Here is a 111,206-nt window from a genome sequence, read left to right as displayed (position 1 = left end):
GGCACGTTCCTCCTCGGAATCGACTCTGTAAAAAATGTACAGGACGTACGTTCCGTGAGGGGTGGAGCATGCTGAGGGCGAAAGCGGCGGGTTCCTCCGCTTCGGCGGCGCGGAACGGGATCTTCCGCGCAGAGGGGCCATCCGGGGCTCGGTCTAAGCTGGACCACATGGCCTACGAGATTCCGGTGACGCAAGCCAGGGCTGAGCTCGCCGATCTGATCAACCGCGTGGTGTACGGCGGCGAGCGCGTCGTCGTGACGCGGCACGGAAAGCCTCTCGTCGCCCTGGTCTCCGCCGCCGACCTGGAGCGGCTCGCCGAACTGGACGCCGCGGAGGAGCAGGTGGTCAGCTCCGTCTCCGGCGTCCGCGAGGTCGGCTCGGCCCCGCGTGAGCGCCACCGCTTCGGCATCACGGCCGAGCACCGGGGGCCGAGCGCGTCCTGACGTGAGGCGACCGGGGGCACCGCCGGGCTGACTGCCCGCGCCCGCCCCCTCGGGGCGGCGGTGCCGACGACACCCGGCCCGCCCGGAACACGACCGCAGACGATGGGCGACGTCCGCGTCGCCCGAGCAGGACGGCGTCGGCGGCGGGCGTGACCATGCGCGGGGTGTGGTGTGGGGTTCCTCATCGGGCCGGGCTTGCGGTGTCGTCCGGCTCGCCGAAGCCAATTGTCGACGTGTCCGCGGGGGCGCCCGCGTCCGGCTCGCCCGAGCGGCTCGGTGGCGGTCGTGCGGGTCGTGACGACGCCTGCCCCGGCGGAGCCTCGGTGACCGGCGGCCCTGCTGTCGTCGCGGCTCGCGGATCCGCGGGGTGACGACCGCAGTGCCGTATACGGTCCGGTCCCTGATCGTGCCCCGGGTGGCGGTCGCGTCGGCGCCGAGCGGCCTGCCCTGTCGCCGAAGCCTGAGAGGTGTGCGGACCCCGCGGTCGTGGGCCCGCGAGGATCACAGCTCGGTTAACTTGCTCGAAACTCGGTCCAACTAGCCTGCCCACGCCACCAGGGACTTTGCCCCGGGGCTGCGGCAACCGGACCCCGCACGGTCCGGAGCGAGGACTGTGAGGTGGGACGTGCAACTGACCCCGCACGAGCAAGAGAGGCTGCTGATCCACGTCGCGGCCGACGTGGCCGAGAAGCGGCGGGCCCGTGGGCTCAAGCTCAACCACCCCGAGGCGGTCGCCCTCATCACGTCGCACATCCTCGAAGGCGCACGTGACGGCCGTACGGTCGCCGAGCTCATGGCCTCCGGGCGCAAGCTGCTCACCCGGGACGACGTCATGGATGGCATTTCCGAGATGATCCACGACGTCCAGGTAGAGGCGACCTTCCCGGACGGCACCAAGCTCGTCACCGTCCACGACCCGATCGTCTGACGGGGGAGAGGCCGCACCATGATTCCCGGTGAGATCCTGTTCGCCGACGACCCGATCGTCTACAACGAGGGCCGTGAGGTCACCCGGCTGACCGTGCTCAACGCCGCCGACCGGCCCGTCCAGGTCGGCTCCCACTACCACTTCGCCGAGGCCAACCCCGGACTGGAGTTCGACCGTGCGGCCGCGCGCGGCAAGCGGCTGAACATCGCCGCCGGCACCGCCGTACGCTTCGAGCCCGGGATCCCCGTCGACATCGAACTCGTACCGCTCGCCGGCGCTCGCGTCGTGCCGGGCCTGCGCGGGGAGACCGGAGGTGCCCTCGATGCCTGAGATCTCGCGTGCCGCGTACGCCGATCTGTTCGGCCCGACCACCGGGGACCGCATCCGGCTCGCCGACACCGACCTGATCGTCGAGATCGAGGAGGATCGTTCCGGCGGACCAGGGCTCGCCGGTGACGAAGCCGTGTTCGGCGGCGGCAAGGTCATCCGCGAATCCATGGGCCAGTCGCGCGCCACCCGTGCCGACGGCACCCCCGACACCGTCATCACCGGCGTCGTCATCGTCGACCACTGGGGCATCGTCAAGGCCGACCTCGGCATCCGTGACGGCCGGATCAGCGCCATCGGCAAGGCCGGCAACCCGGACACCATGGACGGCGTCCACCCGGATCTGGTGATCGGCCCGGAGACGGAGATCATCGCGGGCAACGGCCGGATCGTCACCGCGGGCGCCATCGACGCGCACGTCCACTTCATCTGTCCGCAGATCGCCGACGAGGCGCTCGCCGCGGGCATCACCACGCTGATCGGCGGCGGCACCGGCCCCGCCGAGGGATCGAAGGCGACCACCGTCACACCCGGCCCCTGGCATCTGGCGCGGATGCTGGAGGCGATGGAGGAGCACCCGCTCAACTTCGGCCTGCTCGGCAAGGGCAACACCGTCTCGCACGAGGCGATGCTCTCGCAGATCCGTGGCGGCGCGCTCGGTCTCAAGCTGCACGAGGACTGGGGCTCCACGCCCGCGGTGATCGACGCGGCCCTGACCGTCGCCGACCGCACCGGCATCCAGATCGCCATCCACACGGACACGCTCAACGAGGCCGGGTTCGTGGGCGACACCCTCGCCGCGATCGACGGCCGGGGGATCCACGCGTACCACACCGAGGGCGCGGGCGGCGGGCACGCGCCGGACATCATGACCGTGGTGTCCGAGCCGCACGTGCTGCCCAGTTCGACCAACCCGACCCGGCCGTTCACCGTCAACACCGCCGAGGAACACCTCGACATGCTGATGGTGTGCCACCACCTCAACCCGGCCGTGCCGGAGGACCTGGCGTTCGCCGAGTCACGGATCCGGCCGTCCACCATCGGCGCCGAGGACGTCCTGCACGACCTCGGAGCCATCTCGATCATCTCGTCCGACTCCCAGGCCATGGGGCGGGTCGGCGAGGTCATCATGCGGACCTGGCAGACGGCCCATGTCATGAAGCGGCGGCGGGGAGCACTGCCCGGTGACGACCGCGCGGACAACCACCGTGTACGTCGCTATGTCGCCAAGTACACGATCAACCCGGCGCTCGCCCAGGGCGTCGCCCACGAGATCGGTTCCGTCGAGACCGGCAAGCTCGCCGACCTCGTGCTGTGGGAACCCGCGTTCTTCGGGGTCAAGCCGCACCTCGTCATCAAGGGCGGGCAGATCGCCTACGCGCAGATGGGCGACGCGAACGCGTCGATCCCCACGCCGCAGCCGATCCTGCCCCGGCCGATGTACGGGGCGATCGGGCGGGCGCCCGCGTCGAACTCCGTCAACTTCGTGGCGCCCGCGGCGATCGAGGACGGGCTGCCGGAACGGCTCCCGCTCGGGAAGAAGTTCGTGGCCATCGAGTCGACGCGTGGCGTCACCAAGGCGGACATGCGCGAGAACGACGCCCGTCCACGGGTCCGGGTCGATCCCGACAGCTTCGCCGTCCACATCGACGGGGAGCTGGTCGAGGCGACACCGGCCGCCGAACTGCCCATGGCCCAGCGTTACTTCCTCTTCTGATGTCCCGCGCAGCGCTTCTCGTACTGGCCGACGGCCGCTTCCCCGCTGGAGGGCACGCGCACTCCGGCGGCGCCGAGGCGGCCGTGCGCGCCGGGCGGATCACCGGGGCCGCGAACCTGGAGGAGTTCTGCCGGGGGCGGCTGCACACCGCCGGGCTGGTGTCCGCCTCGCTGGCCGCGTCGGCCGCGCTCGGCGTCGATCCGGCCCTGCTGGACACCGCCGCGGATGCGCGTACACCCTCGCCCGCGCTGCGTGTCGCCGCCCGCAAGCTGGGGCGGCAGCTGATGCGGGCGGCGCGGGCGGCCTGGCCGTCCACGGAACTGGACGCGGTGGCACGGGAGTTCCCGAGGGGGGCGCACCAGCCGGTCGTGCTCGGGCTGGCCGCGCGGGCGGCCGGGCTGGGGCCGGACGACGCGGCGCACTGTGCGGCCTACGAGAGTGTGAGTGCTCCGGCGAGCGCGACGGTGCGGTTGCTGAGCCTGGACCCCTTCGACGCCACCGCTGTGCTGGCCCGGTTGGCGCCGGAGCTGGATCTCGTGGCCAGGCAGGCGGGTGACGCGGCGCGTCGGGCGGTCGACGAGGGAGTCGACGCCCTGCCGGCGGCATCCGCTCCGCTCCTGGAGATCAGCGCGGAGGCGCATGCCGCCTGGCCTGTACGCCTGTTCGCGTCCTGACCGGGAGCTTCGTCCCCGGACCACCCCTCGGCCTGCACGGCCTCGCCCTTGAACGCCCGACGGCTGGACCCAGCCCCGGCTGAACACTGGAGCCGTACACCATGCACCTCGACCACTCCCACGACGGTCCCTCAGCCGTGAGCGCCGACGCCCACCGGCCCGACGGTATGCGCCGGGCCCTGCGGATCGGTCTGGGCGGGCCCGTCGGGTCCGGTAAGACCGCCACCGTCGCCGCGCTCTGCCGGACCCTGCGCGACGAGCTCTCGCTGGCCGTCGTGACCAATGACATCTACACCCGTGAGGACGCCGAGTTCCTGCTGCGCGAGGCCGTGCTGCCGCCCGAGCGGATCACCGCGGTCGAGACGGGGGCCTGTCCGCACACCGCCATCCGGGACGACATCTCCGCCAACCTCGAAGCCGTGGAGGACCTGGAGGACGAGGTGGGGCCGCTCGACCTCATCCTGGTCGAGTCCGGTGGGGACAACCTCACCGCCACCTTCTCCAAGGGCCTCGTCGACGCGCAGATCTTCGTCATCGACGTCGCGGGCGGGGACGACATTCCGCGCAAGGGCGGTCCCGGTGTCACCACCGCCGACCTGCTCGTCGTCAACAAGACGGACCTCGCCCCGTACGTCGGCTCGGACCTCGCCCGGATGGCGGCCGACGCGAAGGCGCAGCGGGCCGAACTGCCCGTCGTCTTCCAGTCGCTGCGCACCGAGGCCGGCGTCACCGCCGTTGCCGACTGGGTGCGGGCCCGGCTCGCCGCGTGGACCGCGTGACCACGGGAGTAAGGGCCACCGCGCGGATCGTGGCCCGGGACGACGGCAGGGGCGGTACGTCCCTGCCCGTGCTGACGGGCGAGGGGCCGCTCGCCCCGCGCCGTACGCGGGGGCCCGGCCGTGAGGCGCGCGTCCTGCTCGTCGGCGCGATGAGCGGGCCGCTCGGTGGAGACCACTTCACCGTGAAGGCCGAGGTGACGAGCGGTGCGCTGCTCCGGGTCGGATCGGCCGCCGCCACCATCGCCCTGCCGGGCCAGGCCAAGGGCGAGGCCCGCTACGACGTACGGCTCGACGTGGCCGCGGACGGCGAACTGCACTGGCTGCCCGAGCAGTTGATCTCGGCCCAGGGCAGCGAGCTGTACGTCTCCTCGCGCGTCGACCTCGCGCCGGGCGCCCGCCTCGTGTACCGCGAGGAGCAGGTCCTCGGGCGCGCCGGTGAGCAACCCGGGCGCCTCACCAGCCGTCTCACCGTACGGCTTGGCGGACGGCCGCTGCTCGACCAGGAGCTGGCCTGCGGACCGGGTGCCCCCGGCGGATGGGACGGCCCCGCCGTGCTCGCGGGACATCGGTCGCTGGGGCAACTCCTCGTCGTACGACCCGAGTTCGGACGCGAACCGGCGCGGGCGCGGATGCTGGGGGAACACGCCGCCCTCACCCCGCTCGCGGGCCCCGCCGTGCTCGTCACCGCGGTCACGCCCGACGCGCTGCGGTTGCGCCGCGTACTGGACGAGGCCCTGCGCGCGCTGGGCTGAGACTGGTTGACTCCGCTCAACGGACAGGCGTGCACCGGTTATCGGATTGGCAAAGAATGCCAAGTCCCCCCTGTTCTCAGGGACCTCACAGCCGAAAGGATCCCCGTACCCATCACAACCTTGTACGGGGAGGTCCCACTTGAGGGGAATGAGACCGACGAGACGAGCGACCGCGCTCGGCTCCGCGGGGGCACTCGTCACGGCCACGCTGATAGCCGGCGCCGTGGCGGCACCGTCGGCCACCGCCGACTCGCGCCACGGTCAGGACCGGCAGGCCCGTGGCGTCGCGATCGCCGCGGAGCGGGCCGCCAAGGCCGGCATCAACTGGCAGGACTGTCCGGCCGACTGGGGATTCGAGAAGCCGATCCAGTGCGGCTGGGTCGCCGTTCCGCTCGACTACGCCCACCCGAACGGCAAGCAGATCAAGCTCGCCGTCGACCGCATCGGGAACACGGGCACCAAGCAGGAGCGCCAGGGCGCCCTCGTGTACAACCCCGGCGGCCCCGGCGGCTCCGGGATGCGCTTCCCGCGCCGGGTCACCACCAAGAACCCGATCTGGGCCAACGTGGCGAAGGCGTACGACTTCGTCGGCTTCGACCCGCGCGGTGTCGGTCACTCGGCTCCCATCTCCTGTGCCGACCCGCAGGAGTTCGTGAAGGCGCCCAAGGCCGACCCGGTCCCCGGCTCCGAGGCCGACAAGCGAGCCCAGCGCAAGCTCGCCCGTGAGTACGCGGAGGGCTGCGCCGAGCGCACCGGCCGCGCGATGCTGCGGCAGATGACCACGCCCAACACCGCCCGCGACCTGGATGTGATCCGTGCCGCGCTGGGGGAGCAGAAGCTCAACTACCTCGGTGTCTCGTACGGCACGTACCTGGGCGCCGTCTACGGCACGCTCTTCCCAGGTCACCTCCGCCGCATGATCGTCGACAGCGTGGTCAACCCGTCGCGCGAGAAGATCTGGTACCAGGCCAACCTCGACCAGGACGTGGCCTTCGAGGGCCGCTGGAAGGACTGGCAGGACTGGGTCGCGGCGAACGACGCATCCTTCCACCTGGGCACCACCCGCGCCGCGGTGCAGGCGAAGTGGCTGCAACTGCGGGCCACGGCGAAGAAGCACCCCATCGGCGGCGTCGTCGGACCGGCCGAGCTGATCTCCTTCTTCCAGAGCGCCCCGTACTACGACTCCTCGTGGGTGCCGGTCGCCACCGTCTTCGGCAAGTACTTCGCGGGGGACACCCAGGCGCTCGTCGGCGCGGCCGCGCCCCACATGTCCGACACGGCGGGCAACATCACGTCGGAGAACGGCAACGCCGTCTACACGGCGGTCGAGTGCACCGACGCCAAGTGGCCCACGAGCTGGCAGAGGTGGGACCGGGACAACACCCGGCTCAACAAGAACTACCCGTTCATGACGTGGGCGAACGCATGGATGAACCTGCCGTGTGCCACCTGGCCGGTGCGGCAGCAGACCCCGGTGAACGTGACGACCGGCAAGGGTCTGCCGACCGTGCTGATCGTGCAGTCCACGCGTGACGCCGCGACGCCGTTCGACGGCGCCGTCGAGCTGCACAAGCGCTTCAAGGGCTCCCGCCTGATCATCGAGAAGGACGCGGGCTCCCACGGCGTGACCGGTCTGGTCAACCCGTGCATCAACAGCCGGGTGGACACGTACCTGCTCACGGGTAGGACGGACGACGCCGACGTCACGTGCACGCCGCACGCCACGCCGAAGCCGTAGTCGTACGCGCGCCTTGTCACGCACGCCCGAGGGGGGCGGCCGGATCCCGGCCGCCCCCCTTGCCGTCTGTCGTCAACTCAGCGGCACCCGCGGGAACCTACGGGACCGCTCCGCCTTCTGCGCCGCCTCCTCGGCCTTGACGACGGCCGCGTACTGGTCGACGTACTCCTGCTCGGAGAGGGACAGGATGGCGTACATGATCTCGTCGGTGACGGCGCGCAGGATGGCCTTCTCGTTCTCCATGCCCGCGTAGCGGGAGAAGTCGAGGGGCTTGCCGAAACGGATCACCACGGGATGGACGCTGGGGATGACCTGGCCCGGTGGCTGTGCCTCGAAGGTGCCGATCATCGCGCACGGGATGACGGGGACCTTGGCCCTCAGAGCCATCACCGCGACGCCGACCTTGCCCTTGTACAGACGGCCGTCGTGGGAACGGGTGCCCTCGGGGTAGATGCCCAGCAGCTCGTCCTTGCGCAGCACCCCGAGGCCCTCGCGGATCGCGGCCTGACCGGCGTCCTTGCCGGAGCGGTCCACCGGGATCTGACCGGCGCTGCGGAAGAACGCCGCGGTGAGACGGCCCTTGATGCCCGGCCCGGTGAAGTACTCGGCCTTGGCCAGGAAGGTGATGCGCCGTTTGAGGATCGCCGGCATCAGGAAGTGGTCGGAGAAGGAGAGGTGGTTGCCGGCGATGATGGCGGGTCCCTCCGCCGGTACGTTCTCAAGGCCCTCGATTCGCGGCCGGAAGACCAGTCTCAGCAGCGGTCCGAGCAGAACGTATTTGAGCAGGTAGTAGAACAAGCGCCTCGCTCCTCACTCCGGCGGATCGGTTCAACCGCCGCGTTCCAGCAGCTCAACCGCGTGCCGTGGGGTGTCAGTGTAGGGTCCGGCGCGGTGGTCCGGAACCGCGCGCGGTCGACTCGGCCCGATGCCGACGTTCCTGACGGGGCATCGGGGAAGACGGCCGCTGCGCAACCGCTTCGTGCGGTCCGCGGCGGGGGACCGCACGAAGCCTGACAGTGACACCGTGAAGTTCGGTGATCACAGGTAGTCGTCGTCCTCCTGCTCGGGGTAGATGGACTCGTCGTCCGCTCGACGGCCGCGCTGTTGCTGCTCCTGCAGGTGCTGGCGCTCCTGGCGTGCCTGCTCCTGGGCGCCGAGGGTCTCTTCGGTCATGTCCTCGACATAGTCGGAGTCGTCCCCGTACGGGCCGCGTTTCCGGTCGGTCATGTCGGCTCACTCCTCGATGAGGGTCGGCTCACTCCTCGGTGAGGCGAGAGAGGGCGCAGCTCCGCCCCTGATCAGCGTGGCACGAGTCGCATTCCCGTGCATATCGGTCGGGCCGCGGGCCTACGGCGGTGCCCTACGTCTCCTCGTGTCTCGTCTCATGTCTCCTCCTCCATGCGGATCGAGTCCCTGAGCTCCCGCAGGGCGCGGCTGTCCTTCCCCTTGTTCATGTCCAGCAGCGCGCCCGCGATCGCGTCGAGCTTGCGCTGGATGGCGTGCTCCGCCCGCATCTCCGAGTTCTTCAGCAGTGCGAGGAGCAGAAGGGTGACCGCGGACATGGACTCCCCGGCGAGCAGCAGCCACTCCACCGACAGCCCCGCGGCGTGCGAGGCGACGAAGAAGCCGACGAAGGCGAGGCAGATCAGGAAGAAGAGCGGCGAGCTCGTCATGTTGGAGGCCTTCTCCGCCAGATCCTCGAACTTGCCCCGCTGGGGGCCGCCGCGCTCGACGGGACTCTTGAAAATCATGGAGGAAGGCTTCCCCCTCCGGACGTCCCATGGCCGGGCATGCACCCGGGCGGGGTAACCCTCTGCCGTCCGGCGGTGGCATCTGGTGGCCGCCGTCGGGGACGCGATGCCCTGAGCCGCTTGCCCCTGTGCGGGTACTCGCCGGTACCGGTCACCGAGAGGAGCCCGAAGTGAGCACCGCAACAAGCAAGAAGATCGTGGTCACCGGAGCCACCGGCAATGTGGGCACGAGCCTCGTGCGCCTGCTCGCCGAGGACCCGGACGTGGAGAGCGTACGGGGCCTGGCACGCCGCACCCCCGACCTCGGCCCGGAGCGTGTGCAGTGGTCGGAGGTCGACCTCGCGTCGGAGCAGGCCGACCTGGTCAAGGAGTTCGAGGGCGCCGACGCGGTCGTACACCTGGCGTGGGCGTTCCAGCCGACGCACGATCCGGTCGCGACCTGGCAGACCAACGTGCTCGGCAGCATCCGGGTCTTCGACGCCGTCGCCGCGGCCCAGGTGCCGACGCTGGTGCACGCCTCGTCCGTCGGTGCGTACTCCCCTGGACCCAAGGACCGCAGCGTGGACGAGTCCTGGCCGACCCACGGCTGGCCGGACGCCGCTTACACCCGGGAGAAGTCGTACCTGGAGCGCACCCTCGACGCCTTCGAGTACGCGCACCCAGCGATCCGGGTGGTGCGGATGCGGCCCGCGTTCCTGTTCAAGTGGGAGTCGGCGAGCGAACAGCGGCGCATCTTCGGTGGACGGCTCCTGCCCGGCCCGCTGGCCCGGCCGGAGCTCCTGCCCTTCCTGCCCGACATCGCGGGACTGCGCGTCCAGGCCCTGCACACCGACGACGCGGCCCACGCCTATCGACTCGCGGTCCACAGTGACGTCCGCGGCGCCTTCAATCTGGCCGCCGATCCACCGCTGGATGCCGCCCTGCTGGGCGAACTGCTCGGGACCCGCCCCGTACGGCTGCCGCGCACGGCCGCACGATCGGCGATCGCCGCCGCGTGGGGCCTGCGTCTGCTCCCCGCGTCACCGCATCTCTTCGACGCCGTACTGCGACTGCCCCTGATGGACTGCACGCGCGCGTACACCGAGCTGGGCTGGAGCCCCAGCCGGACGGCGACCGAGGTCATGGAGGAGTTCCTGCGCGGGCTGCAGGAGGGCGGCGGGACGGCAACGGCACCGCTGAAAGGGCGCAAGGTCGGCTGAGAGGGGCCCGTGAGCAAGGTGCTGCGGCATTCGCTCGACGTGGCTGCGGGCGGGATGTTTCGCCGGGCAGTAGGGTGCGCGCCGGAGGTGGACCGGCGTGGCGGTGCAGGTGGCGGTGTGCGGGCCGAGCCAGTGCGGCCGGCGGGAGCGGACCCTCGCGTACGAGCTGGGCCGGCTGCTCGCGGAGCGCGGAGCCGTGGTGATCTGCGGTGGGTACGGCGGGGTGATGGCCGCCGTGGCGGCGGGCGCACGGTCCCGCGACGGCCTTGTCGTCGGGGTGCTGCCGGATGTCGATCGCTCCGGGGCCGGGCCGGATCTGAGCGTCGCGATCGCCACCGGGCTCGGGCAGGCGCGCAACAACGTGATCGTCAACAGCGGGGACGCCGTGGTCGTGGTCGGCGGATCCTGGGGCACCCTCTCCGAGCTGGCCCTCGCCATGCGCCGGGGCGGTGTGCCGGTGGTCCAGCTCGGTGAGGGCTGGCGGATCGTCGGCGCGGACGGCCGGGAACCGCCCGGCGTGCGGCACGCGCGCACGCCCGTCGAAGCGCTGGACCTCACGGAGCTGTGGGACTGACCGGAACCGGGCGCGGCCGGGGCAGACCGGGGTTCGACGGGAGCGTGACCCGGGGGCCCGCACCACCAGCCCCCGGGCGCCGCCGTATCAGGCCGTCAGCACCTTCTCCAGTGCCCCCAGCGCCGACCGCAGTTCCTCGTCCGTGATCGTCAGCGGCGGGGCCAGGCGGATCGTCGAACCGTGGGTGTCCTTGACCAGGATCCCCTCCCGCATCAGACGTTCGCTGATCTCGCGCCCGGTCCCGATCGCCGGGTCGATGTCGACCCCGGCCCACAGCCCGCGCGAGCGGAAGCCCACGACGCCCTTGCCGACGAGCGCGGCGAGTCCGTTCCGCAGCACCGCGCCCGCCTCGGCCGCCCTGCGCTGGAACTCGCCCGTCTCCAGAAGGCCGACGACCGCCGAGCCGACCGCCGCGGCCAGCGGGTTGCCGCCGAAGGTGGAGCCGTGCTCGCCCGGTCGCAGGATCCCGAGGACATCACGGCGGGCGACCACCGCGGACACCGGCACGATGCCGCCGCCGAGCGCCTTCCCGAGCAGCAGCACATCCGGCAGGACCCCCTCGTGCTCCACGGCCAGCGTGCTGCCCGTACGGCCGAGGCCCGACTGGATCTCGTCGGCGATGAACAGGCACCCCGCGCGGCGGGTGAGCTCGCGGACCCCGGTGAGATAGCCCTCGTCCGGGATGATCACACCCGCCTCACCCTGGATGGGCTCGATCAGCACGGCTGCCGTCGTCTCGTCGACGGCCGCCTCCAGCGCGGCCGGGTCGTTGTAGGGCACCACGCGGAAGCCCGGGGTGAAGGGGCCGAAGCCCGAGCGCGCCGTCTCGTCCGTGGAGAAGCTGACGATCGTCGTCGTACGGCCGTGGAAGTTGCCGTCCGCCACCACGATCGTCGCCCGGTCGGCCGGAACGCCCTTGACCTCGTACGCCCACTTGCGGGCAACCTTGACGGCGCTCTCCACCGCTTCCGCGCCCGTGTTCATCGGCAGCACCATGTCCAGGCCCGTCAACGCGGCCAGGGACTCGGCGAACTCCGCCAGCTGGTCGTTGTGGAAGGCCCGGGAGGTGAGGGTCAGCCGGTCCAGCTGGCGGTGCGCGGCCTCGATCAGCACCGGGTTGCGGTGCCCGAAGTTGAGGGCCGAGTAGCCCGCGAGCATGTCCAGGTAGCGGCGGCCCTCGACGTCCTCCACCCAGGTGCCCTCGGCGCGGGCGACGACCACCGGGAGCGGATGGTAGTTGTGCGCCAGAACCGGCTCCTCGGCGCGGATCAGCTCGGCGGACGAACGCGTACGGACGGGTGCGGTCATGAACGGATCTCCTGGGTGCAGCACTTGATGCCTCCGCCGGCCTTGTGGAACTCGGAGAGGTCGACGGGGACGGGGTCGTAGCCGTGGTCGGCGAGCCGGGCGGCGAGCACCTCGGCCCGGGGCGCGATGAAGACGTGGCGCCCGTCGGAGACGGAGTTGAGGCCGAAGGCCATCGCGTCCTCGCGGGTCGCGAGCACCGCGTCCGGGTACAGCCGGGCGAGCACCTCGCGGCTGCCCGGCGAGAACGCCTCCGGGTAGTACACGATGTTGTCGTCGTCGAGGACGAACAGCGCCGTGTCCAGGTGGTAGAAGTACGGATCCACCAGCTGCAGACTGATCACCGGGTGACCGAAGAACTCCTGCACCTCGCGGTGCGCCTCGCGGGTCGTGCGGAAGCCGGTGCCGGCCAGGACGTACCGTCCCGTCCAGACCAGGTCGCCCTCGCCCTCGCAGATGAACTCGGAGCGGTGGACGTCGTAGCCGGCCGCCTTGAACCACGTCTCGTAGTGGACGGACTCGGGGCGCCGCTCGGGCGCGTGGAAGTAGGAGCCGAAGACGCGGCCGTCGACGACGACCGCCGAGTTGGCGGCGAACACCATGTCCGGGAGGCCGGGCACCGGGTCCACGGCGTCGACGGTGTGGCCATGGGCGCGGTAGGCGCGTATCAGCTCCTGCCACTGCTCGCGCGCCAGATCCACATCGACCTTGGTGTCGGGATGCATCCAGGGGTTGATCGCGTACTGCACGGCGAAATGTCTGGGTTCGCAGACGAGGAAGCGCCGCCGGCGCGGCACACGGCTGTCGGGCACAGAGAGGTTCCTCCGCTTCCTGGAGTGTCGACTGAGGGTTGACACCAAGGTAGGAAGGGACCGAGACGCGCGACAAGGAACGATGGCTGCGCGCTCGCGCAGGAACACTGCGTCTTCGGCCCGGTCAGCGCACGTCTGCTGCGCCCTCGGGAGCGAGGTGGCTGGCGCCCGCCTCCGGACTCTCCGGCAGGAGGTGCGACAGCACCATCACGCTGATCGTCTTCCGGATGAACGGCTCCGTGCGAATGCGCTCCAGCACCTCCTCGAAGTGCTCGACGTCCCGCGCCCGCACATGCAGCAGCGCGTCCGCGCCGCCGGTCACCGTCATCGCCGCCGTGATCTCCGGATGGTTGCGGACGACCTCCGCGAGCCGCCGGGGCGGCGCCGCGCCCTCGCAGTACACCTCGACGTACGCCTCCGTGCGCCAGCCCAGCGCCGACGGCTTCACCGTGGCCGTGAACCCGGTGATCACCCCCGTCTCGCGCAGCCGGTCCACCCGGCGCTTGACCGCCGTCGACGACAGGCCGATGGCGGCGCCGATCTCGGCAAAACTGGTCCTGGCATTCGCCATGAGAGCGGTGATGATCTTCCGGTCGAGCTCGTCGAACGGCGCTGGCCTGCTGTTCATGCGGGCACTGTATCCAGCGGGAACGTCCATGTTCCGCACATGTGCAGGCGTACGGAATGCTCCTACACTCCACGTTCATGCTGCGCGCCCTCGCCGTCGACGACGAACGCCCCTCCCTGGAGGAACTCCTCTATCTGCTGAACGCGGACCCCCGGATCGGCAGCGTGGAGGGCGCGAGCGACGCGACCGAGGCGCTGCGCCGCATCAACCGTGCCCTGGAGTCCGGGCCCGACGGACCCGACGCGATCGACGTCGTCTTCCTCGACATCCACATGCCCGGCCTCGACGGCCTGGAGATGGCCCGGCTGCTGACCGGCTTCGCCCGGCCGCCGCTCGTCGTGTTCGTCACCGCCCACGAGGGCTTCGCCGTGCAGGCCTTCGACCTCAAGGCCGTCGACTACGTCCTGAAGCCCGTACGCCGCGAACGGCTCGCGGAGGCGGTGCGCCGCGCCGCCCAGCTGCGGGAGGCCACCCCGCTGGTCCCCGTGCACGAACCCGTTCCCGACCACATGTCCGTCGAACTCGGGGGCGTGACGCGGTTCGTGTCCGTCGACGACATCACCCACGTGGAGGCCCAGGGCGACTACGCCCGTCTGCACACCCCGCACGGCAGCCACCTCGTGCGCATCCCGCTGACCACCCTGGAGGAGCGCTGGCGCTCGCGCGGCTTCGTGCGTATCCACCGCCGCCACCTCGTCGCCCTGCGGCACATCGACGAACTGCGGCTGGACGCGGGCACGGTGAGCGTACTCGTCGACTCCGTCGAACTCCAGGTCAGTCGACGGCACACCCGTGAACTGCGGGACCTGCTGATGCGCCGGACGACGGGTTAGGGGGCGGCATGCCGCAGGATCCCGCCGAACGCCGGGTCGTTGTCACCGGGCCGCCCCGGCGCGCCCGCCGGGCCTCCGGCTACTACCGGCCGCGGACCGAGATCGACGAACAGACCACCCTGGGCCATACGTATGTCCGTTCGCTGATGCGCAGTCAGCTCCGGGCGGCAATCGCCGGGTTCACCGTCCTCGTGCTCCTGGTGGGACCCCTGCCCCTGGTCTTCGCCACCACACGCAGGACCGGCCTGGAGTGGGCCGTACTCGGCTTCTGCCTCTACCCGCCGCTGGTCCTGCTCGCCCGCTGGTACGTGCGCCGCGCCGAACGCAACGAGAAGGACTTCGTGCGGCTCGTCGAGGACCGCTGAGGGCATGCCGTGAACCAGAACTACGCCGTCCCCGCGGTCGCCCTGGTCGTCCTGGCGACCGTCCTCGTCGGCGCCTTCGGGCTGCGCGTCTCCCGCACGACCTCCGACTTCTACGTCGCCTCCCGCACCGTCGGGCCCCGCCTCAACGCCGCCGCGATCAGTGGCGAATACCTCTCCGCCGCCTCCTTCCTGGGCATCGCGGGCCTCGTCCTCGTGCAGGGCCCCGACATGCTGTGGTACCCGGTCGGCTACACCGCCGGCTATCTCGTCCTGCTCCTGTTCGTGGCCGCCCCCCTGCGCCGCTCCGGCGCCTACACCCTGCCCGACTTCGCCGAGGCGCGGCTCGCCTCCCAGCACGTTCGCCGGCTCGCCGGCGCCTTCGTCGTCGGGGTCGGCTGGCTCTATCTGCTGCCCCAACTCCAGGGCGCCGGACTCACGTTGGCCGTGCTGACCGGTGCGCCCGATACGCTCGGCGGGATCATCGTGGCGGTCGTGGTGGTCGCCACCGTGGCCGCGGGCGGCATGCGCAGCATCACCTTCGTCCAGGCCTTCCAGTACTGGCTCAAACTCACCGCCCTCCTCGTCCCCGCGCTCTTCCTGGTGGTGGCCTGGCAGGGCGACGGCGCGCCGCGCGACGCCTTCGCCGAACCGGCGACCTTCCGCGACCACCGCGTCGTACGGGTCGGCGGTGACCTCGACCTGAGGCTGTCCCGCCCGCTCGACGTGACGGCGACGGGCACGGTCGACGGCCGCCGCTACACGGGACAGCGCGTCGACCTCCCGGCCGGCGTCCACCGCATCGCGGGCGGCACCCGGCTGACGTTCAGCCGGGGGGGCCGCCGTCCCCGTGGCCGACCACGGCAGCGGCGGCGGCATGTCGACCTCGGCGGCGACCGGCCGCGAGGCACGCCCGCTGTACGCCACGTACGGGCTGATCCTCGCCACGTTCCTCGGCACCATGGGCCTGCCGCACGTCGTGGTCCGCTTCTACACCAGCCCGCACGGTGTCGCGGCCCGCCGCACCACCGTCGCCGTGCTCGGCCTGGTCGGCGCCTTCTACCTGCTGCCGCCCGTCTACGGGGCGCTGGGCCGGCTCTACGCCCCCGAACTCGCCCTCTCCGGGAACGCCGACGCCGCCGTCCTGCTGCTGCCCGGCCGGATGATCGGCGGGCCCGGCGCGGACCTGCTGGGCGCGCTGGTCGCGGGCGGGGCGTTCGCCGCGTTCCTGTCCACGGCGTCGGGGCTGACCATGGCGGTGGCCGGGGTGCTCACACAGGACGTGCTGCCCTCGCGGGGCGTACGGCACTTCCGGCTCGGCACCCTGCTGGCGATGGCGGTGCCGCTGGCGGCCAGCATGCTGGTGGGCGGGCTTCCGGTGGCCGACGCGGTGGGGCTCGCGTTCGCCGTGTCCGCGTCGTCGTTCTGTCCGCTGCTGGTGCTGGGCATCTGGTGGCGGAGGCTGACCCCGCCGGGAGCGGCCGTGGGCATGCTGATCGGCGGCGGCTCGGCGTTCGCGGCGGTGGCCGCCACCATGGCGGGCCGCCCCGGCACCGGCACCCTGCACGCGCTGCTCGCCTGGCCCGCGCTCTGGTCCGTTCCGCTCGGGTTCCTCACCATGGTCCTGGTGTCCCTGGCCACCCCGGGACGGGTGCCGGCCGGGACGGCCGCGATCCTGGCCCGGTTCCACCTGCCCGAGGAACTGCGGGCCGAGGTGACGGCATGAGCGGATTCCTCGCCGGTCTGTGCGTGGCCGTACTCCCTCTGCTCGCCGCAGGGTTCTGGCTCGGCCGGCGCACCGCGCACCCCGAGAGCCTGGGTGGCCTCGGCACCCCGGTGGAGCACGCCACCTTCCAGACCCTGCACACCGCCTCCCTCGCGGCGCCGCCCCTGCGCGCCGGGCTCACCGAGGAGACGGCCCGCAGGTCCGCCCGGCGGCTGCGCACCCTGCTCGGCACCGACGCGCTGTGCCTCACCGACCGGGAGGCCGTGCTGGCCTGGGACGGCGCGGGGGAGCACCACCGTGAGGAGGTGCTGGAGCGGCTCGCGGGCCCGCTGGAGACCGGCCGCGGCGAGGCCTTCCGCCTCAGCTGCGAGGAACCCGACTGCCCGCTGCGCTGGGCCGTCGTCACCCCCCTCACCGTCGACGACCGGGTGCACGGCGCGCTGGTGGCGTGTGCGCCCCGCGAGTCCGCCGTCCTCGTCCGGGCCGCCGGCGAGGTCGCCCGCTGGGTCTCCGTGCAACTGGAGCTGGCGGACCTCGACCGGTCCCGGACACGGCTCATCGAGGCCGAGATCAAGGCCCTGCGCGCCCAGATCTCCCCGCACTTCATCTTCAACTCGCTCGCCGTGATCGCCTCGTTCGTGCGCACCGACCCCGAGCGCGCCCGCGAACTCCTGCTGGAATTCGCCGACTTCATCCGCTACTCGTTCCGGCGGCACGGCGACTTCACCACACTCGCCGACGAACTGCACGCCATCGACCACTACCTGGCACTCGTGCGCGCCCGCTTCGGCGACCGGCTCTTCGTCACTCTGCAGATCGCGCCCGAGGTGCTGCCGGTCGCCCTGCCCTTCCTCTGCCTCCAGCCGCTCGTCGAGAACGCCGTCAAGCACGGCCTCGAAGGCACCACCGACAAACGCCGCATCAGCATCACCGCGCAGGACGCGGGCGCCGAGGCGCTGGTCGTGATCGAGGACGACGGCGCCGGAATGGACCCCCGGCTGCTGCGCCGTATCCTCGCCGGAGAGGTCAGTCCCTCGGGTGGGATCGGCCTGTCCAACGTGGACGACCGGCTGCGCCAGGTCTACGGCGACGACCACGGGCTCATGATCGAGACCGCGGCGGGAGCGGGCATGAAGATCACCGTCCGGCTGCCCAAGTACCAGCCGGGGGTGCACTCGGCGGGCCGGCTGCCCCGGCAGTGAGCGTCAGGCGCTGCTCGTGGCCACCATGCCGAGGGTGATCAGCCCGAGCACCACCCAGCCGAACCACAGCCAGCCGTTGCTGCCGAGCACCACCGTGTAGGCCGTCACCACGACGAGCGCAGCGACGGTGAGCACTCCCATGGTCTTCGTGGAACCGGGCATCGCAACACCCTCCTCATGGTTGTTCCTTTCCCATGGTGCCCGTTCTGTTCGCGTACCGCGCCCACGACTCTGCTCGCGTACCGCGCCCACGACTCTGCTCGCGTACCGCGCACACGACTCTGCTTGCGTACCGCGCACACGACCAGATGAGTTCCGGACGTCCAGGCGCCCTTCCCCGTGCAGGAGGCGGCCTCGTGAGGGAATTCGGCGGTGGGGCAGGAGTCAGCGGCTGCGTGCGTCGAGTGAGGCCAGATAGGCGTTGTAGGCCTCGAGTTCCTTGTCGCCGTCGCGGTCCGCGGCACGGTCCTTCCGCTTGGCCTGCCGCTGCTCGGAGCCGTACCACTGGAAGAGCAGGGCCAGCAACACCAGGACGGAGGGGATCTCGCTGAACGCCCATGCGATGCCGCCCGCCGAGGTCTGGTCGGACAGGGCGTCGATGCCGAGCGAGGCGGGCGGGTGCTGATAGGTGCCGACCATCGCCGTGGACGCCATCATCAGCGCGATGCCGAAGAACGCGTGGAACGGCATGCCCGCGAACAGCTCCAGCATCCGCATCAGATGGCCAGGGCGCTGCGGTCCCGGATCCACCCCCATGATCGGCCAGAAGAACACCAGACCGACGGCGAGGAAGTGCACCATCATCGCGATGTGCCCGGCCCGGGACCCCATCAGGAAGTCGAACAGCGGGGAGAAGTACAGCCCGTACAGGCTCGCGATGAACAGCGGGATCGTGAACGCCGGATGGGTGATGATCCGCATATAGCGGCTGTGCAGCACCATCAGCAGCAGTTCACGCGGTCCCTTGCGGTCGCGGCCCGCGGTCGGCAGCGCGCGCAGCGCCAGGGTGATCGGCGCGCCGAGCAGGATCAGGATCGGCGAGAGCATGCTGATCACCATGTGCTGCACCATGTGCACGCTGAACATGACCATGCCGTAGTCGTTCAGCTTGGTGCACATGACCAGCATCACGGTCAGGACCCCGACGACGTACGCCACGATCCGGCCGACCGGCCACTTGTCCCCGCGCCGCACGAGCCGGACCACACCCCATCCGTAGAGCCCGAGGCCGACCAGGCAGGCGACGAGGAAGAACGGGTCGGCGGACCATTCGAGCCCCCGCCCCAAGGTGAACGGCGGAAGCTCCATGATCATGCCGTGCCCGCTGTGATCCATCCGCCGGCTCCTGGTTCGTGGGGGTTGTGCGCTGTCTGTCCGCAGCTGTCTGTCCGGACCCAGAGTAGAACCGCCCCCGGCCGCGGCTGCGACCGGGGGCGGACTCTTCAGTTCCGTACAATTCGGTCCCTACAGGACGCACTCCGCCTCGGCGTACCGCTCCACGGGCACCGTCTTCAGCGTCTGCACCGCCTCCGCCAGCGACACCATCACGATGTCGGTGCCGCGCAGCGCGGTCATCCGGCCGAACTCCCCGCGGTGCACGGCCTCGACAGCGTGCCAGCCGAAGCGGGTGGCGAGCACGCGGTCGTACGCCGTCGGCGTACCGCCGCGCTGGACGTGCCCGAGGATCACCGGACGGGCCTCCTTGCCGAGGCGCTGCTCCAGCTCCAGGGACAGCTGACGGGCGATACCGGCGAAGCGCTCGTGGCCGTAGACGTCCTTGCCGCCCTCGTCGAAGTCCATCGTCCCGGGCTTCGGCTTGGCGCCCTCGGCGGCCACGACGATCGCGAACCGCTTGCCGGCGGCGAACCGCTCGCCGACCCGGGCGGTCAACTCCTCGATGTCGAAGGGGCGTTCCGGCACGACGATCGCGTGGGCGCCGGCGGCCATGCCGGAGTGCAGCGCGATCCAGCCGGTGTGGCGGCCCATGACCTCCACGATCAGCACCCGCTGGTGGGACTCCGCGGTGGTCTTCAGGCGGTCCAGCGCCTCGGTCGCCACGCCCACGGCCGTGTCGAAGCCGAAGGTGACGTCCGTGACGGCGATGTCGTTGTCGATGGTCTTGGGCACGCCGACGATCGGCAGACCGTTGTCGGACAGCAGCCGGGCCGCCTTGAGCGTGCCCTCACCGCCGATCGGGATGATCGCGTCGAGTCCCAGTTCCTCGACATGGCCCCTGGCCCGCTCCACACCGTCCCGAAGGTGCTCGGGCCGGACACGGGAGGAGCCGAGGATGGTGCCGCCGCGAGCCAGGATGCCGCTCACCGCGTCGAGGTCGAGCTTGAGGTAGTCGCACTCCAGAAGGCCCTTCCAGCCGTCCCGGAAGCCGATGACCTCGTCGCCGTGGTCGGCGACGGCGCGGTGCACGACGGACCGGATGACGGCGTTCAGGCCGGGGCAATCGCCGCCGGACGTGAGGACACCAATGCGCATAGCCCGAAATACCTTCTCAACGTGGGCCGGGGACCGGACCACGCTGTCCGGTTCGATCCCCGCCACCCTACCGGCGACAGGGGGCGCGGCAGCACTGTGCGTCCGCCTGCTGGACGCACCCGCTCAGCTGTGCGGACGCGTCGCCAGACGGGCTGGTTTCGCCCGGTCGGCGGACAGGTGTACGGGCCGTCGGCCGGGCTCTGCGAACCGCTTCGCGGCTGCCCGACGGCAGCGAGCGTGCGTGCCGGACGCCGTGAGCCGGGGCGCCCATTCTGTTCGGAGCTCTTACGCGGGCTGCTGCGCCGCCGCGATCCGCTCGTTGCGCAGCGCCTCGTACCAGTGGTCGTCGATCGGCGGGAGCGCGTTGACGTCGAGCGCCAGCTTGAGCAGCAGATCGGCGATCAGCGGGTTGCGCGCGAGGACGGGACCGTGCATGTACGTACCGAAGACCGTGTCGTTGTACGCGCCCTCCGTACCGTCGCCCGTGCCGTTGCCCTTGCCGAGCTTCACCTGCGCGAAGGGGCGGGCGGTCGGGCCGACGTGGGTGACGCCCTGGTGGTTCTCGAAGCCGGTGAGCGGGGGCAGACCCAGGCGCGGGTCGATGTCCGCGAGGACGTCGCCGACGCACCGCTCGCCCTCGCCACGCACCGAGACGACGTCGAGCAGGCCGAGGCCCGGCTCGCGCTGACCGAGGTCGTTGATGAACTCGTGGCCCAGGATCTGGTAGCCGGCGCAGACGGAGAAGACGATCGCGCCGTTCTCCACGGCCCGGTACAGACCGCCGTCGCGGCGCAGCCGCTCGGCCGCGAGACGCTGCGGACGGTCCTCGCCGCCCCCGATCAGATAGATGTCGCCCGAGGTCGGGATCGGCTGGTCGCTGCGCACGTCGAGACGGGCCACGTCGAGGCCGCGCTGGCGGGCCCGGCGCTCCACGACGAGCGCGTTGCCCTGGTCGCCGTAGGTGCTCAGCAGGTCCGGGTAGATCCACACCAGACGCAGGCTGTTGTCACTCATGGATGATCGTCCTTCGTGGTCAGTTGCCGACGCGGCGGCGCAGGTCCTGGAACGCGGTGTAGTTCGCGATGACCTCGATCCGGCCCGGCGGCGCGAGCTGCACGGCCTGGTCGAGGTTCTCGCAGACCTGGAAGGACTGGTTCGCGACCTCCAGGCGCACGGCGAGGTCCAGCTTACGGTCGCCGATGACGAAGATCGGGTGGCCGGTCAGCCGCGTGTAGTCGACGTCCCACAGCCAGGAGGTGTCGGTGCCGTCCGCGCCGCGCGCGTTCACCGACAGGATGACCGGGGACGGCGGCGGGTCGATCAGCGAGAACGTCTCCAGCCAGCCCGCCGGGTTCTTCGCCAGCAGCAGGCGCAGGTCGCGCTCCTGGAACTGGACGACGTCATAGCGCCCGGCGACCGCCTGCACCTGGTACATGCGCTCCAGGGCGACCTGCGGGGGGACCCCGAAGACGGCGGCGACGGCGGCCGAGGTGGCGGCGTTCGCCTTGTTGGCGCGGCCCGGCAGCTGCAGGTGGATCGGCCAGGCGGAGCCGTGCGGGTCCAGGACGTGGTCACCGGACAGCGCCCAGCTCGGGGCCGGCCGGCGGAAGCCGCACTCGCCGCAGTACCAGTCGTCGCCCGGGCGCTGCATCACACCGCCGCAGGACGGGCAGGACCAGGCGTCGTCCTTCCACATCTGGCCGGCGGCGACCCAGATCACGTTGGGGGAGGAGGAGGCGGCCCACACGACCAGCGGGTCGTCGCAGTTGGCGACCACGACGGCCTTCGAACCCGCCAGGCCCTCGCGCCAGTTCTCGGCGAGCATACGGGTCTCGGCGGCGCGGTCGAGCTGGTCGCGGGAGAGGTTGAGCAGCGCGATGCACTTCGGGTCGGTGTCCCGGGCGACCCCGGCCAGATACTTCTCGTCGACCTCGATGACACCGAACCGGGCGTCCGAGCTGCCGGCCAGCGCCGAGGTGATGCCGGCGGGCATGTTGGCGCCGAGCGCGTTGGAGACGACCGGTCCCGCGGCGCGCAGCGCCTCGGCGATCAGCCGGGTGGTCGTGGTCTTGCCGTTGGTCGCCGAGACCAGCACGACGTCCAGGCTCTGGGCGAGCCGGCCGAGGAGGTCGGGGTCGAGTCTGAGCGCGACGCGGCCGCCGATCACCGAACCGCTGCCGCGTCCCGCGGCGCGCGATGCCGCAGCGACCGCCTTGCCCGCGGTCACGGCCAGCTTGGCCCGCGGCGTCAGCGGGTCCGAGTTGCCTGCCATCAGTTCTCGATCCTCCTTGCGTACGGCGCCGCGCCCTGTCCCGGCAACGTGTGGACCTCAGCCTATCGAGATCCATTCACGCACCCGAATCGCGGCACCACCCCGGCGCCCTCGCGGCCTTGAGGACCGTACCCTTGCCGCCATGCGACACGGCTCCATCCCGGGCGCCCGAGGGCGTGTCCGGCCCCTCATCCTGCTCGGCGACCGGGTGCTGCGCACACCGTGCGCGGAGGTCACCGACTTCGGTCCCGAACTGGCCCGGCTGGTCGAGGACATGTTCGCCACGATGTACGCCGCGCAGGGAGTGGGACTGGCGGCGAACCAGATCGGGGAGTCGCTGCGTGTGTTCGTGTACGACTGCCCGGACGACGAGGAGGTTCGCCATCTGGGACATGTGGTCAACCCACGGCTCGTCGAGGCCGACGGTGTGGTGCTCCGCGGACCGGAGGGGTGTCTGTCGCTGCCGGGACTGGAGGCGGGTACCGAGCGGTACGACCACGCGGTCGTCGAGGGCTGCACCGCGGACGGCGAGCCGGTACGGGTGCACGGGACCGGATGGTTCGCCCGGTGTCTCCAGCACGAGTGCGACCACCTGGACGGGGGCCTGTACGTGGACCGGCTCAGTGGCCGGCGGCACCGCCGGGTGATGCGCCAGGCTGCGCGAGCGCCGTGGAGCCGGTGAGGTGTGTTCCGGCTGCTGGGCGCAGGGGGCCGACCGCGCCTCCGCGGCGGAGCCGCACGTGTCACCGTCCCGGGGGGCGCTCAGAACCCCGGACCTCCCATGCGGTCCCCGGCGGCGGCCAGCCGGCCCCACAACAGGTCCGCCAGGCTGCGCACCAAATCCGCCCGGGAGCAGGGTCTTTCACCCAGCCACCAGTCACCGGCGGCGTGCATCATGCCGACGATTCCATGGCCCCACACCCGGGCGAGCTGGTGGCTGTCCGGCCCCAGGTCCAGCCGCTCCTCGATGACCTGCGCCAGCTCCTCGCCCATGCGGCGCAGCACCGGGATCGAGTGCCGGCCCGTGTCGAAGCCCTGGTCGTTCTGCGAGCCGCCCTCCGCCGGGTGCATCAGGAAGCGGTACACCTGCGGTCGTGCCTCGATCGCCGCGAGGTAGGTGTCCAGCGTGGACTCCACCCGCTCCCGCCGGTCGGCCGGGGCGTCCAGCGCCGCCCGCAGGGAGTCGAGCAGCGCGTCCGTGTGCCGCTTGGCGAGCGCGGCGTACAGCCCGCCCTTGTCGCCGAAGTGACGGTAGAGGATCGGCTTGGTGATGCCGGCTTCGGCGGCGATGGCGTTCATCGAGGCGCCGGGGCCGTCGCGCAGCACCACCCTGTCGGCGGCCTCCAGCAGCTCTCGCCGTCGGCGGTCGGCCGACCGCTGCTGATCGGCCCGCTGCGTGGTGTCCATGATCTCTCCCCACCCGTGCTGTGTCGCTGACGCCTGCGCAAAGTAACACTGAAAGGCCGGTCGGTATCGAACGAGATGCCGACTCGCCCGGTAGGCGGCCCGTCCGGCCTGGGAGTTGACTTCTTCTACTGGTGAGTAACATACTTCTGTTACCGCAAGTAACAGGTTAGCGCAGTGCTGGAGGGGACATGGCCGAGTTCACCATGGAGCTCAACGACGAACAGAAGGAGGTCCGGGACTGGCTGCACGGCTTCGCCGCCGATGTGATCCGTCCCGCGGCAGCCGAATGGGACGAGCGTGAGGAGACTCCCTGGCCGGTCATCCAGGAGGCCGCGAAGGTCGGGATCTACTCTCTCGACTTCTACGCCCAGCAGTACTTCGACCCCACGGGCCTCGGCATACCCATGGCCATGGAGGAGCTGTTCTGGGGCGACGCGGGCATCGCGCTGTCGATCGTCGGCACCGGCCTCGCCGCCGTGGGCGTGCTGGCCAACGGAACCGAGGAGCAGATCGGCACCTGGATCCCCCAGATGTACGGCGACACCAACGATGTCAAGGTGGCCGCCTTCTGCTCCTCCGAGCCCGACGCCGGCTCCGATGTCGCCTCCATGCGCACGCGCGCGGTGTACGACGAGGCCAAGGACGAGTGGGTGATCAACGGCACCAAGACCTGGGCGACCAACGGCGGCATCGCCAACGTCCACGTCGTGGTCGCCGTGGTGGACCCCGAGCTGGGTTCCAAGGGCCACGCGTCCTTCATCATCCCCCCGAACACCCCCGGCCTGTCCCAGGGACAGAAGTTCAAGAAGCACGGCATCCGCGCCTCGCACACGGCCGAGGTGGTCCTCGAAGACGTCCGCGTCCCCGGCTCCTGCCTGCTCGGCGGCAAGGAGAAGCTGGACGAGCGGCTGGCGCGCGCCCGCGAGAAGGCGAAGGCGGGCGGAGAGCGTGTGAAGAACGCGGCGATGGCCACCTTCGAGGCGTCCCGTCCGGCCGTGGGAGCGATGGCCGTGGGCACGGCCCGGGCCGCCTACGAGGTGGCGCTGGACTACGCGAGGACGCGTGAGCAGTTCGGACGGCCGATCATCGACAACCAGGGCGTCGCCTTCCAGCTCGCGGACATGCGAACGCAGATCGACGCGGCGCGGCTGCTGGTGTGGCGGGCCTCGTGGATGGCGATCAGCGGGAAGCCGTTCACGGCGGCCGAGGGGTCGATGTCGAAGCTGTTCGCGAGCGAGACGGCGAAGAAGGTGACCGCGCAGGCGATCCAGATCCTGGGTGGGAACGGGTACACCCGGGAGTACCCGGTGGAGCGGATGCACCGGGACGCAGCCATCTACACCATCTTCGAGGGCACGAGCGAGATCCAGCGGCTGGTGATCGCGCGTACGTTGGCGGGGATGCCGATCCGATAGCGCTCAGCGGTGTCTCAGAGGCGTGAGCTGCTCGATGTCGTACCGCCTGCGCAGCGCCTCGATCGCCGCATGGTCCGGCGGCCCCCCGTTCCCAAGGATCTCCAGCAGCTCCTCGAAGTAGCGCTCGTGGTCAGGGGGCGGGGAGGCCTGGAAGAACACCTTCGCGGGGGTCTCCGTGGGGTTGGCGAAGGCGTGCGGACAGCCGGGCGGTACGACGATGACCGTGCCCGGCGTCGCCCGCACCACCCGGCTGCCCGACCTCGACTCCCACTTCTGCCAGTTGTCGGGGGTCCGTACGCGCGGCTCGAAGGCGAGCACGTCCAGCTCACCCTCCAGCACGTAGAACAACTCCTCGCTGCGCGTGTGCACATGTGCGCCGACGTCGAAGCCCGGCGGCACGATCACCTCGAACGTGGATGCCGTGCGCGAGTGCGAGCCGGTCACCTTGAACGTCACATGCTGGGCGGGCGTCCGTACGACGCGTCCGTGGCCCGGTGGCACGAGCAGTCCTTCGGTGGCCGCCGCGCCTCCGCTCGCCGCCACTCCTTCGGTGGTCGTCATCGGCCGCTCACCATGTGACGGGCAGGGCCTCGGGGCCGCGGATCAACGCGCCCTTCTTGAACGGCACCCGGTCCGGCGCCACCGCCAGCCGCAGCCCCGGCACCCGGTCGAGCAGCGCGTCCACCAGCAGTTCGGACTCCAGCCTGGCCAGCATGCCGCCCGGGCAGTAGTGCGGGCCGTAGCCGAACGCCACATGGGGGTTCGGGGCGCGGGCGAAGTCGATCACGTGGGGGTCGGGGAAGACGTCCGGGTCGCGGTTCGCCGCCAGGTACGAGACGTACACCGCGTCGCCCTCCCGGATCCGGACGCCTCCGATCTCCACGTCCTGGGTGGCGATGCGCGAGAGGCCCACCGCGTTGCGGTGGGGGATGTAGCGCAGCAGCTCCTCGACCGCCTGGGGCCGGATCCCCGGTTCGGCCCGCAGCCGTTCGGTCAGGTCCGGGCGGGTCAGCAGGATGTAGAACATCTGCCCGCTGTTGTTGGTGACCGCCTCGCCGCCGATCTGGAGGAGCACGGCGAGACCCACCGCCTCGTCCAGCGTCACCTCGCCCCGGCCCACGGCGGCGCCGAGCAGCGAGGTGACGTCCTCGCCGGTGCTTCCCTCGTGGACGCCGATGAGGTCGGCGAAGCAGGCGCTCATCTCGTCCTTGGCCTTCTCGCTGACCTTCGCGCCGTGCGAGGAGGAGAGGATGAGCTGGGTCCAGGTGTGCATGTTCCGCCGGTCGGCGGCCGGGACCCCCATCAGCTCGCAGATCACGGCGATGGGAAAGGGGCTGAGGATGGCCGCGGTGAGGTCGGCGGGAGGCCCGTCCTGGAGCAGCTCGTCGACGAGCTCGTCCAGCATCCGCCGTGACTTCTCACGCACCCGCTCCACGCCGCGCGCCGTGAAGGCCGCGGCGACCGAGCGGCGCAGCCGGGTGTGGTCGGGCGGGTCGAGGAAGCCGACCGCGCCCCGCTGTGGGATGAAGTGCGGGGCCAGGCGGGTGACCGGCTGCTCCATGACCGCCTCGCGGCTGAAGCGGGGGTCGTTCGTGACCATCCGCACGTCGTCGTACCGGGTCAGCAGCCAAGCCCATCCCTCGCCGTTGGGCAGCTCGATCCGGGACACCGAACCCTCGCCCATCAACTCGGCCAGGACCGGGTCGAAGTCCACGCCGGCCAGGTCCAGGGCGGGCCACCGGCGGACCGGCGGCAGGGGCCCGGCGAGGGTGTCCTCGGCCATCCGCGCCGCTTCGTCGTTCGTGCCGGTGGTCATCTCACTTCTTTCCGTTCTTGGAGATGTGCCAGCGGCCCAGCGCCATCTCCGCCGTGATGCCCGGTCCGAACCCGGCGAGCAGTCCGCGCGCCGCGTGCTCGGCGCCGCCCGCCTCGAAGAGCCGACGCAGCGCGTCCAGGACGACGGCGCTCGCGATGTTGCCGTACTCGGTGAGGGTGGCCCGGCTGAACCGGAAGGCCTCCTGCGGTACTTCGAGGAACTTGCTCAGGTCGTCCAGGATCCGCGGGCCGCCCGCGTGGACGATGTAGAAGTCGAGGTCCGAAGCGTCCCAGCCGTGCTGTTGCGCCAGTTCCTGGAGTGCCGGGGCGAGCGGCGCCATGGTGGTCGGCACCCGCTTGTCCAGCAGGAAGTGGAATCCGGTGGCCCGGACGTCGTAGGCGATCCAGTCCTCGGTCTTGGGGATCAGGTAGGAGCCGTTGCGCTCCAGCTCGATACCGGTACCGCCCTTGCCGCGCACGACCGCGGCCGCCAGGCCGTCGCCGAACAGGCCGTTGGACAGCAGCGAGCCCACGCCCAGATCGGTGGGCTGGTAGCACAGCGAACAGAACTCGCAGGCCACGATCAGCGCGTTGGCATCCGGGTAGGCCGTGCAGAAGTCGTGTGCCCGGTTGATGGCCGCACCGCCGGCTGCGCAGCCCAACTGGGCGATGGGTATCTGCCGCGTGTCGGTGTTGAAGTTCATCGAGTTGATCAGCCATGCGGTCAGCGAGGGCATCATGAACCCGGTGCACGACACATAGATGATCACGTCGATGTCGGTGGTCAGCAGCTCGGCGTCGTCCAGCGCCCGCTGGACGACCGCCGGGACGCGGGCCTTCGCCTCGGCTTCGTAGAGGTTGTTGCGCTCCTCGAAGCCCGGGTGCTTCAGCGTCTCCTCGATGGGCTGCACGATGTGCCGGGTCCGGACCCCGGTGTTCGCGATCAGCCGCAGTGCCAGCGGGAGTTGGGGGTGGTCCGGATGGCGGGAGCGTGCCAGTTCGAGCGTCTCCTCCATCGTGATCACATGTTCCGGGACGGAGACCGCGGGTCTGCACAGAGTGGCCATGGAGCGCGCCTTCTTTCGCCTTGGTGGAGACTCTTCGCCCCGGCGGGAAGGGGGTTCACCCGTAGGGAGGTGGTCCACCCACGATCACCCGCGGGCGCGGGGATATCTCGTCGGATTACTCCACTTCAGCGATGGCACAGAGTGAGACCATGGGTGCGTAAGGTGACGACTGGACTCGACGCAGGAGGAGCGCCCATGCCCCGGACGGCCAGGGAACTGCTGGAGACGACCACCGGGAAGCTCGCCCCGGACCCGCACGCCAACCGGCTGCTCCCGCTGATCGGCCGGGGTGCGGCCCGGACCGCCACGCTCGCCGCCCTCGCCCTCGAACAGCGCCATGTGATCGCCGCGGACCGCAGGGCGTTCCTTCATCTGGCCGAGCGGTCGGGGGAGCGGCCCGCCTGCGCGGCCTTCTTCACCATGCTCGCGGAGGGTGAAGCCCTGGCCCAGGATCGGTTGGGGGCCTACGCCGCCGGCTGCGGAGCGGGCGAGGCGGAGACGGCCGTGTACGAGCCGCTGGCCGACTGCCAGGCCTACCCGGCCTATGTGGCCTGGCTCGCCCTGAACGGCGAGCCGGCCGACGTCGCACTGGCCCTCAGCGTCAACTTCGCCACCTGGGGCCGCTACTGCGCGACGATCGCGCTGGCCCTGCGCCGCCAGTACGGCTTCGGCGACGCGGCCTGCGCCTTCTTCGACCTCTTCGCCGAGCCGTCCCCGGAGCTGGACCGAAAGGCCCGGGCGGCGATTCAGGAGGGCCTGGACACCGACAGCCTGGACGAGGCCCGCGCACACCGCTACGGCCGCCTGCTGGGCAGCTACGAAGCCAGGTTCTGGCACGCCCTGTGGGAACTGGACGGCAGGGGATCGGCTCCGGCGCCCCTGTGAACGAAGGTGGCGCGGCCTACTGAAGCGAACCACTGCTGTGCGCGATGCACGCCACGTCGATCCGGTCGGCCAGCTTCGCGAGCTCGATGGTCAGTGCGGCCACCGTGTCCTCGTCCAGCCCCTCCTCACCGGCCTCCACCAGCCGCAGCCACCGGCCGCCCACCGTACGCAGCAGCTTGCTGACGTCCGCGGCCGCCACCTGCAACGTGCCGCGGTCGTCGACGATCAGAGGCAGGGTCACTTCGCGGTTCACAGGGGGGATCGTAGCTCCGGAACGTTCACGCCCCGTGCCATACGGTGGTGATGTTGCAGAACTCGCGGATTCCGTGCTCCGACAGCTCGCGACCGTACCCCGAGCGCTTGACCCCGCCGAACGGGAACGCCGGATGGGACGCCGTCATCCCGTTGACGTACACGCCACCGGCCTCCAGGTCCCGTACGAAGCGGTCGACCTCGGTCCCGTTGCGCGTCCAGACGTTGGAACTCAGCCCGAACGGCGTGTCGTTCGCGATCGCCACCGCCTCGTCGAGGTCCGCCGCCCGGTAGAGCGTGGCCACGGGGCCGAACGCCTCCTCGTGGTGGATCCGCATCTCGGGGGTGATGTCCGCGAGGACGGTGGGCGGGTAGTACCAGCCCGGCCGGTCGGGGCGCTCGCCGCCGCACAGCACCGTCGCACCGTTCTCGACCGCGTCGGCGACGAGTTCCTCCAGGTCGGCACGGCCCTGCTCGCTGGAGAGCGGCCCGATCTCGGTCTCCTCCTCCATCGGGTCCCCGATCCTCAGCGCCGTCATGCCGGCGGTGAACCGCTCGGTGAACGCGTCGAACACGTCCGTGTGCACGATGAACCGCTTGGCGGCGATGCACGACTGCCCGTTGTTCTGCACCCGTGCCGTGACGGCGACCCCGGCGGCCCGGTCGAGGTCCGCGGACGGCATCACGATGTACGGGTCGCTGCCGCCCAGCTCCAGGACCGTCTTCTTGACCTCGTCGCCGGCGATCGAGGCGACGGACCGGCCCGCCGGTTCGCTGCCGGTGAGCGTGGCGGCCTTGACCCGCAGGTCGCGCAGGACCCTCTCGACCTCCCCGGAGCCGATGAGCAGCGTCTGGAAGCAGCCCTCCGCGAATCCCGCCCGGCGGAACAGGTCCTCCAGGTAGAGCGCGGTCTGTGGGACGTTCGAGGCGTGCTTGAGCAGCCCCACGTTGCCCGCCATCAGGGCGGGCGCGGCGAACCGGATCACCTGCCACAACGGGAAGTTCCACGGCATCACGGCGAGCACCGGCCCGAGCGGCCGGTAGCGCACGAGCACCCGTGAGGCGCCCGAGTCCTTCACATCGTGGTCGGCGGGCTCCTCGTCGGCGAGCAGCTCCTGGGCGTGGTCGGCGTACCAGCGCATCGCCTTGGCACACTTCGCGGCCTCCGCGCGGGCCTGCTTGACGGGCTTGCCCATCTCGGTGGTCATCACCCGGGCGATGTGCTGCTGGTCCTCGTCGAGCAGGTCGGCCGCCTTGTGCATACGCAGTGCCCGTTCGGCGAACGTGGTCGTGCGATGGGTACGGAACGCGTCATCGGCGGCGGCGAGCCTGCGCTCGATCTCCTCCGCGCCGAGGGCGTCGTACGTCTTGAGTGTCTCGCCGGTCGCCGGGTTCACGGTGGCGATGGGCATGGCTGACCTCCTGAGAACAGGCTCTGCTTCGACCTTCCCGCGCGACGGTGGCCACCGCAACGCGGGTGCGGGCTCCTCTTCGGTTCGCCTCCGGGCCTCCCCTTCGGCACTCAGACCGAGTGCTCCGCGAGACGGTCGAGAAACGCCGCCTGCGCGGGCACGATCACCTCCCGGGCCCGGTCGAGCCCGAACCACTCCACACGGTCCAGCTCGGGGAACTCCTGGATGCGCCCCGACCTCGGCGGCCACTCCATCGTGAAGGTGCCCGGCTCGATCGCCGCCGGATCGAGCTCCCCCTCGACCGCCCAGGCCGTGACGATCTTGCCGTTGCTCTGCCGCACCTCGCCGAGCGGGACGGCCTCCCCGTCGGGCGGCGGCAGCCCCAGCTCCTCCTGGAACTCACGGCGGGCGGCCTCCCAGGGGGGTTCGTCGGGCTCGTACTCGCCCTTGGGCACGGTCCACGCCCCGGCGTCGCGGCGGGCGAAGTACGGGCCGCCCATATGGCCGAGCAGGACCTCCGGGCCATGGCCGGTGTGCCGGAACAGCAGCAGACCGGCGCTGCGCCTGCCCTGCCCGCTCACGGCGCCACCTCGGGATGAGCGGCCAGCAGCGTCTCCACGGTGTCCGCCTCCTCCGGCCGTTTGTCCTCGCGATAACGCACCACCCGGGCGAAGCGCAGGGTGACGCCGGCCGGGTAGCGGGTGGACCGCTGCAGCCCGTCGTACGCGATCTCGACCACGAGCTCGGGACGCACGGTCACCCCCCAGCCGTGCTTCTCGACGGCCAGCTCCTGCAGCCGCTCGGTCTGCCAGGCGAGCATCTTGTCCGTCATTCCCTTGAACGTCTTGCCGAGCATCGTGAAGGAGCCGTCCGGGTTGCGGGCGCCGAGGTGCAGATTGGAGAGCGTGCCCGTGCGGCGGCCGTGGCCCCACTCGGCGGCCAGCACCACCAGGTCGAGGGTGTGCACGGGCTTGACCTTGAGCCAGGAGGCACCGCGCCGACCGGCGCTGTAGGGGGCGTCGAGCCCCTTGACCACCACGCCCTCGTGGCCTCGCTCCAGGGTCTCGGCGAGGAAGTCCTCCGCGGCGGCGGCGTCCTCGGGTCCGGCCACGAGCGTGCGCCGTACCCGCATGGGTTCCGGCACGAGCCGGGCCAGCTCGGCGTGGCGGTCCGCGAACGGCAGGTCCAGCAGGTCCCGGCCGTCCACGGACAGCGCGTCGAAGAACACGGGGGAGACGGGGACGGCCGCGGCTGCCGTCGCCACGTCCAGCCGGGAGCCGACTCGCCCGGCCGTCTCCTGGAAGGAGCGCGGCCGCCCGCCCTCGTCCAGGGCGATGACCTCACCGTCCAGGATGAACCGTTCGCCCGCCAGCTCCCCGGCCGCGGAGGTCAGCTCCGGCAACCGGTCGGTGATGTCGTCCAGGGTGCGGGTGTAGACGCGTACGTCGTCGCCGTCCCGGTGGACCTGGACACGGATGCCGTCGAGCTTCTCCTCGACCGCGCACGCGCCCAGCTTCCCGACGGCCTCGGAGACCGAGGACGCGGTCTGCGCGAGCATCGGCAGGACGGGGCGGCCGACCGTGAGCCGGAACCGGTCGAGTGCCGCCGGACCGTCGGCGAGCAGGGCCCGCGCCACCGTCTGGAGCGACCCGGCCAGCATGACGGCCCGCCGTACGTCAGCCGAGGCGGCCCCGGTCGCCTCGGCCAGCCCCTCGACGGCATGGGCGTCGAGCGCGCCCTGCCGCACCTCACCGGTGAGCAGTCCGAACAGGAACCGCTGCTCCTCCCCGGTGGCAGCCGCCAGCAACTCGCCCACCAGCCGCCTGCGTTCGGCCTGTGAGCCGGTGCCGGTGACGCCACCGATGAGGGTCAGCCGGGCGTCCACGTCGCGCACGGTGAGGGTGGGCTCGGCGGCGGGCGGAATCCGCTGGTCGAGGATCTTCCACCCGATGCCGAGCCGCCCCTGGGGCAGCCGCCCGGCCAGATAGGGAATGACGATCGGTACGTCGTCCGCCTCGGCGTCCCGGAAGAGCCCGCCGAGCAGCGCGATCTTCCGGGACCGCGCCGATGTGGCGGCGACCTCCTGGGACACCTGGGCGAGCCGGCTCAGCAGCATGCAGTCATGGTGCACCGGAGGCGGCGGGTCTACACCCGGGCCCCGGCCTGCGGTCCGGCGTCCAAGTCTTCGAACACCAGCTCGTTGTTGAGGGTGGCCGCGGCCAGGCCGCCGCCCGCGGCGGAGTTCACCACCTGCTGGGTGACGAGTGTCGCGTTGCCCACCGCCCACACGCCGGGCACGGTGGTGCGGCCCGTCTCGTCGACCACCGGGGCGGTGCCGAACGGCGTCTCCCGCACCTCGGCCCCGAGCCGTTCCAGCAGCTGCGTGCGCGGCACGAAGCGGGGCGCGACGAAGACCACGGACCGGGCGTGCGTGGAGCCGTCGGCCAGACGGACGCCGGTCAGCCGGTCGTCCTCGACGACCAGTCCCGCGACCACGCCCGGCACGATGCGCACGCCCGCCGCGGCCAGCCTGCGCGACTCCTCGTCCGACAGCCGGTCCTCGCCGAGGTCGTGCAGGAACAGCGTCACGTCCTTCGACCAGTGGCTGACCAGCAGCGCCTGATGGACGCTCTGCGCCGACGTCGCCAGCACCCCGAAGGCCTGGTCGCGCACCTCCCAGCCGTGGCAGTACGGGCAGTGCACCACGTCACGGCCGAAGCGCTCGGCCACACCGGGGATCGTGGGCAGCTCGTCCTTCAGCCCGGTGGCGACCACCAGCCGCCGGGCACGCGCGGTCCGCCCGCTCGCGAGCGTCACGTCGAACCCGTCCGCGTCGCGGACGGCGTCCACCGCCCGGTCCCGGACCAGCTCCACGCCGTACCGAGCGATCTCCTCGCGCCCGACGGCGAGGAACTCGGCCGGCGGCATGCCGTCCCGCGACAGATAGCCCTGCATGTGCGCGGCGGGCGCGTTGCGCGGTTCCCCCGCGTCGACGACGAGCGTGCGGCGCCGGGCCCGCCCCAGCACCAGGGCCGCCGACAGCCCGGCCGCTCCGCCTCCGACGACGACGACTTCGTACTCCTCGGTCATGGGTGACCACCTCCACGGAGAAGGTCGCTCCGCCGCTGGTGGATTGACAAACGTGTTTGCCGAAACTGCAATGGGATCCATGAGTACGGACGACGTTCTCGCGGGTGTGGGACCGAGGCTGCGGCGGCTGCGGAAGGACCGGGAGGTGACCCTCGCGGCGCTGTCCGAGGCGACCGGGATCTCCGTCAGCACCCTCTCGCGCCTCGAATCGGGCCTGCGCAAACCCAGCCTCGAACTGCTGCTGCCGATCGCACAGGCCCACCAGGTGCCGCTGGACGAACTGGTCGGCGCCCCGCCGGTGGGCGACCCGCGGGTGCGCGCCAAGCCGATCGTGCGCCACGGCCGCACCCACTGGCCGCTCACCCGGCAGCCAGGCGGCCTCCAGGCGTTCAAGGTCCTCGAACCGCAGCGCCACCTCGAACCGGATCCGCGCACGCACGAGGGCTACGAGTGGGTGTACGTGCTGTCCGGGCGGCTGCGGTTGGTACTGGGCGAGCACGACGTGGTGCTCACCGCGGGGGAGGCGGCCGAGTTCGACACCCGAGTGCCGCACTGGTTCGGGTCGACGGGGGAGGGGCCGGTGGAGTTCCTCAGCCTGTTCGGCCCCCAGGGCGAGCGGATGCACGTACGCGCCCGGCCCGTCGGTTCGTGACGCGCCCGACTGTTCCCTGAAGGACTGTCCTGAAGGGCTGTTCCCTGAAGGGCAAGCGACCGCTTAGTATGCGACGGACCCCGGTCAGACGACGCCTGGAGGCCGCGCATGCGGGCATGGCAAGTGCACGAGAACGGCGAGCCGCGCGAGGTGATGCGGCTCCACGAGGTGGAGCGGCCCACGCCCGGTGACGGCCAGGTCCTGCTCAAGGTGCGGGCCGCGAACATCAACTTCCCGGACGCGCTGCTGTGCCGCGGGCAGTACCAGATCCGGCCCGCGCTGCCGTTCACGCCCGGCGTGGAGATCTGCGGCGAGACCGAGGACGGGCGACGGGTGATCGCCAACCCGGCGCTGCCCCACGGCGGCTTCGCCGAGTACGCGATCGCCGATGCCGCGGCCGTGCTGCCCGCGCCCGAGGCCCTCGACGACGCCGAGGCGGCCGCCCTGCACATCGGGTACCAGACCGGCTGGTTCGGCCTGCACCGCCGGGCCGGTCTGGAGGCCGGCGAGACCCTGCTCGTCCACGCTGCCGCCGGAGGGGTCGGCAGCGCGGCCGTGCAGCTCGGCAAGGCCGCGGGCGCCACCGTCATCGGCGTCGTCGGCGGCGGTGACAAGGCCGCCGTGGCCCGGGAGCTGGGCTGCGACGTGGTGATCGACCGGCGCGCCGAGGACGTCGTCGCCGCCGTGAAGGAGGCCACCGGCGGCCGGGGCGCGGACGTGATCTACGATCCGGTCGGCGGGGAGGCCTATGCGCAGTCCGCGAAGGTCGTGGCCTTCGAGGGGCGCATCGTCGTGGTCGGCTTCGCCAGCGGGTCGATCCCCAGCCCCGCGCTCAATCACGCCCTCGTCAAGAACTACTCGATCCTCGGCCTGCACTGGGGCCTGTACAACACCAGGAATCCGAAGCTGATCCAGCACTGCCACGAGCGGCTCACCGAGCTGGCCGCCCGGGGCGTCGTCAAGCCCCTCGTCAGCGAGCGCCTGCCGCTGAAGGACGCCGCGGCCGCGGTCCAGCGGGTCGCCGACGGTGTCACCACGGGGCGCGTCGCCGTGATCCCCGGTCTCGACGAGGGAGGAGCGGCATGACCGACGCCGCCGAACTGCGGCACCGCACCCGGGAGTTGCTGGCCGCGTATCCGCCCGCCACCACCGGCCGCCGCGACTTCCTTCGGGCCCGGTTCGACGCCGGACTCGCGTGGGTGCACTACCCCGCGGGCCTCGGCGGCCTCGGCGCCCCGCGCTCGCTCCAGGCGGCCGTCGACGCCGAGCTGGAGGCCGCGGGCGCACCCGACAACGACCCGCGGCGCATCGGCATCGGCCTGGGCATGGCCGCGCCGACGATCCTCCGCTACGGCACCGAGGAGCAGAAGCGGCTCTATCTGAGGCCCCTGTGGGTGGGCGAGGAGGTGTGGTGCCAGCTGTTCAGCGAGCCCGGCGCCGGATCCGACCTCGCCGCGCTCGGCACCCGGGCGGTCCGCGACGGTGATGACTGGGTCGTCAACGGGCAGAAGGTGTGGACCTCCAGCGCCCACCTGGCCCGCTGGGCGATCCTCATCGCCCGCACCGACCCGGACGTGCCCAAGCACCAGGGCATCACCTACTTCATCTGTGACATGACCGACCCGGGCGTCGAGGTCCGGCCGCTGCGTCAGGTCACCGGCGAGGCCGAGTTCAACGAGGTCTTCCTCACCGGCGTCCGCATCCCCGACTCCCGCCGCCTCGGCGAGATCGGCGACGGCTGGCGCGTCGCGCAGACCACGCTGATGAACGAGCGCGTGTCCATCGGCGGGATGCGCATCCCGCGCGAGGGCGGCATGATCGGCCCGGTCGCGAAGACCTGGCGTGAGCGCCCCGAACTGCGCACCCATGACCTGCACCAGCGGCTGCTGGCGCTGTGGGTCGAGGCCGAGGTCGCCCGGCTCACCGGCGAGCGGCTGCGCCAGCAGCTCTCCGCGGGCCAGCCCGGCCCCGAGGGCTCCGGAATGAAGCTCGCCTTCGCCCGCCTCAACCAGGAGATCAGCGGTCTGGAGGTCGAACTCCTCGGCGCGGAGGGCCTGTTGTACGACGACTGGACCATGCGCCGCCCCGAACTGGTGGACTTCACCGGCCGTGAGGCCGGCTACCGCTATCTGCGCTCCAAGGGCAACAGCATCGAAGGCGGGACCAGCGAGGTCCTGCTGAACATCGTCGCCGAGCGCGTCCTGGGCCTGCCCGCCGAGCCGCGCACCGACAAGGACGTCGCATGGAAGGACCTGGCCCGATGACGACGCAGCCCGATCTGCTCTACTCGGAGGAGGAAGAGGCGCTGCGCTCCGCCCTCCGCGGCCTCCTCGCCGACCACTGCGACCCGGCGGGCGTCCTGGCCCGCGTCGAGTCGGACACCCCGCACGACCGCGCGCTGTGGAAGGCGCTCGCCGAGGGGATGGGTCTGGCCGGGCTGCTCGTGCCGGAGTCCCTGGGCGGGCAGGGCGCCTCGCACCGTGAAGCCGCCGTCGTACTGGAGGAGTTGGGGCGAGCGGTCGCTCCGGTGCCGTATCTCACCAGCGCCGTGGTGGCCACCGAGGCCCTGCTCGCCTGCGCGGGCGAGGAGGCCGGGAAGCTGCTGGCCGAGCTGGCGTCCGGTCGGACGGTGGGCGCGCTCGCCGTCGGGCTGTCCGCCGGGCCCGGCGGCGGCTACGGCCTCGTACGACGGGAAGACGGGGCGCTGTACGGGGAGTTGACCACCGTCGCGGACGCGGCCGTCGCCGATGTGTTGCTGGTCCCGGCCGAGGACGGTGGCCTGTACGCGGTGTACACCTCGGACACGGCCGCCGTGACCGTCACCCCGCAGGTCTCCCTCGACCTCACCCGGCCGCTCGCCACGGTCACGCTCGACGGGGCGCCCGGCCGCCCTCTCACGGATGACGCACGGGCCGCCGTGCGCCGGGCCCTGCGCGCGGGAGCCGGCCTGCTCGCCTCCGAGCAACTCGGCGTCGCGGACTGGTGTCTGACGGAGACCGTGCGCTATCTGAAGGAGCGCAAGCAGTTCAACCGGCCCGTCGGCGGGTTCCAGGCGCTCAAGCACCGGCTGGCGCAGCTGTGGCTGGAGGTCGTGGGCCTGCGGGCCGCCGCGCGGAACGCCGCCGACGCGCTCGCCACGGGCAGCGAGGACACGGGCAGCGAGGACACGGACATCGCGGTCGCCGTCGCCGGGGCGTACGCGGCGCCCGTCGCCGTCCACGCCGCCGAGGAGGCCCTTCAACTGCACGGCGGGATCGGTATGACCTGGGAGCATCCGGTCCATCTGTATCTGAAGCGGGCGAAGGCGGATTCGATCGCGTACGGAACCGCCGGCGGCCATCGTGAGGCGCTGACCGACCTGGTCGACCTTCGTCCGCCAGCGTAGGTGCTCCTTCCGGACGGGCCCGTCCCCATGCCCGGGGACGGGCGTCTCCGCGCGCGGTTCCGGGCCACGCCCGACGCGGCGGGCCCGGCCCGGGGCGCCCTGTGGACGAACTGTTCGACGCCGGCGTCCACTACGTCAACACCGACGACCTCGCCGACCTCGACGACCTCGCCGACCTGGAGTTGTTCCTGGACGCCCACGAGCGGCCGTAGAACCACACGTTCGGCGGACACGTCAGCCGCACGGACCAACCCCTCGCTACGCCACACTTGCGGCCGAAAGCCGCGAAGTTGGCGTGGCGAAGGAGGTTGACGATGGCCATTTCCATCTCTGTGGTGCTGTTGCTCCTGATCATTGCGGTGATCTTCCTGCGCAACGGCGCGTTGAAGATCTCGCACGCCCTCGTCTGCCTGCTGCTCGGCTTCTTCCTGGCCAGCTCCAGCATGGCCCCGACCATTCACCAGGGGCTGGCCGCGACGGCGCAGATCGTCAGCAGTCTGCGCCCGTGACCTTCAGAAGTCGGTGACCTCAGAAGCCGGTGACCTCAGAAGCCGGTGACCTCAGAAGCCGGCGAAGACCCCGATGGCGTCCGGGACCGGGCGTTCGGTGCCCCCGCTGGGATGGTTGCGCACGGTCACCGAGCCCGCGCCCCTCGGCCGGACGACCAGCGTCGTGGAGCCACCGCCGTCGAGGTTGAAGCCGTCCGTGGCGCCCAGTCCCCGCAGGGTGGAGGCGACTTCGGCGACGGTGAGGCCGCTGCGGTAGCCGACCGCCCCGTCGAGGGCGAGGAGCAGCAGACGATGGCCGCCGTCGGCGATGCCCACCGCGGTGCGCACGGTGGACGTCCCGTCGTCCAGACCGGACAGCGGGCTGCCGTGCCGCAGCACCGGGTAGCCGCCGATGGCGAAGCGGTACGGGACCCGGGACGAGGCCGCCACCAGACGGCTGCGCACCCGCACCGGCTCGCCCTTGGACAGAGCGCGCAGTTGCCGCGCCCCCGCCTCACGGCCGACCAGCACCGTGGTGCCGGACGGGATGGGACCGGTGCCGGGCCGGTCGGCCGTGGCGACGACCCGGCCGTTCCTGACGGTCACCTCGTGTGTGTCCGTGCTGCACGGGGCGGCCCGGTCGGTGTCGGTGCCGCAGGTGGCCCGTACCCGTGAGACGGTGCCCCAGTCCGAGGTGTACGCCCCGATCGACCCCTGTGCCAGCGCGTACTGGTTCAGCCCGCCGAGCCTCAGCCGACCCCGGGGTGTGCTCACCGTGCCGTTGAGCACCAGCCGGTCGAGGCGGGCCGTGCGGTCGGCGCCCACCCCGAGCACGTCCTCGGTGCTCGTGCCCGGCGGGAGGTCGGGCCCGAAGCGCTGCCCCCGCGGTACGGCGGCCTTGAGCGTGTGCCCGCTCGCGACGGCCGGACCGACGGGCGAGCCGGTCGCAGCCACTCCCGGGTGCTGGGTCTCGTTGATGTTGAAGAAGTCGCCGTTGATCCCCGCGACGGCGCCCCGTGCGTCGGCGAGCCGCGAGACGGGGGCGCGGGCCGCCACCGAACCCGGGTACAGCAGGTCGACCCGTACGTGCCGGTTGCGCAGGTCGACGCTGATGAGGTGCGCGTGTGCCACCCCGTGTGCCGCGGAGATGTCGAACTGCCGGTACTGGACCCCCGATGCGATCGCCCTGGCGCTCTGCGTACCACTGGCCGGTGCGGCCCCCGTGAGGGCCGCACCGGCCAGCGCGCTCCATGCCGCGAGAACCGTCAGTGCCGTTCTGAGCCGTGTGCCGTGACGCGTCACGCTTCCCCCTGATGTCTCGTCAACTCCCGCAGGACTCAGGGGAAGTGCACCAGACGGCGGTGTCCTGGGGGGTGCTCAGGCCTCGACGACGCGGGAACGGATGAGAAAACGCACTCCTTCGGGTGCTTCCAGGGAGAAGCCGCTGCCCCGGCCCGCCACGACGTCCACGATCAGCCGGGTGTGGCTCCACACCTCGTACTGGCTCCTCGACATCCAGAAGCCCACCGGCTCTTCCACCCCGTCGACCTCCAACTGTGCGAGCAGCACGTCCGAACCGCCGGTACGGAACTCGCCCTCGGGGTAGCACATGGGGGCGCTGCCGTCGCAGCAGCCACCGGACTGGTGGAACATCAGCGGCCCGTGGACCTCCCGCAGCCGCCGCACCAGCTCGGCGGCCGCGGGGGTCAGCTCCACGCGCGGGGTCATGTCCGTGGTCACCGGCCCATCCCAGCACGGAGCACGTTGCAACCACGTTGCGCCTCTCCGGCCCATGCCTTTCGTTTGGCCGCAGGCCCTCGCGTACGGGGACGGAGAGCTCGGCCCTGCGAACCGGCCTGGACCCCCGCCGCTGCCCTTCCAACGCCCTTACGCCATCGACAGATTGGGCACGTTCCCGGGCCGTGGGATACCGCTCACCGCTCCGGCGCCCGCAGGTCGCCGAGCGGACCGCGCCCCCGTTGGCCACGTCGACGAACTCGTCCACCTGCTCCGACTGCGACCGGCCCGGGTGGGCATGGCACTGGCGTTGGAGACCACGAAGTCCACGCGGCCGTCCCGCTCGTCGAGTTGGGCCGCCGGCCGGTGCCGATCGCCTCGCTGGAACGGCCCGCCGGGGCCCCGCTGTTGGAGCGCCGCAGGGACGGCATGCGGCTCACCGCGGCCGGGCACGCGGTCGCCGGAACCGGCGACCCACCTGGCGGAGGCACTGCGCACGGCGGCGGCCGACGTCTCCCCCGACGTCTCCCCGAACGCCCGTGGGAAGCCGTGTGAGGGGTGTGCGGTAGGGTTTACCTGCGCGTTCACGCGGAAGGCCGCGGGAAGCGCAACGGGACGTGGCGCAGCTTGGTAGCGCACTTGACTGGGGGTCAAGGGGTCGCAGGTTCAAATCCTGTCGTCCCGACGGTGAGGTCGGACGTTTCCGCAGGTGAGGGGCGCTCTTCGGGCGCCCCTCCGGCATGAGTGGAAGCAGTCCGGGAGCCATCTGCCGCTTCCCGTGCTCCCGGGGGCCACATCGCCTCCGCATCGGTGGGAGGCCGGCAGCGGAAGTGAGAAACGGCGACCGTGTGGCTGGACGCCCACGGGAACATCACCTCGCCGCCCCTCACCTCCTATCTGGCGACCACCGCGGCTGTTGGCGTCGGCCTCGTCACTGCGACCGGGGTCGCAGTGATCGCCGGCGGCACGTGGAAGGGCGACGATGCGAGGGACGAGCCGCAGCGGTCGGCGGTCACACGCACTCGGGGCCCGTCGGAGCGGACACGGAGCCACGAGGCACGCCCCAGGTCATGGCGTCCGTACGACCAGAAACTCGGTGGTGTCGCGCAAGGTCGTCAGCTGTGGGTAGTCCTCCTCGTCGATGCGCAGGCCGGTGCGTTCGGACAGGATCTCCACGAAGCTGAGGAAGTCCAGCGAGTCGAATTCGAGCGCGTCGCGGAACGGGGCGTCCAGGTCCAGTCGGGTGAGGTCGGCGCCCGGCACCACCTGAGTGATGGCTTCCTCGACGACCGTCCGGGCTTCGCTCCGGTCCATCACAGGTCCTCCGGTCTCTGCAGCAGGCGGTCGATGGCGGTCAGGAACCGGGCGCCCACGGCGCCGTCGGTGGCTCGGTGGTCCGCGGACAGGGTGGCCGTCACGACCGGCCGCACCCCGAGCATGCCGTGGTCCGCCCATGGACGCTCGACCACGGCTCCGAAGCCGACCAGGGCGACCTGGGGTGGGTGAATGACGCCGAAGACGGACTCGACGCCCTGATCGCCGAGGCTGGTGACGGTCAGGGTGCCTCCGGTGATCTCCGTGCCGCGCAGCCGTCCCCTTCGGGCCCCCTCGACAAGGCTCTTCATCCGAGCCATCAGCTGCACCGGCGAGAGGGAGTCCGCGTCGTGGATCACGGGCGCGACGAGACCTCCGTCGCGCAGTGAGACGGCGAAACCGAGGTGCACGCCGTGGCCCGGCACGAAACCCCCGTCCTGCCAGAAGCCGTTGAGATCGGGGACCTGGAGGGCAGCGGTGGCCACGGCTTTGAGCAACAGCGCGGCGGGCACCATCCGTTCGCCCACCGGCAGTTCCCGGTTCCGTCCGTGCAGCCATGCGACGGCTGCGTTCATGTCGATCTTCGTGGCCAGGTAGTAGTGCGGGATCTCCCGCTTGGCGCGGCTCATCAGGTCGCCGACCGCCCGGCGCATGGCTGCGGGCTCCGGCGCGGCCGTCCCGGCCCAGGGCGGCACTTCCAGGGGGGGCGGGGCTTCTTCGACGGCAGGAGCGATTGCCGGTGCGGTGTGCCTGCGCGCCGCCTCCTCCACGTCGGCCGCCCGTACGGCTCCGTTCTCGCCACTGCCGTGCACGGTGCCGAGGTCGACGTGCAGTTCGCCGGCGAGCCGCCGGGCGTAGGGCGTGGCGCGCACCCGTCGGCCACACGTGGGTGCGGCCCGCTCGACGTCGGTGCGGGTGATCCTGCCGCCGGGGCCACTGCCATGCACCGTCGCCAGATCGATGCCCCGCTCGCCGGCAAGGTGCCGCACCAGCGGCCCGGCTTCGGCGTGGACCACGGCGGCCTCCAGCGCCGGTGCGGCCGTAGGCGGTGCCATGGGTGTCGGGGGCGGGGGCGGGGGCGGGGGTGCGGGCGGTGGTGGCGTCGGCTGCCCAACGTGGTCTGGGGCCCTCGCCGCCTCGGCCCCCTCGATGAGAGCCATCGGCGTGCCCACGGGGACCCTGGTGCCGGGCGCGACCAGCAGGCGGCCGACGGTTCCCGACTCGAAGCACTCGATCTCGACGGCGGACTTGTCGGTGTCGACCACGGCAATCACATCGCCGCGCGTCACGGTGTCACCGGGGGCGACGAGCCACTCCTGCAGTGTGCCCGCCGCCATGTCCGCGCCGAGCGACGGCATGGTGAACTCACCCACGGTGCCCCACCGCCTCACGTGCCGCCGCGACGACGTCGTCCGCCTGTGGCAGCGCCGCCTCCTCCAGGTGTCTGGCGTAAGGGATCGGCACCTCGGCGCTGCACACCCGCCTCACGGGTGCGTCGAGTTCGTAGAAGGCCTGTTCGGTGATCCGGGCGGAGATCTCGGCGGCGAGACTGCCGGTGCGCCAGCCCTCGTCGACGATGACGGCACGGTGCGTTCTGGCCACCGAGGCCATGATCGTGGCGTCGTCGAGGGGGCGCAGTGTGCGGAGGTCCACGACTTCTGCGCTGATGCCCTCCGCGGCGAGGACGTCCGCCGCGGCGAGGGCTTTGGGCAGTGAACCGCCGTAGGTGAGCAGCGTGATGTCCTCGCCCGAGCGGCGGACGGCCGCCGAGGAGAGGTCCGAAGGGCCGTCGGTGGCGGTGAGTTCGCCGGTGACGTTGTAGAGGGAGCCGTGTTCGAAGATGACCACGGGGTCGGGGTCGGCGAGCGCGGGGGCGAGCATGCCGCGCGCGTCCGGAAGCGTCGCGGGCGCGAGGACGCGGATGCCGGGGATGTGGGCGTACCAGCCTTCCAGGCTGTGTGAGTGCTGTGCGGCGAGCTGCCGTCCGGCGCCGGTGGTCATCCTGATGACAACTGGTACCGAGAGCTGCCCGCCGGACATGTGCAGCAGCGTGGCGGCGTTGTTGAGGATCTGGTCAAGGGCCAGCAGGCTGAAGTTGACCGTCATGATCTCGACGATGGGCCGCATGCCGGCGATGGCGGCGCCGATGCCCGCGCCGACGAACGCCGACTCGGACAGCGGGGTGTCGCGTACCCGCTCGGGGCCGAACTCCTCGACCAGGCCGAGGCTGACGCCGAAGGCGCCGCCGTACTTGCCGACGTCCTCGCCGAGCAGGAAGACCCGGTCATCGGAGGACAGCGCCTCGCGGAGGGCTTCGCGCAGCGCCTCGCGGTACGTCGTTGTGACACTCGTCATCGGCGTGCCTCCGGCAGGTCGCCGGGGGCCGCGCTGACGTACCGGAGGAGGTCGGTCACGGGTTCCACCGGAGCGGCCTCGGCGGCCGCCACCGCCTGATCGACCTCGTCCGCGGCGCGCCGGTCCAGGTCGGCGTACGACGCGTCGTCCAACTCGCCCGCCGCCCTGATCCGTTCCGCGAGCAGCGTCAGCGGGTCCCGGGCACGCCAGCGTTCGATCTCGGCCTTGTCGCGGTAACGGTCAGGGTCGTACATGGAGTGGGCGCGGAAGCGATAGGTGCGCAGTTCGAGGAAGTGCGGGCCGTGCCCCGCGCGGATACCGTCGACCGCGCGGCATGCCGCCTCCTCGACGGCGAGGACGTCCATGCCGTCGACGGCCCAGGCGGGCATGCCATAGGAGGCGGCGCGCATGGCCAGGTCGGTCTGTGCGTGCTCGACGGGGAGCGGCGTGCCCATCGCGTACAGGTTGTTCTCGCAGGCGAGCAGCAGCGGCAGACCCCACAGGGTGGCGAGGTTCGCGGTCTCGTGGAACTCGCCCTCAGCGAAGGCGCCGTCGCCGAAGAAGCAGCACACGATGCCCGTTCCGCCGCGCATCTTCTCGGCGAGGGCGAGCCCTGCGGCGAGCGGGATGCCGCCGCCGACGATCGCGTTGCCGCCGTAGAAGCGGCGGCCCGCGTCGAACAGGTGCATGGAACCTCCGCGTCCGTGGCTGCACCCGGTGGCCTTGCCGTACATCTCCGCCATGACGGCGTCCGTGGGCACGCCACGGGCGAGGGCGTGGCCGTGTTCGCGGTAGGTGGAGACCACCGCGTCGGCCTCATCGAGTGCCTGGAGCACGCCGACCGCCACGGCCTCCTCCCCGATGTAGAGGTGCACGAACCCCCGGATCTTCGCGGCGCTGTACAGCTCGACACAGCGTTCCTCGAAGCGGCGGATCAGCAGCATGGAGGCCAGGAGGTCCCGGTGGTGTTTGGCGGCGGCGTCCTGGTGCGTGGCGTGGCGGGTGCCCTTGGCCGACTGCTTCCTGCGGGTGGTGCTCATGGCAGGCGCTCCGAGCCTTCGTGGTACTCGGTGGCCTTCGGAGCTCCGGGCGGTACCGATGACTCAGGCGGTTCGGGCGACTCGAGGGTCGAGGTGTCGCCTTCCGGCAGGCCGAGCTCGCGCGCCCGCAGCAGCCGCCGCATGACCTTGCCGCTCCTGGTGTGGGGCAGATTCCGGTCGAAGGCGATCTCGCGGGGCGCCACCGCAGGCCCCAGTTTGCGGCGGGCGAAGGCGAGGAGGTCACGACGGATGTCGTCGTCCGGCTCCACGCCCGGGCGCAGGGACACATACGCCTTCACGATCGCTCCGGCGGTCGGGTCCGGGCGTCCGATCACTCCCGCCTCGGCCACCTGCGGGTGTTCCAGGAGGGCGCTCTCCACCTCGAACGGGCTGACGAGGTGGCCGGCGGTCTTGATGACGTCGTCACCGCGGCCCACGAACCAGAAGTAGCCGTCCGCGTCCCTGCGAACGATGTCCCCGGTCAGGTACCAGCCGTCGGCGAAGCAGGCCGCGTACCGGTCCTCGGCGTGCAGATAACCGCGGAACATCGACGGCCAGCCCGGCCGCAACGCCAGCTCCCCCTCCTGGCCGGGCTCCTGGATCTCTCGGACGCGTCCCTCGGGCGAACGCCACACCGTGCCGTCGGGCGCGCGGGCCAGGACGGTCGCCGCCATGCCCGGCAGAGGGCGGCCCATCGACCCGGGCTTGACCGGGCAGGCCGCCAGGTTGGCGATGACGATGCAGCCGGTCTCGGTCTGCCACCAGTTGTCGTGCACTGGGAGCCCCAGCACGTCCTGGCCCCACAGCACCACCTCGGGGTTGAGCGGCTCGCCGACGGACGCGATGAAGCGGAGCGCCGTCAGGTCGAACGAGCGCGGCAGGTCGTACGGGCCCTGCCGGGGCGTCGCCCGCATCAGCATGCGTAGAGCTGTGGGGGCGGTGTACCAGACCGTGACCCGCTCCTCGGCGAGGATGCCGTACCAGCGGCGTGCGTCGAAGTCGCCCTCGTCCACGACGACCGTGACGCCGTGCGTGAGCGGGGCGATGATCCCGTACGACATGCCGGTGACCCAGCCCGGATCGGCGGTGCACCAGTACCTGTCTTCCGGCTGGAGGTCCAGCGCGTACGCGGCCGTGACGTGGTGGGCCACGACCGCCTCGTGCACGTGGACCGCGCCCTTGGGCGCGCCGGTGGTGCCGCTGGTGAAGTGCAGCAGCGCCACCTCGTCGGGATCGGTGTGAGGCACAGTGAAATCCTCGTCGGCCCTCGCCATCAGCGCGCCGAGGGAGAGCGTGCCGGGAAGGTCCTGGCTGCGCTCCCCGACGATCAGAACGTGAGCGAGTTCGGGGAGGCGGTCCCGCACGGGGGCGACCTTGCGCAGATACAGCTGCTCGGTGGTGACCAGAACACGGGCGTTTCCCCGCCGCATGCGCTGCGCCACGGGATCCGGTCCGAAGGCCGAGAAGAGCGGGCAGAGCACCGACGTGTTCTTGAGCGTGCCCAAAACCACCGTGAAGAGTTCCGGACACCGGCCGAGCAGGGTGAACACGCGATCACCGCGCCCCACGCCGAGGGAACGCAGCACTTGGGCGAACCTGTTCGTCAGCCGTGCGAGCTCCGCGTACGAGACGGACTCGGCCGTCCCGTCCCGGCGCACGCACCGTAGGGCGACCTCCGCCCCCCGGCTCTCGGTCACATGCCGGTCGACGGCCTCGTACCCGATGTTCAGACCGCCGTCCGGCAGCCCGGCAAGCTGCTCGCGTGCCGCGGCCCAGCTGAACTCGGCGCAGGCCCGGTCATAGTCGGTCAGGACCGGGGGCACTGGAGCGGGTGCCGATTTGGCGATGACGTCGACCGTCATGGCGGTACCTTCCTCGCCCGTGTGTCGTGCCGTCCGCCGGCGAAGCGTGGGCTCGTTCGGCCTGTTCGACGCCTACCCTCCCCAGTCTTCCCGTTCGCCGCAGCCCGCCAAGGGCCGATCGGCCCACTGAGCGGCGCATACGGCCCACTCGGCTGCCCTTCCCTGGCGCGCGGCGACGGACTCGCGCAGCGTGGAGGTGAAGGACGGCATTCGGCGTGGCCGGAGAGAGGGCCGCAGGAGAGCGGAGACGTATGGGCACGGACACTTCCAGGCCTCGTGTCGTGGTCGGCGTCGACGGTTCGCCGTCCTCGCACGCGGCACTGCGCTGGGCCGTGCGGTACGCCGGCCTGATCGGCGGCACCGTGGACGTGGTGGTGGCGTGGGATCTGCCCGGCGCGTACGGCTGGTCGGCTCTCGCCGTGGACGCTGACTTCGACGAGGCCGTCGCCCGGCAACGACTGAGCGAGGAGCTGAACGATGTGCTGGGAGCCGAGGGAGCCGCATCGGTCAGGACGCTTGTGATGCGTGGCAATACCGCCGACGTGCTTCTGGAAGCCGCCGAGGAGGCCGAGGCCTTGGTGGTCGGCAGCAGGGGGCGGGGTGGGTTCGCGCGAGCCCTGCTGGGGTCCGTCAGTCAGCACGTCGCTCACCATGCGAGATGCCCGGTTGTCATCGTGCGCCCGGAACCGCGAGGAGGGCGGTCCGGCAAGCGCGCATGACCCGGTCGGCCCCGCGGAGTGGGACTGACGGCTCTGCACGGGATGTCGTCATTGCAAAGCGGCGCGGATCCAGGGAGATCAACGGGTGGCGGAGGCACGGCGACGTCCACGCCCCAGCGCCGGTCGAAGAGCCAGGCGTTCTCCGCCTCGTTGACGCGTGCGGCGACGCGGGGGATGGCGAACTGACGCCTGCGAGGAGGCCGATGACGAGGTTGTCCTCGTCCTGCTCGGTCGGTTCATGTGCCATGCGACGGGCTGTCCGCCGACGGCGGGCCCGGCGGCTCTTCGAGGATGCTCCAGGCGACCGGGCCGAGCAGGTCGGCCACTCGTTGGAAGACGTCCAGCAACAGGTCGTCCACCGTCAGCATGCCCACAACCCTGTGTCCGTCGAGGACGGGCAGGCGGCGCACACCGGACCGCCGGAGGGTCCGGTACGCCACGTAGACGTCGTCGGCCACGCCCACGGTGATGACCTGCGGCGACATCACCGCCTCGACCGGCGCCCCGCCGTCCAGGCCACGGCCGAGGCCCCGCACCGCGAGGTCGCGGTCGGTGGCGATGCCGCGCAGTGTCCCGCCCTCGACGACGAGTACGGAACCGACTCCGTACTCGTCCATCTGCCGGGCCGCTTCCCCCAAGGCTGCCCGGGGAGGGATGGTGACTGCGGGAGCGCTCATCGCCTCGGAGACCTTCATGCCAAGCCTCCTCCACGCGGGCTGTAGGTCAGGCAGTCGGCGCCTGTCCGCGCCGGGCGGACAGCGATGCCGGCCGCTTGGCACTCGAGCTGTGAGTTGTGTCGGCAATCGGTCATCTTGCACGCTCCCACCTGCCCGGTGGCAGCTGGGTCGCCGCCCTTGAACGAGGTGATGAAGAACGTGTCGCACTGGGCATGCGGGGGATCGCCCACAGTGATGGCCAGCGCGTGACAGGCGGCGCCGACGTTGTACGAGCACGAATCCACCGCGCACTGGTTGATGCGGGGCATATCCACGGAGTCCTCCTGACCATCCGGCGTGCTGCCGGTGCGAGCGCCGGCGGCCCGGGTGACGTCGCACGATCGGTCAGTCACCAAGGTGTTCGCACTCCCGCGCCGTGACGGCGTGCGACACACGGAGAAGCGGCGAATCACCCGAAGGGCCCGGGATGCGGAATGCGGCCAGGGCTGGGCGCTTCGGGATGACGTGGGCCGCTCGGGGTTCCGTCGGGGAACGTCACGTGCGGCGGACAGGTGTTCGATGACCGGTGCCCGCCGTACCGCGCAGTCGGGGCGGCTCGAGGTCGGATCCGAGGTCGTCGTAGGAGTGACCGAGCGACTGGTGGACGGTGACCACGCCGTCGACGGAGCGGCACAGACGCTCGATCACCGGGGTGAGTGACCTCTCCTCGACCCGGCCGGTCAGCGTCACCACGCCATCGCGTAAAGGACATCGTCGGTTCGTGCGGTCCCGGTGAGATCCACCTCGCCCAGCATCGCGGGGTCGGCGAAGTCGGGCAGGACCTGGTCGGTCTGCGCGAGCGCTCCTTGGGGGCCGAGTGGGCCCATGTCCGGGCAACGTTCTTCAGACCTGCTGTCCGCAGGCGGCGGATGGAGCGGCTGCCATCGTCGTCTCCAGCCGCTCGTCGACACGTGGGTGAACCCGTCATCTCCCGCGCTCATCGGGTGTCGAGGTATGCGCGAGATGCCTGACGTACGCGTCGGGCCCGGGGAAGTACAGCGTCACCCGGCCGCTGTCCGACCAACACACCTCGTACGGGGGGCTGCCGTCGGGATGGTGGACGCCGACGACCTCGCCCTCCCGGGCGATGACGCCGGGGGCGGCGCCGCGTACGACGATCTCGTCACCGACGTCGGCACGCATGCCGCTGCCCGTGGCACGGGGCACGTCCCTCCTCGGACGGTTCTTGTCAGTCGGGGCGGGGGTCATGTCGTCCTCGCCTCCTCGGCGCGGTGACGGGAAGGGCTGTGCGGGCTCTCTCATCCAAAGCCCGCCGGTGCGACGTCACCAGGGGCCGTTGGTCCCCCGACGTGGGACTCTCGGGCCACTGTGCGACGCGGTGGGGCCCCATCCGCCCACCATCCGGCACACCGCCACCGTTATGGCTCCGCCATGGCCGTCACCGCGGCTGCCTGAACGAGGATGAGGGCTTCCGATCGCCGTGCCCGCCGCTGCCGGACACCCCGAGGCGCTCCGGACGGAACCGCCGTTCGATCTCCCCGCGCACCCGCGACGTCAGGTCCTCCAGTGCCCGTGACACGACCGGGTGCCAAGGCTCGGGGCGGTCGATCCAGCGGGCCGGGGCGGGAAGAGCGGCGATGTCGTGGGCGCAGCGCGCTCGCGCGTACTCCCACCGGTCGGGTGGGCCCGTGCGCAGGCCGTCGCGCATCACGGTGCGCAGCAGCCGCTGCGCCGAGTCCGGCGGGTCCTCGTCCCACAGGCCGATGACATCGGGCTGTCCCGGACGGCGGAAGACCTGCTTGCGGCCCGGGGCCGTCATCTTCGCCGACGACAGCTTCATGACCGGGCGGCCGTCGTACTCCACCAGCTTGTACGCCGCGTCCAGGTATGGCGCGTCCGCGGCGACGCCGACCTTCGTTCCGACGGCGTACACGTCGATCGGGGCCCCGGAGCGCACCAGTTCCGACACGGCGTACTCGTCGAGCCCGCCGCTGGCGACGATGCGCACGTCGGTCAGCTCGGCGGCGTCCAGCAATGTCCGCGCTCGCCGCGCCAACTCCCCGAGATCGCCGCTGTCCAGGCGGATCGCACAGCCCGGCCCCCGCCGGATCTCGTTCAGGACACGGGCGGCGGCCATGACTCCGGCCTCGGTGTCGTAGGTGTCGACGAGGAACGTGACCGGGCCCGGGTGGGTGCGCGCGAAGGCACGGAACGCCTCCTCCTCACCGGGGAACGCCTCGACGTAGGAGTGGGCCATGGTGCCCGAGGCGGGGATGCCGAAGGCGCGGGCCGCGGCGACGTTGCTGGTGGCCGCGAAGCCCACCAGGGCTCCCAGCCGGGCCGCCTGCAGGCCCGCCCAGGGGCCGTGGGTGCGGCGCAGCGAGAAGTCCACGACCGGCCTTCCGGCCGCGGCCAGGACACAGCGGGCCGCCTTGGACGCCACCGCCGTCTGGTGGCACAGCTGGTTGAGCAGGTATGTCTCGACCAGCTGGGCCTGCGGCAGCGGGGCGGTCACCTCCAGCAGCGGCTCACCGGCGAGCACCACGTGTCCCTCCGGGACGGCGCGCACTTCGCCGTCGAAGGCCAGTCCCAGCAGCGGTTCGAGGTCCTCGGGCGGCCGGTGCAGGGCCGCCGCGAACTCCCGGACGTCCTCGCGTTCCACGCGGTAGCCCGCCAGGAAGTCCAGGGCGGGCTCCAGGCCCGCGGCGACCAGGAACCCGCGGCCGGGCGGCAGGTCGCGCACGAAGAGGCTGAAGGTCGCTGGGGCGCGCATGTCCTCCCGCAGATAGGACAGGGCCATGGTTACTTCATACAAGTCGGTGGTCGTGACATCGGACATGGTGACCGCCGCAGAGTGGGCTGGGTGAGGAGCCGGTGCCAGGGGTGCCCCTTCTCACCAGTCTCGGTGAACGCTCGCGTGAAAACATGGGCCTACCGGCCCTGCGAGCGACTTCGTGCGGGCGGCGCTTCCGGGTGTCTCGCCGGAGGACATCGACGTCGTCATCAGCGAAGGCGTGCCGCGGCGTGACCCTGCCGCCGGGCGCCGACGCGGATGACGTGGCTGTTCCAGGGTTACAGGAAGGGGCGCGGAGCGATGAGGCACCGCACTGTGGGCGATCTGATGACCCCCACCGCAGTGAGCGTGCGGCCGGGCACGACGTTCAAGGAGATCGCACGTCTCCTCGACGAGTACGACATCACCGCCGTCCCGGTGGTCGACGACGGTGGTCGGCCCGTCGGAGTGGTGTCCGAGGCAGACCTGCTGCGCAAGCAGACGTCCGGTGACGTCGGGAGCACCGCAGGGGACGTGATGACGAGCCCCGCGGTGGTCGCGGAGCCGGAGTGGAACGCGGTGCGTGCCGCGCGGACGATGGAGGGGCGGAAGGTCAAGCGCCTGCCCGTGGTGGACGTCGAGGGCCGCCTGATCGGCGTGATCAGCCGCGGCGACCTGGTGAAGCTGTTCCTTCGTCAGGATCACGCGATCCAGGAGGAGATCCTCGAGGATGTCATCGTTCGGACGCTGCGCCTGCCGCCCTCGTCGCTGACCGTCGAGGTCACCGACGGCAGGGTCACGTTGAGCGGCAGTCTGGAGCGCAGGAGTCTGCTTCCCGTCACGGCGCGGCTGTGCGAGGGGGTCGACGGCGTGGTGGACGTCGTCAACCGGCTCGGCTACGACCGGGACGACACCACGGGTGAGGCGACGGTGCGGCCCAGCTGAGGCCGGTCGTGATCCCCTGGTCCCGCCGAGCGGATGATGACGACGGACGCGGCGTGCCGGACCGCCCGGCGCGGTACTCAGCCCCCCGCCCGGTCGCGGGACGAGGCGGCCCAGCGCCGGCGCACCGCTTCCTCGTGCTCCGCCTCCTCCAGCGCCAGTTCCACGGCGGCCAGCTCGCCTGTCAGGCGGGGAATCCAATGCCTGCGCAGGGCGCGCACCCGCTGGCGGGTCCGTTCGGCCTCGGCGGCGATGAGTTCGGCCGCGCTGCGGGCGGCGGAGTGCTCCGCGGCGGCGCGGACGGCCGCACGGTACGCCGTCTGGGCGTGAGCGAGCGCGGTGTTCCCCGGCGTCCGCTCAGCCAGGGAACGTACGGGGGCCTTCCATGACACCCGCGACGGATGGCTGACGCCCATCAAGGCGGTCCACTCGACGTCGACCCCGGCCCGGTCGGCGGGGGCCGCCTCGAACAGGGCCCGCTCACCGCCGATCAGCAGCCCGCGCACGCACCAGGTCTCCGCCTCGGCGAGCCTGTCCCGCCACACCCGGCCGGCCTCCTCCGCCGTCCGCCTCACCTCCCGCTCCCGGTCCAGCAGGAGCCGCAGTTTGCGCTCCAGCAGCTCCGCTCCGCGCACAGCGGTGCCGAGACTGTGCCGCAGCCGCAGGCGCCCGGCGCGCCCAGGAGGTACCCCCCGACGACGCGCGCTCACGACGGTGCTCCCTCCCTGCGCGTGCCGTCGTCCCCGGCGGCCCTGCGCGTGCCGTCGTCCCCGGCGGCGTGTCCGTCGAGCATGGCTGTCGGGATCATGCCGAGCTGGCTACGGGGCAGGGTCAGCAGTACGGCCCAGGCACGGTCGAGGGAGTCGTCGAGCGACCGGTTCTCGTCGGTGCCCTGGGTGAGGAACTCACGCGAGAACGCGTCCTCCAGGTCCAGGTACCGGTGGTCGGTGGGGCTCAATGCCGGGCGTCCGATCAGGTCGGCGAGTTCCCGCACCTGCCGGGCGCGGGCCAGCGCGGCGATCAGTTGCGCGGCGACGTCCGGGTGATCGTCGCGGGTCCGTCCCGCCCCCGCTCCTTTGCGCATCAGACGAGACAGTGAGGCGAGCGGGTCGACCGGCGGATACGTGCCGCGGGCATGGACGTCGGCGGACAGCACGATCTGACCCTCGGTGATGTATCCGGTGAGGTCGGGCACGGGGTGGGTGATGTCGCCGGCCGGCATCGTCAGCACCGGCAGGAGGGTCACCGATCCGGGACGGCCCCTGATCCTGCCGCACCGCTCGTAAAGGGACGCCAGGTCGCTGTAGAGGTAGCCGGGGTAGGCCCGCCGAGCGGGGATCTCGCCCCGGGCGGCGGACACCTCGCGCAGCGCCTCGGAGTAGGCGGTCATGTCCGTCATCACCACCAGGACGTGGCGGCCCTCGTCGAACGCGAGGTGCTCGGCCACCGTGAGCGCGATGCGTGGCGTGAGCAGACGCTCGATCACGGGGTCGTCCGCGGTGTTGAGCAGCAGGACGAGCTCCTTGGCGGCGGAGCGTTCGGCCAGTCCGTCGCGGACGAACGCCGCGTCGGCGTGCGTGAGTCCCATGCCGGCGAAGACGACGGCGAACGCCTCGGCGCCGCAGGTCGCCTGGGCGGCAATCTGCACCGCCAGTTCGAGGTGCGGCAGTCCGGCGGCCGAGAACACGGGGAGCTTCTGCCCCCGCACCAGGGTGGTGAGGACGTCGATGGCTCCCACCCCGGTCAGCACCGGCTCGGTGGGCGGCTCGCGGCGCACCGGGTTGATCGGCGCACCGCCGACCGCGGCGTCCACCGCGCCGAGGACCGGTGGCCCCCCGTCCACCGGTTCGCCCCGCCCGTTGCACACCCGGCCCAGCCACCCGGTGCCGACGGGGAGCCGCAGGGGCGCACCTGAGAACGCGATGCGCGTGCCGGTCCGGTCCATCCCCGTCGTGTCCTCGAGAACCTGCACGACCGCCAGGTCCCGGTCCACCTCCAGGACGAGACCGTGCCGCTGCCGGCCGGAGTCGAGGACGATCGTGGCGAACTCGTCCCACCCCACGCCGCTCACCTCCTCGACGACCACGAGCGGGCCGCGCAGCTCCCGCACGCTCGTGTACTGGATCTCGCCGGGCATGCTCATACCAGCTCTCCCAGCCGCGCCAGCACCAGGTCGCGGGCCGCCTCCACGGGAGCCGTCTCCCGCGGACCGGCATCCTCACGGGCGCGCAGCAGCGGCGTGAAGTCGACGGCCTCGACGGCGTCCGCGCGGGCACCGGAGTCCACCAGTTCGATACAGCGGTCGATCACCGTGAGGACGGCTTCCGCCAGGGCCGCCGTCTTCTCGGGCGTGCAGTACGCGTCCGACGACGACAGCGCGTTCTGCTGGATCAGCCCCTCGCGCAGCAGCCGGCCCGCGAGCACACTGACCCGTTCCCGCGGCGGCAGGGCGGTTACGCCGACCAGTTCCACGAGATCGGCCAGCCGGTCCGCCTCGGCGAGCAGGGCGGCCACCCGCCCGCGCCGCTCGGCCCACTCGGGGTCGCCGGCGCGTGCGTGCGCGGCGGCCAGCGCGGCGGCGTCCCGGGAGAACGAGTCCGCCCATGAGACCGCCGGATAGTGGCGCGCGTAGGCGAGGTCCCGGTCCAGACTCCACAGGCACCGTACGAACCGTTCGGTGTGGGCCGTGACCGGTTCGGTGCGATCACCGCCCGGCGGCGACACGGCACCGATGACGGTGACCGAACCGTCGGCGCCGCCGAGGATGCGCACCGATGCAGCCCGTTCGTAGAAGGCGGCCAGCTCCGAGGCGAGCCCCGCGGGGTAGCCCTCCTCCGCGGGCAGTTCGCCCATCCGGGAGGCGAACTCGCGCAGCGCCTCGGCCCAGCGGGAGGTCGAGTCGGCGATGACGACGACGTCGAGCCCCATGTCCCGGAAGTACTCGGCGACCGTCACCCCTGTGTGCACGCTCGTCTCTCGGGCCATCATCGGCATGTTCGAGGTGTTCGCGACGGTGACCGTGCGCTCCGCCAGACGGCCCCCGGTGCGGGGGTCGGTCAGCACGGACAGCTCCTCGATGACGTCGGCCATCTCGTTGCCGCGCTCCCCGCAGCCGACGTAGACGATCACGTCGGCGTCGCACCACTTGGCGATCTGCTGCAGCAGCATGGTCTTGCCGGTGCCGAAGCCGCCCGGAACGGCGACCGTGCTGCCGCGGGCCACGGGGAACAGCAGGTCGACGGCCCGCTGACCGGTGTGCAGGGGGACATCGGCCGGCAGCCGCTCCCGTACCGGCCGAGGCCTGCGCACCGGCCAGGTCTGCGCCATGCGCACCTCATGTCCGTCCACCACGGCGATGGGGGAGTCCTCGGCGTGGTCTCCCGCCGGTGCGATCCGCGTCACGATCCCTGAGCATCCAGGGGGTACGAGGACGTGCAGGGGGACCGACGCCCCGATGTCGCCGAGAGCGTCCCCTGCCGCGACGTGCGCCCCCTCGGCCACGCGCGGGGTGAACGGCCAACTTGGGCCGTCCGGTTCGGTGCTCCGTCCGCTTGCCAGGAGCAGGTCGCCGACGCGGGTGAGGGGCCGGAGCAGTCCGTCGAAGACGCCGCCCAGCAGCTCTGGTCCCAGCCGCACCGCGAGCGGTCCGCCCTGCGGGGTGGCGGGATGCCCGGGCGCGAGCCCGCCGGTGTACTCGTACGCCTGGACGGTGACGACATCGCCTTTGATCGCCACCACCTCGCCCGGCAATCGGTCTTCACCGAGCAGGACCACGTCGTGCATGGCGACGCCGGTGGTGCAGGCGATCTCGACGAGGGGCCCGGCCACCCGCAGGACGCGCGGCGGTCTGTCGTCCCCGGGCCGGTGGCGCGCCGCGGTGGCCGGCGACGTCATGGCGCCCACAGGGTTTCGGCCTCCGCGCCGAGCCGGTCCAGCGCGCGGTCCGCGAGGGCGTTCGCCGAGAGGTCGACCCGGCGACCGGGCGTCTCGGCCGTCACTCCGCCGTCGACGGTGGCCGTGACCCGCGCTCCCGTTCCCAGCAGCGCTCGGGCCCGCTCCTCCAGCCGGACCCGCAGTACGCCCGTGTCCGCCAGCGCGTCGCGAACGCCCGTGCGTACCCTGGCGCGGAGGTCCGCGTAGACCTCGGCGCGTGCGCAGAGCTCTCGTGTCCAGGCGTCCTGGCGTGCCCGCACCCGTTCCCGGGCCGCGGCGGCGGTGCCGTCCGCCGCGCCCTGCTCCCGGGCCCGGTCCAGCAGCGTCTCCGCCTCCGTGCGCGCCGCTCGCATCGCCTCGTCCGCGTCCGCCCGTGCACGGGCCAGCACGGTGTCGGCGTCCGCCCGTGCCGCACGGAGGAGTTCGGCGCGCACGGGGGTCAAGGGGTCGGCGGGGCCGGGGGCGGAGAGGGTCATGGCGGCATCACCACGGTGAGAGGCCGGGAGGGATCAGGTTCCGCCGTCTCGGTCCCCAGTGCCTCGGCCGCCTCCGGTGTGACGATCACCAAGGAGACCGTGCCGGGAAGCGTCCGCCAGGCCTCGCGGACGGCGTCCGGGTGCTCCGCGATCAGGACCTCGACTCCGGCGAGGGCCAGCCCGCTCACCCTGGTCCGCGCGCCGATGGCGGCCACCGTGCCCATCGTCATCCCCTTCCGAGTCATGCCTTGCCGATCAGCAGGATCGCGACCACCAGTCCATAGACGGCGATCCCCTCGGCCAGACCGACGATCACCATGGCGCGGCCGAACATCTCAGGGCGCTCGCTGAGTGCGGCCAGCGCGGCCGCCCCGGTGTAGGCGACGGCGATGGCGGCCCCGATGGATGCGCCGGCCACCGCGATGGCGGCCCCGATCAGCGCGGAACCGTTGACGGTGGCCGGTGCGGCGGCCTGGGCGGGCGCGCCCTGCGCGGGGCCTGTCAGAGCCGTTGCCAAGAGCAGGCACGCACCGCCCAGCAGGGCGACATTCGTCGCCAGGAGCCAGCGGAACAAGCGTTGCGACCGGCGTCGCCGCAGCAGCCGGACCGCGCCGAGTGCCGCCGCCAGCACGGGCAGGACCATCAACCAGGTGAGCACCCGGTCACCTCCGTTTCGGCATCGGCCGCCGCCGACGGAACGTGCCAGGGGCGGAAGGGACGGCCCTCCGTCTCGAAGAGCCGCGAGAAGATCTCGTAGAACTCCAGCCGCAGCGCCTGAACACAGGCCACCAGGGCCTCCAGCGCGAGGGAGGCGGCGGTGCCCACGACGAACACCACCACCGCCCCGGCGGCTCCTGCGGCTCCCCACCCGGCGAGTCCGGTGGTGCCGCGCCACACCAGGTCCGCGAGCGCTGCATGGGTGAGACCGAACGCCGCGAGCCGCGCGAAGGACACGGTGTTGGTGGCCGCGCGCACCACGACGTCGAACAGCCGCACCCCGGTCTCGGCAAGCCCCGCGAAGCCCGCCGCCGTGGACCGGTACAGACCCACCGCCACCAGCCCGAGCCCGGCCAGGGCGAGCGCCGCCCCGAGGACGGCCGCAGCCGACCGGTGCAGGGCGAGACCCGCCGCCGAGAGCCCGAGCCCCAGGAAGAACAGGAGCCCAGCGCAGCCGGACGACGCGTACAGTGCCTTGCCCGGACCGCCCTCGCGCCAGCGGTTGACCGCACCGGCCGCATTGGCGACGGCCAGCAGCCCGGCCCCGAACACCACCGCGGCGGCCAGCAGGCGCGCAGGGCTCCGCAGGGGGCTCAGCCACAGCACCGGCAGCACGCCCGTCGGCCCGAAGAACTCGCCGTAGGCGGCACCCGCGAGCATGGCGGCCAGCCCGGCACCGGCCAGGAACGGCCACAGGCGGCTGAATCGAGCGAGCCCCCGGGGCCGCCCGAGCCGCAACGCCAGCGCGCCGCCCAACAGGAGAGCGCCATGGCCCACGTCCCCGAACATGATCCCGAACATCGCGACGTACGTGATCCCTGCCGGCCACGACGGGTCGAAGTCCGCGTAGGGCGGCGTGCCGTACGTCGTCACCAGCGGCGTGAACGACGCGGACGGCGCCGACCGCAGCAGCGTCGGGGGATCGGTCCCGGGCGGGGTGCGCAGTGGAACCAGCGCACCGCCGGCCGGGGCGAGCCGGCGCGCCACCCGCGGTACCTCGGCCGCCGGGCACCACCCGGCGAGCGCGGCCACCTCTCCGCGCAGCACGGCTCCCTGGGTGCGCTCCTCCAACTGTGCCTCGCCCGCCAGCAGCCCCAGGCTGCGCCGGCGCTCCAGGAGGTCCAGATCGGGCGCGGTAAGGGCCAGAGCGGGAGCTTCATCGGCAGCCTGCGGCACGCCCCTGGTCCCAGGCGGGGTCGGTTCGGGGCGGCCCTCCAACCGCTGCAGCCGTCGGGCCGCCGGGCCGGGGACGGCCTCCTCCACCCGGTCCAGTTCGACGCAGCCGGCCTCGGCGATCCGCACCAGTGTGTCCCGCAGCGCCGCGTGCGGCACGACCACCGCCACGCGTCGCATCCGGACCGGCGTCACCGCCTCAGACCAGGGCATCGAACTCCTCCAACGGCCGTCCGCCCCGGGCCGCCGACTCCAGGGCCGCCCGAACCCGCCAGGCGTCCACGGACAGCACCGCGACCGCCCCCACGACACTCTGGGGCCCGAACCGGCCGTCCCGCAGCATGCCGACGCCGTCCTGATCGATCACCCGCCACCATCGGGCCTCGGCCCGCCACAGCTCTCCCGGCTCCTCGACGTCCTCCAGGACCCAGCGGGCCGCGGACGGCAGGCGGTCGCGGAAGTCCCGGAAGGACGGGGCGTCGACCGCCCGCGACCCCAGCAACTCCGCCGCGTTCCGGCGTACGGGCCCTGGCAGGCGGCGTTGGTGTACGAACAGTTCGCGCGCCGTGAGCAGGGCGGCGCGCCCCTGGGCCCAGCGCCGGGCAGGCGGTACGGCAGCGGACGTGAGCCGGGCAGCCGCCATCCGCATGCCCGTGACCACGGCCCACGGCGTGTCCGCGCCCGGGTCGCCCCATGGCGAAGCCGCGAGCGCGGTGCGCAGTTCGGCGGGCGTCGCGGCGCGTTCGAGGGTCCGCCAGGCGGTCTCCAGCGCGCCGAGCCGGTACGGCTGCCACCGCTGGGTCTGCGGGGTCCTGGCCGGGCCGTCCTGTGCCGACAGCCGGGACGCGACGTTGGCGACCTCGAAGCCTGCGGCCAGCGGGCGCATCAGGCGGGCCCCGCCCGGGGGCAGCCAGCCTGCCAGCACCCGCAGATGCCACAGCAGCGTGGCGGAGACCGCCCGCTGTGTTTCGGGCAGTCCCGCCGTCGCCCGCGCGTACTTCCCGTACGGCGTCGCGGCCAGATGATGGAGCGCGTCCTCCAGTGTCACGGCGCTCGCCATCTCCCGCGCGCCGCCCGGGCCAGGGCAACGGCTGGTCAGGGCGCGAGCCCGGACCACTCCCGCGACCCATCCGGCACTCACGGCGCTCCCGGCGGTCCGTCCGCGGCGCGGAGGGCATCCGCGACCGCGCGCTCCACCAGGGCCGGCATGCGCTCCTGCGCCCGCTCGCGCACCAGCGAGGCGGCGCGCTGCCCGGCCGCGCGAAGGTCCTCCGCCTCCCTCAGGGCGACACGGTGCACGGCTGTCGCCGCTTCCTGCCGGACCTGGGGGGCCCGGGCCCGCGCTGTCGCCACGATCTCCGCGGCCTGCCGGGCCGCACTCTCCCGCAGCGCCTCCGCCTCGCCGTCCGCCACCGCACGGAGCCGGTCCGCCCTCTCCTGAACGTCCGTCAGCAGGGCGAGGGACGGCTCCAGTTCCGCGGCACGCTCCGCCCCCCGGTCGGCGGGGACTCCGGTGACGGCTGCTCCCGGCGCACCGGTCGGACGGAATCGCGCCAGGAAATCCCGCAGGCTCACCACGAGTGTCCTCCTGCCGGTCTGCTCCTCTTTCAGTCTCACCGCTCCCGCTCAGGCTCGCATCGGATGGGCCGCAGCGCCGCTCCACCAGGGCCGTTCGGCTCTTGGCCCGGGACGGTGGAGCGCGAGACTGGGACCGTGGAGAACCCGACGGAGTCCGGAGGCCGCCATGAACAAGCGCGAGAACTACTCCACGGGCGCCGACGCCCGCCGTGCCGTGCCGTCGCACCACTGGCGTCCCGTCGAGGAGGAGAGGCAGGATCTGCTTCTGCGCTATCTGGGTGCTGTCGCGACAGTGTCGGCCAAACACGCGGGAGCACGGGCTGTCATGCCACCCCCGACCGGCGGGACGGCATCCGCAACCCCGGCGGGCGAGCCCGCACCGGGGCGGGCTCCGACGGCGGAAGGAGAGACCGGCGGTACCGCTGAGGAGAAGCCATCGCAGCCACCCGCCGAGCCGGAGGCACCACTGGTACGAGACGTGATGGACGTGCCCGCCCCCTCCATGCGGGACGACCTGTCGTATCGCGAGATCGCACGTCTGCTCGCGCGCGAGCACGTCGGTGCGGTCCCGGTGGTCGACGCCGACGACCGGGTTGTCGGCATGGTGTCGGAGTCCGACCTGCTGGCGAAGGTGGCGTTCGAAGCGTCGGGCCACCGATCCGGACCTCTCGGCAGGCTGCGGGAGCGCCAGCTGCACGGCAAGGCGCGGGGGGAGACAGCAGCCGAGCTGATGACCAGCCCCGCGATCACAGTGCTGCCGGGGGCTACCGTCGCGGAGGCCGCCTGGCTCGCGGCGCTGTCACGTCTGAAGCGGATCCCGGTCGTCGACCACGACGGACGCCTGGTCGGGGTCGTGCGCCGTGATGCGCTGCTGCAGGCACTGATCCGGGATGACGCCGGAATTCGGCAGGAGATCGAGGGGAAGATCCGTGCCTTTTGCTCTCCGGCCGACCGTGACACCGTCGAGGTGCGGGTGCACGACGGCGTGGTGGAGTTCACCGGCCGCATGTCGAAGACCTCGATGTCCAGGTTGCTGGCGGAGGTCGACGACATCGACGACGTGGTCGAGGTGACCAACCACCTGACCGCGGTGTGAGGCATGGGCCCGCACTGCCCCCAACCGTGGTGCCGCGGAGTTCGACGTCGAGGCTGTCGGGTGCCCCGGGTACGGACGTGCCGGAGCTGATGTCGTGAGCGGTTGCGGGGCTTGTACCGCTTACCGGCTGTCCCCGGCCTCGATCCCCGACAGCGCTGCCCGGCCGGCCTCCAGGCGGGCCACCGGGACACGGAAGGGCGAGCAGGAGACGTAGTCCAGCCCCGCGGTGTGGAAGAAGTGCACGGAGTCGGGATCGCCGCCGTGTTCACCGCAGACCCCGATCTTCAGGCCGGGGCGTGCCGCACGGCCCTCGGTGACGGCGATGTCGACCAGTCGGCCCACGCCCTCACGGTCGATCGTCTCGAACGGGGACGTGGCGAAGACTCCCCGGTCGAGGTAGGCGGAGAAGAACGCCGCCTCCACGTCGTCGCGGGAGAAGCCCCACGTGGTCTGGGTCAGGTCGTTCGTGCCGAAGGAGAAGAACTCCGCCTCTTCGGCGATCCGGCCGGCCGTGAGCGCAGCCCGGGGCAGCTCGATCATGGTGCCGACCGGGCACCGCACCGTGATGCCGGATTCCTTGGATACGTCGGCCAGCACGTGCTCCACTTCCTCGCGGGCGAGCCGGAGTTCCTCCACGGCGCCGACCAACGGCACCATGATCTCCGCCATAGGAGCCCCGCCCGCCCCTACGCGTTCCACGATCGCCTCGGCGACGGCCCGTACCTGCATGGCGACCAGGCCCGGCACCACCAACCCGAGGCGCACTCCGCGCAGGCCGAGCATCGGGTTCTCCTCGTGCATGCGGTTCACGGCGTCGAGCACTTCCGCATCGTGCGGGTCCGGCTGGTTGCCGGCGGCTTGGGCGGCGGCGACGCGGACGGCCAGTTCGGTGCGGTCGGGCAGGAACTCGTGCAGTGGCGGGTCGAGAAGGCGGATGGTGACGGGCAGGCCTTCCATCGCCTCCAGGATGCGGGTGAAGTCCCGTCGCTGCAGGGGCAGCAGCGCCTCCAGCGCGTGGTCCCGCTCGGCGTCCGTACCGGCCAGGATCATCTCCTCGACCAGCTTGCGGCGCTCACCGAGGAACAAGTGCTCGGTTCGGCACAGACCGATGCCCTGGGCGCCGAAGCGGCGGGCGCGGGCGGCGTCCTCGGGGGTATCGGCGTTCGCCCGCACCTCCAGCCGCCGTACGGCGTCGGCCTGTCGCAGGGCGTGTGCCACCGCGTCGACCACCCCGGCGGACTCCGCTCCCCGCTCACCGGTCTCCAGGTACCGCATGACCGCCGAGTCGACCAGCGGGGCCGCGCCCCGGTACACCGCGCCGGCGGAGCCGTCCACCGAGATCACCGTGCCCTCCTCGACCACCGTGCCGTCGCCGGTGGTGAAGCGCCGCCCCTCGGTGTCCACGGAGAGTTCCTCGGCACCGCACACGCAGACCCTGCCCATACCACGGGCGACGACGGCCGCATGACTCGTCTTGCCGCCCCGGCTGGTCAGCACCGCCTGGGCGGCGACCATGCCCGGCAGGTCGTCGGGGGTCGTCTCCTGGCGTACGAGGACGACCCTCTCGCCCGCCGCGGTGCGTCGCACGGCTTCCGCGGAGTCGAAGACCGCGGCGCCGACGGCGGCGCCCGGCGAGGCCGGGATGCCGTGCGCGAGCGCCTCGCCGGTCGCGGAGGTGTCGAAGCGCCGGAACATCAACCGCGCGAGTCCGTCCCCGCTCACTCGCGCCAGTGCCTCGTCCGGGGTGATGAGGCCTTCGTCGACCAGTTCGGCGGCGATGGCGAAGGCTGCCTCGGCGGTGCGCTTGCCCACCCGGGTCTGCAGCATCCACAGTGTGCCGCGCTCGATGGTGAACTCGATGTCGCACAGATCGCGGTAGTGCCTCTCCAGGGTCCGCATGTGGTCGCAAAGCCGCGCGAACGAATGCGGGTCCAGGTCCTCCAGGTCGGCCAGGGGGACGGTGTTGCGGATGCCGGAGACGACGTCCTCGCCCTGTGCGTTGGGCAGGTAGTCGCCGTAGAAGCCCTGCCGCCCGGTGGCCGGATCGCGGGTGAAGGCGACCCCGCTGCCGGAGTCGGCGCCCAGATTGCCGAAGACCATGCACTGTACGGTGACCGCGGTGCCCAGGTCGTCCGGGATGTGTTCGCGCCGCCGGTACAGGCGGGCGCGTTCGGCGTTCCAGGACCGGAACACCGCGAGGATCGCCCGACGCAGCTGTTCGGCGGGGGACTGCGGGAAGGGCTCCCCGGTCTCCTGCTGGATCAGGCTCTTGCAGACGTCCACGAGCGAGGCGAGGTCGGCGGCGTCCAGGTGCAGATCGTCCGGGGCGTTGCGGGCTTCCTTGAGGAGCCTCAAGGCCTCCTCGAACAGAGCGGTATCGACGCCCATGACCGTACTGCCGAACATCTGCACCAGCCGACGGTACGAGTCCCAGGCGAAGCGTTCACTCCCGGAGGCCTTGGCCAGGCCCAGGACGGAGTCGTCGTTCAGGCCGATGTCGAGGACCGTCTCCATCATGCCGGGCATGGAGAAGCGGGCTCCGGAGCGTACGGACAGCAGGAGTGGGTCCTCCGGCTGCCCCAGCAGGCGTCCGGCGGCGGCCTCCACGGCCGCCAGATGCCGGGAGACCTCGTCGGACATGCCGTCCGGCTCGGTGCCGGTGGACAGGAAGGTCCGGCATGCTTCCGTGGTGACGATGAATCCCGCCGGCACCGGCAGACCCAGTCGGGCCATCTCGGCAAGGTTCGCACCCTTGCCACCGAGCAGGTCGGCCATGTCACGGCCACCCTCCGCGAAGTCGTACACGTAACGGGCCATGACGCGGCTCCTCCGCTCGGTGGGCAGGTGTTCCCAGCGTCGAGTGCGCGCCGACCGCGCGACAGGTGCTGGATGTCCCGGTCTGTGGGCCGGTCGGCCTCAAGACCTGTCGGACCGGTGCTCCGGCCGTTGCGTGGCTCCGGGGCGGGGGCTCCTTCGGCCACCGCACGACCGCCGCCTCCTTGAACGGTCCTTCGGATCCGGCCCTGGCGGGACGACGCCACGCCCGCGGTTTCTCCAGCCCGACGGTAGGCCCGGGCCGAGCGCCCCGGAGGGGAGTCCATGCGCCAAGGGCGGCGTGGACTGGATGGTCTCTGCGACGGAGTCGCCCGGGCGGGTGGGCACGGGCACCGTGGAGATGAACGCACTCTTCGCGGAGGTGAACCGCGACGACCGTGCTTGTCCGACACCGGGCCGGCCGCCCGCTGGAGAGGGGCTTCCCCACCTGGGGCTGGGGTGCCTCCACCGGTCGGGCGTGTCGCACGAGCCGGCAAGCATGCTCCACCGTCGTCCGCTCGACGTGCCCTCTCTCCGGGCCGCGACGTCCGTCCGCATCATGAGAGCGCGGCCTTCCCCCCGGAGGCGTCGACAGGGCGCAGGGGAGTGACCATGAGACTTTCGTTTCTCGAACCTCTGTACAAGCAGCCTGGTCCCTTAGCGTCGGTCTACCTGGACACTTCTCCACTTCTCGCGACAGTGCCATCGAGGATCCCGACGCCGCCATAGAGCTGCGCTGGCGGCGTCTGCAGGACGCCCTGAGGTCCGCGGGAGCGGAGCAGGACTCCATCACGGCGGTGGCGCGCACGGTGGGCGACGACACGGGCGTCCCCGGCACCCACGGACAGGCGGTGTTCTCCGCGCACGGCCGGCCGGCCCTGCTGAACGAGCTGCCCATCCCGCCCGCACGGGACACAGCGGAGCGGTGAGCAGCCTGGCCGGCAGCCTCCTCAGTCCGGCTCCATGTAGGGGCGGCGGAAGACAGGGGCCTGGCCGATGCTCCACGGACGTACGGCTGCCAGTGCCTGGACGACCGAGGATTCCAGGGCGCCACCGGTGTCGATCGTGACGGCCTCCGTCCACGGTGGCTCTCTGGCCGCCATGGCAGTGGCCACCTCGAGGTCGGCGTCCGACGCGCCGGGCGCTCGGGTGTGCAGACGGGCCGCCGCTACGTCGGCGGGCACCTGGCAGTGCAGAGCCGCCAGGTCGGCGCTGGTGCGTTCGGCCATGCGCACGGCGGCCTCACGCTGTGCCGCATCGGACCAGGTGGCGTCCAGGACGACGGACTCGCCGCAGGACAGGAGGGCGGCTGCGCGGTCGAGCAGGGCCTCGTAGGTCCTGGCGGTCCACTCGGCCGTGTACAGGCCCTCGCCGTAGCCGGCCGCCGCGGGCTGCTCCGCCGGGATGCCCGCCAGTTCCTTGCGGAGGCGGTCGCTGCTGAGCAGCGTGACGCCCAGGCGGTCGGCCAGTGCCCCGGAGAGGGTCGACTTCCCGCTGCCGGGAAGCCCGCCCACGAGTGTCAAACCGACGGCGGAGGCGCGTAGGTGGCGCAGTGCCGTCGTGACCAGCCGACGTGATGCCGCCTCCGCGCCGGGCGCGCCCTGTCGTCCTTGGATCAGGGAGACCTTGGCGCGGACGAACGCGCGGTAGGCGACGTAGTGGTGGCACAGGGAGGGCGGCGCCGGATCGCCGGAGTACTCGCCGTACTGGGTGAGGAAGAACGCCCCGGCCTCCGGTGCTCCGAGCTGTTCCAGGTCCATGGCGAGGAACGCCGCGTCGTCGAGGCCGTCGACGTAGCGAAGGTGGTCGTCGAACTCCAGGCAGTCCAGGATGCGGGGCCCGTCGTCCAGGCAGAAGACATCCTCGGCGAGCAGGTCACCGTGGCCGTCCACCATCCGCCCCTGCTCGATGCGGGTGCCGAACAACTGCTTGCGTCCGGCCAGATAGCGGCGCACCAGCCGCTCGATCTCCTCCATCCCCTCGGGCACCGATCCGTCGTCGGCCAATGCGCGGACCTGCGTGAAGCTGGCCTCCCACCGCGAGGACAGCGCGTCCCGCGAGCCCTGTTCGTTGACCTCTTGGCTGCGGTGAGCGCCTGCGTGGCACGCGGCGAGCTGCCGGGCCACGGCCCGCAGGACGTCGTCGATCGCGGTGCCTTCCCGTACCAGCAGGGACAGGCGCCGGTCCGCCGGCATGCGACGCATCACCACGAGCGGTTCGGACGTCTCCGTGTCCGGGCTGCGGACCTCGCCCAGGCCAAGGTAGACGTCGGGCGAGAAGCGGCGGTTGAGAGCGACTTCCCGCTCACACGCAGCCCGGCGAGCCGCCGCGGTGGAGTAGTCCAGGAAGCCCAGGTCGACCGGTTTCTTGACCTTGTAGGCGCGGTCACCGACGAAGAACACGATCGCGGTGTGGGTCTCGCGCACTTCCGCGCGCGGTAGCGCCGGAGGGTCGACCCCAGTGCCCGGCCGGAGCACCGACGCGTCCAAGTGATGCAGCGACATGCTCGGCTCCCGGTGGTGGCCCGGCTCAGTCATGGGGTACGACGGCGACGGGGCAGCGCGCGTGATGGAGGGCGGCCTGGGCCACGGGGCCCAGACGTGGCGCGAGGCCGACATGGTGCCGGCGTCTGCCGACAGCCAGCAGTCCGGCGCCCTCGGCTGCCCGTACGACAGCCTTGGCCGGGCTCTCTAGAGCGATGCTGTCGGCGACCTGGACGCGCGGAAACTTCTCGCGCCAGGGGTGGAGCGCCTGGCGCAGCTGCTTCTGCGCGTCCTGCGCCGTCTCTTCGGTGAGGTCGTCGTCGACGCCCCAGGGCACGGGCACATGGACCGGCACGCTGCGGCCGTGGACGGCCCGAAGGTCCACGTCCCTCGCTGCGGCGGTGGCGAAGGCGAACTCGAGCAAGTCGTCGCACGGGCCGTGCAGTTTCAGCGCCACCACGACGCGGCCCGTGGGGGTGGGCGGAGTGCTCTCTTCGCGAGTATCGGCACGGACCAGCACCACCGGCCGCTCGGCCCGTGCCACGACGGGCATGCTGATGTCTCCCAGGAAGTAGCTCGCGACGGGCTCCAGCCCGCGTGAACCGAGCACGGTCATCTCGGACTCCGACGCCGCTTCGAGCAGTGCGTGCTGGGCGTCGTCGGCGACCAGGCTCTCGACGACGGTGAGGTTCGGGTGGCGTGCCCGGAGCATCGCCCGCGCGTCGTGCACCAGCCGCTTCGCCCAGTAGTTCTGATCGTCCTCGCAGGGAAGGCGGGTGGGTTCCGGCGCCAGAAGCGGCCACGCGTGCAGCAGGCGCAGCGTGAGGCGACGCCGCTCGGCCTCGTCGGCGGCCCAGCGGGCAGCGGCGAGACTGTCGGGCGAGCCGTCGAGGCCCACCGTGACGACCGGGTCCATGTCGACTGCCTCCGTCTCGTGGCAAGCCGGGTGACGGTGAGCGATTCCGCCGGTCCGGACAGCGCCGACACGCTGAGTACGACTCTCCCTCATTCGAGGAGTACCGCATACGTCCCCGCGCCGCATGCGGACCCGGCCTCAGAGCCGGTCGTGGCGCCCAGAGGCTCGCGAACCGCGCACCGTGTCAGTCCCCTCTCCGCCGCACCCGGCGACGTGCCGGTGCCCGGGTGGCCCGGCCTATGTGCGGTCACCCACTGCGATCAGGGCCCGTTCACCTGCTCCGAGTCCGCTCGCCCCTTGCGGAACGGGCAGCACACCGGCACCCACCCGGACTCGACGAGTGCCGGTAGGGATTCGCCGCCGATCCTGCCGATCTGCCACTGCGGCCCGGCGGATCCGTGCTGCTTTCGTACCTCATGCGACTGCCACCCGGCGGCCGAGAGCGCCAGCCGGCCGGGGCCGGCGTCTTGAGACGCACCCGCCACGGCCACCGACTCGGAACGGATCGCGTCTGCGCCGTATGAGTGCACGGAGGTCTCCTACGCGCCGCTGCAAGACGGCCGGGCGTCGTCCGTTCGGTACGCGATTCGCCCGGACACCGAGACCACGCCGTCGACACCCCGGCACAGCTGCTCCACGATCGGAACCAGGCTTTTGAAGCCGACGGATCCGCCGAGGGTGACCTGCCCCTCGCGCACGTCGACCGTCACATCTGAGGCGGCAGGGCCCAGCGCACGCTCCAGCACGTCCCGCGTGATCTCGTCACGGACGGAGTCGTCACGACGCAGAAAGATCCGCAACAGGTCCCCGCGGCTGACGATGCCCACCAGCCGGTCCGCCTCGTCCACCACGGGTAGCCGCTTCACCTTCTGCACCTCCATCAGGCGGGCCGCCTCGACCACGTTCCACTCCGGACGCGCGCACACCGCGGGAGCTGACATCAGTTCCTCGGCCCTGGCGCCCTCGGCCTTGGCCCGCTCCCACGCCTCCAGATGCGGAACGGGTGTCCGGCCGTACGGGTCGGCCTGGTCGGCGGACTTGCGAAGCAGGTCGGCCTCCGACACGACGCCCATGGGGCGGTCCAGGTCGTCCACCACGGGCACGGCGGTGACATCGTTCTCCGCCAGCAGCTTCACGATCTCCTTGAACGACATGTCGCGCCGAGCCCGGACGACCTCGCGGGTCATGAGCTCCCCGACGGTTCGGTGATGCATGTCCGGGCTCCCTTCCGGTCATGTTGGCCACTCGTGGCCACGAGTCCACCGTGTCAGGAACCCGTCGTCCACGGATGAGCCACCAGGCCCGTTTACGGGGCCACTGGTCCCGAGGGCCGCACCGAGGCGGCGGGTTCCGGGGCTGCCGCTCGGTCTCGCCGTCACGGCCGTGGTGGCGTACTGCAATGCGAACGTGAAGACTGAGATCAGGGCGGGAACATCCTCCGTCGTCGTCGGACGGTCACGACCGGCGGCCGTATGTCTCCGGCTCCGCTCATGGCCCGGCGGACAGGTCCTAGTGCGTTCCGCCGTCCGTCTCCCGTACGGCGTCGGTGAGCTCCGTCAGTTCCTTGCGTGGGTCGAGGGCGCTGCGGATCTCGGCCAGGCCGAGGCCGTCGTCCTCCAGGACGTGCTTGCGGACGAATGTCTTCGGGTGCAGGTCCTGGAGCTCGAAGTCCTCGAACCCCGGTCCCAGTTCGGAGCGGATCTCCTGCTCGGCGTCGGCGGAGATCTCCCTGACCTTGCGCAGGAACCCGGCCACGTTCTGGATGATCTCGGGCAGCTTGTCGGGGCCGAAGAGGAGGACGGCCAGGATCGCCAGCGTGACGAGCTTCAGAGGGCTCATATCGACGAACATCCGACACCCCTTGCCTCCGCCGCTGCCGGCCCGCCCGGCGCGGGTGCCCACGGCACACACACTTTAGCTATTGCGCAAACAATGGAACCATTCGGGGGGCGTCGGCGTTGAGACCCAGTGAACGTACGTACAGCCCGCAATCGGGAGGATGAGCCGTGGGAGTGTCCCTGTCCAAGGGTGGCAACGTGTCGCTGAGCAAGGAGGCGCCGGGACTGAGCGCAGTGCTGGTGGGGCTGGGGTGGGACGTGCGGACCACCACCGGTGCCGACTACGACCTGGATGCCTCCGCGCTGCTTCTCAACGCCTCGGGCAAAGTCGTCTCCGACCAGCACTTCGTCTTCTACAACAACCTCAAGAGCCCGGACGGTTCGGTGGAGCACACCGGTGACAACCTCGTCGGCGGGAGCGAGGGCGACGACGAGACCATCAAGGTGAATCTCGGCGCCGTACCCGTCGAGGTGGACAAGATCGTCTTCCCGGTGTCCATCCACGACGCGGACGCGCGCGGACAGAGCTTCGGTCAGGTGCGCAACGCGTTCATCCGGGTGGTGAACCAGGCGAACAACCAGGAGATCGCGCGCTACGACCTGTCCGAGGACGCCTCCTCGGAGACCGCGATGGTCTTCGGCGAGCTGTACCGCCACGGAAGCGAGTGGAAGTTCCGCGCGGTCGGCCAGGGCTACGCCTCCGGGCTGCGCGGCATCGCCACCGACTTCGGCGTCAACGTCTGACCGCTCCCGCAGTCACCCGCCGCTCGCCTGCCCATCCATCCCCGCGAGCGAGCGGCGGGCCCGGGCCCCGTCAGCGATGCGTACCGCAGGCCGGGCAGAAGGCCGCACCGTCCGGCAGGTCCTGACGGCAGGCGGAGCAGCTCGTCGTCTGCGCGAGGCGGTGTCCACAGGACGGGCAGAACGCCCCGCCCCGGGTTTCGGCACGGCAGTGGGGGCAGACCAACTGGCGCGGGGCCGTGACGTCGTAGCTCCCTCCCCGTTGCCCGCCCTCGTCGTAGGCCCGCCGCGTCACCATGTCGTTCAGTCCCCTCTGCCTGGCCGCCTCTGCCTCCGCCGCGGTGTCCGGCGAGCAGGTCAGGCACAGGCCCTGCCCCGGGTTCCAGCAGCGGGCGCAGACGTAGGCCGTGCAGCGGGGGCAGCGGTTGAAGTGGCCCTGCGCGTTGGCGATGGCGCGGGTGAACGCGGCGTCCCGCTGCGTACCGAAACTGGCCCCCGCCAGACCGTCGGCCGCGTCGGACACGCTGCGGCCGGCGCCACCCACCAACGACCAGGCGGCGCTGACGCCTCGCGACAGCCAGCCGGCCATCTGACCCGCCCTGAACGGCTCGAACGGCGAGCGCCAGGTGTCGGAACAGCGCGAGCAGGAGAACTCGAACTGAAAGCCCGCCCCGGTGCCGTGCTGCTCGCACAGGTCGCGATAGTTGCTGCTGAAGTAGATCTCGGTGCTCATGGTGTGCGTCCCCCCGGGGTGAGCCGTGACTGTGGTTCTGTCCGGGGGACGCCTGCGCCCGCCCCCGGGTTCCCGTGCCGGACAGGTGCGTCGATCACGGTCGTACGATCTGGGTCTCCGCGGCGCTCACCTGGGTGGCCGGAGCGGGCAGGGGCCGGCGCGCGGTGTCGCTGACCTTGATCAGGACGGCGACCATGAGCCAGTTGGCGACCATGGCCGAGCCGCCCTGGGCCAGGAACGGCAGGGCCTTGCCGGTGAGCGGGATCAGGCCGGTGACACCGCCTGCGACGACGAACACCTGGAGCACCAGGGAGGTGGCCAGCCCGGCCGCCAGGAGCTTGCCGAACGGGTCGCTGACGGTGATCGCGGTCCGCAGGCCGCGTTCGGCGAGCAGGGAGTAGAGCAGGAGCACGGCCGTGACGCCGGCCAGGCCGAGCTCCTCGCCGACCGTGGTGAGGATGAAGTCGCTGCGCCCGGCGAAGCCGATGAGCTCCGGATGGCCCTGGCCGAGGCCCGTACCGAGCATGCCGCCCGAGCCGAAGCTGAACAGGGCCTGGGCGGCCTGGTCCGAGACCAGTCCGGCCGGGCGCTGGGCGGGCGGCAGATAGATGTCCATGGGGTGCAGCCAGGCCACCACACGGCCGTGCACATGCGGTTCCAGGGAACCGATGACGAACGCGCCGACGGCGAACATGCCCACGCCGAACGCGACCCAGCTGGTCCGCTCGGTGGCGACGTACAGCATGATCACGAACACACCGAAGAAGATCAGCGACGTGCCCAGGTCCCGTTCGAGGACGAGCACCAGCAGGCTGAGGATCCACACCGCGGCGATCGGGCCGAGTTGCCGCCCGCGAGGCAGGTACATGCTCAAGAACCGCCGCCCCGCAAGCGCCAGGGCGTCCTTGCGGACCGTCAGGTACCCGGCGAAGAACACCACGATGACGATCTTCACGAACTCACCGGGCTGGAACTCCAGCGGCCCCAGGAAGATCCATCGCTTGGCGCCGTAGACGTCACCGGGGTAGAAGGCCGGTGCCATCAGCAGCACCAGGCCCACGGTGATCGTCAGATACGGGTATCGCTGGAGCCTGCGATGGTCCTTGAGCAGCACCATCACCGCGCTGAAGCCCACCACCGCGATGGCGCACCACAGCAGCTGGCCCGAGGCCGCCGCGGCCGAGCGGTAGTGCGACCGGTAGGCGAGGTCGAGGCGGTGGATGAGCACGAGGCCGAGGCCGCTGAGCAGTGTGGCCAGGGGCAGGATCAGCGGATCGGCATGGCGGGCGAACCGGCGCACCGCCACATGGCACAGCAGCGGCAGCGCGGCCGCCCCCGCCAGCTGAAGCGGCAGGCCGGGCGGCAGCTTCCCGGTCGTGGCCAGGCCCGTCTCGATGTAGGCGTACCCGCCGATGACCACGGCGCCCAGCACCAGAGCCAGCTCCACGGTGCGGTCGGACCCTGCGTGCCGCGCATCCCCGCCGCGTCGACCGCCCATGCGGCTCCCTCCGGTCATGTCCCCCTCCGACTCGGGTCCGCGACGCGGGACCTCGACGGGAAGGTTATACGCTTGCGCAACGACGCAACTGTAATCGAGGGGAGGGCGAGGCCGAGGTGGCGGAACGGAGGCGGCGGCGCCGCGGGATATGGCCGGCGGTGATCGGGCTCGGGCTGGTCCTGGCGCTCATAGGCTACCTGGCCGTCCGCTGCACCAGGCCGGCGCAGACCGAGGGGTGCGCGGTGAACGGCTCGGACGGGTCGGACCTCACGCTCGATCTGGACCAGGCGTCCCATGCCACGACCATCGCGGCAGTGGCCCACGCGCGCGGACTCCCGGAACGGGCCGTGACGATCGCCCTGGCGACCGCGATCCAGGAGTCCAAGCTGAGGAACATCGACTACGGCGACCGGGACTCGCTCGGACTGTTCCAGCAGCGCCCCTCCCAGGGTTGGGGCACCCCCGCCCAGGTGCGCGACCCCGTCCACGCGTCCGGCAAGTTCTTCGACGCCCTGGTCAGGGTGCCCGACTACCTCAGCCTCCCGGTGACGGTTGCGGCGCAGAAGGTCCAGCACAGCGGCTACCCAACGGCGTACGCCCAGCACGAGAGCACGGCCGCCGCGCTCGCCGCCGCCCTGTCTGGACGCGAGGGCCCCGCCCTGACCTGCACGGTGATCAAGATCGCGGCGGCCGACTCCGCAGCGCAGAGTGGGTCGGCGATGACGGAGGCGGTCCGGCGTGAGTTCGGGCCGGACCTCGTCAGCGATCCGGCGTCCACGGCCGTCGGCATCGCCTACCCGGTGAGCGACACGAGGACGGGATGGGCCCTGGCGCAGTGGATGGTCTCCCACGCCACCACGCTGCACGTCGCCTCCGTGGCCTTCGACAACCGCCTGTGGAGCAGCGTCACTTCGGACCGCGGCTGGACGCACGCCAACGGCGCGTCCGGGGCGTCGTCCGCCGTCGACGTCACGCTCGCCCGCGCCACGGGGTGACGCCGCCACGTCCAACGCCGTCGGAAGGCCGGACCGCCGGTGCGGGACCGGGCTGCCCGCGATCAGCCGTGGGCCGCCAGGGACCGCGGACATGCCGAGGTGCCGCGTCATCACCTTGCGTACGGCCTCCTCGTTCCCCTCCGGCAGGGCGTCGAGGACTCTGCCTCGACGTGGCTAACACCTCGGCGCCATCACGCAGATGAGCCGGACACGAAGGGCACAGACACCCGACAGGACATCCTCAGACGACTCCTGTTTCTTTTATTGACAGCGGAAAAGAACTTCCCTAGGTTCCGGGGCATGCGTTCGCCCCCTCGCGCGGAGGCGTTCCCGGCCCATACGCCGGCCGCCTCCCAGGTCTTCATCACCGTGCTCTCCCACGGTCCCCTCACCCGCTCGGACATCGGCGGGCGGGCCGGGCTGTCGGCGGCCGCGGTCACCAAGGCGGTGCGGCCCCTGATGGAGGCCGGCTACCTGGTCGAGGACGAGGACGCACGCCCGTCGCTGGGAAGGCCCGCCAACCCCGTGCGGGTCGACGGCGGACGGGCACTGTTCATCGGCGTCAAGATCACCGGCGACGAGATCATCGCCGTGCTCACCGACCTGTGCTGCCGGATCCGCCAGGCCCGGCACCTGCCGTTGACCGCCCGTCAGCCCGGAGCGGTCCTGGCCCGGGCCGCGGAACTGGTGCACGAACTGCTGACGGAGGCCGACGGGTTCGGCGTCCCGGTGCACGGTCTGGGCGTGGCTGTGTCCGGCGATGTGGACCGTGCGGCCGGTGTGGTGCGCTACTCGCCCTTCCTGGAGTGGCGCGACGTCCGGCTCTCCGAGCTCATGGAGATGACGACCGGCTTGCCGGTCACCGTCGACAACGACGTGCGGGCACTGACCGTCGCCGAGCAGTGGTTCGGCGCGGGCGTGGGCCTGTCCGACTTCGCCCTGGTGACCGTGGGCGCCGGTGTGGGCTGCGGTCTGGTCGTGCACGGGCGGGTCGTGTCCGGTGCCCACGGGGTGGCCGGCGAGATCGGGCACATGGTCATCGACCCGGCCGGCCCACCCTGCCACTGCGGCAATCGCGGCTGCGTCGAGGCCATCGCCGCGGACCGCGCCATCGTCGCGGCGGTACGCGAGGCGACCGGCGTGCCCGTGGCCGACGCCACCGAGGCCGTCGCCCTGGCCCACCGCGGTGACCGGGGCGCACGTGAGGTGTACACGAGGGCGGGGGAGGCCATCGGCCGGGCCATCGGCACGGTCGCCAATCTGTTCGGCCCCGAACGCGTGATCATCTCTGGCGAAGGCCTGGCGGCGTACGACCTGTTCGCCGAGCAGATCCGCGACGCGTTCGCCGCGTCGGCCTTCGGGACGGCCGCGCGGTGCGACCTCCAGACCCGCCCGCTGCCCTTCGACGAATGGGCGCGCGGGGCCGCGGCCACCGCCATCCAGTCCTTCATCAGAGCACAGACGCGCCACTGACACCTACGGGTCCACCGTCCCAGGAGGAGCGATGACGCTGCGGAGCCGCAGTCCCTCGTCCACCCGTGAGCCCCGCCACCGAAAGCCCGCCTGACCGGCATCCCACAAGCCCGCCCGACCGGCATCCCATCGGACGATCAGCCGCCGCACGGGTCCTCGCCGCGGCCCCACTCGTCGACGAGGACCCGTGCGGTCCCCTTCCGAGCCGGTCGTCCTGCCGCCGCGCCGCCCGGCAGCGGCGGTGCCGGCCACCCCCGAGCCGAGCCGGCCCGATCCGGCCGGACCCACCACGACCGCTGCCTGCCGCCCGCCATGACCGGACGGCGACAAGCGCGCCCTCACCTTCCTGCCGGCCCACCCGGGCCGAGTCCTGAGCCGCTCCCCCCAACCCACAGGAGGCACGACCCATGCGGTCATCCCCCTACTTCGTGCTGCCCGCCCGCACCCTGAGAGCCGCGCTCGTCGTGGCCGTCAGCGCATGCCTGGCGACGGCCGTCCCGGCGGCCCACGCGGGGCCCGCCCAGGCCGTTCGCACGGCCCGGGCGAGCGCGACGTCGGCCGAGACCACGGCTGCCGTCGGCGCCCCGGCGGACCCGGCGGACCCGGCGGACCCGGCGGCCCCGGCCGTCGCGGCCAAGCCCTACATGGGCTGGTCGAGTTGGAGCATGCAGTCGTCGAGGTACCCGGGCCTCAACCCCGACGGCGACTACAGCTACCTCACCGAGGCCAACGTCCTCACCCAGACCGACGCCCTCGCCGCCAAGCTCAAGAGGTACGGCTACGAGTACGTCAACATCGACGCCGGCTGGTGGCGCGACAAGACGTGGAAGCCCGGGTTCGACGGGTACGCCCGCCAGCAGGCCGACCCGGTCCGCTTCCCGCACGGGATGGAGGCGGTCGCCGATCGCATCCACGCGAAGGGCCTCAAGGCCGGCATCTACCTCCCCGTCGGCCTGGAGAAGGAGGCGTACGGCGGGGGCACGGTCCCCATCAAGGACGCCCCCGGCTGCACCACCGCCGACATCGTCCACGGTGACCTGCGCACCACCAACGGCTGGGACAGCGCCTACAAGCTCGACCTCTCCCGCCCCTGCGCGCAGAAGTACATCGACTCCCAGGCCCGGATGCTCGCCGACTGGGGCTACGACTTCCTCAAGCTCGACGGTGTCGGACCCGGCTCCGGCAAGAGCGGCGACCAGTACGACAACGTCGCCGACGTCGCCGCCTGGCAGAAGGCCATCGCCGCCACCGGCCGGCCGATCCACCTCGAGATCTCCTGGTCGCTCGACGTCGGCCACGCGGCCGACTGGAAGAAGTACTCCAACGGCTGGCGCATCGACACCGATGTGGAGTGCTACTGCAACACCCTGGTGAGCTGGGAGAACTCGGTCAACGACCGCTGGGACGACGCCCCCGCCTGGAGCCGTCACTCCGGTCCCGGTGGCTGGAGCGACCTCGACTCCCTCGACGTCGGCAACGGCGCCATGGACGGCCTCACCAAGGCCGAGCGGCAGAGCTACGCCACGCTGTGGGCGATCGCCAAGTCCCCGCTCTACACCGGCGACGACCTCACCCGCCTCGAGTCCTACGGCCTCTCCCTGCTGACCAACCGCGAGGTCATCGCCGTCGACCAGGGCGCCACTGCGCCCGCTCGGCCCATCACCCCGGCCGACGCCCAGCAGGTGTGGGCGGCCAGGAACCGCGACGGCAGTTACACCGTCGCCCTGTTCAACCTCGCCGACGCGCCCGCGGCCGTCACCGCCCACTGGGCGGCCCTCGGCTTCACCGGCCCGGCCGCCGTCCGGGACCTGTGGAACCACGAGAGCCTCGGCACGTACCGGAACAAGGTGACCGAGGCCCTCCCCGCCCATGGCTCCCGCCTGTTCACGGTCACCCCGCGCGGCAGGGCGCTCACCACCACCGCCTACGAGGCCGAGTCCCCGGCGAACACGCTGAGCGGCAACGCCTCCGTCGCCGACTGCTCCGCCTGCTCCGGCGCCCACAAGGTCGGCAACCTCTACCTCGGCGGCAAGCTCCGCTTCAACGACATCGTCGTCGACAAGGCCGGCACCTATCTGGTGAAGGTCGCCTACGTCAGCGGTGACGCCCGCTCGGCCGCCGTCTCCACCGACGGCAACGCCGCGACCACCTACAGGTTCCCGTCGACCGGGGACTGGGGAACCGTCGAGACGGTCAGCGTGCCCCTCACGCTCAAGGCGGGCGCCAACACGATCACCTTCGACAGCGGTTCGGGCTACGCCCCGGACATCGACCGGATCGACGTACCGAAGTCGTCCTGACCGACCTCACGGGAGCCCGCCATGCACACCGAACCGTCCGAGCCGCTGTCCAGACGCAGCCTGCTCGCGCTCGCCGGCGCGACCGGAGCACTCGCGTCGCTGCCCGCCTTCACCGCCTCCGCTGAGCCTCGGCGCACCGCCAACTCACCTGGGAACCACAGCAGTTCACGTCACCAGCTGTGGTGGCAGGCCCCCGCCGACGAACACTCGATGATCCGGCAGGGCCTGCCCGTCGGCAACGGCCGGCTCGGTGCCCTCGCGAGCAACGACCCGGGCCATGAACTCCTTCTCGTCACCGATGCCACGATGTGGACCGGCGGCCTCAACGACACCCTCGACGCCGACGGCCAGTTCCCCTACGACCGCGAGCGCTTCGGCTCCTTCACCCTGCTCGCCCGCCTCACCGTCGACATCCCCGACCACGACCTGTCCGCCGTCTCGCGCTACCGCCGCACCCTCGACCTCGCCCAGGGCGTGGTCACGACGTCGTACGTCCGCTCCGGAGTGACATACACGCGGCGGATCTTCGCCAGCCGCCCCGACGACGTCATCGTCCTGCACCTCGGCCAGAACGGAGGCGGGCACCACACCGGGACCGTCACCCTGGAGGGAACCCGCGGCGAAACCACGGGTGCCGCAAGCTCGTTCGGCGCCGCCTTCCCCAACGGCCGGCGCTACGGGGCCGCGGTCACGGCGTACGGCAGCGGCGGCCGAGTGAGCGTGCGCGGCGGGCGGATCTCCTTCTCCGGCTGCACGGACCTCACGGTGGTGCTGAGCGGCGGTACCAACTACGCACCGAACGCGGCCACCCACTACCGCGACCCGTCCCTCGACCCCGAGCGTCTGGCCCGCGCCAAGGTCCGCGCCGCGGCCGCCCACCCGGCCGACACGCTGCTGCGCACCCATGTGGCGGACCACCGTTCGCTGTTCGGGCAACTGGACGTCTCGCTCGGCACGTCGTCCGCCGCGCAACGTTCCCTGGACACCTGGGAGAGGATCCGGGCCCGCGCCTCGGACGGCGACCCGGATCCGGAACTCGAGGCGGCCTACCTGCAGTTCGGCCGCTACCTGATGATCTCCGGATCGCGCGGGAGCCTTCCGCTGGGCCTCCAGGGACTGTGGCTGGACGGCAACGACCCGGACTGGATGGGCGACTACCACACCGACATCAACATCCAGATGAACTACTGGATGGCCGACCGGGCGGGCCTGTCGCAGTGCTTCGACGCCCTCACCGACTACTGCCTGGCCCAGCTCCCGTCCTGGACCGAGCTCACCCGCGCCCACTTCAACGACCCGCGCAACCGCTACCGCAACTCCACCGGCAGGATCGCCGGCTGGACCGTCGCCATCTCGGCAAACCCCCACGGTGGACTGGGCTGGTGGTGGCATCCGGCGGGCAACGCCTGGCTGTGCAACACCCTGTGGGAGCACTACGAGTACACGCGCTCCCGCTCCCATCTGGAGAGGATCTACCCGCTCCTCGAGGGCGCCTGCGCGTTCTGGGAGGCGCGGCTGATCACCCACACGCTCCCCGACAGCGGTCGCGAGGTCCTGATCGCCGACAGCGACTGGTCGCCGGAGCAGGGGCCGCTCGACGCGAAGGGCATAACCTACGCCCAGGAGCTGGTGTGGGCGCTGTTCGCGAACTACCGTACGGCGGCGGCCGAGTTGCGCAAGGACCGCGACCACGCGGACACCGTCGCCGGTCTCCAGGAGCGCCTCTACCTGCCCCGTGTGAGCCCGCGGACGGGCTGGCTGGAGGAGTGGATGTCGCCCGACAACCTCGGCGAGACCACCCACCGGCATCTGTCCCCGCTCGTCGGGCTCTTCCCCGGCGACCGCATCCGTCCCGACGGCTCCACCCCCGCCGACCTCGTGGACGGCGCCACCGCCCTGCTCACCGCCCGCGGTATGAACAGCTTCGGCTGGGCCAACGCCTGGCGCGGCCTGTGCTGGGCCCGCCTGAAGAACGCCGAGAAGGCGTACCAGCTGGTCGTGAACAACCTCCGCCCGTCCACGGGCGGCAGCAACGGCACCGCCCCCAACCTCTTCGACATCTACGAGGTGGAGAAGAGCCGCGGCATCTTCCAGATCGACGCCAACCTCGGTACACCGGCGGCGATGATCGAGATGCTGTTGTACTCGCGCCCGGGCCACCTGGAGCTGCTCCCCGCGCTCCCGGCCGCCTGGGCGGCATCCGGATCGATCACCGGCGCCGGCGCACGGGGCGGATTCGTCGTCGATCTGCGGTGGCGGGACGGCAAGCCGACCGAGGCCTCGATCCACAGCGTCGGGGGCAGGACCACGACAGTGGCGTACGGGGGCAGGTCCCGGACGGTGACCCTCGAGCCCGGTCGGTCCGTCACGCTGAAGGACTTCGTCCGATGAGGGCCCGACTCGCAGGCGTGCGCCGTCTGCCGGCCCTCCTGCTGATCGCGGCGGCCCTGCAGGCCGCGCCCGCCGCGGCGCGGACATCCGCGGCCCGGCACGACGTGATCACCTGGGGAGCGAGCGCGGACCGCATGGCAGACGCCGTCGCCGACCGGAGCTACCGGCTGGTCGTGCACACCAGCGTGGCCGGGGACCAGGCGCGCATCCGGCTGTCCAACGCCTTCGGCGACCGGCCCCTGACCTTCGACAGCGTCTACGCGGGCATCCGGAAGAGCGGCGCCGACCTGGTCCGCGGCAGCAACCGGCGGCTGACGTTCGGCGGCGCGCGCTCGGTGACCGTGCCCCCGGGCGCCACGGATTACAGCGACCCGCTGCCCGGCAGGCTGCCCGCCGCCACCGACCTGGTGATCAGCCTGCACACCCCGGACGCGGCGGGTCCCGCGACCGGGCACTGGATGGCGATGCGGACGTCGTACGCGGCCCGGGGCGACCACACCGCGGAGGAGGCCGGGACCAACTGGACGGAGCCGACCGGTTCCTGGTTCTACCTCGACGCCGTCTCCGTACGGACGGACGCCGCGACCGGCGCCGTCGTCGCGCTCGGCGACTCCATCACGGACGGCTGGGCGTCGACGAGCGACACCGACCGCCGCTGGCCCGACTACCTCGCCCGCCGGCTGCGGAAGGCGCACACGGCCCTCAAGGGCGTGGCCGACGAGGGGATCTCCGGCAACAAGGTCCTGGCGGACGGTGCGGGGCAGAGCGCTCTGAACCGGCTCCAGCGGGACGTCCTCGCGCACCCGGGCGTCCGCACGGTCTTCCTCTTCGAGGGCGTCAACGACATCAAGGCCCACAGCGGTGTCACGGCGAAGGACCTGATCGCCGGCTACCGGCAGATCGTCGACCGGGCGCACGCGGCCGGGAAGTGCGTCGTCGGGGCCACCGTCGCGCCCTTCAAGGGCTGGCCCGAGTGGGACCCGGCCGCCGAGAGCGTACGCCAGGAGGTCAACACGTTCATCAGGGACAGCGGGGAGTTCGACGCGGTCACCGACTTCGACCGCATCCTCCGCAGCCCCTACGACCACGAACGCATCCTGCCGTTCTTCGACGGCGGCGACCATCTGCACCCCAACGACAAGGGCATGCAGGCGATGGCGGACGCGGTCGACCTCAGGCGCCTCGAATGCGCGGTTAGGCTGGGATCCGACGCGACGCCGACGCAGACGACGAAGGCAGGCTGAACGGTCGGCACCAGCACACAGGTGCCGGCATCACCACACAGGTGAAGGAGAGCTTCATGACGGCGTTCCCCACCGGGCTCCCCACCGCACACTCCGTCCGGACCACCCCCGAGGGCCTCCAGTGGGAGCCCAGCGAGCGCTGGGTGCGCGGCCGCAAGGGCGACGTCACCGTCGTCGACAGCCGGCACCCCGTCCTCGTCTGGGAGCCTGGAGCGCCCGTACCGCTGTACGCGTTCCCGCGCGAGGAGGTGCGGGCGGATCTGCTGCGCCCGGCGAAGGCGCCGCCGACGGGCGCGCACACCGGGTCGCGGATCTTCTACGACCTCGAAGTCGACGGCGAACTGCTGGAGAACGCGGCGTGGACCTACTCCGCGGGCGACCTGGCCGGCCACCTCGCCTTCGCGTGGTTCCAGCGCAGCGGCACGGGCCTCGACCACTGGTACGAGGAGGAGGAAGAGATCTTCGTCCACCCCCGCGACCCGCACAAGCGGGTGGACGCCCTGCCGAGCAGCCGCCATGTGCGGGTCGAGATCGACGGGACGGTGGTCGCGGACACCCGCCGGCCGGTGCTGCTCTTCGAGACCGGCCTGCCAGTGCGCTACTACGTCCCGCGCGAGGACGTCCTCCTCGACCGGTTCGCTCCCACCGACCACCGCACCGGCTGCCCGTACAAGGGCACGGCCCGGTACTGGTCGTACCGGGGGGACGCCGACGTCCCGCCGAACATCGCGTGGAGCTATCCGGACCCGCTGCCCGCGGTCGCCGCCATCCGGGAACACGTCGCCTTCTACAACGAGGCGGTCGACATCACGGTGGACGACGCACGCGCGCAGCGGCCGGTGACTCCGTTCAGCGCGTCGCTCAGGACAGACAGCCGACGTGGGCGAGGGCCTGCTTGAGCAGGGCGCCCTGGCCGCCCGGCATCTCGTTCAGCACCACGGGCGAGGACGCCTCCTGCGGGCTGAACCACTCCAGGTCGAGAGCGTCCTGGCGGGGGCGGCAGTCGCCGGCCACGGGGACGATGTAGGCGAGGGACACCGCGTGCTGGCGGGGATCGTGGAACGGTGTGATGCCCAGCGTCGGGAAGTACTCGGCGATGGTGAAGGGTTGCAGTGAGGGCGGGACGCGGGGCAGCGCCACCGGTCCGAGGTCCTTCTCCAGATGGCGCAGAAGGGCGTCCCGGACCCGTTCGTGGTGCAGGACCCGCCCCGAGACGAGGGTGCGGCTGACGGTCCCGTCGGGACCGATCCGCAGCAGCAGCCCGATGCTGGTCACTTCACCGCTGTCGTCGACGCGCACGGGCACGGCTTCCACGTACAGGATCGGCAGGCGGGCGCGCGCGGACTCGAGCTCGTCGGAAGTCAGCCAGCCGGGCGTGGTTTCGGTCGTGTCAGGCATTGCCCGATCGTACGGTCAACGCCCCGCGCCGTGCGCGTGTCCCTCCAGGTCAGACGCAAGTCACACGACACCCCGTCCGCGAGCCCGGTCGGGCACCGGGCGGATCAGGAGACGATGCGATAGCGGTGTTCCGGACGACCGGTGGCCCCGTAACGGAGTTCGAGCCGGACCATTCCCTCCTTGACCAGGTAGGACAGATAGCGCTGGGCCGTGGCGCGGGAGACCCCGGTGAGCTCGGCCGCTTCGGCCGCCGACACGGCACCCCGGGCCGCGCGCAGCGCCTGGTGGACCAGCGTGAGGGTGGGCGCGGAGTGGCCCTTGGCCGGCACCCGGGGAACGGCGGGCGGCCGGGTGGCGCTGAACAGGGCGTCCACGTCGGCCTGATCGGTCTCGGCGGCCGGGCCCAGCGCGTGCACACGGTGCTGGAGCTCGCGGTAGGCGGTGAGCCGCTCGGCGAGGTCGGGGGAGCCGAACGGCTTGACCAGGTAGCCCACGGCGCCGAGCTTCATGGCGGTGCGAACCGACTCGATGTCCCGGTCCGCCGTGATCATGAGGGCGTCGGGCCGGGCCCCGCCCTCGGCCCCGGTGAGCCGGCGCAGCACGTCGAGCCCGCTGCCGTCCGGCAGGAAGATGTCGAGCAGCAGCAGGTCCGGGTGCAGGGTGCGCACCGCGTCGAGTGCGTCGGTCACGCTCGCCGCCTCGCCGACCACCTCGAAGCCCTCCACCCGGCTCACGTACTCGCTGTGGATGTGGCTCACCCGGAAGTCGTCGTCCACCACCAGGGTGCGGATCATCAGCGCTCGCCTCCCACCGGCAACGCCGTCGTGAACAGTGCGCCCTGGGGCGCCGGTGCCGTGTCCGGCAGCGGCAGGACCACCGTGAAGACCGCGCCCGGGCCTTCGCTGACCGTGATCGTGCCGCCGTGCCGCTGCACCAGCCGGTGCACGAGGGCGAGGCCCAGGCCGCGCCGGGCGGTGTCCCGTTCGGGCCGGGTCGACCAGCCGTCCTCGAAGATCGACTCGGCGGTTCCGGGCGGGATCCCCGGCCCGGTGTCCGCCACCCGCACCATCACCTGGTCGGGGTCCTCGGTGACCGTCAGCCGCACCTCGCGGCCGCCCGCCGGGCGCGGCCCGTCGCCCGCCGCGTCGACCGCGTTGTCCAGCAGGTTGCCGACGATGGTCAGCAGCCGCCGCAGATGCGGAGGGTCCTGACCGAGCGCGGAGTCGTCGCCGAGCACGATCCGCACCCCGCGTTCGGCGGCGACCGTGGTCTTCGCCACGATCAGCCCGACCATCAGCGAGTTCCCGATCCGCTTGCGCACCGACTCGGTCAGCGCCTGCCCGGCACCGGCCGACCCGACGGCGAACTCGTACGCGTCGTCGTACTCCCCGATGTCCAGCAGCCCGGCCAGGGTGTGCATCCGGTTGGTGAACTCGTGCTGCTGGGCTCGCAGCGCGTCGGTCAGCCCCCGGACGGAGTCCAGCTCGCGCAGCAGCCCGATCAGCTCGGTGCGGTCCCGGACGGTGACCACCGCGCCCAGTTCGCGGCCCCGCAGGGTCACCGGCATACGGTTGACGACCAGGCAGTGCTCGTCGGTCAGGACGCTGACGTCGGTGCCGGTCAGGGTGCCGTCCAGCGCGCGGCGCAGCCGGCCGTCGGGCAGGACCTCCTCAAGCGTGCTCCCGAGTGCCGTGCCGAGGCCGAGCAGCCGCCGCGCCTCGTCGTTCACCACGGTGATCCTGCCCTGGGGGTCGAAGGCGACCACACCCTCGCGGATGCCGTGCAGCATCGCCTCGCGGTCCTGCAGCAGTCCGGCGATCTCCTCCAGTTCGAGTCCGAACGTCGTCCGCTTCAGCCGCCGGGCCAGCAGGTACGCGGCCGCCGAACCGAGCGCGGTGGCGATCGCGGCGTACACGCCGAAGGTGGGCAGCTCACGCCACAGTTCGACGAGTGCGTTCCGCTCGGGGATGCCTGCCGACACCTCGCCCACGAGCGCGCCCGTGGGCCCGTACAAGGGTGCCTTCCCGTTGGCGGAGCGCCCGGTGGCGCCCTGGTCGATGCCCACGTGCGGGAGGCCGTCCAAGGCCGCGACCGGTTCGTCCACCGGTTGGCCGATCAGATCCGGCTGGGGGTGGGAGTGGCGGACGCCGTGCAGGTCGATCACGACCACGTACGAGGCTCCGGACGCCCGGCGGATCCGTTCGGCGATGGTCTGCACCGCGTCGCCGCCGGTGCCGTACTCCATGGCCTGCTGGATCTGCGGCTCGGCGGCCGTGGTCTGTGCGATGGCCAGCGCCCGCTGTTCGTAGGCGTGATCGAGCGCGGCTCGTTGCGCGAACGCGAAGAGCACGAATCCGATCACGCCGGTGAGCGTGAGGATGAACAACTGGTTGGCCAGGATCCGCGTGGAGAGTCTCCTCCTGCCACTGCGGCGGGTCCGGATACGGATGGGCTTCACCGGTGCCTCTTCGCCCTGTCGTGCGTTGTGCCAGGTCCAGCCCCTGCGCCAGGCCCTTGTGGCCGAGATTGTGCCTCACGGCCGACCTTCTGCCCACCCCCCGCGTGCTTGAGCAGAACGCGCAGAACCGGATTCAACGTGGGAAAGCCGCGCAACTTTCGGAAGTCTCGTCGCGCCGCGGACGGAGCTCTACGTTCTCGTCACCCGCCGGAAACACCGGCGCAACGCAACCTTCCGAAGGCGGTGCGATGCAGTGAACGAAGCAGCGACGAGTTCGGTTCCGGCGATCGAGCTGCGCCACTCGACCAAGCGGTTCCGCACCCCCTCGGGCGGCGTGTACACCGCTCTGCGCGACCTCGACATGACCGTGGCCCCTGGCGAGTTCTGCGCGGTGGTCGGCCCCACCGGGTGCGGCAAGTCCACCACGCTCTCGCTGATCTCCGGCCTCGAACCGGCCAGCGCGGGCGAGACCCTGATCCACGGCGAACCGGTCACCGGGATCGACCCGAGGGTCGGCTTCATGTTCCAGACCGACGCGGTCTTCCCCTGGAAGTCGGTGCTGGACAACGTGGCGGCCGGCCCGCAGTTCCGCGGCACTCCGAAGAAGGAGGCGATCGCGAAGGCCCGTGACTGGCTGCGCAGGGTCGGTCTGTCCGGCTTCGAGGACCGGCTGCCGCACCAGCTGTCCGGCGGTATGCGCAAGCGCGTGGCGCTCGCCCAGACGCTGATCAACGAGCCCGAGATCCTGCTGATGGACGAGCCGTTCTCCGCGCTCGACGTCCAGACCCGGCAGATCGTCCAGGACGAACTGCTGTCGCTGTGGGAACTGACCCGCCCCGCGGTCGTCTTCGTCACCCACGACCTGGAGGAGGCCATCGCGCTGGCCGACAAGGTGGTGGTCCTCACCGTCGGACCCGGCACGGTCAAGGACACCTTCCACGTCGACCTGCCGCGTCCGCGCACGGTCCAGGAGATCCGCTTCGATCCGCACTTCATCGAGATCTACGAGCAGATCTGGGACACGCTGCGCGACGAGGTCACCCTCGCGTACGCCCGCACGGCCGGCGCCACGGCCGCCCCCGCCACCACCTCGGCCTAGGAGACCCGTGATGACCGAGATCCTCTCCGGCGCCGCGACCAAGACCGCTGCGGCCGCCCCCTCCGATGTCGACGAGGCCGGCCTGATCCGTGCCGCCAAGGCCCGCACGCGCCGCCGTCAGCTGCTGATCCTGGTCGCCCAGATCGTGCTGGTCGTGATCGTCCTGGGCGGCTGGCAGCTCGGCGCCTCCAGCGGAGCCCTGGACAAGTTCACCTACGGCTCCCCCGACGGGGTCGTGCAACAGCTCAAGACCTGGTTCTCGGATGGCACTTCGCTCGGCTCCATCTGGCACAACATCGGCGTCACGATGCAGGAGACCGTGCTCGGCTTCCTGATCGGCACCGTCGCCGGTGTCGTGCTGGGCATCGCCCTGGGCCGGATCCGCGCCCTGGCCGACGTGATGGCCCCGTTCATCAAGGCGGCCAACTCCATCCCCCGCATCGTGCTCGGCTCGATGTTCATCATCTGGTTCGGCCTCGGCCCGTCCGGCAAGGTCGCGCTCGCCGTCGTGCTGGTCTTCTTCTCGGTCTTCTTCAACGCCTTCCAGGGCACCCGTGAGGTGGACCGCAACCTGATCGCCAACGCCCGCATCCTCGGCGCCTCCGAGTGGCGGGTGACCTCCCAGGTCGTCCTTCCGTCGGCGATGACCTGGATCGTGGCCTCCCTGCACGCCGCCTTCGGCTTCGCGCTGATCGGTGCCATCGTCGGCGAGATGCTCGGCGCCCAGGCCGGCCTCGGCCAGCTGATCGCGCAGGCCCAGGGCAACTTCAACGCCGACGGCGTCTACTCCGGAACCCTGATCATCGCGGTGCTCGCGCTGATCGCCGAGTTCCTGGTGACGCGCTTCGAGAAGCGGGTGCTGCGCTGGCGGCCCACCCAGCTGTCCGCGGACGGCGGCCTGTAGACCCGGCGCCCCCGCACACCTGCCCCCCAACGCCTCCCCCCGCACCCCTTTCAGTCGTCACCCCTCACGCCCGCCCCGCCCGACCGTAGTGAAGGAGACCAGCAATGAAGCCGGTCACGAAGTCCCTGCTGCCCATGGCCACCTGTGCGGCCCTCGCGCTCACGCTCTCCGCCTGTGGAGGCGGCGGCAACAGCGGTTCCAGCTCCCAGGCCGGCGCCAAGGGCTCCGGAGGAACGGCGACCGTGAGAATCATGGTCGGTGGTCTCAACAAGCAGATCTACCTGCCGGTGATGCTCGCCCAGAGCCTGGGCTACTACAAGGCCCAGGGGATCGATGTGAAGCTCTCCGACGAGCCCGCCGGTGTCGACGCCGAGACCGCCATGCTGGCCGGTCAGGTGGACGCGGTCGTCGGCTTCTACGACCACAACATCGACCTGCAGTCCAAGGGCAAGTCGACCGAGTCCGTGGTCCAGCTGCTCCAGGCGCCCGGCGAGGTCGAGATGGTCCGCACGGACGAGGCGGACAGCATCAAGAGCCCGGCCGACTTCAGTGGCAAGCACCTGGGCGTCACGGGCCTTGGCTCCTCCACCAACTTCCTCACCCAGTACCTGGAGGCCAAGAACGGCGTCAAGCCCGGCGCCGCCACCTCCGTCGCCGTCGGAGCCGGTTCCACCTTCGTGGCGGCAATGCAGAACAAGCAGATCGACGCCGGCATGACCACCGAGCCGACCATCTCCCTGCTGCAGCAGAAGAACCTGGCCAAGCCGCTGATCGACATGCGCACGGCGGCCGGTGCCAAGGCGGCGCTCGGCGGGACGTACCCGGCCTCCTGCCTCTACCTGACCACCGAGTACGTCCAGAAGAACCCGGACGTGGTGCAGAAGCTGGCCAACGTCTACGTCGAGACGCTGAAGTGGATCCAGTCCCACACCGCCGCCCAGATCGCCGACAAGATGCCGGCCGACTACTACGCCGGTGTCGGCAAGGACGTGTACACCAAGGCGCTCCAGAACGAGAAGGGCATGTACTCGCCCACCGGTCTGATGCCTTCCGACGGCCCCGACACCGTCCTGAAGGTCCTCTCCGCCTTCGACCCGACGGTCAAGGGCCACACCATCGACCTGTCCAAGACGTTCACGAACGACTTCGTGAACAAGGCCAAGTGATGCCGTGACGGCATCCGTCCTCCGATGAGCAGCCGGGCGCGTCCGCACGCGCCCGGCTGACCGTTGCCCAACTGCCGTGTGCGCGGCGCTCGGCAACATCGACGACGACATCGAACTCGCCCAGACCGTCGAGCTGACCTCCGCGCCGGAGGAAGCCCGGTCCGATCTCGATGCCGCGCGGGCGACCAACCGAGACCTGACCAGAGCCCTGAACCAACGCTGCTGAATTACACAGGGGCGTCGGAATCGCGGCCTGCCCTGTCGCCGAAGCCTGAGGGGCGCGCGGACCCCGCGGTCGTGGGCCCGCGAGGATCACAGCTCGGTTAGCGCTGGGCCATGGCCCGGTAGGTCAGGCCTCCGGCCTCCTGGCGCAGCTTTCGCAATGCGAACGCGACTCCAACAGGAGCCGCGGCGTGCCGACATGACGGCGCAGCACATTGACCGCGCTCCGCGGCGGGTTGTGGCCCCACAGAGCCTCCACGATCTCGGCCACGGGGACCGCTTCACCGGCCCGCGCCAACAGCAGCGCCAGCAGAGCCCTCTCCTGCGGGCTCCCGAGGGTGAGCTCCTTACCCTCCCGCCATACCCGAAGCTGTCAGGCCAGGAATTGACTGTACGTCAACCGCTCCGTGACTCGGCGTTCTCGGCGTCACCCGGAGTCACCCGTTGTCACTCGGCATCACGGGGCGGGCGCCGGCCGGCGGACCGGTGCTCGGTGGTCCAGTGGAGAAGCGCCAGGACCGGCAGGGCGGAGCCGAGGACGGCGACGGCGCTCCAGCCGCCGGCGCGGTAGGCGATCGAGCCGAGCTGCGATCCGAGGGCGCCGCCGATGAAGAAGGTGGCGATGAAGGCGCTGTTCAGGCGGGCTCGGGCGGTGTGGTCGAGCTGGTAGATGGTGTGCTGGCCGAGGATGAGGGTGGTCTGGACGGCCATGTCGAGGACGATCGCGGCGAGTGCGAGCAGAGCGACGCTGTGCCGGCCGAGGCCCGCCGTGGCGAAGGCGAGTGCGGCGACACCGAGGGCGACGCCGGTCAGGGGGCGGACGAGCCCCCGGTCGGCCCAGTGCCCGGCGAGCGGGGCCACCGCCGCACCGGCGGCTCCGACGAGTGCGAACACCCCGACGCCGACGGCGGAGTAGTGGAAATGGGGGCCGGTGAGGACGTAGGAGATGGTGGTCCAGAAGGCGCTGAAGGCGCCGAACATGGCGGCCTGGTAGAGGCCGCGGCGCAGCAGCGCGGGGTGGGTGCGCACCAGGGCGACGGTGGAGCGCAGGACCTGCACGTAGGGGACGGTCGTGGTGGGCGCGTGCTGCGGCAGCGCGGCGCGCAGGGCCACGGCCAGCAGGGCCATCAGCACCGCCGAGCCGAGGTAGACGACGCGCCAGCCCGCGAGGTCGGAGACGAGGCTGCTCAGGGTGCGGGAGAGCAGGATGCCGGTGAGCAGGCCGCTCATCACCCGTCCCACGATCCGGCCGCGGGCGTGGTCGGGGGCGAGACTGGCCGCGAAGGGGACCAGGATCTGGGCGACGACCGAGGTGGTGCCGCTGATCAGGGAGGCGGCCAGGAGCATGGGGAAGTCGGTCGCCAGGCCCGCCGCGGCCAGGGCGAGGGTGGTGATCGCGAGCAGGGCGGTGATCAGGCCGCGCTTCTCCAGCCGGTCGCCGAGCGGGACCAGGAAGAGCATGCCGATGACATAGCCGACCTGGGTGAGTGTGATCAGCAGGCCCGCGGTGGCCGTGCTGACGTGGAAGACGTCGCGCAGCGACGACAGCAGGGGCTGGGCGTAGTACAGGTTGGCGACCGTCATACCGGAGGCGACGGCCAGCAGGGCGATCAGCCAGCCCGGCACACCGTGTGCCGGTTCGGCGCCTGCCGTGCTCTGCCCGGGAGTCCGGAGATCGGATGACTGGTGCACGGTGACCTTCTTCGGGAGGGAGCCGGAGTTCCCGGCTGGGGAAGGGCCTGGAGTGGTCGAGCAGCGTCCTCGGTGCTCCCACAGGGGCCTTCAGCACTCGGCGACCGCCTTTGCTTCCCCAACCTCGGCGATGGTTCTTGATGGGAGCCATCTCTTTCGGAGATGGCCCTCACCTCGGACGGTCGCCGCACCGGCACCGCCCGTACCGGTGCCGGACGGTCACTGCCGGGCGCCCGCCCGCACCGGATGCCTGCTCATGATCGAGACGCGGTTGAACGCGTTGATGGTGATCGCCACCCAGATCACCGCGGAGATCTGGTCGTCGGTGAGCACCTGACGTGCGGCGTCGTAGGCGGATTCCTGCGCGGTGGCGTCGGACGGATGAGTGACGGCCTCCGCCAGCGCGAGCGCCGCGCGTTCCAGCGGCGTGAAGACCTCGGTGTCCCGCCAGGCCGCCAGCACGCCAAGTCGCTGTGTGGTCTCGCCCGCGCGCAGGGCGGCCCTGGTGTGGACGTCGAGGCAGTAGGCGCAGCCGTTGAGCTGCGAGACACGCAGGTTGACCAGTTCCACGACGGCACGGTCGAGCCCCGCGTCGGCGGCGACGGCGCGCACCGCTTCCGACGTCTGCACCAACGTGTGATAGGCCTTGGGGCTCTGCTTGTCGATGAAGATCCGCCCGTCCGCGGACCCTGTCGGGTGGCTGTTCAACCTGGGACTCCTTGGGGGTCGTTTCCCCGCTTCGTCATGAGCCGTCGTGCACAGGGGCGGTCGCCGTCCTATGATCTCCCATATGGTTGTTGAACCTAAAACCATTAGCCGGGCGGGAGGCGGTGCACGGTGAGCAACGTCGAGGCGGAGTCCGCCGAAGTGCGCTGCGGAGCGTCGGTGGACGGCGGGCGGGCGACGGCGGCGGAGGTCGACGTGCTCACCCCGCGGGACGTCCCGCTGGGCGGCCCGCGCGCGATGACCGTGCGCCGCACGCTGCCCCAGCGCGCCCGGACCCTGATCGGGGCCTGGTGCTTCGTCGATCACTACGGACCCGACGACGTCGCCCGGACGGGCGGGATGGACGTCGCCCCGCATCCGCACACCGGACTGCAGACGGTGAGCTGGCTGTTCAGCGGCGAGATCGAGCACCGGGACAGCCTGGGCATCCACGCCTTCGTACGGCCCGGTGAGCTGAACCTCATGACGGGCGGGTACGGCATCAGCCACTCGGAGGTCTCGACACCGAGCACCACGGTCCTGCACGGCGTTCAGCTGTGGGTGGCGCTGCCCGAGGAACACCGGCACACCGAACGGGACTTCCAGCACTACGCACCCGAGCCGGTACGGGTCGAGGGTGCCGAGATCAGGGTCTTCCTCGGCTCGCTCGCCGGACACGACTCCCCGGTGCGGACCTTCTCGCCGCTGCTCGGCGCCGAGATCCTCCTCGAGCCGGGAGCGACGGTCACGCTCGCCGTGGACCCCGGCTTCGAACACGGCCTTCTCGTCGACCACGGGACGGTCCGCATGGCCGGTGCCCTGCTGCACCCGGCCCAGTTGGGCTACACGCCCACGGGCGCCGACGCCCTGACCCTGGTGAACGAGGCGGACGACATGGCCCGGACGGTTCTGCTCGGTGGAACCCCGTTCGGCGAGGAGATCGTCATGTGGTGGAACTTCATCGGCCGCAGCCACGAGGACATTGTCCGGGCCAGGGAGGAATGGCAGAGCGCCTCCGACCGCTTCGGCACCGTCGAGGGATACCCGGGAGACCGTCTTCCCGCACCCGCCCTGCCGAACGCCGTCATCGCGCCGCGCGGCAATCCACCCCGGCGCTGACCCCCAGCTGAAAGGCGCCCCATGAGCCAGCCGTCCTCCGCTGTGATCGTCCAGCGGGTCGATGCCGAGCAGCGTTACGAGATCCTGGTCGACGGCGAGCGCGCGGGCCTGACCGCGTACCGCGACCGAGGAGCGCAGCGGGTCTTCCACCACACGGAGGTCGACGACGCCTTCGCCGGACAGGGACTGGCCTCGCGGCTGGTCCAGCAGGCTCTCACCGATGTCCGCGAGTCCGGGAAGCGGATCGTGCCGGTCTGCTCCTACGTGGCCAGCTTCGTGAAGAAGCACGAGGAGTTCGCCGACCTCACCGATCCCGTGGACCCCGAGATCCTGCGGTGGCTGGACACGGAACTGGATTGACCCGGTGATCGCCCGGCGGGGCTTCGTGAGCCCCGCCGTGGCCACTCCGACGCGTCGAGAGCCGGCCGGGCGGGGAGGGCGGTGCCCCGGAGCGCGCCGGGGCACCGCCGGGGTGCGCTGTCAGACGGCGACCGTGTCGCTCTGCACGTCGCGCCGCGAGACCGCCAGGTAGGCCACGAAGCCGAGGATCGCGACCGTCCAGGAGAGGGTGACCGGGCCCAGACCCCAGTCGAGCCCGCCACGGCTGCGGGGCAGCGCCATCCAGTCGGCGATCGACGCGCCGAGGGGGCGAGTGATGACGTACGCGGACCAGAACGCGGTCACCGCGCCCAGGATGCCGCCGCCGTGGGCGAGGGCCGGCACGCAGATCGCGACGGCGAACAGCACGGCTGATCCCAGATAGCCGAGGCCGATGGTGGCGGTCAGGTCGCCCGCGGCCGTGCCGAGCGCGAACGTGGCCAGCACCGTCGCCCAGTAGAACGTCTCGCGCCGGCGGGTGTTGATGGTGTGGATGGACAGGGTGCGCTCGCTCGCGTACCAGATGGCGAAGACGGTGGCCAGCGCGACCATGAAGAGGGGCGTGGAGATCGTGTAGGGCACCCCGAGGCCCGCGTGCAGGACGTCGGCGGCCATCGTGCCGAACACGCTCACCATGACGATGGCGGTCCAGTAGACCCAGGCCACGTACCGGCGGACGGCGAACTGGAGGACCAGTGACGCCACCAGGCCGACACCGCCCAGACCGACCGCCGGGATCGGGCCGAGCCGGTGCGCCAGGTAGTCGGACGCGGTCTCGCCCATTCCCGTGGTCAGAACCTTGATGATCCAGAAGTAGACGGTCACCTCCGGCACCTTGTTCGCCATCCGGCGTATTCGGGCATGGAGCTGGGGGCGGTCATCAAGGACGTGCTCAGTGGTCATGGCACGCACGATGACATGGTGAACAGCGGTCCCCCCAGGCCTCTTTGCCATTGTTTTGGCGCTTCCGGTGCATGAGTTGCCACAGTGGCCCGGGAACCTGAAAGCAACGTGAACAGCATGGCGAACCGGCTGGTCAACGGCTTGTGCCGACCGATAGAAAGGCATGATCGACACCCAAGGTCCCCGAGACGACGCGACCCGCCTCCCGCCGTACCAAGTTCATCCGGGTTCGCGTGCCCGCACCCCCGCCGACGGCCGCTACGGCGCTGCCGGACCGGTGGCCTCCGCCGCCCCCGGCAGCAGCCCGCGCAGCGCCTCGCACTGCCGGTGGTCGATCGTGTGCTGGACGGCCTCGGTGACGGTCTCGGCCAGCGCCGGCGAGACCTCGCGCAGCAGCCGGCGTCCCTTGTCCGTGAGGGCGACCTCGATGCCGCGCTTGTCGCCGCAGACCGAGCGCCTGGTGACCAGGTCGGCGTGCTGCAGACAGGCGATCTGATAGGTCAGGCGGGTCTTGGGGCGGCCCAGTGACTCGGCGATCCGCGACATGCGCAGGGCCGCTCCGGGCTGGTCGGCCAGCAGGCACAGCACCAGGAACTCGTCGTGCGAGACCCCGAGGGTGTCCTTGACCTGGGAGCGCAGCCGCTGCTCGATCGCCCCGGCCGCGGCCAGCAACTGCATCCAGGCGCGCAGTTCGGCCGGAAGCAGCCCGTCCTCGCCCGTCCGGTCGGATCCGGGCTGGTCGGTGGGGGCGGAAGAGTCGGCCATGGTGCCCCAGTCTACGGGTCGTCCAGTTTTGGATCAGAGTGCGAGTGCCCCGGGGCGGACCAGCGCGACCCCTCAGCCCTCAGCCCTCCCGCCCTCTCACTCCGCGGACGGCACCCTTGACGCGCGCCGGAGCCGGATCGACACTCCAGTGGGAATTTCCTAGTGAACGGGTAGGGAAGCATGGGTCGCCTGGAGCCGGTCATCGGCCGTGTGCACCGCACACGCCGGCAGTCCCTCCTGCTGACCTCCCGCCGTCACATCGATCTGCTGCGTGTCTGCAGCGCCACCAGCCTCCTGCGCTGAACCGGCGGTGCCGGGCCCCCTCCGCCGTCCGGGCGGGGAGCGACGCCTGCCCGTGGGCCGCCACCCTCCGCACCTTCGCGTACCAGAACCCGGGAGAGACATGTCCGCCCATGCCCTGACCGCGCTTCCGTCCGCGCAGCCCGTGCCGGCCTTCCGGGGCCGCATCGGCCGCGACGCGCGCAGCGGCCACTACGCCGTACCGCGCCGCTACCGCCTCCACCTGTCCCTGTCCTGTCCGCACTGTCTGCGGATCGCCATCACCCACAGCCTGCTGGGCCTTGACGACGTGTGTCCCGTCAACCCGCTGCCCGCGGTCCCCGACGGACCCGGCGGCGAGCACTCCGCGCTGCGCCCGCTGTACGAGGCGAGCGCCCACCGCTATGCCGGTGCCGCCGTGGCTCCGGTGCTCAGCGACGACTGGTCGGGCCGGATCGTCAGCACACACGCGCCGGACATCATGCGCGACCTGGCGTGGCACTTCGGCGGCGATCGCCCCGCCCTCCACCCACGGGGCGCCGACGCGGAGATCGAGGGCGTGCGGCGGCTGTGCGCGCAGGGCATCGACGCCGCCGCCCAGCGGGCCGGGCGCGCCGACGCCGACGCGGAGGAGCGTACCGACGCGCTCGGGTCACTGCTGCGCACCCTGCGGCAGCCGGAGAGCCTCCTGGCTCGCCAGGAGTATCTGCTGGGCGATCAACTCACTGCAGTGGACGTGGAGTTGTGGGTCTCCCTGGTACAGCTCGACACCGTGCACCGGTGGCACCTGGACGCCGCCGCGGTGCACCGCGTCGCCGACCACCCCCACCTGTGGGCCTACGCCCGCCGGCTGGCCGCCCATCCCGCCTTCGGCCCGCACCTCGACCTCGACGGCATCGCCCGACGTCACCACGCCCACTGCCGCGGACTGGAAGCCGCGGGAGCGGCGGTCCAGATCCTGGACTGGGCCGCGCACGTGCCCACCAGGGCGACGACCCGGCCCAGTTGACCGGGAATGCGCCCCACGGCGCACCTATCACTTGACGGACGCACATTGACATGGCTTACGGGTCCTGTCTTAACTTACGGGCCAGAACGGTCATGAGCGTCAGCGACAAGCCCTGGCTTGCTGACCGGCAACCCTCGCACCGCGGTGGGGTGCCCCAGGTGACGACCGGACCGGATGACGTGTTCGGTAAGCGCGAGGCCCCCCAGGGGCCGGAACAGGTGACAGCGATGTACGCAGCGTCGAGGACTGCCGCACAGCGGCCTCGTGGCTGCGTACTGCTGTGCTCGAACCGTTCCGTCGATCTGCTCCGCGTCAACAGCGCACTGTGTACCGTCCCGGGCTCTGCCCGCTGTCACGGCTGACGGCGTTCTGAACCTCTGACGCGCACCGCTCCCGGCGGTGTCGCGCCCCTTCCGCCCAGCCCTCGGTCCCGTGCGCTTCGCACTCCTCGTCATGCGGGCGGCCCGTGCCGTCCCAGGGTGTCGTGGCGCGCGCCGTCGGGGGTGTCCGATCCCGCTGGAGCCCCCATGAGTGAACCCCCAGGCGCTGCCGTGTCTCTGGCCCAGGCGCCGCCCGACGAAGTCATCGCGCCCAAGCCCCTGACGGCCCAGCGGGTGCTGCCCCTGCGCCGGCCGGGACGCTGGATCGTCACGGCGGTCGTGCTCGTGCTGGTCGCCCAGTTCATCCACGGCCTGGTGTCCAATCCCTTCTACCAGTGGGACCGCTTCGGCTACTGGTTCCTACGCCCCACCATCCTCGACGGACTGCTCGTCACCCTCGACGTGACCGCGCTCAGCGCGGTGCTGGGCCTGCTCGGCGGGACCCTGCTCGCCCTGGCCCGGCTCTCCAGGAGCCCGGTCCTGCGCGCGGTCAGCTGGACCTATGTGTGGGCGCTGCGCTCCATACCGCTGATCGTGGTGCTGATCCTCCTGTACAACTTCAGCGCGCTCTACAAGACGCTGAGCGTCGGCGTTCCCTTCGGCCCCGCCTTCTTCTCCTTCGACGAGTCCAGACTCGCCACCGACATGGTCGTCGCCGTGGTCGGCCTGAGCCTGAACGAGGCGGCGTACGCGGCGGAGGTGGTGCGCGGCGGCATCCTCTCCGTCGACCAGGGCCAGCACGAGGCGGCCGCCGCGCTCGGGCTGCCGAAGGGCTACCAGTTCACGAGGATCGTCTTCCCGCAGGCCCTCAGGTCCATCACACCCAACTACGTGAACCAGTTGATCGGCCTGATCAAGGGCACCTCGCTGGTGTTCTACGTCTCGCTGCTCGACCTGTTCGGCTCCGCGCAGACCATGGGCAGCACATACCCCGGCGACATCGTGCCGCTGTTGCTGGTCGTCACCGTCTGGTACCTGATCCTCACGAGCCTCCTCTCCGTCGTCCAGTTCTACGTCGAGCGGTACTACGCCCGGGGCGCCACCCGCACCCTGCCGCCGACCCCGTTGCAGAAGCTCCGCACCGGTCTGCGAGACCTGCGGGACCGTGCGCGCAGGGAGGCCGCCCTATGACCACCGAGACGCTCGAGGGACGCCCCGCCGCGATCGAGGTCCACGACGTGCACAAGTGGTACGGCGCCCACCGGGTACTGGAGGGCGTGGAGTTGACCGTGCGGCCGGGTGAGGTGACGGTGATCCTCGGTCCGTCCGGCTCCGGCAAGTCCACCCTGCTGCGGGTGATCAACCACCTGGAGAAGCCCGAACGCGGCCATGTCAGCGTCAACGGCGAGCCCATCGGCGTACGCAGGCACGGAGACCGCCTCAAGGAGCTGAGTGAGCGGGCCATCCTCGCCCAGCGCAGCCGCATCGGGTTCGTCTTCCAGAACTTCAACCTCTTCCCGCACCTCACCGTGCTGGACAACGTGGCCGCCGCCCCGGTGGCGACCGGCAGGCTGACCAAGCCCGAGGCCCAGGAGCTAGCCCGCGACCTGCTCGGCCGGGTCGGACTCGCCGACCGGACGGGGGCCTACCCGCGACAGCTGTCGGGCGGCCAGCAGCAGCGCGTGGCCATCGCCCGCGCGCTCGCCCTGCGCCCCGGGGTCATCCTCTTCGACGAACCCACCTCCGCCCTCGACCCCGAACTCGTCGGCGAGGTACTGGCCGTCATCAAGGACCTGGCCGGCAGCGGCACCACGCTGGTCATCGTCACCCACGAGATCGGCTTCGCCCGTGAGGTCGCCGACCGGGTGGTCTTCATGGACGGCGGCCGGATCGTCGAGCAGGGTCCGCCCGCCGAGGTCCTCGACAACCCCCGGCACGAGCGGACCAGGGACTTCCTGAGCAAGGTGCTCTGAACACACGGCCCGCCCCCAAGCCCGCGGCCCTCCGGCCCACCTCCCCCCACGCCCTCATGCTCCGCTTCACCGCTCACCGAACAAGGACAGCCATGCGTACCCTCAGTCTCCGCAGCCCATTCCTCCGCGGTCTCACCGCAGGCACCGCCGTCGCCACCCTCGCCGCGGGGCTCGCCGCGTGCGGGGGCAACAGCGACGCCACCACCACCACCACCACGGACAGCGCGGCCTCCGGCACGGTCACCGTGGGCCGGCTCTCCAACGGCGCCGCCCGGCAGACCGCCCTCAAGGTGTCCGAGGTGAAGTCGATCAGCGCCGAACTGCCCGCCGCCGTACGCAGGAGCGGCAGGCTGGAGATCGGCGTCGGCGCCCTCCCCTCCGGATTCGCGCCGCTGGCGTACGTGGGCAGCGACCAGAAGACCCTCACCGGCGCCGAGCCCGACCTCGGCCGTCTGGTGGCCGCGGTCCTCGGCCTCAAGCCCGAGCTGAAGAACTCGACGTGGGAGAACCTCTTCGTCGGCATCGACAGCGGCAAGGTCGACGTGGCCTTCTCCAACGTCACCGACACCGAGGAGCGCAAGAAGAAGTACGAGTTCGCCTCCTACCGCCAGGACAACCTCGCCTTCGAGGTCCTCAAGAAGAGCACCTGGAACTTCGACGGCAACTACGAGAACCTCGCGGGCAAGACCGTCTCCGTCGGGTCCGGCACCAACCAGGAGAGGATCCTCCTGGAGTGGAAGGCGAAGCTGGCCAAGGAGGGCAAGAAGCTCACGGTCAAGTACTTCCAGGACCACAACAGCACCTATCTGGCGCTGGCCGGCGGCAGGATCGACGCGTATTTCGGCCCCAACCCCGGCATCGCCTATCACATCACGCAGGTCGCGAACACGCCCCAGGCGACCCGCAACGCGGGCAAGTTCTCCGGCGCGGGCGCGTCTCTCCAGGGTCTGATCGCGGCGACCGCCAAGAAGGACAGCGGGCTGGCGAAGCCGCTCGCCGACGCCATCGACCACCTGATCAAGAACGGCCAGTACGCCAAGTGGCTGTCCGCCTGGAACCTCTCGAACGAGGCCGTCGCCGAGTCCGAGATCAACCCGCCCGGACTGCCGCTCACCAACTCCTGACAAGCCGCCCCACCCCGAAAGGACTTCGCCACCGTGGCATTCGGGACCGTGGTCCGCGGTGGCGGAGCCCAGGACGCCCCGGCCAGACGCCTCCTGGACAACGCCGTCCGGGCGGCGCTCGCCGGGCACGGACCCCGCCCATGGCGGCCGGGGCCTGGCGACCCGGCTGGTGCGCGGTCGCGGGGGCATCCGGGAGTGCGGGGACATCCCGTTCCCGCACGCCTCGGCGACCAACGCGAGGGCCATCCGGCGGTACGAGTCGATCGGCTTCACCCCGCGCCGTCGGACGACGACCCTTCGGATCCGCACGGCAGGAACAGACGGCGCGGCCACGGCGTTGCGACCAGGAGACGTGCCCGGCGCGGCGCCGAGGCCCGAGGGACGGAGGTGACGGACGTGACACGTGTACTCCACGGCGTCCGCCTCCACTCCCGGGCCCACATCGATCTGCTGCGCGTGGCTGGCGCGCTCTGTCGTTCCTGACCCTCCCGCGGCCTCCGGCCGGGGACTCCCCTCTCGTTTCGCTCGACCGTCGTGCCCCGTGTGTGTGAGGACCGGCGATCTCGTACGGACATCCAGGACGGACATCCAGGAAGGCACCCACTCGTGGCCTCAACTTCCCCCGCTCACCTGCACCTTGCCGTCGCCCTGGACGGCACGGGCTGGCACCCGGCCTCCTGGCGCGAGCCCGTGGCGCGCCCCCGGGACCTGCTCACCGCCGGATACTGGGCCGAACTGGTCGCCGAGGCCGAGCGCGGCCTGCTCGACTTCGTCACCTTCGAGGACGGTCTCGGCCCGCAGTCCTCGCACCTCCTCGACCCGGACGAGCGCACCGACCAGGTCCGCGGCCGGCTCGACGCCGTCCTGATCGCCTCCCGCGTCGCCCCGCTGACCCGGCACATAGGGCTGGTGCCGACCGTGATCGCCACCCACACGGAGCCGTTCCACATCTCCAAGGCGATCGCCACCCTCGACTACGTCAGCACGGGCCGCGCCGGCCTGGGCGTGCAGATCTCCGCACGTCCGAACGAGGCCGCGCACTTCGGCCGCCGCACCATGCCCCGCATCGACGCCCTCGACGGCCCCGCCGCGCAGGACCTCGTGACCGACCTCTTCGACGAGGCCGCCGACTACGTCGAGGTGGTGCGCCGGCTCTGGGACAGCTGGGAGGACGACGCGGAGATCCGGGACGTGGCCACCGGCCGCTTCGTCGACCGCGAGAAGCTGCACTACATCGACTTCGAGGGCCGGCACTTCAGCGTCAAGGGTCCCTCGATCACCCCGCGCCCGCCCCAGGGCCAGCCCCTTGTCACGGCCCTCGCCCACCAGACCGTGCCGTTCCGGCTCGTCGCCCGCGCCACCGACCTCGGCTACGTCACCCCGCACGACACCGAGCAGGCCCGCGCGATCGTCGCCGAGATCCGCGCCGAGCGGACCGCCGCGGGCCGAGCGGAGGAACCGCTGCATCTCTTCGGCGACCTGGTGGTCTTCCTGGACGACGACCCCGCCGAGGCCGCCGCCCGCCGCGAACGCCTCGACACCCTCGCCGGGTACCCGTACACCGGCGACGCCCGCGTCTTCACCGGAACCCCCGCTCAACTCGCCGATCTCCTCCAGGAGTTGCAGTCGGCCGGGCTGTCCGGCTTCCGGCTGCGCCCCGCCGTGGCCGGCCACGACCTGCCGCGGATCACCCGTGGTCTCGTCCCCGAACTCCAGCGCCGTGGCGCGTTCCGCACCGCGTACGAGGCCGGCACCCTGCGCGGGCTGCTCGGGCTCGCCCGCCCCGCCAACCGCTACGCCCCCGTCGCCTGAGCCGGCAGGAAAGGACCACCGACCATGAGCAAGCCGCTCAAGCGGATCCATCTCGCGGCCCACTTCCCGGGCGTCAACAACACCACCGTGTGGAGTGACCCCAAGGCCGGCAGCCACATCGAGTTCAGCTCGTTCGTGCACTTCGCGCAGACCGCCGAACGAGCCAAGTTCGACTTCCTGTTCCTCGCCGAGGGCCTGCGCCTGCGCGAACAGGGCGGGAAGATCTACGACCTGGACGTCGTCGGCCGCCCCGACACCTTCACCGTCCTCGCCGCACTCGCCGCCGTCACCGACCGCATCGGCCTCACCGGCACCATCAACTCCACCTTCAACGAGCCCTACGAGGTGGCCCGGCAGTTCGCCAGCCTCGACCATCTCTCCGGCGGACGCTCCGCCTGGAACGTCGTCACCTCCTGGGACGCCTTCACCGGCGAGAACTTCCGCCGCGGCGGGTTCCTGCCACAGCACGAGCGCTACTCCCGCGCCAAGGAGTTCCTGGCCACGGCGGGCGAACTCTTCGACTCCTGGCACGGCGACGAGATCGTCGCCGACCAGGCGACCGGCACCTTCCTGCGGGACGCGAAGGCCGGTGCCTTCGTCCACCGGGGACAGCACTTCGACATTCACGGCCGGTTCAACGTCCCCCGGGGCCCCCAGGGCCGCCCGGTGGTCTTCCAGGCGGGTGACTCCGAGGAGGGTCGCGAGTTCGCGGCGTCGAGCGCCGACGCGATCTTCAGCAGGTACAGCACCCTGGAGGCGGGCCAGGCCTTCTACACGGATGTCAAGGGCCGCCTGGCCAAGTACGGGCGCCGCGCCGACCAGCTGCTGATCCTGCCCGCCGCGACCTTCGTCCTCGGCGACACCGACGCGGAGGCCGAGGAACTGGCCCGCGAGGTGCGCCGCCAGCAGGTCAGCGGCGCCACCGCGATCAAGCACCTGGAGTTCGTCTGGAACCGCGACCTGTCCGCCTACGACCCGGACGGCCCGCTCCCCGACATCGACCCGGACCTCGGCGAACACCACATCGCGCGCGGTCGTGCCCAGGTGCGCATGTACCGTGACCCGCTGGCCACGGCCCGAGAGTGGCGGGAGCTGGCCGCCGCCAACAACTGGTCCATCCGCGACCTGGTCATCAACACCGGCAACCGCCAGACCTTCGTCGGATCCCCGGCCACCGTCGCGCGGACCATCGACGACTTCGTGCAGGCCGATGCGTCCGACGGCTTCATCCTCGTCCCGCACATCACACCGGGCGGCCTCGATGTCTTCGCCGACACCGTGGTCCCGCTGTTGCAGGAGCGCGGAGTGTTCCGCACCGACTACGAGGGCACCACCCTGCGCGACCACCTGGGCCTGGCCCATCCGGACGCCGAGGCGCCGGGGGAGCGGGCGGCGTCGTAGGCCTCCGCTGCCGCACCGGCGGGGTCGAGGCGACCGGGTGCCGCTTGCCCGCCGTCTCCCGGGGCGGACACGAGACCGCCCCGGCCGGATCGGTCCGGCCGGGGCGGCTGTCAGACGGATGCGCGGGCGGTCCTCACGCCAGCGACGCCAGCGTCTCGTTCCAGGTCGCCGACGGGCGCATGACCTCGGCGGCCTTGGCGGGGTCGGGCTGGTAGTAGCCGCCGATGTCGGCCGGCTTGCCCTGGACGGCGATCAGCTCGTCGACGATCTTCTGCTCGTTGGCGGAGAGCGCCTCGGCCAGCGGGGCGAACGCCTTCGCCAGCTCCGCGTCGTCGGTCTGCTTGGCCAGCTCCTGGGCCCAGTACAGGGACAGGTAGAAGTGGCTGCCGCGGTTGTCGATGCCGCCGACGCGACGGGTCGGGGACTTGTCCTCTTCGAGGAAGGTCGCCGTGGCGCGGTCGAGGGTGTCGGCGAGCACCTGGGCACGCTGGTTGCCGGTGGTCTTCGCGTACTGCTCGAAGGACGGCACGAGCGCGAAGAACTCGCCCAGCGAGTCCCAGCGCAGGTAGTTCTCCTTGACCAACTGCTGGACGTGCTTCGGCGCGGAGCCGCCGGCGCCCGTCTCGAAGAGGCCGCCGCCCGCCATCAGCGGGACGATCGACAGCATCTTGGCGCTGGTGCCCAGCTCCAGGATCGGGAACAGGTCGGTCAGGTAGTCGCGCAGCACGTTGCCGGTGACGGAGATGGTGTTCTCACCGCGGCGGATGCGCTCCACGGACAGCTTCGTGGCCTCGACCGGTGACAGGATGCGGATGTCCAGGCCCTCGGTGTCGTGCTCCGGCAGGTACTGCTCGACCTTGGCGATCAGGTTGGCGTCGTGCGCGCGGTTCTCGTCCAGCCAGAAGACGGCCGGGTCGCCGGTGGCACGGGCCCGGGTGACGGCGAGCTTCACCCAGTCCTTGATCGGGGCGTCCTTGGTCTGGCAGGCGCGGAAGATGTCACCGGCGGAGACGGTCTGCTCGATGACGACGTTGCCGGCCTGGTCGACCACCCGGACCGTGCCGGTGGTCGGGATCTCGAAGGTCTTGTCGTGGCTGCCGTACTCCTCGGCCTTCTGGGCCATGAGGCCGACGTTCGGGACGGAGCCCATGGTGGCCGGGTCGTAGGCGCCGTTGGCGCGGCAGTCGTCGATGACGGCCTGGTAGACCCCGGAGTAGCTGGAGTCGGGGATGACCGCGAGCGTGTCGTGCTCCTGGCCGTCCGGGCCCCACATGTGGCCGGAGGTGCGGATCATGGCCGGCATCGAGGCGTCGACGATGACGTCGGACGGCACGTGCAGGTTGGTGATGCCCTTGTCGGAGTCGACCATGGCCAGCTCCGGGCCCTCGGCGAGCTCGGCGTCGAACGAGGCCTTGATCTCGGCGCCCTCCGGCAGCGCCTCCAGGCCCTTGAAGATGCCGCCCAGACCGTCGTTGGGGGTCAGACCGGCCGCGGCGAACGTCTCGGCGTACTTGGCGAAGGTCTTCGGGAAGAAGGCGCGCACCACGTGACCGAAGATGATCGGGTCGGAGACCTTCATCATCGTGGCCTTCAGGTGCACGGAGAACAGGACGCCCTCCTCCTTGGCACGGGCGACCTGCTCCGTGAGGAACTCACGCAGCGCGGCGACGCGCATCACGGAGGCGTCGACGACCTCGCCCTCCAGGACCGGTACGGACTCACGCAGCACGGTGGTGGAGCCGTCGTCGCCCACCAGCTCGATGCGCAGCGAACCGGCCTCGGAGATCACCGCGGACTTCTCGGTGGAGCGGAAGTCGTTCTGCCCCATGGTCGCCACGTCGGTCTTGGACTCGGGGGTCCAGGCGCCCATGCGGTGGGGGTGGGTCTTGGCGTAGTTCTTCACCGAGGCCGGGGCGCGGCGGTCGGAGTTGCCCTCGCGCAGCACCGGGTTCACGGCGGAGCCCTTGACCTTGTCGTAACGGGCGCGGATCTCCCGCTCCTCGTCGGTCTTCGGCTCGTCCGGGTAGTCCGGCAGCGCGTAGCCCTGGCCCTGCAGCTCGGCGATCGCGGCCTTCAGCTGCGGGATGGACGCCGAGATGTTCGGCAGCTTGATGATGTTGGCCTCGGGCGTCTTGGCGAGCTCGCCCAGCTCGGTCAGCGCGTCCGGGATCCGCTGGTCCTCGGTCAGGTACTCCGGGAACACGGCGATGATGCGCCCGGCCAGCGAGATGTCACGAGTCTCCACAGCGACGCCCGCCTTCGAGGCGTACGCCTGGACCACCGGCAGGAACGAGTACGTCGCCAGGGCCGGGGCCTCGTCGGTGTGCGTGTAGATGATGGTCGAGTCAGTCACCGGGTGCTCCGCTCCACGTCTGTAACATTGCTCGACATCAAGATATCTCGTCGTCGACCCCGACTCGACAGGGGTCCGCGCGGGACCTCGGGCCGTGGGCCGGGCCGACGGCGCTCGCCGTCAGCCGTGGCGGGCGGGGGCTCCTCCGGCCGCCACCTCGCGCTCGATCCAGCGGCAGATCACGTCCACCACATACGCGCGCTCCATGCGGCTGAGTTCCCGCCCCTTCGGGATGGCGTGCCAGCGCTGGAGGCAGGTGCGGCAGCACGTCGCGGTCGCGTGCTGGGCGACGAAGACCGGGTGGCCCCGATAGGGGGTCTGCTTGCCGTCCTTGTACGGCTCGGCCGGGGCCAGCCGCTGGGCGATGAGGTCGCGGGCGTGCCATCGCATCGTGGAGGGGCCGCGCAGTTCGGCGGTGACCAGGTCCCTTCCGCGCAGATGGAACTTCGCGCGGAAGGGATGGCGCGCGATGGCGTCCAGCCGCTGGTCGAGCGAGCGGGTCGCAGGATCGGGGGTCGGGGGTTCCGGGGAAGACATCATGCTGCTTCGAGCATATGACCGCCCGCCGGTGAACCCCTGTGGCGCCCAGCCGCGCTCCCGGTCCCGTCGCCCCGGAGGGGCACTCGACGGTCACACGTCCGTGAACGAGCCGTGCCGTCCGGCCCCCGCCGCGAAGCGGGCGGCGCCCTCCAGGCTCTCCGCCAGCACATCCATCCCGTAGCCCAGTTCACGCCGCATGGCCGTCGTCTCGTCCAGCCCCTCCTGGTCGAGGACCGAGGCGCGGTCGCCGCGCAGGCAGGCCTGGGGGAAGCGGGCGACCTCGGCGGCCAGTTCCTCGGCCTCGGCGCGGGCGCGGCCCGTCGGCACGACGTGGTTGGCGAGCCCCATCCCGTACGCCTCCCGGGCAGGTACCGGGCGCCCGGTGAGGATCATGTCCAGCGCACGGCTGGTGCCGATCAGCCGCGGCAGCCTTACCGTCCCGCCGTCGATGAGCGGTACGCCCCAGCGGCGGCAGAAGACCCCGAACACCGCGTCCTCCTCGGCGACCCGCAGATCGCACCAGAGCGCCAGCTCCAGACCGCCGGCCACCGCGTGCCCGGCGACCGCCGCGATCACCGGCTTGGACAGCCGCAGCCTGGTCGGCCCCATGGGACCGTCACCGTCCTGCGCCACCCGGTTGCCGCGCTCGGTCCCGATCGCCTTGAGGTCGGCACCCGCACAGAACGTCCCGCCCTCTCCCCACAGCACCGCGACCCGCGCCGACGTGTCCGCGTCGAACTCCCGGAAGGCCGCGGCGAGGGCGGCGGCCGTCGGCCCGTCCACAGCGTTGCGGGCCTCCGGGCGGGAGAGGACGACCGTGGTGACGTACCCCTGACGTTCGATCCGGACGGTCATCGGGCGGTCCCTTTCACGCGGTGGGAAAGACGGCCCGGACGAGGTTACTCCGGAGTACGGCCGGTGTCCGGGATCAGATCACCTTCAACCGCACCAGCGCCCCGAGAGTCAGAGCCCCCGGCAGCAGCGGCAGCCACACCGTGATGATCCGGTACGCCAGCACCACCGCCGTCGCCACCGCCACCGGGCCGCCCGCCGCGACCAGGGCCACGACGAGCGCCGCCTCGACCGAGCCGATGCCGCCGGGGGTGGGCACGGCGGCCACCGCGAGTGTCGCCGCGAGATACGCGACCGCGATGTGCACGGGCGGCACCGGAAGCTCCAGCGCCTGTCCCACCGCGGCGAGTCCCGCCGCCTGAAGCGCCGGGAAGGCCAGCGAACCGCCCCACAGCGCGAGCGCCCGGGCGGGACGGGTGTGCACCGAGCGGGCCTCGCTCAGCGCGGTGCGCAGGAAGGAGAACACGGCCGTACGCAGCCGACGCACGAGGAGGAGGACCGCCACCGCGACGCACACCGCCGCGACCGCAACGAGCAGGATCGGGCCGACCGCCGAGGAGGGGACGAGGCCGCCGGTGTGCAGGGCGCCCGGGAAGGCGATCAGCAGGACCAGCAGAAGCAGGATGCGGGTGATCGACTCGGCGAGCATGTAGAGCGCGAGGGCCGCCGACGAGCGGGCGAGCGGCACCCCGCACACCGTCATGAAGCGCAGATTGACCGCGCTCGCGCCCAGACCGGTCGGCAGCAGGTGGTTGGCCGCGCCCGCCGCGAACTGCGTGGCGAGCAGCCGGCGCGCGGGCAGCCGCTGCATCACCGCGCCCTGCCGGGTGAAGGCGGCAGCGACCCAGGTCAGACACGTCGCGCCGACGGCGGCCGTCAGCCACGGCCACTCGGCCGACTTCAGACGGCCGAAGCCCTCCACGAGCACGGACCGGTGCTGCACGGCCACCACGAGCACGAGGGCGAGCGGAAGCAGGCACAGGATCTGGCGGACCGGAACACGTCTGGGGAGTCCCTCGGGGAGACGTACGGCAGTCACATCCGGAGAGGGTCTCGCCATCGCACCAACGCCAGGTTGCGGGCGCGGGGACGGCGGTTGACACGCCGGGCAAGGCACGGGAGGAGCCGGGAGCGAGCACGTATTGACCTCAACGAAGCTTGAGGTTCTAACGTCTTCTACATGAGCATGGAGACCACCGCCTGGCACCAGCTGCACAGCGTCATGAACGCGCACCAGGAGCGCCGCCCCTTCGCCCGCGCCACGCTGCGGCGCATCGGCGCGTTCGCCCGCCCGCACCGCCGCCGTATCGCTCAGTTCGTCGTGGTCAGCGTGTTGACCGCACTGCTCGCCGTCGCGACCCCGCTGCTCGCCGGCCGCGTCGTCGACGCGATCGTGTCGCACGGCGACCGGGGCACGGTCGTACGACTGTCCTCGCTCATCGCCCTCATCGCGCTCGCCGAGGCGGCGCTCGGACTTCTCGGGCGCTGGCTGTCGGCCACGCTCGGGGAGGGCCTCATCCTCGATCTGCGGACGGCTGTGTTCGATCATGTGCAGCGCATGCCGGTCGCGTTCTTCACACGTACCCGTACGGGAGCGCTGGTCAGTCGTCTCAACAACGACGTCATCGGCGCCCAGCGCGCCTTCAGCAACACCCTGTCGGGCGTCGTCGGGAACCTGGTGACGCTGCTGCTCACGCTCGCCGTGATGCTGACCCTGTCCTGGCAGATCACCCTGCTCGCCCTGGCGCTGTTGCCGGTCTTCGTGGTCCCGGCCCGGCGGATGGGCAGCCGCATGGCCCGGCTGCAGCGGGAGGCCGCCGACCTCAACGCCGCCATGGGCACCCGTATGACAGAGCGCTTCTCGGCGCCCGGCGCCACGCTCGTCAAGCTCTTCGGTCGGCCCGGGGACGAGTCCGCCGAGTTCGCGGCCCGGGCCCGGCGGGTGCGCGACATCGGGGTGCGGACGGCCATGGCGCAGTCGGCGTTCATCACGGCACTGACCCTCGTCTCCGCCTTGGCGCTCGCGCTGGTCTACGGCCTCGGCGGCTGGTTCGCGCTGCGGGGCAGCCTGGAGGCCGGCTCCGTCGTCTCGCTGGCCCTGCTGCTCACCCGGCTCTACGCGCCGCTCACCTCCCTCGCGGGCGCACGCGTCGAGGTCATGAGCGCCCTGGTCAGCTTCGAGCGTGTCTTCGAGGTGCTCGACCTGAAGCCGCTGATCGAGGAGAAGCCGGATCCGCGGAAGGTCCCCGACGGGCCCGTCGCGGTGGAGTTCGAGAACGTCCGCTTCGGCTACCCCGCCGCCGACAAGGTCTCCCTCGCCTCGCTGGAGGAGGTCGCGACCCTGGACACACGCGGCGGGGACGAGATCCTGCACGGCGTCTCCTTCCGTGCCGAACCGGGACGGACGGTCGCGCTCGTGGGCTCCTCCGGCGCCGGCAAGTCCACCATCGCCGCACTGCTGCCGCGGCTGTACGACGTCGACGGGGGCGCCGTGCGCGTCGGCGGCGTCGACGTCCGCGACCTGAGCGGCGCGTCACTGCGGGAGACCCTCGGCATGGTCACGCAGGACGGCCATCTGTTCCACGACACCGTACGGGCCAACCTGCTGCTGGCCCGCCCCGACGCCACCGAGAGCGAGCTGTGGGACGCGCTGCGCCGCTCCCGTCTCGACGACCTCGTCCGTTCCCTGCCCGACGGCCTCGACACGGTCGTGGGGGAGCGCGGTTACCGCCTGTCCGGTGGCGAACGCCAGCGCCTGACCATCGCCCGTCTGCTGCTGGCCCGGCAGCGCGTCGTCATCCTCGACGAGGCCACCGCCCACCTGGACAACACCTCGGAGGCGGCCGTCCAGGAGGCGCTGGCGGAGGCCCTGGCGGGCCGCACCGCCGTCGTCATCGCCCACCGGCTGTCCACCGTGCGCGCCGCCGACGTGATCCTCGTCGTCGAGTCCGGCCGGATCGTGGAACGGGGCACGCACAAGGAGCTGCTGGCCGCGGGCGGCCGGTACGCGGAGCTGTACCGGACGCAGTTCGAGCAGCCGGGGTCGGCCCAGGCCCCAGCCCCGGCGCCCGAGACGGAGACGGAGACGGAGGCCGTGGCCTAGGTGTACTCGGCCCAGGGCGGCCGGTCCCGTCGCGGTGGGCATCCGAGCTGGAAGGCTCGTAGCGTGAAGGGTACGGCGCAAGGGAGACGGTGACGAGGATGGCGGGGATGGACTACGCGGCGCTGTTCGCCGCGACACCGAGCCCCTACCTGGTGCTGGCTCCCGACCTGACCATCGCGGAGGTGAACCAGGCCTATCTGGACGCGACCAGACGGACCCGGGGCGACCTGATCGGGCGGCACGTCTTCGAAGCCTTCCCGAACAACCCGTCCGACCCCGGGGCCGACGGTATGCGGAACCTCGACGCCTCGCTGCACCGGGTCCTGGTCTCCCGGGAGGCCGACACGATGACCCTGCAGAAGTACGACATCCCGATCGCCGGCCGGCCCGGCGCGTTCGAGGAGCGGTGGTGGTCCCCGGTCAACACGCCGATCCTGGGAGCCGACGGGAGCGTGGCATGGATCATCCACCGGGTGGAGGACGTCACCGCGTACGTTCAGACCCACCCCAGAGCCGACTGGCGCATGTCCGGGCAGCTCTCCGAGCGGGAGGCACTGGTAGCCGAGCTGTACGCGCGGGCGCGTGAGCTGCAGTTGCTGAACGACGAGCTGCGGCAGGCCCACACCCGCGAGCGCCAGGTGGCCGTGACCCTTCAGGAGGCCATGCTCCAGGCACCCGACCTGGCCCGTCACGAGAACGTGGCGGTGCGCTATCTGCCCGCCACCGGCTCGCTGAACGTGTGCGGTGACTGGTACGACGTGCTCGACCTGTCCGACGACCGCTTCGCGGTGGCGGTCGGCGACGTCGTCGGCCACGGCCTGGAGGCCGCCGCCGTCATGGGCATGCTGCGCAGCGCGCTGAGCGCGGCCACCCGTGCGCTGGAGCGGCCCGCCCAGGCACTGGAGGTGCTGGGCCTGTACGCCCGCTCGGTCGATGGGGCGCTGAACACCACCGCCGTCAACGTGATGGTGGACACCCGCAGCCGACTGATCATCTACAGCAACGCCGGCCACCCGCCCCCGATCCTGGTCCACCCGGACAGCACATGCGACCTGCTGGAACAGGCCACCGATCCGCCGCTCGGCGCCCGTCCCCAGCACGTGCCCCGCCCCCAAGCCGGCCACAACTACCACCCGGGGGACACACTTCTGCTCTACACGGACGGGCTGATCGAACGCCGAGGCGAACACATCGAAGCGGGTCTGAGCCGCCTGACCGACGTCATCCGCCGCCACTGCGCCCTCGGCCCGGAACGCATGGCCGATGTGCTGCTGGCCGAGCTGGGCGTGGCAGGAGGCGCCCACGACGACATCGCCCTGGTCATCGTCCGGCTGTGAGGGTCTCCGGCGTCGCGGCCCGGCCCGCAGGGACGTAGGTCCGTGTCGAAGAGGGCCTTCCGGGTACTCAGGGGGCGGCGGTTTCGGTTCGGCACCCGGGAGTGGTCATGACGCAGCACGGGGATCATGCGACGGTGAAGCCCGGGCGGCCGTCGCGCCCCCGGCCGCAACCACCGGGGCAGGAACTGCCCCAGGACCGCAGCCACGCGATTCTGGAGGCGACCAAGCACGTCGGCGCCCTCCTGAAGGGGAAGGGACACGACTTCGCGCTCGCCGGAAGCGTCGCCGTCTACGCGTTCGGCGGGAGCCAGAACCTCCAGCACGACGCCGACTTCTGCGTACGGCCCGACGACGCGGCGGCGGTGGCGGACACGCTGCGCGAAGCCGGCCTGGACGTCTACAAGCCCCCGGAGGACTGGCTGCTGAAGGCCAGGTGCTTCGACCAGGACATCGACATCATCTTCGAGTTGGCACACCGGCCCGTCACCACGGACATGCTCGCCCGGGCGCAGGAGGTCCCGGTCGCCTCGGTGCGCATGCCCGTGCTGGCACCCACCGATCTGCTGTGGAGCCTGATCGCCGCCTTCTCGGAACACCACTGCGACTTCGGCGCGGTCCTGCCCGTCGCCCGCGCCCTGCGCGAGAGGGTCGACTGGGAGCGAGTGCGACGCGGCTGCGGGGACGAGCCCATGCCCGCCGCCTTCCTGTTCCTTCTCGAACGACTGAACATCATCGCTCCGCAGCAGGAGGTGTCATGAGCAGCCACAGCGGAGAGCGGACACCGTCCGGTCCGACGGCCGCCGGGAACACCGAGTACCGCGTCGCCCACCTCATGGAGCGCCTCGCCGTCGGGCACCCGGGTGAGCTGGGCGTCCGGGCGGAGGTCCGCGGTGATGCCGTGCTGGTCACCGGCACCGTCGCCTCCGCCCGGTGCCGCGACGAGATCCTCGGCATCGTCCGCGAGGAACTGGCCGGAGTCCCCGTCCACGACGACATCGTGGTCGCGGACGCCTCCTCCCCGGACCACGCGGAGGAGCTGACATGATCCGGGTCGCGGCCGTCGGAGACATCCACATGGGTCCCGAGAGCCAGGGCGTGCTGCGTCCCGCCTTCGAGACCCTGCCCGAATGCGCCGACCTCCTGCTCCTGGCCGGGGACCTCACCCGACACGGCACGCCGGAGGAGGCCCGGGTGGTGGCGCGCGAGATCCAGGACCTGGCCGTTCCGGTCGTGGCGGTGCTGGGCAACCACGACCACCACGACGAGCGGCCTCAGGAGGTCGCGGCCCTCCTCGAGGACGCGGGCGCACGGGTCCTCGAAGGGAGCGCGACCGTCGTGACCGTCGGGGACACGCGCGTCGGTGTCGCCGGTACCAAGGGATTCGGCGGCGGGTTCGTCGGCCGTAGCGCCGGGGAGTTCGGCGAGCCGCTGATGAAGGAGTTCGTACGGTACTCCCGCCGTAGCGCCGACGCGCTGCGGCAGGCTCTCGAAGACCTGGACGAGCAGGGCTGCGACGTGCGCATCGCGCTCACCCACTTCTCTCCCGTGCCGGAGACCCTGGCCGGCGAACCCCTGGAGATCTATCCGTTCCTCGGCAGCTACCTGCTGGCCGAAGCCATCGACACGGCAGGCGCGGACCTGGCGGTGCACGGCCATGCCCACGCCGGCACGGAACACGGCATCACCACGGGCGGCGTCAAGGTACGGAACGTCGCGCAGCCGGTCATCGGACGGGCCTTCCGCGTCTACCACCTGAGGGTGCGTGAGCAAGCGGCAGCCGGTGCGGGTCGGGGCGATTCGGAGCGGCTCGAGAAGGGCGCGCCTGCGGGAGGCTGAGAGCCTAGGTTCGTCGACATGGCGACAACGGCATCTCAAGAGGCATTCCTCAAGGCGTTCCACGCCGAGCACCCGGCGCTGACGGCGGACGTACTGGGCCGCGCCCGTGCCTGCGACGGCCGGACCAGCTATCGGATCCTGTGCGACCGGGTGGCCGAGTGCCGACGCGTGCTCGAACTCGGCTGTGGCGACGGCCTGTTGCTGGAACTGCTGGCCGGCAGCGGAGGCCGGAAGCTAGCCGGTGTCGACCTGTCTCCCGA

The 111,206-nt window shown here is 71.5% G+C and carries 112 protein-coding genes, 1 tRNA gene, 2 pseudogenes and 1 riboswitch (1 of these 116 cut by a window edge); of the genes and pseudogenes, 54 read left to right on the top strand and 61 right to left on the bottom strand.

The features are described 5' to 3' along the window. Window positions 1-167: 167 nt before the first annotated feature. The 8 genes from ASC56_RS12335 to ASC56_RS12300 all read left to right on the top strand — a co-directional run bounded on the left by ASC56_RS12335 (window position 168) and on the right by ASC56_RS12300 (window position 7,358). Window positions 168-443, top strand: a complete 276-nt coding sequence (locus ASC56_RS12335; protein WP_055491359.1) for a type II toxin-antitoxin system Phd/YefM family antitoxin — start codon at window positions 168-170, stop codon at window positions 441-443. Window positions 444-1,068: 625 nt separating this feature from the next. Continuing rightward, the gene (locus ASC56_RS12330) at window positions 1,069-1,371 is read left to right on the top strand and encodes an urease subunit gamma (RefSeq protein WP_055491516.1); all 303 of its coding nucleotides are present in this window, start codon (window positions 1,069-1,071) and stop codon (window positions 1,369-1,371) included. Between the two features lie 18 nt (window positions 1,372-1,389). Further along, a complete protein-coding gene (locus ASC56_RS12325) occupies window positions 1,390-1,701 on the top strand; it encodes an urease subunit beta (RefSeq protein WP_055491358.1) in 312 nt (103 codons plus the stop codon). Beyond that, window positions 1,694-3,415: an urease subunit alpha gene (locus ASC56_RS12320; protein WP_055491357.1), complete on the top strand. Its 1,722-nt coding sequence runs from the start codon at window positions 1,694-1,696 to the stop codon at window positions 3,413-3,415. Before ASC56_RS12325 ends, ASC56_RS12320 begins: the two co-directional genes overlap by 8 nt. After that, window positions 3,415-4,089: an urease accessory protein UreF gene (locus ASC56_RS12315; protein ID WP_055491356.1), complete on the top strand. Its 675-nt coding sequence runs from the start codon at window positions 3,415-3,417 to the stop codon at window positions 4,087-4,089. The genes ASC56_RS12320 and ASC56_RS12315 overlap by 1 nt, the downstream gene beginning before the upstream one ends. Before the next feature lie 101 nt (window positions 4,090-4,190). After that, window positions 4,191-4,868, top strand: a complete 678-nt coding sequence (gene ureG / locus ASC56_RS12310; protein ID WP_055491355.1) for an urease accessory protein UreG — start codon at window positions 4,191-4,193, stop codon at window positions 4,866-4,868. Beyond that, window positions 4,865-5,620 (top strand): urease accessory protein UreD, encoded by a 756-nt coding sequence (locus tag ASC56_RS12305; protein WP_371330058.1) that lies wholly within the window; start codon window positions 4,865-4,867, stop codon window positions 5,618-5,620. The genes ureG and ASC56_RS12305 overlap by 4 nt, the downstream gene beginning before the upstream one ends. Window positions 5,621-5,759: 139 nt before the next feature. Continuing rightward, a complete protein-coding gene (locus ASC56_RS12300) occupies window positions 5,760-7,358 on the top strand; it encodes an alpha/beta hydrolase (RefSeq protein ID WP_055491353.1) in 1,599 nt (532 codons plus the stop codon). A gap of 72 nt (window positions 7,359-7,430) precedes the next feature. On the opposite strand, the gene ASC56_RS12295 is transcribed toward ASC56_RS12300, so the two are convergent. The 3 genes from ASC56_RS12295 to ASC56_RS12285 form a co-directional block, all read right to left on the bottom strand. Continuing rightward, entirely contained in the window at window positions 7,431-8,156 is a 726-nt protein-coding gene (locus ASC56_RS12295; RefSeq protein WP_055491352.1) for a 1-acyl-sn-glycerol-3-phosphate acyltransferase, read from the bottom strand. A gap of 240 nt (window positions 8,157-8,396) precedes the next feature. Continuing rightward, entirely contained in the window at window positions 8,397-8,585 is a 189-nt protein-coding gene (locus ASC56_RS12290; protein ID WP_055491351.1) for a hypothetical protein, read from the bottom strand. Window positions 8,586-8,740: 155 nt separating this feature from the next. Further along, a complete protein-coding gene (locus tag ASC56_RS12285) occupies window positions 8,741-9,109 on the bottom strand; it encodes a low affinity iron permease family protein (protein WP_055491350.1) in 369 nt (122 codons plus the stop codon). A gap of 170 nt (window positions 9,110-9,279) precedes the next feature. Here ASC56_RS12285 and ASC56_RS12280 point away from each other — a divergent pair, with 170 nt between their 5' ends. Both ASC56_RS12280 and ASC56_RS12275 read left to right on the top strand, forming a co-directional pair. Next, the gene (locus ASC56_RS12280) at window positions 9,280-10,308 is read left to right on the top strand and encodes an SDR family oxidoreductase (RefSeq protein ID WP_055491349.1); all 1,029 of its coding nucleotides are present in this window, start codon (window positions 9,280-9,282) and stop codon (window positions 10,306-10,308) included. Between the two features lie 97 nt (window positions 10,309-10,405). Further along, the gene (locus ASC56_RS12275; RefSeq protein ID WP_055491348.1) at window positions 10,406-10,882 is read left to right on the top strand and encodes a TIGR00725 family protein; all 477 of its coding nucleotides are present in this window, start codon (window positions 10,406-10,408) and stop codon (window positions 10,880-10,882) included. Between the two features lie 87 nt (window positions 10,883-10,969). On the opposite strand, the gene rocD is transcribed toward ASC56_RS12275, so the two are convergent. From rocD to ASC56_RS12260, 3 genes are all read right to left on the bottom strand, one after another. Continuing rightward, window positions 10,970-12,190 (bottom strand): ornithine--oxo-acid transaminase, encoded by a 1,221-nt coding sequence (gene rocD, locus ASC56_RS12270; protein WP_055491347.1) that lies wholly within the window; start codon window positions 12,188-12,190, stop codon window positions 10,970-10,972. Further along, a complete protein-coding gene (ddaH, locus tag ASC56_RS12265) occupies window positions 12,187-12,999 on the bottom strand; it encodes a dimethylargininase (RefSeq protein ID WP_055491346.1) in 813 nt (270 codons plus the stop codon). Before ddaH ends, rocD begins: the two co-directional genes overlap by 4 nt. Window positions 13,000-13,123: 124 nt before the next feature. Next, on the bottom strand, window positions 13,124-13,627 hold the full coding sequence (locus tag ASC56_RS12260) for an Lrp/AsnC family transcriptional regulator (protein ID WP_055491345.1): 504 nt from the start codon (window positions 13,625-13,627) through the stop codon (window positions 13,124-13,126). 77 nt (window positions 13,628-13,704) lie between these two features. On the opposite strand from ASC56_RS12260, the gene ASC56_RS12255 reads away from it, so the two are divergent. From ASC56_RS12255 to ASC56_RS12240, 4 genes and pseudogenes are all read left to right on the top strand, one after another. Next, window positions 13,705-14,460, top strand: coding sequence for a LytTR family DNA-binding domain-containing protein (locus ASC56_RS12255; protein ID WP_055491515.1), 756 nt, complete (start codon window positions 13,705-13,707; stop codon window positions 14,458-14,460). Between the two features lie 8 nt (window positions 14,461-14,468). Beyond that, complete coding sequence (locus ASC56_RS12250; RefSeq protein ID WP_055491344.1) at window positions 14,469-14,825, top strand: hypothetical protein; 357 nt, start codon at window positions 14,469-14,471, stop codon at window positions 14,823-14,825. A gap of 9 nt (window positions 14,826-14,834) precedes the next feature. Then, window positions 14,835-16,548 (top strand): annotated as a pseudogene (locus ASC56_RS12245) (cation acetate symporter). Then, window positions 16,545-17,750, top strand: coding sequence for a sensor histidine kinase (locus ASC56_RS12240; RefSeq protein WP_055491343.1), 1,206 nt, complete (start codon window positions 16,545-16,547; stop codon window positions 17,748-17,750). Before ASC56_RS12245 ends, ASC56_RS12240 begins: the two are co-directional and overlap by 4 nt. Window positions 17,751-17,753: 3 nt before the next feature. Here ASC56_RS12240 and ASC56_RS39605 read toward each other — a convergent pair whose 3' ends face one another. The 5 genes from ASC56_RS39605 to ASC56_RS12220 all read right to left on the bottom strand — a co-directional run bounded on the left by ASC56_RS39605 (window position 17,754) and on the right by ASC56_RS12220 (window position 22,512). Beyond that, window positions 17,754-17,912: a hypothetical protein gene (locus tag ASC56_RS39605; protein ID WP_107309236.1), complete on the bottom strand. Its 159-nt coding sequence runs from the start codon at window positions 17,910-17,912 to the stop codon at window positions 17,754-17,756. A 222-nt stretch (window positions 17,913-18,134) separates the two neighbouring features. Continuing rightward, window positions 18,135-19,085 carry a cytochrome c oxidase assembly protein gene (locus ASC56_RS12235; protein WP_055491342.1) on the bottom strand — a complete coding sequence of 317 codons (951 nt, stop codon included), beginning with the start codon at window positions 19,083-19,085 and terminating at the stop codon, window positions 18,135-18,137. A gap of 129 nt (window positions 19,086-19,214) precedes the next feature. After that, a complete protein-coding gene (locus ASC56_RS12230) occupies window positions 19,215-20,240 on the bottom strand; it encodes a 6-phosphofructokinase (RefSeq protein ID WP_055491341.1) in 1,026 nt (341 codons plus the stop codon). 285 nt (window positions 20,241-20,525) lie between these two features. Beyond that, on the bottom strand, window positions 20,526-21,254 hold the full coding sequence (locus ASC56_RS12225; protein WP_055491340.1) for a type 1 glutamine amidotransferase: 729 nt from the start codon (window positions 21,252-21,254) through the stop codon (window positions 20,526-20,528). A 19-nt stretch (window positions 21,255-21,273) separates the two neighbouring features. Then, entirely contained in the window at window positions 21,274-22,512 is a 1,239-nt protein-coding gene (locus ASC56_RS12220; protein ID WP_055491339.1) for a MurT ligase domain-containing protein, read from the bottom strand. 142 nt (window positions 22,513-22,654) lie between these two features. Between ASC56_RS12220 and def the strand changes: the two genes are divergently transcribed. After that, the gene (gene def / locus ASC56_RS12215; protein ID WP_055491338.1) at window positions 22,655-23,194 is read left to right on the top strand and encodes a peptide deformylase; all 540 of its coding nucleotides are present in this window, start codon (window positions 22,655-22,657) and stop codon (window positions 23,192-23,194) included. An 80-nt stretch (window positions 23,195-23,274) separates the two neighbouring features. Here the strand turns inward: def and ASC56_RS12210 are convergent, their stop codons facing one another. Then, complete coding sequence (locus tag ASC56_RS12210; protein WP_055491337.1) at window positions 23,275-23,919, bottom strand: TetR family transcriptional regulator; 645 nt, start codon at window positions 23,917-23,919, stop codon at window positions 23,275-23,277. Between the two features lie 188 nt (window positions 23,920-24,107). Here ASC56_RS12210 and ASC56_RS12205 point away from each other — a divergent pair, with 188 nt between their 5' ends. Then, window positions 24,108-25,334, top strand: a complete 1,227-nt coding sequence (locus ASC56_RS12205) for an acyl-CoA dehydrogenase family protein (RefSeq protein WP_055491336.1) — start codon at window positions 24,108-24,110, stop codon at window positions 25,332-25,334. A 3-nt stretch (window positions 25,335-25,337) separates the two neighbouring features. Here the strand turns inward: ASC56_RS12205 and ASC56_RS12200 are convergent, their stop codons facing one another. The 3 genes from ASC56_RS12200 to ASC56_RS12190 are packed head-to-tail and all read right to left on the bottom strand — an operon-like array spanning window position 25,338 to window position 28,294. Continuing rightward, on the bottom strand, window positions 25,338-25,895 hold the full coding sequence (locus ASC56_RS12200; protein ID WP_055491335.1) for a cupin domain-containing protein: 558 nt from the start codon (window positions 25,893-25,895) through the stop codon (window positions 25,338-25,340). A 7-nt stretch (window positions 25,896-25,902) separates the two neighbouring features. Next, a complete protein-coding gene (locus ASC56_RS12195; RefSeq protein ID WP_055491514.1) occupies window positions 25,903-27,117 on the bottom strand; it encodes a cytochrome P450 in 1,215 nt (404 codons plus the stop codon). Window positions 27,118-27,151: 34 nt separating this feature from the next. Further along, window positions 27,152-28,294, bottom strand: coding sequence for a type III polyketide synthase (locus tag ASC56_RS12190; protein WP_371330057.1), 1,143 nt, complete (start codon window positions 28,292-28,294; stop codon window positions 27,152-27,154). 117 nt (window positions 28,295-28,411) lie between these two features. On the opposite strand from ASC56_RS12190, the gene ASC56_RS12185 reads away from it, so the two are divergent. After that, a complete protein-coding gene (locus ASC56_RS12185; RefSeq protein ID WP_055491333.1) occupies window positions 28,412-29,101 on the top strand; it encodes a hypothetical protein in 690 nt (229 codons plus the stop codon). Window positions 29,102-29,117: 16 nt separating this feature from the next. Here ASC56_RS12185 and ASC56_RS12180 read toward each other — a convergent pair whose 3' ends face one another. The 5 genes from ASC56_RS12180 to ASC56_RS12160 all read right to left on the bottom strand — a co-directional run bounded on the left by ASC56_RS12180 (window position 29,118) and on the right by ASC56_RS12160 (window position 33,855). After that, window positions 29,118-29,354 (bottom strand): DUF6213 family protein, encoded by a 237-nt coding sequence (locus ASC56_RS12180; RefSeq protein WP_055491332.1) that lies wholly within the window; start codon window positions 29,352-29,354, stop codon window positions 29,118-29,120. A gap of 25 nt (window positions 29,355-29,379) precedes the next feature. Continuing rightward, window positions 29,380-30,765, bottom strand: a complete 1,386-nt coding sequence (locus ASC56_RS12175) for an NADP-dependent succinic semialdehyde dehydrogenase (protein WP_055491331.1) — start codon at window positions 30,763-30,765, stop codon at window positions 29,380-29,382. 110 nt (window positions 30,766-30,875) lie between these two features. Continuing rightward, the gene (locus ASC56_RS12170; protein ID WP_055491330.1) at window positions 30,876-31,346 is read right to left on the bottom strand and encodes an NUDIX domain-containing protein; all 471 of its coding nucleotides are present in this window, start codon (window positions 31,344-31,346) and stop codon (window positions 30,876-30,878) included. Beyond that, entirely contained in the window at window positions 31,343-32,881 is a 1,539-nt protein-coding gene (locus tag ASC56_RS12165; RefSeq protein WP_055491329.1) for an ATP-dependent DNA ligase, read from the bottom strand. Before ASC56_RS12165 ends, ASC56_RS12170 begins: the two co-directional genes overlap by 4 nt. A gap of 29 nt (window positions 32,882-32,910) precedes the next feature. After that, the gene (locus ASC56_RS12160) at window positions 32,911-33,855 is read right to left on the bottom strand and encodes an NAD(P)/FAD-dependent oxidoreductase (protein ID WP_055491328.1); all 945 of its coding nucleotides are present in this window, start codon (window positions 33,853-33,855) and stop codon (window positions 32,911-32,913) included. A gap of 79 nt (window positions 33,856-33,934) precedes the next feature. Between ASC56_RS12160 and ASC56_RS12155 the strand changes: the two genes are divergently transcribed. The 5 genes from ASC56_RS12155 to ASC56_RS12135 all read left to right on the top strand — a co-directional run bounded on the left by ASC56_RS12155 (window position 33,935) and on the right by ASC56_RS12135 (window position 38,401). Further along, a complete protein-coding gene (locus tag ASC56_RS12155) occupies window positions 33,935-34,507 on the top strand; it encodes a helix-turn-helix domain-containing protein (RefSeq protein ID WP_055491513.1) in 573 nt (190 codons plus the stop codon). A gap of 108 nt (window positions 34,508-34,615) precedes the next feature. Continuing rightward, window positions 34,616-35,593: an NADPH:quinone oxidoreductase family protein gene (locus ASC56_RS12150; RefSeq protein ID WP_055491327.1), complete on the top strand. Its 978-nt coding sequence runs from the start codon at window positions 34,616-34,618 to the stop codon at window positions 35,591-35,593. Then, the gene (locus tag ASC56_RS12145) at window positions 35,590-36,771 is read left to right on the top strand and encodes an acyl-CoA dehydrogenase family protein (RefSeq protein WP_055491326.1); all 1,182 of its coding nucleotides are present in this window, start codon (window positions 35,590-35,592) and stop codon (window positions 36,769-36,771) included. The genes ASC56_RS12150 and ASC56_RS12145 overlap by 4 nt, the downstream gene beginning before the upstream one ends. Further along, window positions 36,768-37,892 (top strand): acyl-CoA dehydrogenase family protein, encoded by a 1,125-nt coding sequence (locus ASC56_RS12140; protein ID WP_055491325.1) that lies wholly within the window; start codon window positions 36,768-36,770, stop codon window positions 37,890-37,892. The genes ASC56_RS12145 and ASC56_RS12140 overlap by 4 nt, the downstream gene beginning before the upstream one ends. Window positions 37,893-38,206: 314 nt before the next feature. Continuing rightward, entirely contained in the window at window positions 38,207-38,401 is a 195-nt protein-coding gene (locus tag ASC56_RS12135; RefSeq protein ID WP_055491324.1) for a hypothetical protein, read from the top strand. A gap of 51 nt (window positions 38,402-38,452) precedes the next feature. Here ASC56_RS12135 and ASC56_RS12130 read toward each other — a convergent pair whose 3' ends face one another. Both ASC56_RS12130 and ASC56_RS12125 read right to left on the bottom strand, forming a co-directional pair. Further along, window positions 38,453-39,682 carry a phosphodiester glycosidase family protein gene (locus ASC56_RS12130; RefSeq protein ID WP_055491323.1) on the bottom strand — a complete coding sequence of 410 codons (1,230 nt, stop codon included), beginning with the start codon at window positions 39,680-39,682 and terminating at the stop codon, window positions 38,453-38,455. A 75-nt stretch (window positions 39,683-39,757) separates the two neighbouring features. Continuing rightward, window positions 39,758-40,108 carry a DUF779 domain-containing protein gene (locus ASC56_RS12125; RefSeq protein WP_055491512.1) on the bottom strand — a complete coding sequence of 117 codons (351 nt, stop codon included), beginning with the start codon at window positions 40,106-40,108 and terminating at the stop codon, window positions 39,758-39,760. 620 nt (window positions 40,109-40,728) lie between these two features. Between ASC56_RS12125 and ASC56_RS12120 the strand changes: the two genes are divergently transcribed. Continuing rightward, window positions 40,729-40,802 (top strand) — tRNA-Pro (locus ASC56_RS12120). Between the two features lie 383 nt (window positions 40,803-41,185). On the opposite strand, the gene ASC56_RS12115 is transcribed toward ASC56_RS12120, so the two are convergent. The 5 genes from ASC56_RS12115 to acsA are packed head-to-tail and all read right to left on the bottom strand — an operon-like array spanning window position 41,186 to window position 46,688. After that, window positions 41,186-41,431, bottom strand: coding sequence for an acyl carrier protein (locus ASC56_RS12115; RefSeq protein WP_055491322.1), 246 nt, complete (start codon window positions 41,429-41,431; stop codon window positions 41,186-41,188). Next, the gene (locus tag ASC56_RS12110) at window positions 41,431-42,804 is read right to left on the bottom strand and encodes a 2-oxo acid dehydrogenase subunit E2 (RefSeq protein ID WP_055491321.1); all 1,374 of its coding nucleotides are present in this window, start codon (window positions 42,802-42,804) and stop codon (window positions 41,431-41,433) included. The genes ASC56_RS12115 and ASC56_RS12110 overlap by 1 nt, the downstream gene beginning before the upstream one ends. Further along, window positions 42,797-43,786 carry an alpha-ketoacid dehydrogenase subunit beta gene (locus ASC56_RS12105; RefSeq protein WP_055491320.1) on the bottom strand — a complete coding sequence of 330 codons (990 nt, stop codon included), beginning with the start codon at window positions 43,784-43,786 and terminating at the stop codon, window positions 42,797-42,799. The genes ASC56_RS12110 and ASC56_RS12105 overlap by 8 nt, the downstream gene beginning before the upstream one ends. After that, window positions 43,783-44,826 carry a pyruvate dehydrogenase (acetyl-transferring) E1 component subunit alpha gene (pdhA, locus tag ASC56_RS12100; RefSeq protein ID WP_055491319.1) on the bottom strand — a complete coding sequence of 348 codons (1,044 nt, stop codon included), beginning with the start codon at window positions 44,824-44,826 and terminating at the stop codon, window positions 43,783-43,785. The genes ASC56_RS12105 and pdhA overlap by 4 nt, the downstream gene beginning before the upstream one ends. Then, the gene (gene acsA, locus ASC56_RS12095) at window positions 44,823-46,688 is read right to left on the bottom strand and encodes an acetate--CoA ligase (protein ID WP_055491318.1); all 1,866 of its coding nucleotides are present in this window, start codon (window positions 46,686-46,688) and stop codon (window positions 44,823-44,825) included. The genes pdhA and acsA overlap by 4 nt, the downstream gene beginning before the upstream one ends. Before the next feature lie 251 nt (window positions 46,689-46,939). Here acsA and ASC56_RS12090 point away from each other — a divergent pair, with 251 nt between their 5' ends. Then, window positions 46,940-47,407 carry a universal stress protein gene (locus ASC56_RS12090; protein ID WP_055491317.1) on the top strand — a complete coding sequence of 156 codons (468 nt, stop codon included), beginning with the start codon at window positions 46,940-46,942 and terminating at the stop codon, window positions 47,405-47,407. 236 nt (window positions 47,408-47,643) lie between these two features. On the opposite strand, the gene ASC56_RS12085 is transcribed toward ASC56_RS12090, so the two are convergent. The 6 genes from ASC56_RS12085 to ASC56_RS12065 form a co-directional block, all read right to left on the bottom strand. Then, entirely contained in the window at window positions 47,644-48,102 is a 459-nt protein-coding gene (locus ASC56_RS12085) for a cyclic nucleotide-binding/CBS domain-containing protein (RefSeq protein ID WP_055491316.1), read from the bottom strand. Continuing rightward, window positions 48,099-48,392 (bottom strand): DUF1540 domain-containing protein, encoded by a 294-nt coding sequence (locus ASC56_RS12080; protein WP_199835978.1) that lies wholly within the window; start codon window positions 48,390-48,392, stop codon window positions 48,099-48,101. Before ASC56_RS12080 ends, ASC56_RS12085 begins: the two co-directional genes overlap by 4 nt. A gap of 226 nt (window positions 48,393-48,618) precedes the next feature. Beyond that, complete coding sequence (locus tag ASC56_RS41830; RefSeq protein ID WP_055491315.1) at window positions 48,619-48,816, bottom strand: BON domain-containing protein; 198 nt, start codon at window positions 48,814-48,816, stop codon at window positions 48,619-48,621. Next, window positions 48,810-48,950 carry a hypothetical protein gene (locus ASC56_RS41825; protein ID WP_234376952.1) on the bottom strand — a complete coding sequence of 47 codons (141 nt, stop codon included), beginning with the start codon at window positions 48,948-48,950 and terminating at the stop codon, window positions 48,810-48,812. The genes ASC56_RS41830 and ASC56_RS41825 overlap by 7 nt, the downstream gene beginning before the upstream one ends. Before the next feature lie 97 nt (window positions 48,951-49,047). Beyond that, window positions 49,048-49,290: a DUF1918 domain-containing protein gene (locus tag ASC56_RS12070; protein ID WP_234376939.1), complete on the bottom strand. Its 243-nt coding sequence runs from the start codon at window positions 49,288-49,290 to the stop codon at window positions 49,048-49,050. Window positions 49,291-49,522: 232 nt separating this feature from the next. Continuing rightward, a complete protein-coding gene (locus tag ASC56_RS12065) occupies window positions 49,523-50,923 on the bottom strand; it encodes a nicotinate phosphoribosyltransferase (RefSeq protein ID WP_055491313.1) in 1,401 nt (466 codons plus the stop codon). A gap of 255 nt (window positions 50,924-51,178) precedes the next feature. Here ASC56_RS12065 and ASC56_RS12060 point away from each other — a divergent pair, with 255 nt between their 5' ends. Then, window positions 51,179-51,802 (top strand): CBS domain-containing protein, encoded by a 624-nt coding sequence (locus ASC56_RS12060; protein WP_055491312.1) that lies wholly within the window; start codon window positions 51,179-51,181, stop codon window positions 51,800-51,802. A 77-nt stretch (window positions 51,803-51,879) separates the two neighbouring features. Here ASC56_RS12060 and ASC56_RS12055 read toward each other — a convergent pair whose 3' ends face one another. The 9 genes from ASC56_RS12055 to ASC56_RS12015 form a co-directional block, all read right to left on the bottom strand. After that, complete coding sequence (locus ASC56_RS12055; protein WP_199835971.1) at window positions 51,880-52,509, bottom strand: V-type ATP synthase subunit D; 630 nt, start codon at window positions 52,507-52,509, stop codon at window positions 51,880-51,882. Next, on the bottom strand, window positions 52,506-53,942 hold the full coding sequence (locus ASC56_RS12050; RefSeq protein ID WP_055491311.1) for a V-type ATP synthase subunit B: 1,437 nt from the start codon (window positions 53,940-53,942) through the stop codon (window positions 52,506-52,508). The genes ASC56_RS12055 and ASC56_RS12050 overlap by 4 nt, the downstream gene beginning before the upstream one ends. Then, window positions 53,939-55,693, bottom strand: coding sequence for a V-type ATP synthase subunit A (locus tag ASC56_RS12045; RefSeq protein WP_055491509.1), 1,755 nt, complete (start codon window positions 55,691-55,693; stop codon window positions 53,939-53,941). Before ASC56_RS12045 ends, ASC56_RS12050 begins: the two co-directional genes overlap by 4 nt. Beyond that, window positions 55,690-56,208, bottom strand: a complete 519-nt coding sequence (locus ASC56_RS12040; RefSeq protein ID WP_055491310.1) for a hypothetical protein — start codon at window positions 56,206-56,208, stop codon at window positions 55,690-55,692. The genes ASC56_RS12045 and ASC56_RS12040 overlap by 4 nt, the downstream gene beginning before the upstream one ends. Next, a complete protein-coding gene (locus tag ASC56_RS12035) occupies window positions 56,205-56,432 on the bottom strand; it encodes a V-type ATP synthase subunit F (RefSeq protein ID WP_234376938.1) in 228 nt (75 codons plus the stop codon). The genes ASC56_RS12040 and ASC56_RS12035 overlap by 4 nt, the downstream gene beginning before the upstream one ends. 17 nt (window positions 56,433-56,449) lie before the next feature. Then, window positions 56,450-56,866, bottom strand: a complete 417-nt coding sequence (locus ASC56_RS12030) for an ATP synthase subunit C (protein ID WP_055491308.1) — start codon at window positions 56,864-56,866, stop codon at window positions 56,450-56,452. Further along, a complete protein-coding gene (locus ASC56_RS12025) occupies window positions 56,851-58,311 on the bottom strand; it encodes a V-type ATPase 116kDa subunit family protein (RefSeq protein WP_234376937.1) in 1,461 nt (486 codons plus the stop codon). Before ASC56_RS12025 ends, ASC56_RS12030 begins: the two co-directional genes overlap by 16 nt. Continuing rightward, on the bottom strand, window positions 58,298-59,146 hold the full coding sequence (locus ASC56_RS12020) for a hypothetical protein (RefSeq protein WP_234376936.1): 849 nt from the start codon (window positions 59,144-59,146) through the stop codon (window positions 58,298-58,300). The genes ASC56_RS12025 and ASC56_RS12020 overlap by 14 nt, the downstream gene beginning before the upstream one ends. Window positions 59,147-59,235: 89 nt before the next feature. Continuing rightward, entirely contained in the window at window positions 59,236-59,673 is a 438-nt protein-coding gene (locus ASC56_RS12015; protein WP_234376935.1) for a hypothetical protein, read from the bottom strand. A 169-nt stretch (window positions 59,674-59,842) separates the two neighbouring features. Here ASC56_RS12015 and ASC56_RS12010 point away from each other — a divergent pair, with 169 nt between their 5' ends. Then, entirely contained in the window at window positions 59,843-60,772 is a 930-nt protein-coding gene (locus tag ASC56_RS12010) for a CBS domain-containing protein (protein ID WP_055491306.1), read from the top strand. A gap of 120 nt (window positions 60,773-60,892) precedes the next feature. On the opposite strand, the gene ppdK is transcribed toward ASC56_RS12010, so the two are convergent. Beyond that, window positions 60,893-63,589 (bottom strand): pyruvate, phosphate dikinase, encoded by a 2,697-nt coding sequence (gene ppdK / locus ASC56_RS12005; RefSeq protein WP_055491305.1) that lies wholly within the window; start codon window positions 63,587-63,589, stop codon window positions 60,893-60,895. A 794-nt stretch (window positions 63,590-64,383) separates the two neighbouring features. On the opposite strand from ppdK, the gene ASC56_RS42780 reads away from it, so the two are divergent. Continuing rightward, window positions 64,384-64,515, top strand: coding sequence for a hypothetical protein (locus tag ASC56_RS42780; RefSeq protein ID WP_267887624.1), 132 nt, complete (start codon window positions 64,384-64,386; stop codon window positions 64,513-64,515). A gap of 21 nt (window positions 64,516-64,536) precedes the next feature. On the opposite strand, the gene ASC56_RS12000 is transcribed toward ASC56_RS42780, so the two are convergent. The 4 genes from ASC56_RS12000 to ASC56_RS11980 form a co-directional block, all read right to left on the bottom strand. Beyond that, window positions 64,537-66,012: a bifunctional aminoglycoside phosphotransferase/ATP-binding protein gene (locus ASC56_RS12000; RefSeq protein WP_055491506.1), complete on the bottom strand. Its 1,476-nt coding sequence runs from the start codon at window positions 66,010-66,012 to the stop codon at window positions 64,537-64,539. 103 nt (window positions 66,013-66,115) lie between these two features. Next, window positions 66,116-66,985, bottom strand: a complete 870-nt coding sequence (locus ASC56_RS11995) for a universal stress protein (RefSeq protein WP_055491304.1) — start codon at window positions 66,983-66,985, stop codon at window positions 66,116-66,118. Window positions 66,986-67,524: 539 nt separating this feature from the next. Continuing rightward, a complete protein-coding gene (locus ASC56_RS11985; protein ID WP_055491302.1) occupies window positions 67,525-68,199 on the bottom strand; it encodes a CBS domain-containing protein in 675 nt (224 codons plus the stop codon). Window positions 68,200-68,494: 295 nt separating this feature from the next. Beyond that, the gene (locus tag ASC56_RS11980) at window positions 68,495-68,824 is read right to left on the bottom strand and encodes a sec-independent translocase (RefSeq protein ID WP_371330056.1); all 330 of its coding nucleotides are present in this window, start codon (window positions 68,822-68,824) and stop codon (window positions 68,495-68,497) included. 167 nt (window positions 68,825-68,991) lie between these two features. Here ASC56_RS11980 and ASC56_RS11975 point away from each other — a divergent pair, with 167 nt between their 5' ends. Next, window positions 68,992-69,567 carry a TerD family protein gene (locus tag ASC56_RS11975; RefSeq protein WP_055491301.1) on the top strand — a complete coding sequence of 192 codons (576 nt, stop codon included), beginning with the start codon at window positions 68,992-68,994 and terminating at the stop codon, window positions 69,565-69,567. 70 nt (window positions 69,568-69,637) lie between these two features. Here the strand turns inward: ASC56_RS11975 and ASC56_RS11970 are convergent, their stop codons facing one another. Together ASC56_RS11970 and ASC56_RS11965 are read right to left on the bottom strand one after the other, a co-directional pair. Then, window positions 69,638-70,297: a zinc ribbon domain-containing protein gene (locus ASC56_RS11970; RefSeq protein ID WP_055491300.1), complete on the bottom strand. Its 660-nt coding sequence runs from the start codon at window positions 70,295-70,297 to the stop codon at window positions 69,638-69,640. Between the two features lie 94 nt (window positions 70,298-70,391). Then, on the bottom strand, window positions 70,392-71,795 hold the full coding sequence (locus ASC56_RS11965; RefSeq protein WP_055491299.1) for an FtsW/RodA/SpoVE family cell cycle protein: 1,404 nt from the start codon (window positions 71,793-71,795) through the stop codon (window positions 70,392-70,394). A gap of 158 nt (window positions 71,796-71,953) precedes the next feature. Between ASC56_RS11965 and ASC56_RS11960 the strand changes: the two genes are divergently transcribed. The 6 genes from ASC56_RS11960 to ASC56_RS11935 all read left to right on the top strand — a co-directional run bounded on the left by ASC56_RS11960 (window position 71,954) and on the right by ASC56_RS11935 (window position 81,097). Then, window positions 71,954-72,790 carry a hypothetical protein gene (locus tag ASC56_RS11960; protein ID WP_055491298.1) on the top strand — a complete coding sequence of 279 codons (837 nt, stop codon included), beginning with the start codon at window positions 71,954-71,956 and terminating at the stop codon, window positions 72,788-72,790. Window positions 72,791-73,090: 300 nt separating this feature from the next. Then, window positions 73,091-74,263, top strand: a complete 1,173-nt coding sequence (locus ASC56_RS11955) for an ROK family transcriptional regulator (RefSeq protein WP_055491297.1) — start codon at window positions 73,091-73,093, stop codon at window positions 74,261-74,263. A gap of 407 nt (window positions 74,264-74,670) precedes the next feature. Continuing rightward, on the top strand, window positions 74,671-76,563 hold the full coding sequence (locus ASC56_RS11950) for a carbohydrate-binding protein (protein ID WP_055491296.1): 1,893 nt from the start codon (window positions 74,671-74,673) through the stop codon (window positions 76,561-76,563). Between the two features lie 21 nt (window positions 76,564-76,584). Then, window positions 76,585-78,954, top strand: coding sequence for a glycoside hydrolase N-terminal domain-containing protein (locus ASC56_RS11945; RefSeq protein WP_055491295.1), 2,370 nt, complete (start codon window positions 76,585-76,587; stop codon window positions 78,952-78,954). After that, window positions 78,951-80,198: an SGNH/GDSL hydrolase family protein gene (locus ASC56_RS11940; RefSeq protein ID WP_055491294.1), complete on the top strand. Its 1,248-nt coding sequence runs from the start codon at window positions 78,951-78,953 to the stop codon at window positions 80,196-80,198. Before ASC56_RS11945 ends, ASC56_RS11940 begins: the two co-directional genes overlap by 4 nt. A 56-nt stretch (window positions 80,199-80,254) precedes the next feature. Next, window positions 80,255-81,097, top strand: coding sequence for a DUF427 domain-containing protein (locus ASC56_RS11935; RefSeq protein WP_055491293.1), 843 nt, complete (start codon window positions 80,255-80,257; stop codon window positions 81,095-81,097). On the opposite strand, the gene ASC56_RS11930 is transcribed toward ASC56_RS11935, so the two are convergent. From ASC56_RS11930 to ASC56_RS11920, 3 genes are all read right to left on the bottom strand, one after another. Beyond that, the gene (locus ASC56_RS11930; RefSeq protein WP_055491292.1) at window positions 81,060-81,596 is read right to left on the bottom strand and encodes an NUDIX hydrolase family protein; all 537 of its coding nucleotides are present in this window, start codon (window positions 81,594-81,596) and stop codon (window positions 81,060-81,062) included. The two genes, ASC56_RS11935 and ASC56_RS11930, sit on opposite strands and share 38 nt — an antisense overlap. A 104-nt stretch (window positions 81,597-81,700) precedes the next feature. Beyond that, window positions 81,701-82,390 (bottom strand): response regulator, encoded by a 690-nt coding sequence (locus tag ASC56_RS11925; protein ID WP_055491291.1) that lies wholly within the window; start codon window positions 82,388-82,390, stop codon window positions 81,701-81,703. Continuing rightward, a complete protein-coding gene (locus ASC56_RS11920; protein WP_305793667.1) occupies window positions 82,390-84,054 on the bottom strand; it encodes a sensor histidine kinase in 1,665 nt (554 codons plus the stop codon). The genes ASC56_RS11925 and ASC56_RS11920 overlap by 1 nt, the downstream gene beginning before the upstream one ends. 253 nt (window positions 84,055-84,307) lie before the next feature. Between ASC56_RS11920 and ASC56_RS11915 the strand changes: the two genes are divergently transcribed. The 4 genes from ASC56_RS11915 to ASC56_RS41165 all read left to right on the top strand — a co-directional run bounded on the left by ASC56_RS11915 (window position 84,308) and on the right by ASC56_RS41165 (window position 87,449). Further along, window positions 84,308-85,153 carry an ABC transporter ATP-binding protein gene (locus ASC56_RS11915; RefSeq protein WP_055491290.1) on the top strand — a complete coding sequence of 282 codons (846 nt, stop codon included), beginning with the start codon at window positions 84,308-84,310 and terminating at the stop codon, window positions 85,151-85,153. 10 nt (window positions 85,154-85,163) lie between these two features. Then, complete coding sequence (locus ASC56_RS11910) at window positions 85,164-86,057, top strand: ABC transporter permease (RefSeq protein ID WP_055491289.1); 894 nt, start codon at window positions 85,164-85,166, stop codon at window positions 86,055-86,057. A 104-nt stretch (window positions 86,058-86,161) separates the two neighbouring features. Next, a complete protein-coding gene (locus ASC56_RS11905) occupies window positions 86,162-87,223 on the top strand; it encodes an ABC transporter substrate-binding protein (protein WP_055491288.1) in 1,062 nt (353 codons plus the stop codon). 76 nt (window positions 87,224-87,299) lie between these two features. Next, window positions 87,300-87,449 carry a hypothetical protein gene (locus tag ASC56_RS41165; RefSeq protein ID WP_199835970.1) on the top strand — a complete coding sequence of 50 codons (150 nt, stop codon included), beginning with the start codon at window positions 87,300-87,302 and terminating at the stop codon, window positions 87,447-87,449. A 123-nt stretch (window positions 87,450-87,572) separates the two neighbouring features. Here ASC56_RS41165 and ASC56_RS37885 read toward each other — a convergent pair. The 3 genes and pseudogenes from ASC56_RS37885 to ASC56_RS11895 form a co-directional block, all read right to left on the bottom strand. Then, a pseudogene (locus tag ASC56_RS37885) lies at window positions 87,573-87,767 on the bottom strand (winged helix-turn-helix domain-containing protein); the annotation flags it as partial. A gap of 125 nt (window positions 87,768-87,892) precedes the next feature. Further along, window positions 87,893-89,071: an MFS transporter gene (locus tag ASC56_RS11900; RefSeq protein ID WP_055491287.1), complete on the bottom strand. Its 1,179-nt coding sequence runs from the start codon at window positions 89,069-89,071 to the stop codon at window positions 87,893-87,895. A gap of 285 nt (window positions 89,072-89,356) precedes the next feature. Further along, entirely contained in the window at window positions 89,357-89,845 is a 489-nt protein-coding gene (locus ASC56_RS11895) for a carboxymuconolactone decarboxylase family protein (protein ID WP_055491286.1), read from the bottom strand. Window positions 89,846-89,974: 129 nt separating this feature from the next. On the opposite strand from ASC56_RS11895, the gene ASC56_RS11890 reads away from it, so the two are divergent. Together ASC56_RS11890 and ASC56_RS39595 are read left to right on the top strand one after the other, a co-directional pair. Then, the gene (locus ASC56_RS11890; RefSeq protein ID WP_055491285.1) at window positions 89,975-90,961 is read left to right on the top strand and encodes a pirin family protein; all 987 of its coding nucleotides are present in this window, start codon (window positions 89,975-89,977) and stop codon (window positions 90,959-90,961) included. Between the two features lie 21 nt (window positions 90,962-90,982). After that, window positions 90,983-91,321, top strand: coding sequence for a GNAT family N-acetyltransferase (locus ASC56_RS39595; RefSeq protein WP_055491284.1), 339 nt, complete (start codon window positions 90,983-90,985; stop codon window positions 91,319-91,321). 120 nt (window positions 91,322-91,441) lie between these two features. Here ASC56_RS39595 and ASC56_RS11880 read toward each other — a convergent pair whose 3' ends face one another. Both ASC56_RS11880 and ASC56_RS11875 read right to left on the bottom strand, forming a co-directional pair. Beyond that, window positions 91,442-92,242: a hypothetical protein gene (locus ASC56_RS11880; protein WP_055491283.1), complete on the bottom strand. Its 801-nt coding sequence runs from the start codon at window positions 92,240-92,242 to the stop codon at window positions 91,442-91,444. Window positions 92,243-92,500: 258 nt separating this feature from the next. Next, a complete protein-coding gene (locus ASC56_RS11875) occupies window positions 92,501-93,007 on the bottom strand; it encodes a MarR family winged helix-turn-helix transcriptional regulator (RefSeq protein WP_055491282.1) in 507 nt (168 codons plus the stop codon). Window positions 93,008-93,187: 180 nt separating this feature from the next. Here ASC56_RS11875 and ASC56_RS42775 point away from each other — a divergent pair, with 180 nt between their 5' ends. The 8 genes from ASC56_RS42775 (at window position 93,188) to ASC56_RS11845 (ending at window position 100,925) form a co-directional block, all read left to right on the top strand. Continuing rightward, window positions 93,188-93,310: a hypothetical protein gene (locus tag ASC56_RS42775; RefSeq protein ID WP_267887623.1), complete on the top strand. Its 123-nt coding sequence runs from the start codon at window positions 93,188-93,190 to the stop codon at window positions 93,308-93,310. Between the two features lie 100 nt (window positions 93,311-93,410). Beyond that, window positions 93,411-94,295 (top strand): glutathione S-transferase C-terminal domain-containing protein, encoded by an 885-nt coding sequence (locus ASC56_RS11870; RefSeq protein ID WP_055491281.1) that lies wholly within the window; start codon window positions 93,411-93,413, stop codon window positions 94,293-94,295. Window positions 94,296-94,383: 88 nt separating this feature from the next. Continuing rightward, window positions 94,384-94,494: riboswitch (SAM riboswitch) on the top strand. 328 nt (window positions 94,495-94,822) lie between these two features. After that, entirely contained in the window at window positions 94,823-95,806 is a 984-nt protein-coding gene (locus ASC56_RS11865; RefSeq protein ID WP_055491280.1) for an amino acid ABC transporter permease, read from the top strand. Next, window positions 95,803-96,588 carry an amino acid ABC transporter ATP-binding protein gene (locus ASC56_RS11860; RefSeq protein ID WP_055491279.1) on the top strand — a complete coding sequence of 262 codons (786 nt, stop codon included), beginning with the start codon at window positions 95,803-95,805 and terminating at the stop codon, window positions 96,586-96,588. Before ASC56_RS11865 ends, ASC56_RS11860 begins: the two co-directional genes overlap by 4 nt. A gap of 92 nt (window positions 96,589-96,680) precedes the next feature. Beyond that, complete coding sequence (locus tag ASC56_RS11855) at window positions 96,681-97,712, top strand: ABC transporter substrate-binding protein (RefSeq protein WP_055491278.1); 1,032 nt, start codon at window positions 96,681-96,683, stop codon at window positions 97,710-97,712. A gap of 58 nt (window positions 97,713-97,770) precedes the next feature. Continuing rightward, a complete protein-coding gene (locus ASC56_RS37880; RefSeq protein ID WP_079102451.1) occupies window positions 97,771-98,103 on the top strand; it encodes a GNAT family N-acetyltransferase in 333 nt (110 codons plus the stop codon). 215 nt (window positions 98,104-98,318) lie between these two features. Next, a complete protein-coding gene (locus tag ASC56_RS11850) occupies window positions 98,319-99,524 on the top strand; it encodes an LLM class flavin-dependent oxidoreductase (RefSeq protein WP_055491277.1) in 1,206 nt (401 codons plus the stop codon). A 24-nt stretch (window positions 99,525-99,548) separates the two neighbouring features. Then, window positions 99,549-100,925, top strand: coding sequence for an NtaA/DmoA family FMN-dependent monooxygenase (locus ASC56_RS11845; protein ID WP_055491276.1), 1,377 nt, complete (start codon window positions 99,549-99,551; stop codon window positions 100,923-100,925). Window positions 100,926-101,058: 133 nt separating this feature from the next. On the opposite strand, the gene ASC56_RS11840 is transcribed toward ASC56_RS11845, so the two are convergent. From ASC56_RS11840 to ASC56_RS11825, 4 genes are all read right to left on the bottom strand, one after another. Next, window positions 101,059-103,278 carry an NADP-dependent isocitrate dehydrogenase gene (locus ASC56_RS11840; protein WP_055491275.1) on the bottom strand — a complete coding sequence of 740 codons (2,220 nt, stop codon included), beginning with the start codon at window positions 103,276-103,278 and terminating at the stop codon, window positions 101,059-101,061. A gap of 120 nt (window positions 103,279-103,398) precedes the next feature. Further along, complete coding sequence (locus ASC56_RS11835; RefSeq protein ID WP_199835969.1) at window positions 103,399-103,818, bottom strand: DUF4186 domain-containing protein; 420 nt, start codon at window positions 103,816-103,818, stop codon at window positions 103,399-103,401. Between the two features lie 90 nt (window positions 103,819-103,908). Further along, window positions 103,909-104,673: a crotonase/enoyl-CoA hydratase family protein gene (locus ASC56_RS11830; protein ID WP_055491274.1), complete on the bottom strand. Its 765-nt coding sequence runs from the start codon at window positions 104,671-104,673 to the stop codon at window positions 103,909-103,911. Window positions 104,674-104,746: 73 nt separating this feature from the next. Further along, the gene (locus ASC56_RS11825; RefSeq protein ID WP_055491273.1) at window positions 104,747-105,709 is read right to left on the bottom strand and encodes a lysylphosphatidylglycerol synthase transmembrane domain-containing protein; all 963 of its coding nucleotides are present in this window, start codon (window positions 105,707-105,709) and stop codon (window positions 104,747-104,749) included. Window positions 105,710-105,856: 147 nt separating this feature from the next. On the opposite strand from ASC56_RS11825, the gene ASC56_RS11820 reads away from it, so the two are divergent. The 6 genes from ASC56_RS11820 to ASC56_RS11795 form a co-directional block, all read left to right on the top strand. Then, window positions 105,857-107,773, top strand: coding sequence for an ABC transporter ATP-binding protein (locus tag ASC56_RS11820; protein WP_199835977.1), 1,917 nt, complete (start codon window positions 105,857-105,859; stop codon window positions 107,771-107,773). A 98-nt stretch (window positions 107,774-107,871) separates the two neighbouring features. Continuing rightward, a complete protein-coding gene (locus tag ASC56_RS11815; protein WP_055491271.1) occupies window positions 107,872-109,110 on the top strand; it encodes a PP2C family protein-serine/threonine phosphatase in 1,239 nt (412 codons plus the stop codon). Between the two features lie 107 nt (window positions 109,111-109,217). Then, the gene (locus ASC56_RS11810; RefSeq protein WP_055491270.1) at window positions 109,218-109,868 is read left to right on the top strand and encodes a nucleotidyltransferase family protein; all 651 of its coding nucleotides are present in this window, start codon (window positions 109,218-109,220) and stop codon (window positions 109,866-109,868) included. After that, on the top strand, window positions 109,865-110,155 hold the full coding sequence (locus ASC56_RS11805; RefSeq protein ID WP_055491269.1) for a BON domain-containing protein: 291 nt from the start codon (window positions 109,865-109,867) through the stop codon (window positions 110,153-110,155). Before ASC56_RS11810 ends, ASC56_RS11805 begins: the two co-directional genes overlap by 4 nt. Beyond that, window positions 110,152-110,946 (top strand): metallophosphoesterase, encoded by a 795-nt coding sequence (locus tag ASC56_RS11800; protein WP_055491268.1) that lies wholly within the window; start codon window positions 110,152-110,154, stop codon window positions 110,944-110,946. The genes ASC56_RS11805 and ASC56_RS11800 overlap by 4 nt, the downstream gene beginning before the upstream one ends. 18 nt (window positions 110,947-110,964) lie before the next feature. Then, window positions 110,965-111,206 carry the start of a class I SAM-dependent methyltransferase gene (locus ASC56_RS11795; RefSeq protein WP_079102449.1) on the top strand. Its footprint extends 643 nt past the window's final position, so 242 of the gene's 885 nt are visible here — the first part of the coding sequence; its start codon is at window positions 110,965-110,967; its stop codon lies beyond the right edge, outside the window.

This window comes from Streptomyces sp. TP-A0356 (assembly GCF_001417775.1).
Taxonomy (GTDB): domain Bacteria; phylum Actinomycetota; class Actinomycetes; order Streptomycetales; family Streptomycetaceae; genus Streptomyces.
The sequence above is the reverse complement of the archived record's forward strand: the minus strand, read 5'-3'. Positions and strand labels throughout refer to the sequence as shown.

Coding starts and splice junctions, on each gene's coding strand:
- ASC56_RS11845 (WP_055491276.1), top strand. CDS start 99,549: ATGAGCAAGCCGCTCAAGCGGATCCATCTCGCGGCCCACTTCCCGGGC.
- ASC56_RS12250 (WP_055491344.1), top strand. CDS start 14,469: ATGCCGCAGGATCCCGCCGAACGCCGGGTCGTTGTCACCGGGCCGCCC.
- ASC56_RS12085 (WP_055491316.1), bottom strand. CDS start 48,102: ATGAAGGTCTCCGAGGCGATGAGCGCTCCCGCAGTCACCATCCCTCCC.
- ASC56_RS12335 (WP_055491359.1), top strand. CDS start 168: ATGGCCTACGAGATTCCGGTGACGCAAGCCAGGGCTGAGCTCGCCGAT.
- ASC56_RS12285 (WP_055491350.1), bottom strand. CDS start 9,109: ATGATTTTCAAGAGTCCCGTCGAGCGCGGCGGCCCCCAGCGGGGCAAG.
- ASC56_RS11810 (WP_055491270.1), top strand. CDS start 109,218: ATGACGCAGCACGGGGATCATGCGACGGTGAAGCCCGGGCGGCCGTCG.
- ASC56_RS12140 (WP_055491325.1), top strand. CDS start 36,768: ATGACGACGCAGCCCGATCTGCTCTACTCGGAGGAGGAAGAGGCGCTG.
- ASC56_RS11935 (WP_055491293.1), top strand. CDS start 80,255: ATGACGGCGTTCCCCACCGGGCTCCCCACCGCACACTCCGTCCGGACC.
- ASC56_RS39595 (WP_055491284.1), top strand. CDS start 90,983: ATGAGCCAGCCGTCCTCCGCTGTGATCGTCCAGCGGGTCGATGCCGAG.
- ASC56_RS12195 (WP_055491514.1), bottom strand. CDS start 27,117: ATGGCCGAGGACACCCTCGCCGGGCCCCTGCCGCCGGTCCGCCGGTGG.
- ASC56_RS12060 (WP_055491312.1), top strand. CDS start 51,179: ATGAGGCACCGCACTGTGGGCGATCTGATGACCCCCACCGCAGTGAGC.
- ASC56_RS12320 (WP_055491357.1), top strand. CDS start 1,694: ATGCCTGAGATCTCGCGTGCCGCGTACGCCGATCTGTTCGGCCCGACC.
- ASC56_RS12065 (WP_055491313.1), bottom strand. CDS start 50,923: ATGTCCGATGTCACGACCACCGACTTGTATGAAGTAACCATGGCCCTG.
- ASC56_RS11910 (WP_055491289.1), top strand. CDS start 85,164: ATGACCGAGATCCTCTCCGGCGCCGCGACCAAGACCGCTGCGGCCGCC.
- ASC56_RS12315 (WP_055491356.1), top strand. CDS start 3,415: ATGTCCCGCGCAGCGCTTCTCGTACTGGCCGACGGCCGCTTCCCCGCT.
- ASC56_RS11865 (WP_055491280.1), top strand. CDS start 94,823: ATGAGTGAACCCCCAGGCGCTGCCGTGTCTCTGGCCCAGGCGCCGCCC.
- ASC56_RS11925 (WP_055491291.1), bottom strand. CDS start 82,390: ATGATCCGCACCCTGGTGGTGGACGACGACTTCCGGGTGAGCCACATC.
- def (WP_055491338.1), top strand. CDS start 22,655: ATGCGACACGGCTCCATCCCGGGCGCCCGAGGGCGTGTCCGGCCCCTC.
- ASC56_RS12260 (WP_055491345.1), bottom strand. CDS start 13,627: ATGAACAGCAGGCCAGCGCCGTTCGACGAGCTCGACCGGAAGATCATC.
- ASC56_RS11875 (WP_055491282.1), bottom strand. CDS start 93,007: ATGGCCGACTCTTCCGCCCCCACCGACCAGCCCGGATCCGACCGGACG.
- ASC56_RS12040 (WP_055491310.1), bottom strand. CDS start 56,208: ATGACCCTCTCCGCCCCCGGCCCCGCCGACCCCTTGACCCCCGTGCGC.
- ASC56_RS12160 (WP_055491328.1), bottom strand. CDS start 33,855: ATGACCGAGGAGTACGAAGTCGTCGTCGTCGGAGGCGGAGCGGCCGGG.
- ASC56_RS12150 (WP_055491327.1), top strand. CDS start 34,616: ATGCGGGCATGGCAAGTGCACGAGAACGGCGAGCCGCGCGAGGTGATG.
- ASC56_RS12115 (WP_055491322.1), bottom strand. CDS start 41,431: ATGGACCGGAGCGAAGCCCGGACGGTCGTCGAGGAAGCCATCACTCAG.
- ASC56_RS11930 (WP_055491292.1), bottom strand. CDS start 81,596: ATGCCTGACACGACCGAAACCACGCCCGGCTGGCTGACTTCCGACGAG.
- ASC56_RS12010 (WP_055491306.1), top strand. CDS start 59,843: ATGAACAAGCGCGAGAACTACTCCACGGGCGCCGACGCCCGCCGTGCC.
- ASC56_RS11870 (WP_055491281.1), top strand. CDS start 93,411: ATGTCCGCCCATGCCCTGACCGCGCTTCCGTCCGCGCAGCCCGTGCCG.
- ppdK (WP_055491305.1), bottom strand. CDS start 63,589: ATGGCCCGTTACGTGTACGACTTCGCGGAGGGTGGCCGTGACATGGCC.
- ASC56_RS39605 (WP_107309236.1), bottom strand. CDS start 17,912: ATGCCCGGTTCCACGAAGACCATGGGAGTGCTCACCGTCGCTGCGCTC.
- ASC56_RS11805 (WP_055491269.1), top strand. CDS start 109,865: ATGAGCAGCCACAGCGGAGAGCGGACACCGTCCGGTCCGACGGCCGCC.
- ASC56_RS12135 (WP_055491324.1), top strand. CDS start 38,207: ATGGCCATTTCCATCTCTGTGGTGCTGTTGCTCCTGATCATTGCGGTG.
- rocD (WP_055491347.1), bottom strand. CDS start 12,190: ATGACCGCACCCGTCCGTACGCGTTCGTCCGCCGAGCTGATCCGCGCC.
- ureG (WP_055491355.1), top strand. CDS start 4,191: ATGCACCTCGACCACTCCCACGACGGTCCCTCAGCCGTGAGCGCCGAC.
- ASC56_RS11940 (WP_055491294.1), top strand. CDS start 78,951: ATGAGGGCCCGACTCGCAGGCGTGCGCCGTCTGCCGGCCCTCCTGCTG.
- ASC56_RS42775 (WP_267887623.1), top strand. CDS start 93,188: ATGGGTCGCCTGGAGCCGGTCATCGGCCGTGTGCACCGCACACGCCGG.
- ASC56_RS12090 (WP_055491317.1), top strand. CDS start 46,940: ATGGGCACGGACACTTCCAGGCCTCGTGTCGTGGTCGGCGTCGACGGT.
- ASC56_RS11980 (WP_371330056.1), bottom strand. CDS start 68,824: ATGAGCCCTCTGAAGCTCGTCACGCTGGCGATCCTGGCCGTCCTCCTC.
- ASC56_RS11830 (WP_055491274.1), bottom strand. CDS start 104,673: ATGACCGTCCGGATCGAACGTCAGGGGTACGTCACCACGGTCGTCCTC.
- ASC56_RS11835 (WP_199835969.1), bottom strand. CDS start 103,818: ATGATGTCTTCCCCGGAACCCCCGACCCCCGATCCTGCGACCCGCTCG.
- ASC56_RS11995 (WP_055491304.1), bottom strand. CDS start 66,985: ATGGACCCGGTCGTCACGGTGGGCCTCGACGGCTCGCCCGACAGTCTC.
- ASC56_RS12125 (WP_055491512.1), bottom strand. CDS start 40,108: ATGACCCCGCGCGTGGAGCTGACCCCCGCGGCCGCCGAGCTGGTGCGG.
- ASC56_RS11945 (WP_055491295.1), top strand. CDS start 76,585: ATGCACACCGAACCGTCCGAGCCGCTGTCCAGACGCAGCCTGCTCGCG.
- ASC56_RS12235 (WP_055491342.1), bottom strand. CDS start 19,085: ATGGATCACAGCGGGCACGGCATGATCATGGAGCTTCCGCCGTTCACC.
- ASC56_RS11800 (WP_055491268.1), top strand. CDS start 110,152: ATGATCCGGGTCGCGGCCGTCGGAGACATCCACATGGGTCCCGAGAGC.
- ASC56_RS11950 (WP_055491296.1), top strand. CDS start 74,671: ATGCGGTCATCCCCCTACTTCGTGCTGCCCGCCCGCACCCTGAGAGCC.
- ASC56_RS12240 (WP_055491343.1), top strand. CDS start 16,545: ATGAGCGGATTCCTCGCCGGTCTGTGCGTGGCCGTACTCCCTCTGCTC.
- ASC56_RS12325 (WP_055491358.1), top strand. CDS start 1,390: ATGATTCCCGGTGAGATCCTGTTCGCCGACGACCCGATCGTCTACAAC.
- ASC56_RS11820 (WP_199835977.1), top strand. CDS start 105,857: ATGGAGACCACCGCCTGGCACCAGCTGCACAGCGTCATGAACGCGCAC.
- ASC56_RS12205 (WP_055491336.1), top strand. CDS start 24,108: ATGGCCGAGTTCACCATGGAGCTCAACGACGAACAGAAGGAGGTCCGG.
- ASC56_RS12230 (WP_055491341.1), bottom strand. CDS start 20,240: ATGCGCATTGGTGTCCTCACGTCCGGCGGCGATTGCCCCGGCCTGAAC.
- ASC56_RS12175 (WP_055491331.1), bottom strand. CDS start 30,765: ATGCCCATCGCCACCGTGAACCCGGCGACCGGCGAGACACTCAAGACG.
- ASC56_RS11855 (WP_055491278.1), top strand. CDS start 96,681: ATGCGTACCCTCAGTCTCCGCAGCCCATTCCTCCGCGGTCTCACCGCA.
- ASC56_RS11955 (WP_055491297.1), top strand. CDS start 73,091: ATGCGTTCGCCCCCTCGCGCGGAGGCGTTCCCGGCCCATACGCCGGCC.
- ASC56_RS11815 (WP_055491271.1), top strand. CDS start 107,872: ATGGCGGGGATGGACTACGCGGCGCTGTTCGCCGCGACACCGAGCCCC.
- pdhA (WP_055491319.1), bottom strand. CDS start 44,826: ATGAGCACCACCCGCAGGAAGCAGTCGGCCAAGGGCACCCGCCACGCC.
- ASC56_RS12255 (WP_055491515.1), top strand. CDS start 13,705: ATGCTGCGCGCCCTCGCCGTCGACGACGAACGCCCCTCCCTGGAGGAA.
- ASC56_RS12165 (WP_055491329.1), bottom strand. CDS start 32,881: ATGCTGCTGAGCCGGCTCGCCCAGGTGTCCCAGGAGGTCGCCGCCACA.
- ASC56_RS12200 (WP_055491335.1), bottom strand. CDS start 25,895: ATGACGACCACCGAAGGAGTGGCGGCGAGCGGAGGCGCGGCGGCCACC.
- ASC56_RS11985 (WP_055491302.1), bottom strand. CDS start 68,199: ATGCATCACCGAACCGTCGGGGAGCTCATGACCCGCGAGGTCGTCCGG.
- ASC56_RS12225 (WP_055491340.1), bottom strand. CDS start 21,254: ATGAGTGACAACAGCCTGCGTCTGGTGTGGATCTACCCGGACCTGCTG.
- ASC56_RS12045 (WP_055491509.1), bottom strand. CDS start 55,693: ATGACGTCGCCGGCCACCGCGGCGCGCCACCGGCCCGGGGACGACAGA.
- ASC56_RS11860 (WP_055491279.1), top strand. CDS start 95,803: ATGACCACCGAGACGCTCGAGGGACGCCCCGCCGCGATCGAGGTCCAC.
- ASC56_RS12220 (WP_055491339.1), bottom strand. CDS start 22,512: ATGGCAGGCAACTCGGACCCGCTGACGCCGCGGGCCAAGCTGGCCGTG.
- ASC56_RS12145 (WP_055491326.1), top strand. CDS start 35,590: ATGACCGACGCCGCCGAACTGCGGCACCGCACCCGGGAGTTGCTGGCC.
- ASC56_RS11970 (WP_055491300.1), bottom strand. CDS start 70,297: ATGAGCACCGAGATCTACTTCAGCAGCAACTATCGCGACCTGTGCGAG.
- ASC56_RS12290 (WP_055491351.1), bottom strand. CDS start 8,585: ATGACCGACCGGAAACGCGGCCCGTACGGGGACGACTCCGACTATGTC.
- ASC56_RS12210 (WP_055491337.1), bottom strand. CDS start 23,919: ATGGACACCACGCAGCGGGCCGATCAGCAGCGGTCGGCCGACCGCCGA.
- ASC56_RS12185 (WP_055491333.1), top strand. CDS start 28,412: ATGCCCCGGACGGCCAGGGAACTGCTGGAGACGACCACCGGGAAGCTC.
- ASC56_RS11905 (WP_055491288.1), top strand. CDS start 86,162: ATGAAGCCGGTCACGAAGTCCCTGCTGCCCATGGCCACCTGTGCGGCC.
- ASC56_RS41825 (WP_234376952.1), bottom strand. CDS start 48,950: ATGGGCCCACTCGGCCCCCAAGGAGCGCTCGCGCAGACCGACCAGGTC.
- ASC56_RS12105 (WP_055491320.1), bottom strand. CDS start 43,786: ATGACGAGTGTCACAACGACGTACCGCGAGGCGCTGCGCGAAGCCCTC.
- acsA (WP_055491318.1), bottom strand. CDS start 46,688: ATGACGGTCGACGTCATCGCCAAATCGGCACCCGCTCCAGTGCCCCCG.
- ASC56_RS11965 (WP_055491299.1), bottom strand. CDS start 71,795: ATGGGCGGTCGACGCGGCGGGGATGCGCGGCACGCAGGGTCCGACCGC.
- ASC56_RS12080 (WP_199835978.1), bottom strand. CDS start 48,392: ATGCCCCGCATCAACCAGTGCGCGGTGGATTCGTGCTCGTACAACGTC.
- ASC56_RS11880 (WP_055491283.1), bottom strand. CDS start 92,242: ATGACCACTGAGCACGTCCTTGATGACCGCCCCCAGCTCCATGCCCGA.
- ASC56_RS12155 (WP_055491513.1), top strand. CDS start 33,935: ATGAGTACGGACGACGTTCTCGCGGGTGTGGGACCGAGGCTGCGGCGG.
- ASC56_RS12025 (WP_234376937.1), bottom strand. CDS start 58,311: ATGCCCTGGTCTGAGGCGGTGACGCCGGTCCGGATGCGACGCGTGGCG.
- ASC56_RS12050 (WP_055491311.1), bottom strand. CDS start 53,942: ATGAGCATGCCCGGCGAGATCCAGTACACGAGCGTGCGGGAGCTGCGC.
- ASC56_RS12035 (WP_234376938.1), bottom strand. CDS start 56,432: ATGGGCACGGTGGCCGCCATCGGCGCGCGGACCAGGGTGAGCGGGCTG.